Source organism: Novosphingobium sp. BF6 (genome assembly GCF_058273105.1).
This window is the reverse complement of sequence record NZ_CM177776.1, coordinates 1,672,742-1,788,084: the sequence shown is the minus strand read 5'-3', so window position 1 is coordinate 1,788,084 and position 115,343 is coordinate 1,672,742. Positions and strand designations below refer to the sequence as shown.

Here is a 115,343-nt window from a genome sequence, read left to right as displayed (position 1 = left end):
GAACAGCAGGCTGAACAGCGCGATGTCCCGCTCGCGCAGGGGGCGGCTCGGGTCCCTCGCGGCGGCCCGCAGGATCGCCGGGGTCGCTCGCGTCTGGAGGAGCAATTCGCGGGTCGAAGTGTCGGTCACGGGTGAGCCGGGGGCGAAGATATCCGAGAGCTTAGGGCCGCGCTGCCAGCGGGTGGCGAGGCCAAGCTCCACGAGCGGACGCTGGAACGTGGGTGAGGAGCCGCCCAGCAACTCGCGCCAGAAACCTGCCTCGTTGGGATCCGACGCCCGGCTCAGCGTCATGCCGCGCAGCACCTGCCGACTGAACGCAAGCGGTGTGTAACGGCTTTCGCGCGCGGCATCGGGCAGGAGGCGCAGGATCGTGGCGGGCTGTTCCTGCGCTTGGAAGGATCGGGTCGCCAACAGGAACCCGTAGAGATCGCCATAGGCAGAAAACTGGTTCTTCTGTACCGCGAGTTCATCCGCCGAAAGGGTCATGGCTTCGTTGGAGCTGCTGCGCATCCGCTTGAGATTGCTGATCGTCAGCAGCAGCGGCGTGTTACCCAGGTTCGCGATGAAGGCATCCGCGCCGTCCTGCTCCAGCAGTTTTCCGTCGATCTCGTTTGCCAGGGCGGCTGCCGCAGCAGTGTTTCCCGGCCGCGTTGCAAGTTCGTTTTCGAGAAGGTGGGCGAAGGTGGCCTGATCGTTCTCCAGCCAAGCGACGCGGCGGATCAGGCCTTTCGCGGAAGTGGCATAGCGCCCATTGGGATAGGCCTTGAGGTAATCGTCGATAGCCTCGTGGGCGGAAGTCACGGCTTCGTCGTTCGCCTTGTCCGGCCCGGCGAAATCGCCGTATTGGTCCACCGCTTCCGCCACCGCAGCGCGCAGGCCGATCCGGATCGGCATGTAGCGCGCGGTTTCCGCAACCCATCGGCTGCGTGCACCAGTCAGCGCCGAGAACCCGGCGCGGGCGCCCGCCCAATCCCCTCCATAGAATGCGTCGGCGGCTTTCAGATAGGCGAGAAATTCCCGTCCCGGAGCGCTGGCAGCAGTAAAGCCGCCCCACTCAACGGCGCGGCATCCGACTTGCGCCCGCAGGCGATCGAGACCGCTGCGATCCGCTGCGGAAAGGCCCTTTTCGGCGGCAAGGGCATCCCGGAAAGCCAGGATACCCTCCGCGCCGATCTGGCAGTTCCCCAGTGCCAGCTCAACCTTGCGCTCCGGTCGCCGCTGAAGCGAGGCTGACATGCTATCCCACGAGAAGAAGGTTCGGCCAAGCGCGGTGTCGTAGGTGTCGCGGTCGTTGTCTTCCGACGCGGGCCGGAGGCTACGCATCAGCAGCAGCATGTTGATGCGGGTATCGTTTCCGGGGCTGAGCATGGCCCGGCCCGCGCAGTCGTAGGACGGTGCGGACAGTCGCCAGTCGGGTGCGCAGTACCCGGAATCGCCGGAGGCCCAGACGGAAGTCGCAAGGCCGAGTGCCGAAAGCATGGCGCCTGCCAGCAGAACCGTTTTCGCCGGTGTGCGAAGAAGCGATGCTTTGGCGCTCATGTAAACCGTATTCCCTGTTGTCATTGGGTTGTGGTGATCCTGACCTTCCAGCCGGGATACATCTGGCCCAATCTTTTGTCGACTGAGAGGAGGGCGACGATATCCATGTCTTTCAAGCTGGTCTTGAAGCGGGGCGTGATCGGTTCGACGATCGGGGCCTCCTCGGCAGGTCAGAGCGTTTCGATCCTGCTCTGACTCTGTTCGCTCTCGACCTGAAGCCTCTCGAAGCGGCTCGCAGGGCGGGCCGAGACAGCAGAATCAGCGGCAAGGATCTTCGCTGGGTGGTGTGTCTGCATAGGGACAGGGAAAGAAGCCCTTGTTGCCGATCTCTGCAAGGTTCGCCTGCGAAGCGCCGCCAGCGATCTGCCAGTGCCCGTCTTTCTCGACTGCGCCGACATCGGCCTCCTGTTCATGATCGAGCAAACGGGAGACGAAGGGGAAGGCGGCGCGTATGTCTTCGCGCTTCGTCCAGGCTGGCGCATCGACGATGCGGTAGCGATAGTGCACCGGAGTATCACCTTCATGCGTGATCGCCGTTACCCGTTTCTTGCCGAAGCAGAGGTACGGTTCGGGTGGGGCGTCGCCGCTGGATTTGTCGAGGTGCAAATAACGCTCGCCGGCCTTGGTCATGGTGATGCGCGCGCGAGGGGTTGGTTTGGAGCGGTCCTCGACGGGCTCGCGGTTCACCAAACCGGCGGCGATCAATGCGTCCACGCCCGGCCGGGAAAGGAAGTCGGCGCTCTGCTCGATCGGCCAGGCCGGCGCGATCAGCATCGCGCAGACGGGAGACCCTTCCAGTTGCTTGCGCAGATCGACCGTGCTGGACGATGCCACACGGTCTCCTCCGCATGCGACAAGCGCCCAAGGCATTGCCGCTATGCATAATGTCAGTGCCGCGCGCACGTGTTTGCCTGCCATGATCAGCTTCGCAGCCCGAGCGGGCTCAGTGGGCGGGTGGAGTCCGCCAGCCTGCGCAATGTCTGCTCGGCATTTCGAAGCTCTCCCGATTTGAGAGTATCGTCCCGGCCGAACCAGCCTGAAGCCGCATAGAAGGGCTTCTTGAAAACGAGCTTGTTGCATTCGTCGATGCGCTCCTCGACCCTGCTGCCCGGGCGCGCAATGCCAACCCAGGTGGACGTTCCGCCCATGCCGCTCGAAATCCTGCCCTTGGGATAGTTGGGCGAACTTGGCATCTCATCGATAGGCTTGCTGGTGATGCGACCGCCACCATAAGGTCCTGCACCGGTCTGGGTGACCAGCTCGTCCGAATCGAGCAATGCCATCATGTAGAAACCCAGCTCGATCTTGGGCGACAACGTTTTAGGAATGATCGAGCCGGTTGGACGCTGCGCGATCGGCGCCTGCCTGAGCGACGCAAAGATTGCGTCTTTTTCACGCTCACTCAGTCGGCCATCGTTTTCGACTGCTTCGGCTGCGTCGGTGGCGCACAAGCGATGCGTTATGATCCACGTCGACAACTGCTTGTCACGGCTGAGGGGGTCGGTGGCAAGCGTGTCATGCGTGTTCTGCATTGCCTTGGTGACATAGCCTTTGATCGTCTTGCCGACTTCGCCTTTCACGAGATCCAGGGTCTTGCCGATGGCAAACATCGCGGTCGGGTTGGCGCCGACTGCCTGATAGGCACCAAGCGCGCGAGTGAGGTTGGCTCTGGCAAGGCCCTGCAGCGCTACCCTGTTGGCAATCACCCGGAGTGAACTGTTGGCGGCCGTTGCCATCAGGATCGAGCCGGGCAGGATCGAAGCGATGGATACGAAAAGCTCCGCCTTCTGCTTGTCGGTTTCCTTCTGAAGATTGTAGGCGTCGGTGTAGTTCTTGTAGGCTTCGTTGTAGGCCACGATATAGGGGTTGCAGACATAGGCTTGCCAGGCATCGGCTGCGTCGATCACTTGCCGCCGAAACTGCTCCAGACGATCCACCAAAACCAATCCCCTTTTTTGTAAGAATGCCAGACCAGAAGCGCGCGCGATGTGAGATCGGCAGGTCCTTCAGGCACGAAATGATACTCGCATCCTGTTGTAACAGGTTCGCTTTGTCAGCGATGTGTAGGATACTGTGTGCCGTTCGTGAGACGAACAGTTTTATTGTAGGTAGGCTGAATAATGCAGTTGCGAATCGGCGCAAGGATGAAATCGATTTTACTTAAAGTTTCGGTTGCGGGAAGCCCCTTGGCAATCGCGCCATCGAAGCGTTAATCATCACAAAATCTTGACTGAATCATTCGCCGCCCTTTGACTGCAGGATATCGGAGACGAGCAAGATATGCCCGACTATGGGATCGCGCCGTTCAATCGTGATGTCGATGGCAACGGATGGCGGTTTCGGAAACAGTAATGGGTCATTTTTCGAATCAATTTTACTGCATTTGGTTTGGATATCTCCGGCACTATTGGGCCGGTGGGGAGCAATTCCGTTCACCGCTTAATCTTCGCTCGATCCAGCCATGAACGCTTTGAACAGACCGATTTCCGCTCTTTGTGCCGGTACAGTCGGGGCAGTCATCCTCGCAGGAATCCTGCTTGCGGGGGCCGATGCTAGCGGTGTCGCCGCGGCCTCGCTGCTTGGGGAAGGTGGGAGCGAGGTCGCGATCGAGACCCTGTTCACGCTCGTGGTTTACGGCGCGATACTTGGCGTCGCGGCGATTGGCGTCCGCATGTTCCGGACCGGTCCGGTGATCGGACCAGGGGCTGGAACGTCGCTGTCCATCGGCTGCTGCATCGGCTTCGGCGGGTTTCTCTTGACCATCGGCTACGCTCAACTTGCAGGTACTGCGGTTTCCGGAAGCGAAGGGGTCTCGTTCCAGCCGCTGACCTTTCTTCTGGGGCTGGGACTGGTGTTTCTCCAGGTCACGGCGGAAGAAGCCTATTTTCGCGGCTGGTTGCAGCCGGTGTTTGCCCGTGCCGCGGGAAACCTCGGTGGGATCGCGATCACTGCCGTTCTGTTTGCCTTGCTCCATGTGATGGGAGGCTCGCGTTCGGCACTGACGCTTTGCAATCTTGTGCTGGGTGGCGTCTGGTTTGGGGTGCTCGCGGTGCGTTCGGGGGGTATAGCCGGTTCGATCGGCGCCCACTTCGCCTGGAACATGGCGGAGCAGATGCTGTTCGGCCTGGACCCCAATCCCGGCGCAGGCAGTTTCGGCACCGTCATCGATCTGGACCTGGTCGGTTCGCCGCTATGGGGCGGGTCGCATGAGGGTTTGAACGCCAGCCTTGCAATGACCATGGCTCTCATCGTCTTCATCGTACCCGTACTGCCGGGCCTGCGGCAACGTGGCGATGGCGCCGCCGCCTGAGCAAGGCGCCTCGGCTCAGTATTGGCTGCCCGCGCGCTGGGCATCGATGGCGTTGCGCTGCTCATGGAATGCCGCCAGCGCCGGGCCGCTGAGGGATTTGCCCGTGCCCATCTCGATCTTGAGCGGGTCGACCGGCTGCCCATCGACATGGACCTCGTAGTGGAGGTGCGGACCCGTCGACCGGCCGGTCGTGCCGATTTCGCCGATCTGCTGGCCCTGGGCCACCTTCGCCCCATTCACCACGCCCGGTAGGATGCGGTTGAGATGCAGGTAGAGCGTCTGCCAGCCATTGTCATGGTGCAGTCTTATGAAGTTGCCGTTCGCGCCTTTCGGCCCCGCGAATTCAACGGTTGCATTGCCGGAGGCGAAGACCGGCGTGCCGGTGGGGGCGGCAAAGTCGGTGCCGCGATGCAGCTTCTGGTACCCAAGGATAGGATGGGTGCGCATTCCGAACTGCGACGATATGCGCGCGGAATCCACCGGAGTACGCATCAGCGCACGCACCACACTCGATCCGTTGCCGTCGAACCAGCCGGGTTCGCGTTCGCCGGGCGGCGTGAAGCGATAGAGCGCGCGCGACATTGTCGCCGTGCGGAGCGAGACATAGACCAGACGGGGCACGCCGACCGGTTCGTCGGAAGGGTTGTAGGCCTGTTCGAAGGCGACCTCGAAGATATCGCCCGGAGCCACTTCTCGCTGCATGTCGAAATCGAAGCTGAAGGCATTGGCGACTTCGCCGATCAGGTTGTCGGTCACGCCCGCGGCAACGGCGGAGGAGTAGAAGCTGTCACTGTCGATCTCACCCCGCACGACCGAGAGCCGTCTGGACAGCTCTCCGGTAAGCGGCTGCGCGGCGAGTGTTCCGTCGGCCAGCCGGTGAAGCAGCAGCCCGGTCCCGTTGCCGCGCGTGGCCTCCAGTGCCAGCAGCCGGGTCCTTTCGCCTTCGCTCTCTAGGTTGAGAATCAGGCGTATTTCTCCGGGCGCGTTTCCGAGCGTGGCCCTGACCTGACTGCTCATCGCCGGGATATCGGCACGGGAAAGGCCGGAGGATACGAGCGCGGAATCCAGTTCCTCCAGATCTGCGAGTATCAGTGTACGCTCTCCGGAAAAGCGCATGGTGGGGGCGGTCGGTTCGTGCGGCGCGGTGACGGGCGGGGCTACGGAGGGGTTCAGTACGGCGAGGGCAGCGCCGCCCAGCGCGAGAACGAGGGCGCCGCCCAGCGCGAGGATACCCGGATCGCGGCGAACGCGAGATGACTCCGCGGGCAGGGCGGTCCTGACGGTGCGTTCCGGGGCGGCGCTGTCCGCTGCGCCGGATTGTGGAATCCAGGTCCTCGGATCGAACGAATGGCTGTCTTGTTCGTTCACGAGTGGCGGCTCCGGGAATATAAACTTTGGAAAAAGCTTTTCTGCTGCAATAACGCTCGTTTATGCAGACCGGAAGCCGTGATTAAATGTATCCGCGTCAAGGGAGCTTGTAGCCAGATGGGTGGAAATAACCGGGTTGCCTGGCGGGAGGGCATGTTTCTTCGCCCCCAGCACTTCCAGGCCCAGGACCGCTTCATTGAGGCATTGGTGCGCGCGCGCGTCGGCAGTGTTTCGCCCTGGCCCTGGGGGTTCACCGAAATCGTGGTCGACGAAGACCTCGCTTCGCTCGGCAAATTCGCCGTTGTGCGTGCGGCGGGCATCCTTCCCGACGGAACGCCTTTCGCGATTCCCGACGACATGCCGCCTCCCGAGCCGCTCGATGTGCCGGTCGAAGTGCGCGATGCGGTGATCCATCTCACCCTGCCTGCACAGCAGAGCGGAGCCACGGAATTTCGCGACTCCGAGAATCCGGCGCTCGATGCGCGCTTCCTCGTCGACGAACGCGAGACGGCGGACAGCTTTTCCGACGACCGCACGACCGAACCCGTCGATTTCGGGCGGCCCAACTTGCGCTTCGGGGTGACGCGCGACCAGATCTATGGCCGCGTCACGCTCGGCATTGCGCGTGTGCGCGAAGTGCACAACCGCCGTCTTATGTTCGACGATCGTTTCATTCCGCCGACACTCGACAAGGATGCCTCGCCAAGGCTGCGCGGCGCCGTCACCGACATTCTCGGCAGGGTCGAGCAGCGCGCCGAGGAACTGGCTTTGCGCGCGGTGGAAGCCACCGACGGCGGCGCGGAGACGTTTGCCAGCTTCCTCCTGCTGCAGGCGCTCAACCGCTGGCTGCCGGTGCTCCAGCATGCCGAGCGGCTGCCGATGCTCCATCCCGAGCGGCTTTACGAGACCCTGATCGCGATGGCGGGCGAGATCGCGACGATGATCCGGCCCGAGCGCAAGCCGCCGCCGCTGCCGCGCTACGATCACGAAAATCCGCAGATCTGCTTTGATCCCGTTATAGACCTGCTGCAGTCGATGCTGGCTGCCGTATTCGATCGCTCGGCCGTACAACTGCCGCTCGAAAATGCGGGACCCGGCGCCTACGTCTCGAAGATCACTGACCATTCGCTCTATCAGCACGGTTACTTCTATCTTGCCGTGGCGGCGGCTTCTCCGCTTGAGGAAATTCGCGGACTCTTTCCCTCGGTCGCCAAGATCGGCGCGATCCAGAAGATGCGGCAGATCGTGGACAGCGCGCTGCCCGGCGTGCCCTTGCGGCATACCCCGACGCCGCCGCCGCAGATCCGCGTGCTGCCCGGTTTCGTCTATTTCGAACTGGACCGGGGTACGGCCGACTGGCGCGATATACTCACCGCGCCCGCGCTTGGACTTCATGTCGCAGGAGACTGGCCGCAGCTCAACCTCGAACTCTGGTGTGTCAAGAAAAGCGGCCGATGAGCAGCGACGATAAAGACAAGAGCGGCAATCGGACGGTGTTCCGGCCCTCGCCGCTTCAGGGTCTGCGCGGAGGCCGCGGACAGTCCGCGCCCCCGCCGGTCGACAACGGCTACGGCGCGCCGCCGCCGTTGTTGCGCTCCGGCCCGCAGCCTGCCGGGGCCGCGCTGGCGCCTTCGCGGCTGGCGGAGGATGACGTACCTGGCCCGGCAACGCCGCGCAGCCTGCGCAACCTCATGCTGGCCGAAGCGGCCCCGGTGCTGGCGCTGGCGGCGGGCATCCGCGCAGGCCGCATCCGGGCGCCGATGCCGCAGTTCCACCGCGAGGCGACGCAGATCATCTCCGCCTTCGACCGCGCGATAGCCCCGCATTACCGCGAGGAAATGCGCCAGCGGGCCAAGTATGCTGTCTGCGCGACGGTGGACGACATCGCGCAGAACCTGCCCGACATCGGCACCGACGGTGCGGAATGGGCACGGCGCTCGATGGTTGTGCAGTTCTTCCAGGAGAACATCGGCGGCGACCGTTTCTGGCAGCTCACCGACGACATGCTGCGCGCACCGGCCGACAATCTCGACATCATCGAACTCTACCACGCCTGTCTTGCGGCGGGTTTCGAGGGACGGTTTCGGGTGATGCCCGACGGCAAGCGGCGGCTTCACGAAATCATGGCCAAGCTTCATGGCAGCCTCCAGCACGTCCGTTCCCTGTCGATGGTCGAACTGTCTCCGCAATGGCGCGGGGAGAACGCGCCGTTGCGCCGGATCGGGCCGTGGAACCTGTTCGCCCTGGCCGGAGCGATTGCGGCAGGCCTGCTGTTGCTCGTCTATATCGTGCTGCGCCTGATCCTGATGTCCGGCGGCGATGCGCCTTCGGGGGCCTTGCTCGGTCTGGTGCCGGACGATCGCCTGACGCTTTCCCGGCCCGCTGCTGCCCTTCCTTCGGGCAGCAGCGCCCAGGCTTCCGAACTGCGCCGTTTCCTTGAACCCGAAATCCGCGAGGGACTGGTCACGGTGGAGGAGGATGCGCAGACCGTGCGTGTCCGCACCAGCGTCGGGCAATTGTTCCGTTCGGGCTCCGACCAGCTCGAAGCGGGGCGTGAGGCCCTGTTCCGCCGCATCGGCGAGGCGATCGAGAAGGAAAAGGGCAATGTCCTGATCGAAGGCCATGCCGACAGCGATCGCGTCGCCAATCTCAGCTTCCCCGATAACATGGCGCTGTCGCAGGCCCGGGCGGAGACCGTCGCCGCGATCGTTCGCGGCACGCTCAGCGATCCCGGCCGGGTGAGCGCCAAGGGCATGGGCGAGACCGTGCCGATCGCCTCGAATGCCACGGCATCGGGCAAATCCCGTAACAGGCGCGTCGAGATCATCGTGCCTCGCCGATATTGACCGGAGAGCTTCGGATGCGTCTGTTGAAGAACTGGTGGTTCGTCACGATCGCCTGCGCCTTGGTCATGGCACTGCTTCTGGCCATGGGACTTCCATTGTTCGTCGGTTTCCTGCGCCCCTGGTGGGTGCGACTGATCTGCGTGCTGGGTGTAGCGGCGGTCTGGGGCCTCTTCGCCTTCCTGCGCCGGCACAAGGCGCAAAAGGCCGCGCGGGCGCTTGGCGAGGAACTGGCGCCATCGGCCGAGGAAGAGGAAGATCGCGCCCTGGGCCAGCGCATGCGCGATGCCCTGGCGCAGCTCAGAGGGGCCTCGGGCAAGCGGCGCGACTATCTCTACACGCGGCCCTGGTACGTGATCATCGGTCCGCCGGGGGCGGGCAAGTCGACGGCCCTGCTCAATTCGGGACTGCGTTTTCCGTTCAGCGACAGCGCGGTCAAGGGCGTCGGCGGTACGCGCAATCTCGATTTCTGGTTTGCCGACGAAGCCGTCATGGTCGACACCGCCGGACGCTACACCACGCAGGATTCCGATTATCAGGTCGACCGGCGCGGGTGGACCTCGATCCTTGCCCTGCTGCGCAAGCATCGCGCCCGCCAGCCGATCAACGGCGTGATTGTTGCGATCGGCGTCGATGAACTGCTCGCGGCTGACTGTGCCCGGATCGATTCCCATGCCGCGGCAGTGCGGCGCCGGTTGACCGAACTGCGCCAGACGCTCGAAGTGTCGGCGCCGGTCTACATCCTGCTCACCAAGGCGGATCTGATCGCCGGGTTCACCGAGTATTTCGACGATCTCGACGTTGAGGGCCGCCGCGCCGTACTGGGCCACAGCTTCGCCTGGAGCGAAGGGCAACCGAGCGCGGAAGCAATCGTGCGGGCCTTCGACGGCACCGCGCAGGCCGTAGCGGACCGGCAGGCCAAGCGCCTGTTCGAGGAAGTCGATCCGTTGCGCCGCGCGCTCCTGCTGGGTTTCCCGGCGCAGTTCCAGTCCCTGCGTTCGCGCGTCGCCCGTTTTCTCGAAGGCACGTTCACGACGGGCGAGGAATCGCCGGCACGCCTGCGCGGGTTCTATTTCACCAGCGGCGTGCAGCAGGGCGCTCCGCTCGACCGTATTCTGTCGGGCATGGCGGATATCTACGATCGCCCGGCACAGCCTGCCCATGGTGGTTCGGGCCGCGCCTATTTCCTCAACCGCCTGCTCGGCGAAGTGGTCTTCCCGGAAGCCGGGCTGGTCTCGCACGATCCGGCGGCTCGTCTGCGCCAGCGCGCCCGCCTGATTGGCGGCCTTGCGGCAATGGGCATCGCGGCTTTCGTCGTCCTTGCGCTCTGGGGAGTGAGTTTCGCGCGCAACCGCATGTTGCAGTCCGAAATGCTGGCCCAGACCGAAGCGGCGCGGGGCCAGTTGCGCGATGCCGGGATCGATCTCAAGCAGGTTCGCGAAAGCGACGGAGACTTGCGCGCGGCGCTTCCCGCGCTCAACGGCCTGCGCAACCTTCCGCGAGGTTATGCGCAAAGCCGGGCCGGTGGTCCGCCGCTGCTCATGACGTTCGGTCTCTATCAGGACAGCCTCAGCCGCCAGGCCGACGAAAGCTATCGCGAGGCCCTGCGCCGGGTGATGCTGCCGCGCCTGATGCTGCGGCTGGAACAGTTCATGGCGGCCAGCGGCGGCGACGCCATGGCGCTTTACGAGCCGCTCAAGGTCTATCTGATGCTCGGCCAGCAGGGGCCGATGGACGCGAAGGCAGTGCGCCGCTGGATCACGGCCGACTGGGCGGGCGAAGTCTTTCCGGGGCCGGACAGCGCGTCCGAACGCAAGCAACTGGCGGAGCACCTTGATGCCCTGCTGGAGGACAAGGATCTCGCGAGCGTCTGGGCCGATCGCAAGCCGCCGCTGAACGGCGAACTGGTCGCGGCCGCGCGCAGTTCGATCGGCACCCTGTCGCTGGCGGACCGCGCCTATGCGGTGATGAAGCAAAAGGCGGCAAGCGCGGGCGGCGACTGGCAGGCGTCGGGCGTCCTCTCGCAGGGGGATGCCTCGGCCTTTGCCAATCGCGATCAGGTGCTTTCGGTGCGGGTGCCCTATTTCTTCACGCGCGAAGGCTTCGAGAAGAGCTACGTCGTTGGCCTTGCCACCGTGCAGCAGGACCTGGCGCGCGACCTCTGGGTGCTGGGCGGCGATGCCGATACCGGCGGCGTTCGCGACGAGATGAGCAATATCCGCCCCGGCATCGCCGGTCTCTATGCCAAGGACTATATCGCGGCCTGGGAAGCCGTGATCGCGGCGATGCAGCCGGGCGATTACTTCCGCGATCCCGCCGCTTTCGGGGCCGTGACCAAGACCCCATCGCCGGTCAAGCGGGTCCTGCTCGAACTGCGCAAGAACACGATCTTCGATGGCGGCGCCCAGGCGGTCGGCAAGCGGATGGTGCAGGAACGGATCAACCGCTCGGGCCTCGGGCGCTATGTCGGCGACGCTACCGAGGGCCGGGCGACGGGACTGGATGCCGGGGCCGAGATCACCAACTATTTCCGCCCGCTGCACGACTATGTCGGTGACGGCAAGAACCCGGCCCCGGTCGACGAGTTCGTGGCCGCGCTCAAGGAAGCCGGGCAGGCTGTGATCGCCGCGCGGTCGATCGGCGGCGGCGGCGGTGCCGATGCGACCCAGGCGCAGATGGCAGCCGCGATGGCTTCGGTTCAGGCCGCTGCTGCCGGTGCGCCGCCGCAACTCCAAGGCTTCGTGAAGTCCGCGGCAGGGGGGGGCGCGGCCGCACAAGTCAGCGCGGCGAAAGGCGCGGTGGCCGATGCCTATCTCCAGGCCGTGCTTCCCGCCTGTCAGGAGGCTACCAAGGAGCGGTTCCCTTTTTTCGGAGCAGCCGGGGATGCCTCGGCGGCGAGCGTCCTGCGCGTCTTCGGCATGGGCGGAGCGCTTGATTCGTTCGTCCAGCAGCGGCTGAACCCACTGATCGACACCAGCGGCCCGATCTGGCGCTGGCGCGAGGACGATCCGCTTGCCCGGACCCTTGATCCGGCCAGTCCCGAGCAGTTCGCCAAGGCGGCACAGATCCGCGACATGCTGGCGGGCGGGCTGACGATCCGGGTGTCGATGGCGACGCTGGGCAGCGGCGTCAGTGCCGTCGCGATGGCCAACGGCGGCGCCAGCTATCGCTTCGATGCGGCGCAGAACCAGCCGCGCCCGCTGTTGTGGTCGCTGTCGGGCGGGGTGCCGCATGCCGAAGTCGTGCTCTACGGCCCCGACGGCCAGGAACTGCGCCGCTTCGATGCAGAAGGCCCCTGGGCGCTGTTCCGACTGATGGGCACGGCGACCAAGGAAAACGCGGGTGCCCGAACGATCCGTGCACGGTTCGGCGAAGGCGCCGTCAGCGCCACGCTCGCCGTCGAACTGCCAAGCCAGCGCAATCCTTTCAGTCGCGGCGATCTCTGGTCGTTCCGCTGCCCGGTGACGCTATGATGGCACGCAGGCAACCAGTCGTGCAGCTCTTCGGGAAACTGCCCAGTCATGGCGATTTCATCGCGCGCGGGCTTACGGCGGGCGAGCGCGATGCGCTCGATCGCTGGCTTTCGGACGAGATCGACGAGGCCCGCACGCTGCTGGCGGAGGCCTTCGACGATCTCTATGACCGGGCGCCGCCCTGGTTTTTCCTGCAAGGAGAAGGGGACTTCGGCGATGCCGGAGTGCTGGCGCCTTCGATCGACCGCGCGGGGCGGCGCTTTCCCGTTTATCTCGCACTTCTGGGAATCGGTGAAGGACGCCGGGAGGCTGCCGCCCGTTGGTGCGAGGAAATGCTCCACCGGGCTTTCGCGGGCGGCTGGGATGCGGATCTGCTGGCTGCGCAAACGGCGGCCTTCGATATCGGTGTGCCGCCGTGCCGGACGGACAGAACCGTGCCGGGGTGGTGGTCGGACGGCGGCGAGGGGTTCCCGCCCGGTGCCTTGGCGGGCCGCCTGCCCGTGCGGCTCCTGATGCAGATGCTGCAAGCCGAGGAGAATTCATGATGTCGCAGCTTCGCCTCGAAAGTTTCGGGGCCACGCACGTCGGCTGTGTGCGGACGAACAACGAAGACAGCTACTGGGTCTCGCCCGAACGCTCGATATGGTTGGTCGCGGACGGCATGGGCGGGCACGAGAAAGGGGAATGGGCTTCCGCAGCGATCACCGGGGCGATCAGCGAAGTTACGCTTTCCCATGACTTCAACGCCGACTGCACCGCCATTGCCGATGCCATTCACGGCGCCAATGCGCGGATCTTCGCGGAGGCGAGGAAGCAAGGCGTGCAGATGGGGTCCACCGTCGTCGTGCTCCATGTCAGCGGCGCGCATTTCGCGCTGTTCTGGGTGGGCGACAGCCGGGGTTATCTGCTGCGCGGCGGCGTACTCCATCAGTTGACCAGCGACCACAGCCAGGTCCAGGCCATGGTCGACCGCGGCCTCATCGCTCCCGAAGATGCTGCCGGTCATCCGATGGCCCATGTTCTGGCCCGAGCCGTGGGCGCTCAGGCAGGTCTGGCCGTGGACGTCATCACCGATGAAGCGCAGCCGGGAGACGTTTTCCTACTATGCAGCGATGGGCTTACAGGCCGGATCGCGGACGAGGAAATCGCGGCGGTACTTGCGCAGGAGGGCCACCGGGCGGCGCTCGATCGCCTGATCGCGCTGACGCTGGAACGGCAGGCGCCCGACAATGTCACTGCCGTGATCGTGGCGGCGAGCGAGGCTACCCGTCTCGCCCTGCCGCAGGCCGCAGGAGGCGTGCAGCGATGAACGACGAACCGGGCAATCCCGAGGACCCCAAGACCGTGTTCGTGCCGATCTCGGACGGCGCCACCGGATTTCCGGCGGGAGGGACGAACAGTCCTTCGCCGACCACTTTCGCGCCGCGCCAGGCCCAGGTCACGATCCAAGTCGGCGACGTGCTCAACCATATCTTCGAGGTCAGGCGGTTCATTGCCCGCGGCGGCATGGGCGAGGTCTTCGAGGGTGTGAACGTCACCAGCGGCGAGCGCGTCGCGATCAAGGTGATCCTGCCCGCCCTCGCGGCGGATCCCAACGTCACGCAGATGTTCCGCAAGGAGGCACGCACGCTGACCGGGCTGCGTCACGAAGCGCTCGTCCAGTACCGCGTCCTGGCGCAGGAGCCGCAACTGGGCGTGCTCTACATCGTCACCGACTATATCGACGGCGCGAACCTTTCCCAGGAACTGGGGCGGATCAGGCCGGACACCGTCGAACTGCTTGCCCTTGTGCGGCGGCTGGCCAAGGGGCTGGACGCCGCCCACCAACTCGGCGCGATTCACCGGGATATCGCGCCGGACAATGTCCTGCTCGAAGGTGGACTGCTGGCGAAAGCCAAGATCATCGACTTCGGCATCGCCAAGGAGATGGACCCCGGCAGCGCCACGATCGTCGGCGATGGCTTTGCCGGAAAGCTCAATTACGTCGCTCCCGAGCAACTCGGGGATTTCGGCCGCGAGATTGGCCCCTGGACCGATATCTACAGTCTGGGTCTGGTCTTGCTCGCGATCGCGCAAGGGCGGGACGTGGCGATGGGCGGGTCGCTGGTGGATGCCGTCAACAAGCGGCGGCTGGTTCCGGACCTGACGAGCCTGGCCGAGCCCTTGCGGCCGCTACTGGCCGCCATGCTCCAGCCCGACCCTGCGCAGCGGCTGCGGGCGATGGCGGATGTGCTCGTGGAAGTCGAAAGGATCGAGGCGCAGCTAAGCCCGCCGAAGCCGACGGGAGAGGTGCGAGGCTCCGGGCCGGCCTGGCTCAAGTGGGGGGCAGGCGGGCTGGCGCTCGCGCTGCTCGCGGCAGCCGGAGTGTGGATCGCCATGCGTTCCGGCGAGCGGCCGCCGATAGCGGGGCCGACGATCGCGCCAGCAAGCGCCAACCCGGTTCAGCTCGCGCGTTCGACGATCGATTCCGTGCTGCCTTCGGTCAGTTGCACCTGGCTCCAGATCGTCGATATCAAGCCGGGAAAGGGCGGCCCCGACGTCGCGCTGGCCGGTGTCGCGGGCAATCCGGCGGCGGCGCAGAACGAGATATCGCAGGCGCTTGCCCAGCATGACATCCGGGAAGCGAACATCGATTTCAGCGATGTCGCGCAGATTACCCAGTCGGGCTGCTCGGCGCTGGATACCTATCGTCAGGTGCGGGCGCCGGATTCCCGTCAGCTCGCGGTGCCGCAGCGCAAGTTCGAGATGCGCATGCAGCCCGACGATCCCGCGCAGACCGGCTATCCCGGCGAGCGTGCCGCGAACGTCGTGCTACAACTGGCGATTGACGATCCCAAGTCCGACTTCGCGCTGATCGGCCTCGAACCTTCGGGTGTGATCGCGCCGGAATTCTCGGGACCGGGGACCGGTCTGCTTGGACGGGAGGCATTGCAGAAGCTGGCCCGCGAAACTCGCATCGTGACGGATCGGGGGGGCGACCGCTACCAAATGCAGCTCGACGTCAACCACGGCGGCTGGTCGGGGGTTCTGCTGCTGACCGGCAAGGGGCCGTTCGAAAAGGACGTGATCGCCCCGCCGATCGGCAGGCGCGGGCCGGAATGGACAACGCGTTTCGTCTCGGAGGCCGCCGACCGTGGCTGGCAGGCCCAGATGGTATGGTTCAAGACCGTCGATGAAGTGCGCGAATAGCACTCAGCCGCCTGTCTTGCGCTCGCGCACCTGATCTTCGTAGGCGCGGCGGAATTCCTTGGCGAACATGTCCATGAACGCCTCGTCCGAGCCTTGCGCGACGCCGCCGAATTCCTTTTCGTAGGCCTGCCACAGGGCGGCATCGCGCGCTGCGGGAAGTATCCGGGCGAGCAATCCACGGCTCTCCGCGCGCTTGCGGATCGCGCTCGGCGAAAAGCGGTCGAGCGTCGTGCGCAGCGCGCCCTGCATGGCGCGCAGGGTTGCGAGCTGGTGCGACTGGAGATCGAAGAAAGCTTCCTCAATCGCTGGTCCGGCATCCAGGAAACCGCGCGCGGGCGGATTGAGCAAGGCTGTGATCGCGTCCTCCGGAGTGCGGGAGAACTTGATCGGGTTGTTGCCATCGACCTCGAATGCCGTCGATTGCGCGCCCATCTGAGACTTCGCCCGTGCCCGCGCCTCGACCATGACCACGAGCCCGGCGACCAGGCGATGGAACAGTTTTCCGGCACGTTCCAGGAGAGCGGGATTACGCGGCGATACGCTCGTTTCCACGCCGGCGGCACGAAGGAATGCCGCGAGCAGCGCATCGGTTGCGGGCGGAGCAGGCGGAGATGGGGGCGATGCCTGCGGAGCGGCGCGCGCGCTGTCGGCGCCGGAAGGCGCGTCGCCCTGCACGCGCGGCATCGCGAAGTGCATGTCCGCTACGGGCGCTCCCGTCGGGGCGGGCGGGGCATCGGACCAGGGCGTGCCGCGGTCGAAGGGATTGGCAGGCGCTACACCCAGAATGTCCCTCGGCTGCGGGTTCAGTCCGAGAGGATCGGGGGCTGCGTCGATCGGTTGCCCGAATCCGCCGCGTGCCCAATCGACGACATTTCCTTCGGCCAGCCGTCCCCAGATGTCGTCCGGGGCAGGGGCGGGGGGGCGATCCGGCGCGGCGCTGGACCAACCCGATGCCGGTTGCTCCGGCGTTTCGGCGCTCGCCCAGGCCGAGGATACCGGTCCCGTGGAATCGGAGGCGGTGCCGGGCATGGGAGCCCATCTGTCGTTGCCGGAAGTCGAAGGCGATATCGGGGCGCTTCCCCAGGCGTCGGACTGACCCTGCGCGGCGTTGCTCCGGGAACCGGCGGGCACCGGCGGCTGCCCCCATCCCTCGGATGCGGGCGGGGTGGGCGCCCATCCTCCGCCACCGGTTTCCTGAAGGCTGCCCCAGCCGCTATCGACGGCGGGAAAAGACGGCGCCGGGTCGGGGGGAAATGGAAACGATGAAGGAGGCGGCGCGCCCCATGCATCCCAGCCGCTTGGCGCCGATGCAGCGCGCGGGGGAATTCCTCCACCATGCCCTGCCCCGTGAGATGTTGTCCCGGCTCCGACCGGCGGGAAGGCGAAGCCCTGAGACAGCGCCACCCGGATCCGGTAATGGCCGATGGTCAGCACGTCACCGTCACTCAGTGCCTGCGGCTGCATCAACCGATCGGGCCGGTCGTTGAGAAACGTGCCGTTCATCGAAGTATCGCTCAGGACATAGCGACCGTGCTCAAAGCGGATTTCACAGTGGCGCGAGGAGATGTGGTTGCGGGCATCGGGCAGGCTCCAGTCGCAACTGGGCGAGCGGCCGATCAGCGCGCCGCGTCCATCGAGGCTGAACTCCACCGGCGCGCCGTTGCCGAGCGTGGCGCTGTCCGCATTGACGATGCTGAGACGCAGCGTCATGCGGCGCTACGCTCGCCGGTCGTCCGCCTGGAACCATGTTCTGCCACGACTTCCGCCTCATGGAGCGCGCGCGCGAGGAAGGCTTTCGCATCGTCACCGAGATAGGCGACCTGGATCACTGCGGTCGCGGCGAGGCGGTTGGCCAAGCCCGGCACGGGCAGGATCGGCGCGGCATCGGTCGGCGCGATCGAGCCTCCGGAATAGAAGATGGCGCCCGCCAGGCTCCGCTCAGGCAGGTCGCGTGGCAGGGCCTGGGCGCGTTCATAGGCAAGCCGCCGCGTGCGGTCGTCCGGTCCCTCCAGCCAATCCCAGATGGCTTCGCGCGTCGCCTGCTGCTCGCGCGTCGGCGGCGGAGTGGAGAGGCTCGCTTCGATGACGCGGTCGACCGCCCAGTGAACGGCTTCGAAGCGGGGGAGGGCATGGACCAGGAAGTTCAAGGCCTGTGAGAGGTCGTGCCGCTTCAGCTCTTCGTAGCGAGAGCGAACGGAAACCTCCGGTGCGGGCAGCTCGGTTTTGAGGTCCATCAGAGCCGCTACCTGACGGGCCTGGGTAAGGTGGATGGTTCGCCACTCGGTCATGTCGGGCCGATGCTAACGTCTTTAATTGATTCGGACGAGTCCGCCGGTCAGGGTCAGAGTGCCCTTGCCGTCGGCCGAGGTTTCGGGAGATTCGATCGAAACCGATGCGGTGCCGCTGACGGTAATGTTGGGGGCGCTGATCGAAATCGACGTGGGCCGTATCTCGATCCTGGACTGTCCCACCTGAAGCTCGATGCTGGTATTGGCGGTGAGCTTGAACGACTGGACGACATCGAGAACATCGTCCTTGCCCACTTTGGTGCGGCGCTGTTCGGCGACTTCGACATCCTGATCGCGCCCCACCTTGAGGTTCTCGTCGCGGTGGATGGTCTCGTCATGGTCCAGCCCGACTTTCACCGACTGGCTGCGACCAACGTGGCGGGTCTCGTCCAGGCGAATGCGGGTGTTCATGAAGCGCTCGGCGTGGACGTAGAGCTCCTCGGCGCCGGTCTTGTCCTCGAACCGGATTTCGTTGGCGCCCGGCGCGCCGCTGTCGAGCGCCTGTGCTTCGGGATAGGCCTCGGCCTCGCCATAGCGTTTGGTCCGCCACAAGGCGCGGGTCTTGTTCGCGGGCAGCGGGTAGATCGGCATATGGTTGGCATTGAACACGCGCCCGACCACGACCGGCCGATCCGGATCGCCGCCGAGAAAGTCCACCAGCACTTCGTGGCCGACGCGCGGCAGGATGAGATTGCCGAGGCCGCCGGTCTGCGAAACGCGGATCCAGCAGGTTGCCGCCTCGCCCGGCGTGGTTTCGCGGTCCCAGTGGAAGCGCACTTTCACCCGGCCATATTCGTCGGTGAAGATTTCCTCTCCCTCCGGCCCGGACACCACAGCCGTCTCCAGACCCTGCACGAGCGGACGCGGTGTGGCCTGAGGAGGGTGGAATCGCGTTTCTGCAGGGATCGCCTCGAAGCGGACGTTGAAGGATGCCTCATGGGCATGGGCGCCGCTGCGATAGCTTTCCGCGACGATGCTGTGATAGGCCGACAGGATCAGATAGTCGCCGTTCATCCGGCCGATCTGGTGGCCGGTCACGGCAACCTTGAAACCGCAGGACAGCCCCGCCGCCTGCGAGGAACCGGTAAAGACCCGGCGCTGCGCCCGCATGGCGCTCATCATCGTGTCGCTGCGTTCGGCGCCGTGCGTCTCGATGTCGCCGGTGCCGATTGATTCATGGTAGAAGCGGCCGGGATAGACATAGATTTCCTGATCGTCGCGCTGGTGCTGCGCCTCGCTCTGGGTCTTGGCTTCCACGAACCGGTTCGGCGCGCGAAAGTCCCAGTCGCGCACGGTCACGCGCGAACCGGCCTGCGTGCTCACCTTTTCGCGCCAGCTCTGGAGGTGATGGCGCCCACCGCTGGCGCGTTCGGCGGAGTCCGCCATGAACACCGAAATCGAATTGGGCGCATAAGTCAGGGTGGGCGGCACACCGGCAACATGCGAGGCGGGCGCGTCGCAGATGACCATGACGTGTCGGTCCGCCTCGTGGCGGAAGAAGTAGTAGAAGCCTTCTTCTTCCATCAGCCGCGATACGAAGGCGAAGTCGCTTTCCTGGTACTGGACGCAGTATGCGCGCGGGCGCGGACTGTTCGAAAGCTTGAATTCGAAGTCGGATATACCTGCTTGCTGGAAGATTCGGCCGATGATGTCCTGCGCGGTGAGATCCTGGAAAATCGCCATCGCGCGGTTCTGGGCGAGAAAGTAGCTCCACGGCTTCAGGGCAAAGCGATAGCGATGCCCCGAAGGCGTCTCGTCGATCTGCTCGCCCGAGATCACCAGCCCGTGGAAGTACCGTTGCAGGACCTCGTCCTCCCGCACCTTGAGGGCGCAGGGTTTGCCGAGATGGGGCTGCAGGTCGATTTCCAGCGGTGCAAGAAGGTCGACGGTAATAGTAAACGGAGCGCTAAGCGTTTCGATGCAATCGATGCGCTCAAGTTCGACCTGCTCATCGCCCAGGTCGATCGACATTTCCGACAGTCTCGATGTGCCTGCCAAAACCGGCCTCCGACATGATTATTCCGTGCGTGTCTGGCTTATCCCACACGCGCAATGCAAGCATCTAACGGAGGTTGTTATACATTTTACGGCTTTCCATCCTTGTCGGAACGAAATTGTCAAAGTAGGATAAATGTTCCGGGGGCGGACTCATTAGCCGAAGAGGGCTTGATGCGAACTGTAATTCCAACCGCATTCGCGGGGTTGGCGGTAGCGATTGCCATGCCTGCGATTGCCCAGGAGAGTCAGGAGCCTTCGGTTGAGGGGTACTTGTGCATCTTCGCGGGCAAGTGCGGTGGTTCCGACGGCTCCGAGATCGCTGTGACCGACGAAATCGGGGTGACGGAAGGATTCCGCATCGCCCGTCCGGATGTCCGGAGCGGTAAGCCGGCCGGGGCCGCTTCCGGTGGCCGACGCGATACGTCGTCTCCTCGATCGCTGACTGCCAAGCCGCCCCGCGGCTCGGTCGCCTTGGGCGGCTCCCGCGCCGCTTCAGCTGCGGCGCGCCCTCCGCTGGGCGGGAGAGGAGTTGGCGGTCAGCGTGACACGGAGAGGGGGACGCGGGCGGATCTCATGATCGGCTTCAAGCTGAACTCCACGCAGATCACGCCGGACGGGCAGGCGAAGGCGCGGATATTCGCCAGATCGCTACTTATGTCCGAACTTTCTGGCAAACGTTTCCTGATCGAGGGGCATACCGATTCGCTCGGCGGCCTCGGCGCGAACATGGACTTGTCCCGCCGCCGGGCTCAGGCCGTGGCCGATTTTCTGTCGCAGCAAGGGGTCGAGCGCTCCCGGATCGAGGTGCGCGGCTTCGGTCCCAGCATGCCGCTGTCGGGGCGTAGCGCTTCCGATACTCGCAATCGCCGCGTGGAGGCAAAGCTCATTCCCTGAATCTGTCGCCTGCGGGCGAACGGAGGGGGGTGGCTGTTGCGGGAGGGGGACCTGGCTGTGATGACACTCGATGAATTGCTGGCGCCTGTATCCGGAGAGGCGCCGGGCGGTGTAGACTTGTTCGATCATCCTGATCGGCAGCAGATCGAGCAGGCTTTCGAGGCGGATGCGGCCTCCGTCGACTGGCGCGGGATCGTTGCACTGATCGAAGGGCAGAGCCGTCTTTCCAAGGATATCTGGCTGGCCATCTATCTCGCCCGTGCCGGTGCGCGCATGGGACGAATCGACGTCGTCGCTACCGGCTGCGAGATGCTGGCCGGGCTTATGGAGCAGTACTGGGACGTCCTGCATCCGTCTCTCGAGGACTACGGTTTCATCGGCAGGCGCGGGGCCTGCGAATCACTGGCTCGGATCGGCACGTTCCTGGGGCCGCTGAAGCGTATCGTGCTGGTGGATCATCCTCGGCTCGGCTCCTACACAGCCGAAGACCTCGAGCGTTTCGAGACGGAGGGCGATACGGCCGACGGTTTCGGCATGTTCCGTCACGCGATCGAGGAGACGCCGCCGGAAGCACTGGAGCAGGCTCTCGCCTCTCTGGCGCTCGTGCGGGGGGGCATCGAACGCGTTGACAACGCGCTGATGGCTAACGCCGGGGATGAGACCGGAACCGATTTCAAGGCGACCTATCAGGCGCTGGATGCCATCCGCCGTTCGCTCGTGCCTTATATCCTGTCGGAATCCGCACCGGACGATGCCGGGGCGTCCGCAGTGGAGGAGCCTTCGGAAAATGCCGTTCAGCGCGGTGTCGGGCGTCTCGATTCGCGGGAAGACGTGGCGCGGGCGCTGGACGCGATATCGGATTATTATTCGCGCCGGGAACCTTCCAGCCCAATACTCGTTGCATTGCGTCGGGTAAGGGGGTGGATAAACATGGATTTCATGGCATTATTGGAAGATATCGCTCCGAACAGTGTCTCGGAAGCGGGTTCGGTTCTGTTAACCAGAACTAACGAAAACAGCTCCGATTACTAACCGGGATATCATTCGATTTCGACAGGGATCGACCAGTTAACGGCCGTCACTGGCCAGCGAAAGGCGGGAAAAGCCATGAATTCAAAGAGTGGTCAGCGCTTCATCAAGGAAAACCGGGCGCCTCGCGTTCATATCGAATATGAGGTGGAAACTTACGGTTCGCGCCAGAAGATCGAACTTCCGTTCGTGATGGGCGTCCTGTCCGATCTCTCGGGCAAGAGCCTGGTCGACAAGAAGGATGTCGCCAAGCGCGATTTCGTCGAGTTCGACATCGACAATTTCGACGAGCGCATGGAAGCGATCGCTCCCCGTGCCGCTTTCGCGGTCGACAATACCCTGACCGGCGACGGCAAGCTGGCTGTCGACCTGACGTTCAAGTCGATCAACGATTTCCTGCCGGGCGAAGTGGTGAAGAACGTGCCGGCGCTCGCGCAGCTGCTTGAAGCGCGGCAGAAGCTGCAGGACCTGCTCGTCTACATGGACGGCAAGGAAGGTGCGCAGCAGCTGCTCGAAAAGGTGCTGAAGGATCCGGCACTGCTTTCTGCACTCTCTTCTGCGGATGCCGCGAAGAATGACGCCAATTCGGCCGAACAGGCCTGAGACCGGGGATAGGCAAGATGGCACAAGAGGCAGTTCAGGGCGGCACCGCATCGCTCCAGTCCGACAGCGCGCAAGTCGACGATTTCTCGGCACTGCTCCAGAAGGAGTTCAAGCCCGCGGACGACGTCCGCAAGAACCGGATCGAGGAATCGGTCAAGACTCTGGCGCACCAGGCGCTCGAAAATGCATCGATCATCGGTGACGACGTCTATTCGACCGTCGATGCCCTGCGTGCGGAACTCGATCGCAAGCTGACCGAACAGGTCAACCAGATCCTGCACAACGAGGAGTTCCAGGCGCTCGAAAGCGCGTGGCGCGGTCTTCACTACATGGTGATGAACACTTCGACCGGCAAGGACATGAAGATCCGCGTCATGAACATGTCGAAGGAGGAATGTCGCAAGATGTTCCGCCAGTATCGCGACGCGGCATGGGATCAGAGCCCGCTCTTCAAGAAAGTCTACGAATCCGAGTTCGGGCAGCTTGGCGGTCAGCCTTACGGCGCTTTCGTCTGTGATTACTACTTCGACCACACCGCGCCCAACCTGGAAGTGATGAAGGGGCTCGCGAAGATCGGCGCTGCGGCGCACGCGCCTTTCATCGCTGCCGCTGCGCCGCCGCTCTTCGGCATGGAAAGCTGGACCGAACTGGCCAATCCGCGCGACCTCGGCAAGCTGTTCGACGCGCAGGAATACATGGCCTGGCGCACTTTCCGTGCTTCGGACGACAGCCGCTACATGTCGCTGACGATGCCGCGTTTCCTGGGGCGTCCGGTCTACGGCGCCAAGACCGAACCGGTCGACGAATTCGATTTCGAAGAGGAAACCGGCGGCGAGCATGACCGTCACCTGTGGCTGAATGCCTCCTATGCCATGGGCACCCGGATCACCGATGCCTTCAACACCTATGGCTGGTGCACCCGCATCCGCGGCGTGGAGTCGGGCGGTACGGTCGAAGGTCTGCCGACAGCGACGTTCCCGACCGACGAAGGCGGCGTCGACTACAAGTGCCCGACCGAAATCGCGATCTCGGATCGCCGCGAGGCGGAACTTTCCGCCGCCGGGATGATCGCGCTGATCCACCGCAAGAACAGCGACCAGGCGACCTTCATCGGTGCCCAGACGCTGCACCGCGCCAAGAACTACGAGAACGTGGATGCCACCGCTAATGCCAATCTTTCGGCACGGCTTCCCTACATCTTCGCCAGCTGCCGTTTCGCACACTACCTGAAGTGCATGGTGCGTGACTGGGTGGGTGGCAATCGCGAGGCGGATCAACTCCAGCGCGATCTGCACAACTGGGTTCTTCAGTATGTAGACGGTTCTCCGGCACTGTCGAGCGAGGAGACCAAGGCGCGTCTGCCGCTCAAGGATGCCAAGATCGAGGTCGTCCCGGACGAAGAGAATCCGGGGTACTACCAGGGCAAGTTCATGTTCGTTCCGCACTATCAGCTGGAAGGAATGGACATCGCTCTCAGTATGGTTTCCAGATTGCCACGAACTGCCTGATATTCGGGACGAAACGATTTTTCTGCGGTGAATTGTTAGTCTATCGCAATGAGTGAGAATTATTGTCGCTTTTGGCGATGGGTATTTACAGGAGATAACTAATGGCAGTTGACCTATTCCTGAAGATTGACGGTATCGAGGGCGAAAGCCAGAAGAAGGGTCACGAGAAGGAAATCGATATTATTTCCTTCAACTTCGGTGCCGCCCAGCACGGTTCGTTCCACACCGGCGGTGCCGGCGGCGGTGCCGGCAAGGCCGAGATCCGCGATATCTCGATCACCAAGGAAGTCGACAAGTCGTCGCCCAAGCTGTTCAGCGCCTGTGCCTCGGGTCGTCACATCAAGGAAATCATCATCTACTCGCAGAAGGCGGGCGATGATCGCAATCCGCTGGTCTATTACAAGATCAAGCTGGAAGACGTGATCGTCTCCTCGATCGACAACCAGGGCGCGAGCCATGGCGACGCGATCATGGAATCGATCGTATTCAATACCGCGAAGGTGACGTTCGATTACCAGCCGCAGAACCGTACCGGCGGCAAGGACGGCGGCGTCATCACCGCCAGCTACGACATTCGCCAGAACGTCGCAGCCTGATAGCCGGTCCCACCATGGCGGATGCCGATACCCTGCTGCGTTCGGGCGATTTCGACGGTGCGCGTGCCGCACTGGTCGAAACCGTGCGGACGCAGCCCGCCGACCAGGCGGCGCGCATGTTCCTGTTCCAGTTGCTTGCGGTAGCGGGCGAGTGGGACAAGGCGCGGCGGCAATTGCAGGCGCTTGCCCAGCTTTCGGGCGAGGCGCAGATGCTTGCCGTTGCCTATGGCCAGGCGATCGACGCCGAGCTGGAACGTGCAGAGGTCCTTGCCGGGCGTCAGCGGGCGCGCCAGCATGCGGCATCCGACTGGTGCGAGGGGCTGGTGGATGCCCTTCATCACCTCGGTAACGGACGGACGGACGAAGCGATCGCCGCGCGCGATGCGGCCTTCGATGCGGCCCCCGACACTCCCGGTCGCTTCAATGATGAACCTTTCGAGTGGATCGCAGATGCCGATGCGCGTTTCGGTCCCGCTTTCGAGGCGATCATCGGCGGTCGCTACGGAATTCAGCCTTTCGACCAGGTTGCCCGCATCTCCAGCGAAGGGCCGCGCGATCTGCGCGATCTCGTCTGGTATCCGGTCCAGATCGCTTTCAAGTCGGGACAATCCGTCGCCGGTTTCCTGCCCTCGCGCTATCCGGGCAGCGAGGTTTCGCGCGAAGTCGACGAGCGGCTGGCCCGTGCGACATGGTGGCATGCCGACGAATGGGGCGATCGTGGGTCCGGGCAACGTCTCTGGACGCTTTCCGACGGCGAGGACCGCGGACTGCTGATGCTGCGCGATCTGAGTTTCGACTGATCGCCATGGCCGTAAGCCACCGTCTCACGCCCACGCTGTTCGACAAGCTGGTGGCGGACATCGAAATTTCCGGGCTGAAGGACATCCATTCCGAAGCACCCGAAGTGTCGCGCGAAAAGTTCCGGCACTACGCGGTGCCGCGTCTCGATCGCTTCAACGAGGCGGCGCTGCGCGGCACCATCCGGCGCGAACTGGCTTGGCTGCTGAACACGACCAATCTGGAAGCGCTCTACGATCTGGAGGCTTATCCTCATGTCCAGAATTCGGTCCTGAACTATGGGCTGAGCGATCTGGCGGGCAAGCCGCTGACGCGGCGGGCGATACTGGCCCGCGCGCGCGAGATCCGCAAGGCGATCCGGCAATACGAGCCGCGTCTTGCCGAAGAGACGCTCAGCGTGGAACCGGCTGAGAACGGCGACCGGCCCAACACCGTCACGTTCGTCATTCGCGCCGACATTACCGCTGCCGCCCAGGCCATGCCGGTAAAGTTCCGGACCGAAATGGACCCGGAAACGGTGTCCGTCGACGTGCGGGAGTAGCGGCATGGATCCGCGCCTTCTGCGCCATTACAACGACGAGCTTGCCTATCTGCGCGAAGCCGCGCGGGAATTCGGCGAGGAGCACGAGACGGTCGCGGGGCGGCTCGGGCTGAAGACGCCGACCGATCCCGACCCTTATGTCGAGCGGCTGCTGGAAGGCGTGGCGTTCCTGGGCGCGCGCGTCCAGCTCAAGCTGGCCGACCAGTATCCCGAGTTCACCTCGCACCTGCTCCATGCGATCCAGCCGCACTACCTTGCGCCGATGCCCTCGATCTGCATCGCCGGGTTCGAGCCGAAGCAGGGCGACCAGAACCTGCTGACCGGCCATCATGTTCCGCGCGGTACGCAGCTTGTGGCCAACACGCAGGACAATGTCCCGGTGATCTTCCGCACCGGGCATGACGTGACGATGTGGCCGCTGACGATCGTCGAGGCGGAATACCTGTCCACCCGCGCTGCCGTCGCGTCTTATGCCGGGACCGGAGACGTGCGCGCCGAGGCCGGGCTGCGCCTGCGCTTCGCCGCGACGCCGGGCTGCGAACTGCCGCAGATCCGCGTCAAGGACCTGCCGATCCACTTGCACGGCGTGGAAGCCGTTCCCAACGAACTCTACCGGCAAATAATCGGCGAAACCCTGGGCGTGCTGGCGCGCTCGGCGGATGCACCGGCCAATGCGCCGTGGATGTCCCTGCCGCTTCCGGAGCAGGTCGGCTTCGAGGATGACGAGGCCCTGCTTCCGGCAGAGCAACGCTCGTTTCGCGGCTATCGCCTGCTGACCGAATACTTCGCCTGTCCCGAACGTTTCCTTTTCGCGCGCCTCAAAGGCCTCGACCGGGCCTTTCGCGCTTCGCCGCAGATGTGCGATGTCGTGCTGCTGTTCTCGCGGACCTCGGCCACGCTGGCACGCGCCGTGGACAAGAGCAACTTCAAGCTCTTCGCATCGCCCGCCATCAATCTTTTCGAGAAACAGCTGGACCGCGTGCAGGTCCGCCCGCACGATCACGAACTGCATGTCATACCGGATCGTACCCGGCGGCACGATTTCGAGGTCTTCCGGTTGCTCGACGTCAAGGCCTATGCGCGGGACAATCTCGATCCGCGTACGGTGGCGCCGCTCTATGCCTTCGGAGCGCTGCTCTACGACTGGCGTGAGGCACTGTTCTATTCGACGCAGCTCAGGCCGCGCAGGTTGTCGACCCGCGAAAGGCGCCTGCGGCGTCGCAGCGAATATGTCGGCACCGATACCTGGATCAGCCTGACCTCACCCGGCGATGCCTCGCGGCTGGACGACGTGCACGAACTGTCGGTGCGGGCGCTCGTCACCAACCGGGAACTGCCCGAACTTCTGTCGTTTCGCGGCGAGAACCATTTCACCGTTTCGGGCGTCCCGGCGCGCGCCGTTACCGTGCTGCGCGCGCCGACGCGTCCGCGTGCCCCGCTGGGGCTGGGCGATGCGGCCTGGCGCGTGATTGCCCATCTCACCCCCAACTACGCCACGCTTGCGCCGGAAGATCACGACGATCCCTCGGCCCTGCGCGATCATCTGGCGCTCTACGGGCAACAGGACGAGGCCGCGCTGCGCCGCCAGATCGACGGCGTGCTGGCCATCCGCTCCGGCAAGGTAATGCGGCGGGTGCCGGGCCTTGACCGCATGGCGCTCGCGCGCGGGCACCGCATTCGCATCAAACTCGACGATGCCGCTTTCGACAGGAGCGGCATGTTCCTGTTCACCGCCGTTCTGGAACGCTTCCTGGCCGAGTTCGCCAGCATCAATGCGTTCACCGAATGTCACTTCCACAGTCCGAACGAGGGGGATGTCGCGCAATGGCCGCCGCGCATGGGCAGACGCCACACCATCTGACCTTCCTCGACCGGATCAGGGCGAGTGCCCGGCGCTTCGGGATGTTCCCGGCAGTGCGCGGGGCGGAGGCGCGCGCGCCCGATCTGCCGCGTCTCGGTCATGCCCGTCGGCCGGACCAGAGCATCGTTGATCTGGCCCAGGTGCCCGCCATGTCGTTTCCGGCGCCGACGTTGCACTCCGTCGAGTTTCGCAACGAGCGCGCCCAGCTCAACGGATACTGGCTGGGGCTCACCGGCCCGGCGGGGCCGCTGCCCACCCATCTCACCGAATTTGCGACATTCGAGCATCGCTACGCGAAGCAGCGCCCCTTCGGCCGGTGGCTGGACGTGCTGGCGAACCGCATGTTGCAGTTCTTCTACCGGGCCTGGGCGGATTCGCAGCCCGCGGTCCAGGCAGACCGTCCCGCCGACGACAGGTTTGCCGATTACCTTGCGTTTCTCTCCGGAGCTTCCGAAGGGGTATCGGATCGCGCGGCTTTCCCGGCGCGCGCGCGGGTCCACTATGCCTCGCTGTTCGCCTCGCGCCGCAGCGCAATCGGGATCGAGGATTCGCTGGGACATCTGCTTGGCCAGCCGGTACGGGTTATCGAGTATCAGCCGCGCTGGCGGGAAATCGAGGATGAGGATCGCAGCCGCCTCGGCCGCGGTTTTGCGACGCTCGGTCAGGATGTCGTGCTGGGCGGCCGTATCCGTACCGCGTCGGACAGTTTCAGCGTGGCTATCGGCGCGCGCTCCTTCGCCGAGTTCGAGAAACTGCTGCCCGGCCAGCCGCGCTTCACGATCGCCTCGGAAGCGCTCGACGCTTTCGCGCCGAGCCATCTCGAATGGGACATCCGCATCGACATTCCCGAACGGGACGTCCCGCCCGCGCGCCTCGATGGCCGGACCCGGCTCGGCTGGACCGGCTGGATGAGCCCGAAACAAACGGACCGCGTCCGCTCCGACGCGCATTTACGGCGCATGAGACCGGCCCATATCGCCCGCTCACAAAGCACTGGGGAACTGTAAATGTCCGAGATTAGCCGTACCGCCCTGTTCGAGCGCCTCGGCCCTGTTCCCCTGAAGGCGATCGAGACCGCGACCAGCTTCTGCAAGATGCGGGGCAATCCTTATGTCGAACTCGTGCACTGGGTACATATCCTCCTGCAGGACCCGCGCAATGACATCGCGGCCATCCGTTCCGCCTTCGATCTCGACGACGCGCGCCTGACGCAGGATGTCGTTGCCGCGCTCGACTCGCTGCCGCGCGGCGCCAGCGCCATTTCCGATTTCGCGCCACAGATCGAGGAAGCGATCGAGAAGGGCTGGCTCTATGCCTCTCTCCAGTTCGGTGCGGGTCGGGTGCGTTCCGGGCACTTGCTCTACGGCATGCTGAAGACGCCGACGCTGCGCAACGCGCTCCATTCGCTCAGCGGCGAATGGCGCAAGGTCAGCCCCGACCGTCTCGGCGACGCTTTCGACGAGTTGATCGCCGCTTCGGCCGAGACCACGGAGCGCACCGGCCCGGTGCCTGCCGCCGGGGAAGCTGCCGGGGAACCGGGGGCGATTTCCTCCGGACGGGCTGAGGCTCTGGCGAAGTATTCGGTCGATCTCACCGCCAAGGCGCGGGCTGGGGAAATCGACTGCATCGTCGGGCGCGATGCAGAAATCCGCCAGGTCGTCGATATCCTTCTGCGCCGCCGCCAGAACAATCCGATCCTCGTGGGCGAGGCGGGCGTTGGCAAGACGGCGGTGGCCGAAGGTTTCGCCCGGCGGATTGCCGACGGTGACGTTCCGCCCGCCCTGGAAGGCGTGACCGTTCGCTCGCTCGACATTGGCCTGATGCAGGCGGGCGCCGGAGTGAAAGGCGAGTTCGAGAAGCGGCTGCGGCAGGTGATCGACGAAGTCGAAAGCTCGCCGACCGCCATCATCCTGTTCATCGACGAAGCGCATACGCTGATCGGCGCTGGTGGGCAGGCGGGGACCGGCGATGCCGCCAACCTGCTGAAACCGGCGCTCGCGCGTGGCCGGCTGCGCACGATCGCGGCGACGACTTATGCCGAGTACCGGCAGTATTTCGAGAAGGATCCCGCCCTGACCCGGCGGTTCCAGACCGTCGATGTCGGCGAACCGGAAACGGCCCAGGCGATCGACATGATCCGCTCGGTCGCGCCGATGATGGAGGCGCATCACGGCGTCGTCGTGCTCGACGAAGCGGTGGCGGCGGCCGTCCAGCTTTCGCAGCGCTACATTCCCGCCCGGCAATTGCCCGACAAGGCGGTCAGCCTGCTCGACACGGCCTGTGCGCGGGTGGCCGTCTCGCAGCATGCCACGCCTGCCATGGTCGAGGACCGTCGCCGCCGTCTCGAACTGCTGGAGATCGAGCGCGAGGTTGTCTCGCGCGAAGCGGCGGACCACTATCGCAGCGACGACCGCCTTGAACGCGTGGATGAGGAAATCGTCGCCGCGCAGGATGCGCTGGAGTCCGTGACGGCCAAGTGGGTGCGCGAGAAGCAGGCGCTTGCCGGGGTCGTCTCGGCTCGGGACGCTCTTCGCGCCGCGCGGGCCGGGGACGGCGAAACTGCGGATGAAACGGCTCTGGTTGCCGCTCTCCAGACCGCGCTGGCCGAAATGCAGACGGTGCAGGACGATGACCCGATGGTGTTCGGCGTGGTCGATCAGGACGCCATCGCGGCCGTGGTCTGCGACTGGACCGGCATTCCGGTCGGGCGCATGGTCAAGGACGAGATCCAGAGCGTGCTCACCATCTCCGACCAGCTCAAGGCGCGCGTGGTGGGACAGGATCACGCCATGGACGCCATCGCCAAGCGCATCCAGACCAGCCGTGCCAAGCTCGACAATCCGAACAAGCCGGTCGGCGTGTTCATGCTCTGCGGACCATCTGGCGTCGGCAAGACGGAAACTGCCCATGCCCTGGCGGAACTGCTGTTCTCCGGGGACGATTCCCTGATCGTCATCAACATGAGCGAGTTCCAGGAAGCGCATACCGTCTCGACCTTGAAGGGCGCGCCTGCCGGTTATGTCGGCTACGGGCAGGGCGGGGTCCTGACCGAGGCAGTGCGGCGCCGTCCCTATTCGGTCGTGCTTCTCGACGAAGTGGAGAAGGCCCATCCCGACGTCCACGAGATGTTCTTCCAGGTCTTCGACAAGGGCTTCATGAACGACAGCGAAGGCCGCTTCATCGACTTCAAGAACACGATCATCCTGCTCACCTCCAATGTCGGCACCGACCTCGTCATGACGCTTTCCGAGGACGAGGAAATGAAGCCCGAGCCCGAGGCGCTGGCCGGAGCGCTGCGTCCCGATCTTCTCAAGACTTTCCCGCCCGCGCTGCTCGGCCGCCTGCTGGTGCTGCCCTACTATCCGCTCAGCCCGGAGATGCTGTCCGGGATCGTGCGGCTTCAGCTGGGACGGATCGCGCGGCGTATTGTCGAAAACCACGGGATCGGCATGACTTTCACCGATTCCGTGATCGACCTGATCGTTTCGCGCTGCAACGAGGTCGCCTCGGGCGGGCGTATGATCGACGCGATCCTGACGAACACCATGCTACCCGAAATGTCGATCCAGCTGCTCGAAAGGCAGATGCGGGGCGAGGAAGTTGCCGCGATCGAGGTTTCGGCCGGGCCGGACGGGTTCCATTACCGCTTCGTCGACAGGAACAGCGCCGCGCCGGTAGAAGCGCCGGGATTGGTCGAGAGCCTTGTCCAGTAATCCAGAAGCAGACGTGATCTGCTCGAACCTCAGTTTTGAAACAACGCTTGGAGGTACGTTATGGCGACGCCCTTGAGTGGTTCGGTCGGCGTGTCGGGGATGAACCGCCGACAGGATACGATCACCGTCCAGACCCTGTTGACGCGTGCGGGATTGCGGCTCGGACTTGTCGACGGCCTTTGCGGGCCGAAGACCATTTCGGCGATCGTGCGTTATCAGCGGGGGTTTCTGCGCACCCCGGACGGTCTTATCGAACCCGGCGCGACGACATGGCGGCACCTGACAGGTGGACGCGCGAACGCCGCCCCGTCCGCGTCCCGTCCCGGTGCGGCTGCGCAAAGGGTCCCAGCGGCCGCCATGCGCGCACCTGCCCGTCCCCCCGTGGGCCGGGCCGCGCTGCCGGCACAGGCGGCACGGCCTACGCCTGCCCCGAACAGCAATACCTCTTTCACGACACTGCTGCCCCGGCCGGATCGCAATACAATCAATGCCGGACTGTCCTCGCCGTCCAACAAGACGTTGCTCGGCAAGTTCGGTTCGCCGCGCGAGAACTACAGCCAGCACGACCAGCCGATGACGAACAGCAAGCTACTCGCCCTGATGACCACGCAGTCGGTAGGCCCATTCCGGGCTTACGGCATGCGTTCCGCGGTCGAGAGTCTTGCGCGCGTGCTGTCCGATGTGCAGCGCGACATTCCCGAGTTGTACAACTCGCTCAGTTCTGCCGGCATGACAGTCGTGCGCAATGTCCGCGGCTCCTCGACTTCGATTTCGAACCATAGCTGGGGCACCGCGATCGATCTCAAGATCAACGGCAAGCTCGACGTCTACGGTGATGGCAAGGTTTTTCACGGCCTGCTTCTGCTGGCCCCCTACTTCAACAAGCACGGCTGGTACTGGGGAGCGGCTTTTCGCAAGGAGGATTCCATGCACTTCGAATGCAGCGCGTCGCTCATTTCGAGCTTCCCCAATCCATGAGCGCGGCGATGAAAAAGGGCGCGGCTCTGGCGGCCCTGCTGGCGCTGGTCGGCGGCCCCACCGCGATTGCGCAAGGCCAGGGCGCGGGGGCTCCCGGTCAGTGGGGCAGCAATGTCTGGTCCCAGGATCCCTCCACGAAATGCCGCTTCGTGATGCCACGCTCGCTGCCGTCCGGGCCGACATACTGGACCGGGGCCTGTCCCGGCGGCAAGGCCTCGGGCCTTGGCATGCTGCGTCGGCGTGACGGCGGGCAGAGCGGCGAAGTGTTCTTCGGCGAACTGCGCGACGGCGTGCCGACGATCGGGGTGATTGACACCAGCCGGGGCAATGAAGGTGGCTATATCGCCGGGCGCTTCGTCAGCGGAGATCTGGGGCAAGGAGAGGTCAAGTGGCAGGACCGGGCGGACGCCTTCAACGTCGCCGCTTCGGCCGCCCGGGCCGTGAGTTCTCGGTTCAGGGCGCAGAAGAATCTGGCGTCTGCCCGCTTTTACGAGCGGCAGGCCAAGACCCTGGAATCGCAGATCGAATAGCCCGCGATGAAAGCCTTCCTTCCTCTTCTGCTTTTGTCCTGTGCCGCCTGCGGTGCGCAGGCGCCGCTGCGCGCGGAGGCACGCGCGCCCGGCGGCCAGCCATCCAACGTGCCGTCCGATGTCCGGGCTTTCGTGGCGCGGCGCGAGGAATGCGAGCATTTCCTCGGCGAGGAGCCTTATGACGCGGCGCGGGCAAGGGAGCTGGAGCGCAAGGTGAAGAGCCTGTGCACCGGTTCGGACGCGAAGCTCGCTCGGCTGAAACGGAAATATGCAGGCCGTGCAGCGGTGATGGACCTGCTCCTGCGTCTCGATCCGGACCTCGAATGATGGCCGCTTCCCGCATCTCCTTGGCGGCTTCGGTCGGTCGCGGCGCGGCGAACTTGCGCGCGGATGTCTCTGCCGTCCAGCAGGCGCTTGGTCTGCGGGCAGGCGACCTTGGCCTCGTTGCCCTGCGAACCGACGGGATCATGGACGAGGCGACGATGACGGCGATCGGACGCTACCAGTCGTTCGTGATGCGCACCGGTTCGAGGGGACGGATCGATCCGAACGATGCCGTGCTCCAGCGACTGGCGAATACTTCGATATCGGCGCTGATGCAGGAGCGTCTGGAGGCCCGGAACACCCGCCGCAATCTCAGCGGCGCGGCGTGGTTCCGGGCCAACGAGGCGCGGTTTCCCAACAGCGACCGGATCAGCGATCTCAGCCCTGCGTTTGCCGTCCAGGTCGAGGCATTCGTGGCGATGCTGCGGCGGGCTTCGGCCACGGTGCGTGTCAGTTCCACGCGTCGCAACCGCCATCGCGCCTGGATCATGCACTATGCATGGCGGATCGCCGGTGGGGACATCCAGCCCGGCGCGGTTCCCGAGAATCCGGAGGTCGATATTCACTGGGACCACGGGGATCTGCGGGCTTCGCGCAGCGCGGCGCAGGCGATGGTCGACCTGTTCCGCATCCGCTATCGGCCTTCGCTCACCTCCAACCATATCGACGGCACCGCCATCGACATGACGATCGACTGGGACCGGGCTATCGACGTGACCGATGTCCACGGGCGGACCCGGCGTATCGATCATCCGCGTTCGGGAAGCACCAACAGCGATCTCCATGCCATCGGTGCCGGTTACGGGGTTCGCAAGCTGGCGAGCGATCCGCCGCACTGGTCCGCCGATGGACATTGAGATGGTACTATTGCGCGGCCGGGAAAAGGCAGTCGAGGTCTTTCGGCTATCAATTGAAGTTTAATATCGTTGCGTAACTTTCAGTCAAAATCTTATGGTGGAGTTGTTATGAAAAAGATCATTCTGTCTGTCAGCGGCGTTCTTCTGGCTGTGGCAAGCTTGAATACGGCGGTTGTTGCTGCCGAAAAGAAGTGCGGCTCGGGCCTCGGCGGTGCGGCGATCGGCGGTGCGATGGGCGGTCTGCTCGGCAACAAGCTGAGCAAGGACAAGACCGTGGGTACGGTCGTAGGCGCGCTGGGCGGCGCGATCGTCGGCTCGATCATCGCCAAGCAGCTTGACCAGTGCGAGAAGGAAAAGATGGCCGAAGCGACCGTCAGCGCCGTCAATGCGCCGACCGGCAAGGCCCAGGCCTGGAAGAGTGACAGCCGCGACGACGTTCACGGCACCGTCACTGCCGCGGCTCCGGAAAAGCTGGCCGACGGCCGCCAGTGCCGTACCGTGACCAATGTCGCCTATATCTCGGGCAAGGAAGTGCGCGAGACGCCGCGTCTCTGCCGCACGCCCCCGGCCAGCGACTGGAAGGTCGCCTGACCTTGCGCCGTCTGGCGCCATTGTTCTGTCTGACTGCGCTGGTGCCCCAAGCGGCACTGGCGCAGAAGGCCGAGCAGACTTATTGCGCATCCTTCGATCTGCCGGATGCCTATCAGACGGCGGGTTTCGCGTCGCCGATGACCTATTCGGTGTCGAACACGCCCAGCGGCAAGGTCCTGCTGGCCGAGGGGCAGATCCTGCCCGGTGAGGCGCAGCGGCTTGAACAGGCGCTGCGCAAGGCGGGGCCGATCGAGGAAGTCTGGTTCAATTCGCCCGGCGGTGCGGCGATGGAGGGGCCTTACATGGGCCGCGTCATCCGCGCCCGGAACCTCGCCGTGCGCCTGCGTAGTAATCACTCCTGCATCAGCGCCTGTTCTTATGCCTTCCTGGGCGGGGTCGTGCGGACTGTCGAGCCAGGTGCCTACTACGGCGTCCATATGTTCAGCGGCACCGGAAATCCCCAACAGATGCTCGATCTGCTGAACCGCTTCCAGACCGTGAACTCGAAGCGGGCGGAACTGATCCGCAAGGGCAATCCGCAAGGCCAGGTGGACCAGGCCGTCGCCATGTTCGTTGCCGAGGAGCTTCGTACCTGGGAGCAGGAATCGGCAAAACTGGCAGCGACGCGCGCGCGCTATCTCGTGGAGATGTCCCTCTCGCTCGATTTCATGACGGATGCCTTCAACACGCAGTCGGACAAGGTCTGTTTCCTCAGCCAGGCCGGTCTCACCCGTTACAATGTGGCGAACGCGGGCTGACCCCGCCCGCCATCGAAGAGTCAGGAAAAGATGCCTCAGGCTGCCCGGTTGGGAGACGTCGAGAAATGCCCGAACGGCAGCGGTCCGATCGTTACCGGGGCCGCAACCGTGTTCATCGAGGGCAGGCAGGCCGCCGTGAAAGGCAGCAAGATCGACTGTAGCTGCGGCGACACCGTGATCGAGACGGGATCGCCCACAGTGCTGATCGAGAAGCATCCCGCCGCGCGCCGGACGGATACGACATGCCACAAGGGCGCAGTCGATATTGGCGCCGCCACCGTGTTCATCGGCAACGGCAAGGGCACTGCCATGGGTACCATGGATCGCGCGCAGCGGAACGGCGCGCCTTTCGTTCGTGCCTGATGCCGCACGGTCCGCGCTGGATCGCGCGTCCGTCCGCCTTCAGCAGATCGACCCGCTCTACCTGGACGAGGCGGCGGCGAAGGGCGCGCTCTACGCGGTCGTCGACGGCTGCGCGGTGCCCGGCATCCAAGCGATCGCGCGCGATCACGGTCAGGCGACCTGCCTTTACCTCGGCGCGGCAAGGGGCACGCATGGCGACAAGGCGCCCTGGCTCTTTGTGGTGCGCGAAGGTGAGCGGGAGGCGCTGACCGGGCGATGGGGAGCAGGAGAATGGGGCTGCTACCTGATCTCGGAAGCGGGTCCCCGGCGAGTCCGCCATCACCTTCGCGGCATGCTAACCGTCCTTTCGCCGAAGGGTGAGCGCTGGCTCTTTCGTTACTGGGACCCGCGTATCCTGCCCGCCTATCTGCGTGCTTCGAGCGAGCGCGAACTCAACGATTTTTTCGGGCCGATCTCGACTTTCGGCGCGATCGATCCGGCGGGCCGCACGTTCGTCGCCTGGCGGGACGAGGTCATCATTGCACCTGCGGCTCGCCGGGCGGTGGGGGAAGTCCTGCGCATCAGCCCGCGCCAGGTAGCGGCCCTGCGCCGACAGGGCGTGGCCGGGAAGCTGGCCCGTAGTTTCGGTGAGGGAAAGGCCGAAGTCAGTCCCGCGCAGGATGCCGTTCTCGCGCACGGGCCGAACGGCGGAGCGCTGCGCCTCGGATTGGGGGCAACCGGTCTCGTTGAGGAGGTCGTCAGTCCGCTCGACCGGCGCTGGAAAATCGAGGTGCACGAGGACGGCAGGCTGGCTCGCCTGGAGGCTCCGTCCGGTTCGGTCCTGGCGATTGATTACGACCCGAAAGGCAGGGCCGAGCGTGTCTCGCGCGACGGCATGGAACGCTTCCGCGCCGGGTACGACCGCATCGGGAGGATCGCACGGCTCGATTTTCCGGACGGCACCAATGTCTGCACCGATTACGCCCGGACCGGAGAGGCCGCGCTGAGCGATGCCGAGGGCAACCTCGTTTCCGCGCGCCGGGACCGTCTCGGCCGGACCGAGCGGTTTGCCTACGACGGCGACCGCCTGGTGGCCGCCGCCGATGGCGCCGGGCAGGTCACGCGCTTCGCATACGGGGCGGGTGAGCGACCGGAAGCGACGCACTATGCCGATGGCCGGACCGAGCGTTACGCTTTCGACCCGGCGGGCCGGGTGGTCCAGATCGCCAGGCCCGGTGGACGGGTTCTCGACGTGGCCTATGACGATGCCGGCCGTCCGGTAGTCATCGCCGCTTCGGGCGAGGCTCCGGCGACATTCGCCTATGACGAGGCTGGACGCCTGATCGCCGCAGCCAATGGCGAGATCGACCTTGCCTGGGTCTATGACGATGCCGGAAAGCTGCTGGAGGAACGCCAGGGCGGAGACGTCATCCGCCATCTCTACGACGCGACCGGACATACGGGCATCGTCTATCCTTGCGGGGATGCCGTGCGCTGGCGCCGCGATGCGGATCAACGGATCGTGGAAGTGATCGACTGGTCGGGCGCTCGGCATGGCATCGACTATGCGGACGGCGACGCGGGATGGCGGTTCTCGGGCGCGGACGGGGTCGTCGAGACCCATTGGTCCGACCGCACCGGGCTGGCGGCGGCGTCGCGTGTCGAGGTTCAGGGCGGGGCCTTGTGGGAAACTTCGTGGATGCACGATGCCGAGGATCGCCTCGTCGGGCGAAGCGATACGCGGATCGGGCCTGCCGCATGGCACTACAATGCGGAAGGGCAGATCGTGGCAGCCGTCGACGGCGGGCGCGAAGAGCGCTTCGGCTACGATGGCGCGGGAAACCGGGTATCCGGTCCCGGCGGCGCCGCGCGCTTCGACGTCGCCAACCGTATCGTCACCCATGGCGGGGACAGCTACCGCCACGATGCCGAAGGCGGGGTGATCCGGCGATCGGGAAGCTCGGGTGACTGGAACTACCGCTATGACGGTTTCGGCAGGCTGATCGAAGCGAGCGATGCAGGTGGGCGCAGTCTGGCTTTCGGCTACGACCCCCTCGGCCGACGCATCTGGAAGCGGGCCAGCGCCGAGGGCGGCGTTACCCTGACCCGCTTCGTCTGGGCCGGTGAGCAGATGGTCAGCGAAGTGGTGACGACCGAAAGCGCGGCCGGTTGGCAGGGCTCCGATGGCTCGGAGCGCCGGACCCGCGACCATTGCTACTGGCCGCTCGGCTTCGTGCCCATGCTGATGCGCACGCAAGGCGTGGTGTACCGCTCCCACACAGCTCCCAACGGCGCGCCGCTACGATTGACCGCTCCGGGCGGGCGGATCGTGTGGGAGGCGCAGCACGATGCCTTCGGGTGCGCGCATGTCCGTATCGGGGAAGTCGATCAGCCTTTGCGCCTGCAAGGACAATATGCGGACGACGAATTCGGTTTCGCCCTGCATTACAACCGGTTTCGCTATTACGACCCGGCGATCGGAAGGTATCTGACGCCCGACCCCATCGGCGTGGCGGGCGGGCTCAACCTCTATCTCTACGCGGGCAACGATCCGCTGAACAAGGCCGATCCCCTGGGCCTATGGTGGAAGACCGCGTTGGCCGTCGTCGCCGCAGTTGCCGCGGCGGCCGTCGTCGTAATCACCGCTCCGGTGACGGCACCGCTCGCGCTTGTGGTGATCGGAGCGGGTGCGGCTGCAGGCGCCGCGGGCTTCATGGTCAACGAGGCCTTGAACCAGGAGGAGTTCTGTCTTTCCTGCATTCTGGCGGCAGGACTGAAGGGCGCGCTGGTCGGGGCGATCGCTGCCGTACCTTTCGTGTTCGTACCGGCTTCGGCGGGGGTCGGGGTGGTGATGGGTGTCGGCGGGGCCAGCGGCCTGATCGGATACTCCGCCGATGTCGCCATGACGCCCGGCGCCGAGTGGAACATGACGGACGCTGCGAAAGCCGTTGCCCTGGGGGCCGTGATGGGACCGGTCGGTCGCTTCGTCGGCAGCCGCTTGCCGATCAAGCGGCCCTATTCCCATCTTGAGGACCCGGCCAGCGTCAAGCCCGGCGGAAACTTCACCCCGGCGCAAAAGCGTGCGATCTACGAAGAGAACATGCGCCGCAACAATGGCGTCCTTCGCGCGGACGATACGGGAGAGGCCCTGGTCATGCCGCAGAAAAGCCAGCGCGGGGTGACGCCCCCGCGCAACGAGGCACAGATCGATCATATCGACGCGAAAAACCCCGCAAATCCGAATGCCGCGCGCGGTACGAACAGCTATGGCAATGCGCGTGTGATCTCGCGGGAAACGAACCGGCAGAAGTCGAACAGCCCGGCGCGCAACAATCGGTCGATCCCGCCGCCTCCGCTTCCGACCGATCCAACCGATCGATGAAACCTAAGGACATCAAGAATGGATAACTGGATTTTCGCAGACCCGCCGAACGTTGCTGTTCTCACGACGCGGTCGATTGTGGAGGAAGGTCGCTGGATCGCGAACGTGTCGCATGATGAGGATGACGGTGGTTGGCAATTCCACGACGACGATGGCATGCCGAAGGGCGAGGAAGAAGCGCGCGTGGTGTCGCTGCGCAGCATCGTGGCGAAAGACGCCTCGCTCACCCAGTTGGCCGATCTGCCTCTGGGATGGCGGGCCTGGCGAACTGCGCCAGAAGGCGAATGGCAACGGGCTCGGGCTTGAGCCGATGCTGCACAAGGCGGTCTTGATGGCGGCTGGATCGCGCAGGATCACCGAGAGTCCATGCGATACGAGGACATTGATCTTCAAGTAGGAGTTGCACCCTGGCGGATTACTACACCGTCGCCCCTCCTGGTCGCCTCCGGCTTCGAGGGGGCGACGAACTATGCCTAAAGTGCCGTAATGATCTGCCCTCCCACTGAGTGGGCCAGAGACTCGGATAGTCTGGACCACGAAAGGGACGATGAATGCCGAACAAGAAGCACAAGCCGGAAGAGATCGTCGGCAAGCTGCGTGAAGTTGAGATTGTGCCGGCGCAGGGTGCCTCGACCGCTGAGGTATGCCGGTGGATTTATCTCTATGGACGGCTCTCGCTTTGCAAGCGGCATTTAAACGTTCTGCATGGATCGTTTGCAAACATCTATCCGGCATCAGCTGGCAGGCCAGAGTGCCCAAATGGGGAATCCGCACACGCAGTTGGTCGACTTAATCATGCCCCCTTAAGGTGACCACGTTTGACCTCCAACTTCGTGCCCCCCAAATTATACTGCCAGCGCGGTCGCGACATCCCTATCGGCGCCTTGAATGCACAATCACGTCCAGCATTGAACGATCAAATGACGCATTTGACACCGAAGATTTGGAACAATGCAAGAACGATATAAATTCTTCGGCCGCTTTGGCGGCAGTTATCAAATGTAAGCGTCCGGCTTTGGTCCAGCATGAAGCGTGAAATAACCGTCTGAACAGTTACCCTTCATTTAGAGGCTGCTTGATACACGCACTCCATGGCATGCTTCGTCATCTGGAATGCTCCCTACGTTAGTCCCGCCATCGAGCGGATACCCGAAGAGCATGTGCGCTTTGAATCCATGCGTGAGGGGCTCGTGGAGACTTACCTCAAGGCATGGAAGAGCGCGGAGAAGGAAACTCATCACAGGTATTTGTCACGAAGAGAAGCAGGGCCATATTCCCCAAAAGAATTTGGCGCATCGCGAGGAAAACCGTGGCCGAACCACGGCCATATTTGGCCAAATTTCGATGAACCATTGCGTGATCGAGTGAAGAAAGTTCCGAAAGCTATCAAAGACGTTGTGTGTACAAGCTTTGGTTATGCTGTGTCGGAAAAATTCATTGAGGTCTTAGAAGCCTGCGATCCCGGTCGAAACCAGTACCTCCCGTTCGAGTTTATTGACCGGGCTGGCAACCCGTTGCCTGATCGTCGTTGGCTTCTGAACGTCACATCGAGATTGGCAACGATCGACGTCGATCGGTCCGGGCCTAACGTTGTGGAATCCAGCAATGCTACAGTCTGTGTCAACGCAGGGCCAACATCACTGGTTTTTGATAAAAAACGGATAGCTGGCAGAGCTATCTGGTATGAATGGCTCTACGTTCATGAGGGCATAGCTGTAACTGAAATTTTCTGGTCAGCTTTGCAGAAGGCCAAGTGTACTGGTTGGAGTCCCAAATTTGAGGAACATTTTCCCGAGGTTTGACAGTGAGCAGTGGCTGAAGAGGCAGCTTAATTGCACAGCTCCAACCATTTCCAAGGCAACAGTTCGTCGATCCGGTTGATCGGGTGCCCCTTACCGACACGGTCGAGCACATCGGCAAGCCATTCTTGCGGATTGACGCTGTTAAGCTTAGCCGTCTCCAGAAGCGAATACATGGCGGCGGCCCGCTCGCCCCCGCAGTCGGCGCCTGCGAACATCCAGTTCTTGCGCCCCACGGCTATGCCCCTCAGGGCATTCTCTGCCGGATTGTTGTCGATCTCCAGCCTGCCGTCGTCGGTGTAGGCAAGCAGTTGCGGCTTCAACTTCACCGCATAACGCAGCGCCTCGGCCAGCGGCGATCGGACCGATACCCTGGCCAGCACCTCGTCGCCCCACGCGAAGAAATCCAGCGCCTTGAGCTTTGAGAGCTTACGAGCCTTGCGACGAAACTCCGCCGGCTCACGCACGATCTGCCGCTCGACGTCGTAAAGCTCGCCGATCAGTTGCAGCGCTTCGAGCGCAGCCGAGTTCGGGTCTGCTTTGTAGACATCGTTCAGCTTGCGCCGGGCATGGGCCCAACACGCAACCGGCGTGATCGGCGCGGGCTGGCGGTCACTCGCGTAGAGACGCTCGAAACCGGCATAGGCATCCGCCTGCAGGAAGCCCACAAAGGTCTTGAGATGCTCGCGCGGTCGCTCGCCCTTGCGATCGGGGCTGTAGCGGAACAGCGCGGCCGGCTTATCCAAGTGGCTCCATCGTCGGTTATCGCGCAGATACACCCATAGCCGCCCGGTTGCCGTCTTCCCGGTCCCCGGCGCCAGCACCGGGACGGGAGTGTCGTCGGCGTGGAGCTTCACGCTGGCCATGACGTGATCGGCGATCCGATCGACCAGCGGCTGCAGCAGCCAGCTTGCTTGGCCTAGCCAGTCCGCCATGGTCGAACGGCTGATCTCCACGCCCTCGCGAGCGTAGATCTGTGACTGGCGGTACAGCGGCAGATGATCCGCAAACTTGGAAACGATAACGTGGGCCAGTAGGCCGGGACCAGCGCGGCCACGCGGCACGGGAAGCGCCGGGGCGGGTGCCTGGCTGATTGCATCGCAGCGGTTGCAGGACAGCTTGGGTCGGACATGGCGGACGACGCGGAAGCGGCCGAGGACATATTCCAGCACTTCGGTCACATCTTCGCCGAGCTTGCCCATCCTGCCGCCGCAGGCGGAGCAGCCGTCGGCATCTGGCGCTGCGTGCATAACCTCATCGCGAGGAAGGTGGTCGGGCAATGGTGCACGGCGAGGCTTGCGAGGGGCAGCCTTGGTCGGGGAATCTTCGGGCGCATGGCCCTCGATCACACACTCGGCGTGGGCATGCTCGGCCTCGAGATCCTCCAGCGTCAGCTCGAGCTGATCGGCCTGATGCGCAAGACGCTCTGACGACTGACCGAACTTCATGCGCCGGAGGCGGGCCAACTGGACCTTGAACTTCTCGATCTGCAGCGCCGTCAGCTTAATCGAGTTCTGGGCCGTCTCGAGCTTCTCGCGGGTCGCTTCATGGGCCGCCCGTTCGGCTTCCAGCGCCTGTTCCGAGGCAGCCAGACGTGCGCGCATCGCCTCGGCAAAGGCGCGCAGTTCTGCGGGATCAGTAGGGAGTTCGAGATCGTCGGGAGACACGCTTCCCGATAGCAGAATCCGGCCTTCTGCCCAAGCAGAAACCCCGGAAATGCGGCGATTATCGCGTCAAATCTGCACCGGCAGGCGGGGCGGATCAGGGGCCACTGTGCGCCGCCAATCCATTGCTTCGATCAGCAACGCAAACTGCGCTGGGGTCAGCACGACACCGCCTTCGATGAGCGGCGGCCAGATGAAACGGCTGCGTTCCAGGCGCTTGGCGAACAGACAAAGCCCGGTCCCGTCCCAGTGCAGCGCTTTCAGGTAATTGCCGCTCTTGCTGCGGAAAAGGAAGACATGCCCGCCGTAAGGCTCGACCGCGAACAGAGGACGGACCAGCACCGCCAGCCCATCGAAACCGAGCCGCATGCTGACCGGCTTGCTCGCCAGATAGACCTTGGTTCCGGGCGCAAGCGAGATCACGAGACATCCCGGAATGCCCGCAGCACGCGGGCCAGCGCCTTCTCGTTCACGTAGCTGTCTACCGACAAACGCACACCGCTCGGCAGGTCTATGTCTATCGCGCCGGGGCGGGCACCGGGGTGTGGGCGGATCAGTTCCTCCGACACTGATGGCACCGGCGGCGAAACAGGTCGCGGCGCCTTCTGGGGTTCAGGCACCGCTGGCGCAGCTGCGGGCTCCGTCGTCATGATCGCGCCGTAGGGAATGAACTCAAGCGCCTCACTGGCAATGGCTGCTGCCTGGCGGTGCGCCGACCGCCAGTTATAGATCAGGCTCTCGGCAATCTCATGGCGCTCAGCCACCTGACGGACCGATACGCCGTCCGCATCTGCCTCGGCAAGGATCGCCGCCTTCTCGGCATCCGAAAACTTCCTGCGCCGTTCGGTGCGCGCGATGATCTCCACCCGATCCTTCACTTGGCCTCCTTCTGGAGTCCAGAAAGAGACTCCTTAGCTAAGGTCCATCAGCGCCGAGCTGAAATGCCGCAACACGCCGGAGGGCGGACGCTTACTATCAAATTGGGGATTTTAGCATGAAAGCCGAGGGATCATTTTCAGTCGATGAATTCCAGCCAGAAAACCTCGCCTCAAAATTATCCGTCGAAACTGCCCTGCCAGTTTCAATAGCGACGCTGGTGAAGCGCTATACTGGAAATATTTCCGGTACTTCTGTCACGATCTTTACGGCCGCATTTGACCGTTCTGCTGGAAAAGGTACTTATGTGGCCATGGAAAGCTTCGAAGGGTATATCCACGATCTGTCCGACTCCTTCAATTTCATGCATTCAGCTTCGACCACGTCGGGAAGCCGCGAAAATGAGATTTTCCGCATTGTCGACCAGAGCGGCACACGTGAGCTCGAAGGAATATCCGGTACTGGTGGCATCGAGGTCGATGCAAATGGCATGCATCGAATCTGGATCGAATACAGTCTCCCAAACATCTCAGTAGATGAATGAACTGAGTTGCCACGCTCTGCATGTGTCTGCTCTCGGGATAAGCCAATACATTCATGTATGGCAACGGTGGGCGCAAGGCTGGCCAAAAGCAGCCATGCCCCTGAATATGTTATGCCCAGCCAATCTAAGCTGATTGAGCAACGGCACCTACGACACCTTCGGGTGTTATCAGTGCATGGCACATCACACATTATCCTTCGATCAGGCATCGGTCGCGATCGTGACGGGTGGGGAATCGGGGATCGGGCGCTCCGCCGCGATCAAACTGGGTAAAGCGGACCTCCCTGTCGCGCTAACCTATTTCGCGGATAAGGGCCGAGCGAACGCAGTCGTCGCCGAAATCACCGACAGCGGCGGCAGGGCCGTGGCGGTACGGACCGACGTCGGCGATGAGCAGAGCGTCGAGGCACTCTTCGATCTGGCAGAAGAGCGCTTCGGCACGGTCGACCTTCTCGTCAATTCGGCCGGGCTGAATATGACTGGCGTGATGCTCCGCGATATGGAGTTGACCCAGTTCGATCGCCTGGTGCGCGCCGATCTCTACGGTCCGTTCCTAACATGTCGGCGCATGGTGCGCGCGCTGGATAGTGCGAACCGAGGCGGCCGGATCGTTAACATATCCTCGATTCACGAACGCGCTCCACGTGCAGGTGGGGTCGACTATGACGCCGCCAAGGGAGGCCTCGCGCAGCTTACAGCGACCCTCGCGCTAGAACTCGCGCCGAAGCGTGTGGCGGTCAACGGGATCGCGCCCGGCATGATTCTGACCCCGATGAACCAGAGCGCGCTCGATCATCCCGAAGAACTGCGGCGCAAGGAAATGGCAATACCTTGGGGCCGCGCAGGAACGCCGGACGAGGTGGCCGATCTGATCCTGTTCCTGCTCTCATCCGCCGCAGACTATATCACCGGCACCACCGTTACGATCGACGGCGCGCTGTCGCTGACCGTTGCACAAGGAGCCTAACGGGAATGGCCGCCTATGTTGTCGAGGAATTGCAGACCGTCACGCTCGATATCGCCGGGCCCGACGGGCGATTGGCACATCATGATTTGATGAGTCCCTATGTGTGGATGGAGGGTGAGACCTATCGCTTGCTCGTCCGCGTCGTTCCCAATCCTTTGACGCCGAGCGATCCGACCGGAGTTATCTGGGGCGGGGAATCAGACGATGGTCTCGTTTTCCGGATGAGTGAGGTACCGGCGATCCTGCCTGGCCCTAATCCCGACGATGCCGGCGGATGCGAGGATCCGACCGTCGTGCTTGGTGAGGATGGTGCCTATCTTGTCTTCTACACTGGCGTCGATGCCGCCCGGTCACAGGGCGCTCTGCTGGTGGCGAAAGGGCGGGACCTAACCAGCCTGCGCGAACAACGGGTCATGCTCAAGGCACCCGACGGCGAAGGCAACATCAAGGAAGCGACGCTGGCGCAGGGATCGGACGGGCGGTTCCGACTCTTCTACGAATATGCCGGGGGCAATGCCTCGCGGATCGGCATGGCGGAGGGGGCGACGGCCGAAGGTCCGTGGACGGTGGTCGATGATCCATTCACGATCCGGGAGGACGGCTGGGACAATTGGCATCTGTCGACCGGACCGGTCCTCCAGCAGCCGGGCTACGATCCAGTCATGTTCTACAACGGGGCGACGGTGGATGCGCGCTGGCGCATCGGCTGGATCAGCTTCGCACCCGATTTCAGCTGCGTGACCGGACGAGGCCTTGAACCGATCCTCATGCCGCCGCCCGCCAAGAGCCGGGACGCCACCGACATTGCCTTTGCGGCGTCATGCATTGTGACTGGTGACGCAATCTGGCTCTATTATTCGTTGGAGGATAAGATCCTTCGCCGCGCAAGGATCCACCGTTACGCTACGCGCTAGATCAGCCTAAGTTTGCGCGAGAACGATGATCGGCAATCTTGAGGATTGGCAGATCGGTTGCAACTGACCGGTCCCGCGCGACGCATCGATTTAGATTTCGAACGGCGGCTTACAAGCGAGGCTGTGCATCTAAGAAAGGCTAGAGTTGGCACTATGCTGCCTTCCGCCGTCGACTCCTATGAGACGCCCAGAGCCAGAATTCGGCTCCGCAGATGCAGACCTTCCGGCGTTTCGGCAGTCTTCGGCGTGCGCGCGATGTTTTGATGCGCCGCTTCCAAGGCAGAATGGCCTGAGGCTGAGCGGTCGCCCATTTCGCTGACGACGGCAGGGACCGTGCTTTTTGTCAGTCCAGCCTGATCTGCAAGCGCGGCTCGCGAAATGCCGCTTTCCTACAACCACATCGTCCCTGTGTAACATGGCGCCACCGGGTGGTTAACGAGAACCTGGGCAGGCTTTCGGAGAGTAGAATGGTCGGGTATGGCCGGACAGGAATAATGGGGGGCATCTTGAAGCTGCGGCAGATTTACCGGTGTCACCATATGCTTGGCGACAACCCCTAACGGTCCTGAACGTTTTGTCTCGGTCATGAGACTTGCTTGAAAAGCGGCGATAAACTGAGAGGAAGACCGACATGACAGATAAGGCCGCCTCCTCGCCATTGGCGCGCATGCCGGCGATTGATCCGCGCGCGCTGATGACGTTCCGCGTGGTCTGCGAAACCGGCTCGATCAGTGCAGCGGCGCGGATGCTGAACCTGTCGCAGCCTTCTGTGTCTAACACTATCGCCCTGCTGGAACGTCGTCTCGGCGTCGCCCTGTTCGAGCGGCGGCGCGGCGGGATCGTTCTCACCCGCGAAGGCGAAGTGCTGCGTCGTCCGGCCGAGGCGATGGCCCGCCTGCTTTCCGATGCCGTCAGCGACGTGGAGCATGCCCGCCACCACATCGCCGGACCGCTGCGGATCGGTGGCACACCCGGCGCGCTGCTGACGCTGCTGCCCGGTGCGATCATGCGCGTGGAGGAAGCGGTTGGAGACTTCGCGTTGAGCGCGGTCGAAAAACCCGACGAACAACTGCTCGATATGTTGCGCAAGGGCGAGATCGAACTCGCCTTCGTCACCACCCGCATCCAGAACGTGCCGACCGACATGGTGGAAGTGACTTGCGCGCGCGATCCCTTCGCGCTGATCGTCGGCCCGCGCCATGCCGATCTGGGGAGCCGCGTCTCCTTGCGCGAGGTCGAGCATTACCCTTGGGTCCTGCCCGAGGCGCGCGGTGCCTTCCGCCGTCAGGTCGACGCCCTGTTCATTGCCGCCGGTGTTTCGGTGCCGCGCACGACGATCCGCAGCGATTCCCTGCTCACCACCCGCGCCATCGTGCGCGAGACCGACCGCGTCACCGTGCTGCCGCGCACGGTCGCGCTCGACGGCGCTTCGGACGGCTCGATCCGGGCCATCGCCATTCAGGAGGCGGTCTTCGAGCGCAGTGTCGGCGTGCTGCGTCTGGCGGGCCGCCGGCTCTCCCCACTGGCGGAAGCGATGCTACAGGCACTGCCCGAGGTTCCATAGTTTTTGACTATGGCAAATGGAAAACTCATTATTTTACTTGAGGGCCGATAGCGCGCTAAATCCTCCTCGATCGAAAGACAAAAGACGGGAGAGAACGATGCGGACCCTGATCCGCGATGTATCCATCTTCGACGGCAGCGGCAGTGCTCTCCAGACCGGCTCGGTGCTGGTGGATGGAGAGCGGATCGCCTGCGTGGCCTACGGTGACGACGCAATGGCGGGTGAAACCGCCGACGTGACCATCGACGGGCGCGGCAAGACGCTGATGCCTGGGCTGGTCGACGCGCACACGCACCTCACCTGGGGGTCTTCGGTCGAGAAGATCTACCACCAGTTCATTCTTCCGCCCGACGAGCTGAAGGTCGCGGCCTGGCGCAATGCGCGCGTGCTGCTGGACCATGGCTTCACCTCGATCTACTCGGCCGGCGCGCTGGGCGACATGATCGAGCCGGAACTCGCCGCTGCCATCGCGGCGGGTGAAACGCCGGGGCCGCGCATGGTGCCTTCCACCCTCGAACGCAGCCCGGAAGGCGACGAAGGCGTCGATACCGGCGATGTGTTCAACGGCCGCGGGCCCGAGGCGATGCGCAAGTTCGTGGCCTACTGCAAGGACGAGGGCGTCCAGTCGATCAAACTGGTCGTCTCCGGCGAGGATGCGCTGAAGCCCGGTTCGGCAATGCAGGTGCTCTACACGGCTGAGGAAATGCAGGCCGCCGGAGAAGCGACACGCGAGGCGGGCATGTGGATTGCCACCCATGCCTATTCGCCCGAAGCCATCGGCCTCGCGCTCGATGCCGGTACGCGCATTCTCTACCACTGCTCGTTCGCGGATGCGGCGACGGTCGATCGCATGGCGGCGGAGAAGGACAAGTTCTTCTACGCACCCGGTCCCGGCGTTTCGGTGGCGGCGATCGAGGCCAATCCGCCGCCGCATGTCGACATGACGCACATGAAGGCCAGCGCGCATGAGCGCATGGGTCTTGAAGGCAAGCTGGTGCCCGAACTGAAGGCGCGCGGCGTGCGGATCCTGACCGGCGGCGACTACGGCTTTCCGTTCAATCCACATGGCCGCAACGCCCGCGATCTGGAGCATTTCGTTCAGCACTACGGCTTCACCCCCGCCGAGGCCCTGCGCTCCGCCACCCAGTACGGCGGCGAACTGATGGGGCTTGAGGTCGGGCTGGTGAAGCAGGGCTGGCTGGCCGACCTGCTGTTGGTCGACGGCGATCCCACGGCGGACGTCGCGGTGCTGCAGGACAAGGACCGGCTGACCATGATCATGAAGGGCGGGGCGTTCCACAAGGCTCCCGCCGAGATCGAAGCAACAGAGTAACCAGGGGCTAAATCGATGTCGTACGACGTGGTTGTCGTAGGCTGCGGCCCGGTGGGCGCGCTGGCCGCGAACCTTCTCGGCCTGAAAGGGCTCAAGGTCCTGGTTCTCGAACGGGAACTGGAACACTATCCGCTGCCGCGCGCGGTCCATCTCGATCACGAGATGATGCGCCTGTTCCAGTCCGCCGGGGTGATCGACCGGGTCGAGGGCGACATGATCGCCACCGACGGCCACCTGCATGTCGGCGCCGACCATGGCGTGATCCGCTACATGGGCACCGTGGGCAAGCCGCGCTCGTTCGGATGGGCCAACGATTACTTCTTCTACCAGCCTGAGCTGGAAGCGCACTTGCGCGAAGGGTTGGCGGACAAGGGCAACGTCGAACTCGTGCTGGGCGCCACGTTCCTAGGCCTCATGCAGGACGATGATGGCGTGACGGTCGACTACAGCGAGGACGGAGAAGTCCGCACCGTGCAGGCCCGCTGGGTGATCGCCTGCGACGGCGCCCGCAGTGCCGTGCGCAAGGCGCTGGGCGTCGTGCTGGACGATCTCGATTTCGAGGAGCCCTGGCTCGTCGTCGATGCCGAAGTGGAAGGGCCGGTCGCGTTTCCGCCGCTCTCCGGTGTGCCGGAGGGGGCCGATCTCCAGCGTCTCTCGGTGATGATGTGCGATCCCTCGCGCCCCGCCACCGTGGTCCCCGGCCGCCGCGACCACCGCCGCTGGGAGTTCATGCTGCTCCCCGGCGAGGACGACACCGCGATGATGGCGCCGGAAAAGGTCGCCGAACTGGTCGGCGCGTGGATGGCCGATGTGCCGCACCGGATCGTCCGCGCCGCGACGTATCGCTTCCACGGCCTCGTCGCGCATCGGTGGCAGGTCGGCAACGTCTTCCTGGCCGGAGACGCCGCGCACCAGACGCCGCCGTTCTTCGGGCAGGGCATGTGCCATGGCCTGCGCGATGTCGCCAATCTGGCGTGGAAGATGGACGCGGTGGCCAATCACGGCGCCGAGCCATCCGTGCTGGGCAGCTACCAGCGCGAGCGCGATCCGCATGTCCGCGCGGTGATCGGCGCGGCTGTTGCGGCCGGTCGCTACATCTGCGAACTCGATCCTGTCGAGGCCGCCGCCCGCGATGCCCGCATCCGCGAGGAAGCGCGCCGGAAGTCCGGCGAGACCGCGCATGACTTGATCCCCGCCATTGCCGAGGGCGTGGTGCTCGCGCAGACCTCCGGCGCAGGCGCGCGCTTCGTGCAGCCGGTGCTTGCCGATGGCCGCAAGCTCGATGACCTGACCGGCGGCGACTGGCGCCTCTTCGTCCGCGACGATGCCGTGCCGGGCCGGACCGAGGGCGTCACCCGCGTCTCGGCAGGTACCCTGCCGGACAATGGCGCGGTCACTGCATGGCTCGACGAACACGGCGTGGATGCCGTGCTGATCCGCCCCGATCACTACGTCTTCGGCACCGCCAGCCACAGCGCCGAAGACCTCCTCGCCGCCCGTGCGGCGCAGCTTTTCAGCCATCAGGAGCTTGCCGCATGACCCTCACGCTTGCCGCAGCACAGGCCATTGTCACCGGCACCCTTGCCGAAGCGCGGTCTCGCAATGCCAAGTCATTGGCGGTGATCGTGCTCGACGCGGGCGCACACCCGGTCGCCTTCGCCCGCGAGGAGGGGGCGAGCCTTTACCGCTTTGACATCGCCAAGGCCAAGGCCGAGGGCGCTGTCGGCATGGACGCGGACACCGCCGTCCTTGCCGAGCGCGCCAAGGGCAATCCGACCTTCTTTCAAAGCGTCACCGCTGTCGTCGGCGGCCGCATCGCGTTCTCACCGGGTGGGGTAGTGATCCGCGATGCTGCCGGTACCCTGATCGGCGCCGTGGGCGTCAGCGGTGACACCGGCGAGTGCGATGCTGGCTGCGCTCGCGCCGGCATCCGCTCGGCGGGACTTCTTCAGGAGCAAGAGGCATGAAACTGCGCAGCATCGAACTGGCGCTGCCCGATCCGGCCGCCGCCGCCACGTTCATGACCGAGATCTGGGGCATGACCGCTGTCGAGACGAAAGGCGAGACACAGTATCTGCGCGGCTCCGGTCCGTTCCCCTACCTCGTCGCGTTCGAGCAGTCGGAAGACGAATTCGTCCGCTCGACCACCTTCGTCTGCACGGCCGGGGAACTGGAAGCGCTGAAGGCGCGCATCGCCGCCTCGGGCTGGACCGCCAGCCCGACCCAGACCCACGACCTTGGCGGCGGGCACGGCCTGCTGGTCGAACTGCCCGAAGGCACGATCCTGCGCTTTCTGGTGGACGCAACCGAAGTCGAACCCATCACCGGGCGCGACCTGCCGGTGAAGCTCACCCACGTCGTCTTCAACGCCGCCGATGCCGAAGCCTGTGGCCACGCGGTCGAGGACATTCTCGGCTTCTGCGTGTCCGACCGCACCAAGGGCATGGTCTTCGTGCGCTGCAACGACAGTCACCACTCCACCGCCTTCGCCCGCGCCGGTTTTGCCTCGCTCAACCATGTCGCCTTCGAGATGGAGGACATCGATGCGGTGATGCGCGGCATCGGCCGCCTGCGCGATCACGCCATGGTTCCCGCATGGGGCCCCGGCCGCCATGGCCCCGGCGCCAATGTCTACGCCTATTTCATCGCCCCGTTCGGCCCGGTGATCGAGTTCTCGACCGCGGTCGAAAAGGTGCCGGAGGACTACCAGGCCGGTGCCCCGGAAGACTGGACCTGGCCGCCGAACCGCATCGACCAGTGGGGCATGTCCGACAAGGATTTCGATGGCCTGCGCCGTGCCGAGGAACGCTTCCGCTTCCGCCGCGACTGGGAAGCCGCGCCGCTCTGACCATTTGACCGCCGCCGCAGCCATCGCGGGGCAGGGGAGACTACGCATGAACCGTTACATCAGCTTCGAACGTCCCGATGGCACCAAGAGCTTCGGCCGCCTCGAAGGGGAAAAGGTGATCGATCTGGGCGCATCCGGCGGCGACGCATTGCTGAAGGAGGTGCTGGCCGGTGACCTCGCCGCACTGCCCACCATCGGCGAGTTCGCCCGCGATGCCGTCACGCTGCTGCCGGTGGTTCCGAACCCCGAAAAGATCCTCTGCGTCGGCCTCAACTACGCCACCCACGTCGCCGAGACCGGCCGCGAGCAGAAGGAACACCCGGCGATCTTCACCCGCTGGGCCGATAGCCTGATCGCCGATGGCGATGCCATGGTCCGCCCGCCCGAAAGCGAGCGCTTCGACTACGAGGGCGAACTCGCCGTCATCATCGGCAAGGGCGGCCGCCGCATCGCGCCGGAGAACGCCTGGGACCACGTCGCCGGTTTCGCGCCGTTCAACGATGGTTCGATCCGCGACTGGCAGCGCCACAATATCCAGTTCACCCCCGGCAAGACCTGGCCCGGCACCGGTGGATTCGGCCCGTCGATGGTGGTCGCTTCGGAGGTCGCAGACCTTGCCTCGCAACGCGTGCAGACCCGCGTCAACGGTGAACTCGTACAGGACCAGCCGGTGTCGGACATGATCTGGGATATCCCCACCATCATCGCCTATTGCTCCACTTTCACCGATCTGAAGCCCGGCGACGTGATCGCCAGCGGCACGCCCGGCGGCGTCGGCGACAAACGCAAGCCGCCGCTCTATCTCAAGGCCGGAGATACGGTGGAAGTCTCCGTGGGCGTGATCGGCACCCTTTCCAACCCCGTCATCGACGAGACCTGACGGGTCGCAATAGCCAGCCATAAAAATCGGTAATAACAATCCGTTTGGGGAGAGACCAACATGAACACTTTCAGCAAGTTCGCCCTGCTTTCAGGAATCGCCCTAGGCGCCTTCAGCACGCCGGCCATGGCGCAGGAGGCCCCGCAGGTCCCCGAAACTCCGGCCATCTTGGGCACCGACATCATCGTCACCGCCTCGCGCCGGGCCGAGCGCCTTCAGGACGTGCCGATCGCCGTGTCCGCCATCACCGGCGACCAGCTTACCGAGAGCGGCTTCCAGAAGCTGACCGATATCCAGTACCAGTTCTCGGGCGTGCAGTTCGGGTCATCGCCCAACGATTCCGGCTTCCGCCTGCGCGGCGTCGGCTCGGCGGGCGGTTTCTCCAGCTCGTCGGAACAGAACGTCGGCACGGTGGTCGACAACGTCGTCATTCCCTTCGGCAACCCGATCAACAGCCTTGGCGACCTGGAGCGCGTCGAAGTGCTTAAGGGGCCGCAGGGCACCCAGTTCGGCAAGAACGCCTCGTCCGGCGTCATCAACATCACGACCAAGAAGCCCGATCCCTCGCACTTCTTCGGTAAGGCCTTCCTGAGCTATGCCCAGCTGAACGAAGTCAACGCCAATGCCAGCGTCAACGTGCCGGTCTCGCAGAACTCGGCGCTTGCCGTGTTCGGATTCTACCGCCGCAACGACGGCTTCCTCAAGAACGTCTATCGGGACGAGACCTGGGGCGGCGAGGAAAGCTACGGCGGCCGCGCCAAGTTCCTCTACGAGCCCACGGACGATCTCTCGATCTACATCATCGGCGACTATTCGAAGATCAGCCGCAAGGGACCCGGCCAGCTCTGGACGCTCAACCGTCTGCCCAGTTTCGCCAATCCGCTGATGGCCGCACGCTTCGGCAATCTCTCATCGCTGGGCGTGACGGCGGGCTTCGACAACACCAAGTCGGTCGAGGACTACGGCGGTTATTCGTCGGAGCAGAACTACGGCGCCTCGATGGAAATCAACTACGCGCTGGGCGACTATAACCTGACCTCGATCACCGCCTACCGTCGTCTCGACGAAGGCCCGCAGGTCTTCGCCATCGACGGCTCCAGCGTCCCGGTCTTCACCGCGCAGCAGACCGGCACCGACCAGTCGTTCCTCTCGCAGGAACTGCGGATCAGCTCGCCCAGCGGCAGCCAGCTGGAATTCACCTCGGGCGTCTATGCCTCGCGGCGCAAGGTGGGTGACGACAACGACTTCAACCGCGCCCAGCTGCGTCCCGCCAATCCGTTCCAGAGCTTCATCGTCAACATCTCCGGCGGGCAGGGCAATACCCAGACGCGCTCGGACTCTCTGGCCGCCTTCTTCGACGGCAAGTTCCATGTCTCCGACCAGTTCAGCCTGATCGGCGGCCTGCGCTATCAGTACGACTGGGTGAAGGCCTCGTACTTCTCGATTGCCGACCCGAACTTCCCCTCTGCCGCACCGGCGGCGGACGGCTCGGGCTTCGTCACGCCCTATACGCCGACGCCGCTCCAGACCGGCAGCACGAAGAAGGGTTCGTGGTCGGGCCGCGGCGGCGCGGAGTTCAAGATCACGCCCGACGTCATGCTGTTCGGCACCATCGCGCGTGGCTACCTCGGCCCGACGGTGACGTTCACCGGCCTCACCGGCACACGCACCAACGTGAAGCCGCAGACCGTCCGCGACATCACCGTGGGCATCAAGTCGCAGCTCTTCGACAAGGCCGTGACCTTCAACGCCAACCTGTTCTACGACAAGTACAAGAACCTCCAGACCTCGGTGTTCAACGGCGTGGAATTCGTGACCGAGAACGCTGGTGGCTTCACCGCCAAGGGCTTTGAGATCGATGCGTCCTGGCGCGTCACACCGGTGCTCTCGTTCAGCGGCGGGTTCACCTATTCGGACACCAAGTTCACCGACTATGTGACCGCCTGCCCCGAGGACGTGAAGGCCGGATACTCCTGCTATCTGGCGGCGGACGGCGTCACCAGCCTGGTCCAGGCGCGGGGTGAACCGCTCTCCGGCGCGCCCAAGTACAGCGCCACGCTGGGCGCCGACGTGAAGTTGCCGATCAACGACAACCTCCAGTTCGATACTTCGGCCAATATCTACTACCGCAGCCGCGTGCAGTACGCGGTGGCCAATGCCTATGCCTATCAGGACGGCTACGGCACGATCGGGCTTTCCGCCGGGATCGGCCATCCGGACGGCAACTGGCGGATCGGCGCCTTCGTGCGCAACCTGCTCGACCAGCGCTTCCATGCCTCGGTCATCCACCTGCCGTTCGCGGACTCGGGCGCTTACGTGAACTGGCTGACGCGTGAGGGCCGCCGCACCATCGGTATCCAGGCCGAAACGAAGTTCTGAGCCTATCCGGCCGGGGCCGAAACGAGGTCCCGGCCGGATTTCCGAACGGCCCGTCAGAGGCGGCCCAAAGCAAGGGGTGAAGATGCAGGTGAAACGCGTAATGATGGCGCTGGCGCTTTCGGTGGCAGCGATGTCCTCCGGCTCTGCACTGGCGGCCACAAGCTGTCCGGCGCTGCGCTGGACGACGCTGGGGACCGCAGGCGGCCCGGTGCCCACCGCCGAGCGTTCGGAACCGGCCAACCTCCTTACCATCGGCGAGCGGCGGATACTCGTCGATACTGGCGACGGCACGGTGGACCAGTTGGCGCGGATCGGTCTCGATCTCGGCGCGGTCGACACGGTGTTCATCAGCCACAATCATCTCGATCACACCGGGGGCCTCGCTGCCGTGATCGGCTTGCGCTGGATGAACCAGTTTCCCGGAGTGCTGACCGTCTATGGTCCGGTCGGCACGCGCGTGGTCGTCGAAGGCATCGTCGCCTCGCTGGCGACGCCGGGCAGTATCGGCTTCGGTCTCGGCACGCCGCCGCCACGCCCGGCGGACTCGGTGCGGGTGATCGAACTGGCGGATGGGCAGTCGCTCGACCTCGGGCAGGGGGCGAGCGTGAAGGCCGCCGCCAACAGCCATTTCGATCATGACGGCAAGCCCGATCCGAGCAATGTCTCGCTGAGTTATCGCTTTGCCCTCGGCAACCGCAGCGTGACCTATACTGGCGACACCGGGCCGAGCGCCGCCGTCGCCACGCTCGCCAAAGGCAGCGACATGTTCGTTACCGAGATCATCGCGCTCGACGCTTTGCTGGGCGAAATTCGCATGCGCCGCAAGGACGCCTCACCCGAGATGCTGGTCGGGATGGAGCGCCATCTTTCGACCCATCACCTGAAGCCCGAAGCGATCGGCGAGATCGCCGCGCAGGCCGGTGTGGGCCGGGTGGTGCTGACTCACTTCGCCGTCCCGCCGGGGCCTTTGCCGCTATACGAGCCCGCCATCCGTTCCGGGATTGCGGAGCAGTATGCCGGACCAGTCGATTTCGCGCGCGATCTTCAGAGCTTCGACCTCGGGTGCCGCCCATGAACATCGCCGCCCGGCTGCGACGCGAGCAGATCACCAGCGGCGCGATCAACCTCGTCCTGAGCGCGGCGTTCTTCTTCGGCGTCTTCGGTTTCGCCAATCGCCGGCTTCACTTTGCCGCGCCTGACAATTTCGCGCTGGATTTCCTGCCGCAGGCCGCCGCCATCGCGCTGATGTCGTCGCTGGTGCCGCTGCTGGTGGTCTCGGCGAGCCTGCGCAAGGAAGGCGCGCGAACCGGCGGCGCTCCCTTCATCGTCCGGACCATTCTGGCCGTCGTGCTGGCCGGGCTGGCGAGTGCGGCAGCATTGGCGGCGATCTGTCTGTTCGGACCGTGGCGCGAGATCGGCTGGACTTTCGGGCTGATCGTGAAGCTGGTCTATGGAACCGGGCTGGGCGTGGCCGGAACGACTTTCGCGCTCACCCGGCTGTTCGCGTATAGAGGGAGGGAAACGGCATGACCGCTGGTGAAACCGCAGGTGTCATCGCCGCGATGGGCACGCGGCTGGGTCCCGATGTCGTCGGCGCCTGCCGCAGCCTGTTCGACGCCGAGCAGCAGGTGCTGGCCGCCGAAGTTCCGCCGGTCGCGATAGACTGCGCTTACGGCCCCGACCCCCGCAACCGCCTCGATCTCTACGGTGAGGGGGAGGGGCGCCCGGTCGTGCTCTTCGTCCACGGCGGCGGCTTTCTCGTCGGCGACAAGGGCGGGCATAGCGAGAATGGGGGGAGCGGCTGGGCCAATGCCCATGTCGGGCGCTGGGCGGCTGCGAATGGGCTGATCGGCGCGGTGATGAACTACCGCCTCGCGCCCGCGCACATGTGGCCGTCCGGTGCGGAGGACGTGGGCCTCGCGGTCGACTGGCTGCGGGTGAACGTGGCGTCGCACGGCGGCGATCCGGAGCGGATGTTCCTGCTCGGCACTTCGGCGGGCGCTGTCCATATCTCGGCCTTTCTGAAAGCGCGCGAGGATCACGGCAAGCTGGTGCGCGGGGCGGCGCTGCTCTCGGGCCTCTACGGTTTCACGCCGCTGGATGAGCGGGACATGCTCTACTACGGCCCGGAGGATTGCTATGACCTGCGCATGCCGATGGGGGGGGTGATGGCGACGGGCCTGCCGCTCCTGCTCGCCTGCGCCGAGTTCGATCCACCGCGCTTCCAGGCGGAATGGGCGAGCCTGCTGCAAGCCCGCCTCGGCCGACATGGCCACCTGCCGCGCGCGCACTATGCCTCCGGGCACAACCACTATTCCATGGCCATGCATCTCGGCACCGCGGACCGCCGCCTGTCGGATGAACTGCTTTCCTTCTTCGCCGACCATTCCTGAGGGGCACGTCCGATGACCAAGATTGCAAATCTCGACCGCCGAAGCCTGCTCGCGGCAGGGGCACTCGCCGCCGCCGCCGCGCCGGTCATGGCGCGCGCTGCGACGAAACGCCCGAACCCGGCTTTCCCCAAGGGCTTCCTGTGGGGCGCCGCCACTGCGCCGCATCAGATCGAGGGCAACAACACCGCCTCCGACCTCTGGTTCGTGGAAAACCAGAAGCCGACCATCTTCGCCGAGCCTTCGGGGGATGCCGTAGGTAGCCTCGAACTCTGGGCGAGCGATCTCGACATCGTGAAGGCGCTGGGCCTCACCTCCTATCGCTTCGGCGTGGAATGGGCGCGGATCGAGCCGGAGAAGGGCCTGTTCTCGCAGGCCATGCTCGATCATTACAAGCGGATCGTCGAGGGCTGCCACGCGCGTGGACTTGCGCCGCTGGTGACGTTCAACCACTTCACCGCGCCGCTCTGGTTCAGCGCGCAGGGCGGCTGGAGCAACCCGGAATCGGCACAGCTCTTCGCCCGCTACTGCGACAAGGTGGCCCGCGCGATCGGTGCGGACATCGCCATGGCCATGACGCTCAACGAGCCGAATATCCTGCTCATCCTCAAGAACATCCTGCCGCCGCCGGTCTGGGACATGCAGCGCCAGACCCTGGCCGCCGCGACCAAGCGGCTCGGCGTCGAGCGCTTCCTATGTGCCAATGTCGCCGGGCGCGAGGACGTGGATGCCATCGTCGAGGGGCAGAAGGCCGGGCACAAGGCCGCCCGTGCCGCGATCAAGGCGGTGCGTTCAGACCTGCCGGTGGGCTTCACGCTCTCGGTGCTGGACGATCAGGCTTCAGGCAGGAACTCCTTGCGCGACAAGGTTCGCGCCGAACTCTATGGCGACTGGCTGGAGATCGCCAAGGGAGACGATTTCATCGGCGTACAGAACTACGAACGCGCGGTCTGGAACGACAAGGGCCGTCTGCCTGCGCCCGACGGGGCCGACCACAACTGGTCCGGCACCGAAGTCTGGGCGCCGTCGCTGGCAGGCGCGGTGCGCTATGTCCACGCGGCGACAAAGGTGCCGGTGCTGGTCTCCGAACACGGCGTCGGCACCGATGACGACAGCTTGCGCGCACGCTTCATCCCGGCGGCGCTGGAAGGGTTGAAGGAGGCGATCGACGACGGTGTGCCGGTGCTCGGCTACATGCACTGGTCGCTTCTGGACAACTACGAATGGATCTTCGGCTACAAGCCGCGCTTCGGTCTGTGCAGCGTGGACCGCATGACTTTTGCGCGGACGCCCAAGCCGAGCGCTTCGGTGCTGGGCGGGATTGCGCGGCGCAATTCGCTTTAACTCGCAGACAACCGAATTGTCGCTTTCTGGGCGGCGAAGGTTGTCGAACTTCGGAATAATCTGCAGATCGCCGCCAGTTTCGCAGCCTTTCCGGGCTATGTAACTCGTGTTTGCCCTAGTCTTTGTTTGTTCGGCAGGCGGTATTACTGGAGAAAATCGTATGCAACATCGCAATTTTCGTGCGGTCCTCCTGTTGGCTACCGCGCTTTGTACGTCCCCTGCGATGGCTCAGGATGCCGCCTCGTCGCCGTCGATAGCCGACAATTCTGCCGTCCCGCTGGAAGAGCAATTCCGCGATCCGCCCAATTCCGCCCGGCCGCGCGTCTGGTGGCATTGGATGAACGGCAATATCTCGAAAGACGGCATTGCCAAGGACATGGCGTGGATGAAGCGCGTCGGCATCGGCGGCCTCCAGAACTTCGACGCCAATCTCCAGACTCCGCAAGTGGTCGATCACCGCCTCGTCTACATGACGCCCGAGTGGAAGGACGCCTTCCGTTTCGCCGCGCACGAGGCGGATCGGCAGGGGCTCGAACTCGCCATCGCCGCTTCGCCGGGCTGGTCGGAAACCGGCGGGCCCTGGGTGCAGCCGCAGGACGGCCTGAAGAAGCTGGTCTGGTCCGAGACGCCGGTGCCCGCAGGCCAGCGCTTCTCCGGCAGACTGGCCGCGCCGCCGGTGCAGACCGGCCCTTACCAGACCCTCGCGCCTGCACTGTCCATCGAGGAGATGATCTCCGGCCATCCCGCGTCTCCCGGGCCGTCGTACTATGGCGAAGTAGGCGTCTTTGCCTTCCCCGAAGCCATAGCGTCTGTCGCCGCGCTGCCGCGCGCGGTCGACGGGCTTGGCAATGCGCTGCCTGCGGCGACGCTGTTCGACGGTGATCTCGCCAAAGGCGTTACGCTGGCTCGCAAGCAGGGCGATGCCCCCAGTCTGCGGCTCGACTATGCCAAGCCCGCCAGGGTCGGCTCGGCCACGGTCTTCGTACCCGACGTGGTGATCCCCTTTGCCGGAGCCGCTTTCACCGGTGCGCTGGAGTCGAGCGTGGACGGCACGACATGGACGCCGATCACCACGCTGACGCTCGGCACAGTGCCCACCACCGTCAGCTTCCCCGCCGTCACAGCTGCGCATTTCCGGCTGGTGCTCAATCCTCGCAAGCCCGACGGCGGTCTCGGCTCGCCTGCGCCGGGCATTGCCATGGACGGCTTGTTCGACGGCGTCGGCGCGATGTTGGCGAAGAAGCCGCTCATCGTCGGCACCTTCTCGCTCGATACCGGGGCGAAAGTGGACCGATTCGAGACCAAGGCCGGTTTCATGATGAGCCGCGATTACTACGCGCTGGAAGAACCCAAGGATGGCGCCGAGGGCGTCGCGCCGGCCAGCGTCGTCGATCTAACCGAAAAGCTGAAAGCAGACGGCACGCTCGATTGGCAGGCCCCGGCACTGCCCAAGGGGCAGCGCTGGCGGGTGCTGCGCATGGGCTATTCGCTGCTCGGCACCACCAATCACCCCGCACCGCCCGAGGCGACCGGCCTTGAGGTGGACAAGTTCGACGGCGATGCCGTGCGGCGTTATCTCGACCACTACCTGGGCCTATACAAGGACGCCGCCGGGCCGGACATGGTGGGCCAGCGCGGCGTGCGCGCGCTGCTGACCGACTCGATCGAGGTGGGCGAGGCAAACTGGACGCCGAAGATGCTGGAGCAGTTCCAGCGCCTGCGCGGCTATGATGCGCGGCCTTGGCTGCCGACGCTGGCCGGTGTGCTGGTCGGCACCCGCGCCGAGGCGGACGAGTTCCTCTACGACTACCGCCGCACTTTGGCCGACCTGCTGGCCAGCGAGCACTACGGCACCGTCGCCAAGGTCGCGCATGAAAACGGTCTCAAGGTCTATGGCGAGGCGCTGGAAGACAAGCGCCCGATGCTGGGCGACGACATGACCATGCGCAGCCATACGGACATTCCGATGGCCGCGATGTGGACTTTCCGCGAGGAAGGCCCGCGCCAGACCCTGATCGCCGACATGAAGGGCGCGGCCTCGGTTGCGCACCTCTACGGGCAGAACCTCGTGGCGGCGGAATCAATGACCGCTTCGATGTCGCCCTGGGCTTTCGCGCCCAAGGACCTGAAGCGCTTCATCGACATGGAGTTCGTGAACGGCGTCAACCGCCCGGTAGTCCATACCTCGGTCCATGTGCCGGTTGACGACAAGAAGCCGGGCCTCTCGCTGTTCATCTTCGGCCAGTATTTCAATCGGATGGAAAGCTGGGGCGAGATGGCGAAACCCTGGGTGGATTATATCTCCCGTTCCTCGCTGCTGCTTCAGGCAGGGCGGAACGTGGCCGATGTGGCTTACTTCTACGGCGAGGAAGCGCCGCTGACCGGGCTCTACGGCGACAAGCCAGTGGCCGACGCGCCGGTTTCCCATGCCTATGACTTCCTCAGCTACGATGCGCTGACCGGCTTGCTGTCGAACGACGGCAACGAAGTCGTTGCACCCAGCGGCGCGCGCTATCGGACGATCTACCTCGGCGGTTCCTCGCAGCGCATGACGCTGGGGGCGCTGAAGAAACTCGCCGCGCTGGTAGAGGGCGGCGCGACGGTGATCGGCGATGCGCCTGTCTCGACGCCCAGCATGATGGGGGCGCAGGACGCGGAGTGGTCGGCGCTGGTGACGAAGCTCTGGCCGGGCAGTGGGGATGCGACTGTCGGCAAGGGCCGCGTAATCGCCGGCAAGGACGTGGAAGGCGCGCTCAAGACCCTGTCGGTAGCACCGGACTTCGCCTTCACCGGCGCGGAAGCGGGTACGAAAATACCCTTCGTCCACCGCCGCGACGGGCAGGGTGAAATCTACTACCTCTCCAACCCGCAAGGCGCACAGACCATTGAGGCGCACTTCCGCGTGACCGGCAAGGCGCCCGAACTCTGGCACGCCGAAACCGGAACCAGCGAGCCGGTCAGCTATCGCATCGAGAACGGCGAGACGGTCGTGCCGCTGTCGCTGATCGAGGGCGATGCCGTCTTCGTGGTGTTCCGCAAGGTCGCCAAGTCGCAGAGCCTGACGCTGCCCGTGAAACCGGTGCAGACGCTGGCCTCGCTCGATGACGGCTGGACGGTGCGCTTCCAGGCCGACCGTGGCGCTCCCGCCTCGATCGAGATGGCGAAGCTGGCCCCGCTCGAACAGAATGCCGAAGCGGGCGTGAAGTACTTCTCCGGCGAGGCGACTTATTCACGTCGCTTCACCCTGCCCAAGGGCGCCAAGGCCGGACAACCGCTCTGGCTCGATCTCGGGCAAGTGGGCGATCTGGCGGAAGTCACGGTGAACGGCAAGCCGGTCGGCGCGGTCTGGCATGCACCTTACCGGATCGACGTGGGCAAGGCGGTGAAAGGCGGCACGAACACCATCGAAGTGAAGGTGGCCAACCTTTGGGTCAATCGTCTGGTCGGGGACGCTCAGCCGGGTGCGAAGCCCATTACCTGGACGGCTATGTCGACGTATCGCGCCGATGCTCCGCTTCGGCCTTCGGGGCTGATCGGACCGGTTACTTTAGGGAAATAAGATGTCTCAAGCCCCCGGATTGCGTGCGGTGACGATCCATGCTGCGCCATCGATCATCACCGAGGTCTCTCCGGGGCGCTGCGCGAAAGCCTCGCGCACGGCTGAAGCGGCGCGCGCGCGCAGGTCCTGTGGTTGGTTGGCCAGTGCGCGGGACAGCGGGCCGACTGCAAAGGCCATGCCCACGGCATCGTCGAGTGCGGCATCGCGGTTCTCGCCGCGGCCGAAGGGAATGTCATGATCGAAGGGGAGGATCGCCACATCGGCAAAGCCAGCCTGGCCGAGGATGCTTTCTATGCGGTCCCGATCACCGAAGGAGAACGGCCCGGGGGCTTCGGGATCGGGTGGCGGAGGGGTTGGAATCAGGTCTTCGATCGCGCCCATCGGCAGGAGCACCCAGTCGTTCTCCGCCGCCCGGCGCCAGCAGACGAAGGCGAGACGCCCTCCCGGTTTCAGCGCGCGGCGCATATGCGCGAAGGCGCGGGCGGGGTCGTCGAAGAACATCACGCCGAAGCGGGAGAACAGCAGGTCGAAGGCGGCCTGCGGCAGCGGCGCTTCGCCCGCGTCGGCCCGCTCGAAGGAGACGGAGATATGGGCGGGAGCGATCCGGCGCGCCTGGTCCAGCAAGGCCTGCGAGATGTCGACACCAAGTACCTGTCCGTCCGGGCCGACCTTGCGGGCCAGCACGAAGCTGGTCGCGCCCGCACCGCAGCCTATGTCGAGCACATGCTCGCCTGCTGTCGGAGCGGCGGCGACTAGCGCTTCGGTGCCGAAGACTTCCAGCATCGCATCGAGCCGCATTTGGTTCGAGACCCAGTTGTCTCCGGTGGAACCGTCCCAGTCGGAAACCTTGTGAATTCGGGATTCCACCGTGTCTGCCTGCCTCATTGCCAAACCTTATTTGCGAATCATTCGCAAATCTTAGGGGCTTGATGCGGCGAAGCAATCCCTTGCGGAAGACGCGGCGGAGAGCGACCCATTCAGCCGGTGGCGGCGGAGGCTGCCGTCTCCTTGTTCTCGCCAGCCAGCACGATCCGGTTGCGGCCATCATCCTTGGCGCGCAGCAAGGCCGCGTCCGCCGTGGCGATCAGGGTATGCGCAGGGCCGTGGTCCGGATACGTGGCGACGCCGATCGAGACCGAGATCGGGCCGAGCGGCACGCCGTCGTGCACCAGCGTCATGGCCAGTATGCGGTCCTGGATCAGGTGGGCGCGGTCGAGCGCCCGGTCGCTGTCGCAGGTGGGCAGGAGCAGCAGGAATTCCTCGCCGCCGTAGCGGAAAGCGATGCCGTCCTCGCGCACCGCATTGTCGATAGCACCGGCGACCGAACGGATCGTCATATCCCCGGCGTCATGGCCGTGGCGGTCGTTGAGCTGCTTGAAGTGGTCGATATCCACCATGAGGCAGCTTAGCGGCGTCTTCGAGGCATCGGCCTGGGCGACGTTGCGCCGCAGGGTGTCGGCCAGTTCGTGCCGGTTGCGCAGGCCCGTCAGCGCATCGAACAGCGCCTTTTCATGGAGCGCATCGCGCAGTTTGAGATTGGCGAGCGCCAGTCCCACCGTTTCCGACATCAGCTCGATATAGACCTGGGTGTTCCCGTTCGGCCCCCGCCGATCCGCCGTGTTTCGGCCCACCATGTTTTCCAGAACCAGCAGGCCGATCGTCTCGCCCTGCGCGGTAAGCGGCACGCAGACGGTAGCGTCGGCGGTCTCGGGCGGGACATGCTTGCAAGGCACGTCCACGAGATCGCCGCCGGGCATGTGCGACTGCCCGCGCCGCAGCGCCCAGCAATCGTCGGGGGTGAAGGCCGCATCGCTGCCATGGGGCGACAGCCATTCGGAAGCGCAGGCCATCATCCCCAGCCGGGTGTCGAGCGTGTAGAGGCGCCCGGCAAGCTCCGGCGCGATCCTGGGCGCGAACAGGCGCACGACCTCGAACAGGTCCGCCACCGATTCGCAGCCCTGCAAGCGCTGGGTCATGCGCGACAGCAGGTCGCGGACGTGCCAGTCGGCATCGCGCTCTCGCTCCAGCCGCTGGCGTTCGATGCCGTTCTCCCGGAAGACGCGGATCGCGTGGGCCATGTCGCCGATCTCGTCGATCTGGGAAAGCTGTGGCGGCTCCACCGCATAGTCCTGGTCGGCCAGCCGGTTCACCACGTCGCTCAGCTTGACCACCGGCTTCAGGATCCGGCGCTTGAGCACGAAGCCCAGCACGAACAGGAACAGCACGGCGGTGATCGCCACCATGACTTCCGAGACCGTGCGCAGCCGCTGCGAGGCACGGCTGGCTTCCTCGATCGCGCGGTCGGAGCGGTTGTCGAGCATGTAGCGGAAACGGCCGAGCAGGAAGTGCACGCGTTCCAGTTCGCGCTCGTACTCGGCACCGAAAACGATCTTGTGGGCGGTGATCTCATCCCCCGACTTGATCGCGGCAATTGCTGCCTTCTGTTCGTCCTGGAGGGTGGCCGCCCAGCGCAGCCCTTCTTCGAGCGAGCGCAGTTCCTCCTCTTTGGCGCCGTTGTCCTTGAGCTTGGCGAGGCGCTGTTCGACCGGGCCGATAGCGGCAAGTGTGCGGTTATAGGCGATCTCATGGCTGGGGTCGCCGGTTACGGCCGCGAGCCGGGCCTGATCGGTAAGCTGGGCTTCGTCTGCTTCGATCTCGAAGGCGAGCTGGTCGAACAGGTCGCGCTGGCGGACCGCCTCGCGCTCCACCCGGTCGGCATTGGAGGCCATGACCATGGTCACGCCGGCGGCGATGGTCAGGCAGACCGTTGCCCCGTAAGCCCAATTGGTGATCGTCGCGATGCGCATGCCGTTTCCTGCTCCCCTGCCTGGCGGACAGGTTCATCCCGTTCCATGCTCCTGCCTCAGAAAACTTGCCAGCGGGTAAACCACCGCATTGGATATGGTTTTGGCGGCGGGTGATCGGCATGGAGGGCCGCCGCCATAACAATAGGGCATGGGAGACTGCATCGATGTCGCTTCAATCGCGCCTCTCCCGGAGCGATATTGCAAGGATCACAACTCCGGGAAGATCGCCATGTCCAGGGCCGACACCAACGCCATCGCCACCGTCTCGCTGCGCGGCACGCTCGAAGAAAAGCTCAAGGCCGCGGCCGACGTGGGCTTCGACAGTGTCGAGATTTTCGAGAATGACCTGATCGGCTCGGCCCTGCGCCCGCGTGACGTGCGCGCGATGATGGACGACCTTGGCATCCATTGCTCGCTCTACCAGCCGTTCCGCGATTTCGAAGGCATGCCCGGCGAGATGCGCGTCCGCGCAATGGACCGCGCCGAGCGCAAGTTCGACCTCATGGGCGAACTCGGCACCGACCGCATTCTGGTCTGCTCCAACTGCTCGCCCCATTCGCTCGGCGAGCGCCAGCGCATTGTCGATGATTTCCGCGAACTGGGTGAGCGCGCCGCGCCGCGCGGTATCCTCGTCGGCTACGAGGCGCTGGCCTGGGGCCGTCACGTCAACGACCACCGCGATGTCTGGTCGATCGTCGAGCAGGTCGATCATCCCGCCATCGGCATCATCCTCGACAGCTTCCACTCGCTTTCGCGCCGCATCCCCAGCGAGAGCATCCGCGATATTCCCGGCGACAAGATCGTCTACGTCCAGTTGGCCGACGCGCCGCTGCTCGACATGGACCTGCTCTACTGGAGCCGCCACTTCCGCAACCTGCCAGGGCAGGGCGGCCTCGACCTGCCGGGCTATGTCGCCGAGATCCTGCGTACCGGTTATGATGGCCCGCTTTCGCTGGAGATCTTCAACGACCGCTTCCGCTCGATCTCCTCGCGCCTTGTCGCGCAGGACGGGCACCGCTCGCTCGAATATGTCCGCGATGCCGCCCGGCGCCTGCTGGACCAGCCGACCACGATGCCCGCGCCGCAGCCGCCGCTCGGGGCCGAATTCGTCGAGTTCACCGCCACCGGCGAGGATGTGGCGCGGCTCGGCCAGACGTTCCACACCCTCGGTTTCGCACATGCCGGCACTCACCGGACCAAGAAGGTGACGCGCTGGCGGCAGGGCAACGTCAACCTTGTCATCAATGCCGAGCCCAAGGGCTTCGCAAAGTCCTACCGCATCGTCCACGGCACCTCGATCTGCGCGATCGGCGTGCGGGTGAAGGACGCTACCGCCGTCATGGAGCGCGCCGCCGCGCTCGGCATCCGCGCCTATAGCCCCGAAGGCCGCCCCGGCCGCATGGCCATGCCCGCACTGCGCGGCGTCGGCGGCAGCCTCGTCTATCTCGTCGAGGACGACGGCGCCGAAGCGCTCTGGGCGCGTGAGTTCGAGGCGGTGCCGGTCGAGGATCTCACCAACGATGCCGGCGCGCGCGCGATCGACCATCTCGCTGCCGTGGTCCACAACGACGAGTTCCTGTCCTGGCAGCTCTACTGGCGCGCGCTTTTCGGCCTCGAAGGGCGCGACGCCAACGACGTGATCGACCCCTCGGGCCTCGTTCATAGCCAGGCGCTGCAATCGCCGGATGGCAAGTTCCGCCTCACCCTCAATGCCTCGGACGCGCGCGAGACGCTCTCCTCGCGCTTCCTGGCGCAGGGCATGGGAGGCGGCTTCCAGCACGTTGCGCTGGCCAGCGACAACCTGCTCGCCACTGCCTCGGTCGTCCGCACGCGCGGCGCGGCGATGCTCGACATCCCGGCGAACTACTACGACGATCTCGTCGCGCGCTTCGGCTTCGACGGCAAGGTTGCCGCGCGGCTGGAAGAAGCCGGGGCGCTCTACGACGAGGATGGCGCGGGCAACGCCTATCGCCAGCTTTACAGCCGGGCGTTCGACAAGCTGTTCTTCTTCGAATTCGTCGAGCGGGGCGGGACATATGCGGGCTACGGCGCGCCGAACGCCGGGATCAGGCTGGCGGCGCAGAACCGGTTTCGGGAAGTGGAAGACGTGGTCGAGTAAGGAAGAGGGAAGACGTGGTCGAGTAAGGAAGAGGGAAGATCCGGGGGATGATCCCCCGGATCCTCGGAATGTCGACCTTGCGCGCGGCCTGTCCGTTGCGCGCTCCTTGTGCGGCAGCCAATGAACATCCCGACGTTGCCATGGGGCACGACGCGGTTCGCTTCCGTGACCTGGGTCAGTAATCGCCAGAGCCTGTCGATGCCTTCGTGGGGCGTCGCCGGGGTATCTTGGCCATCATCGCTATCCTGCGGTGGAGAAGATTCTGGCCCGTTTCGCCGCAATGGCGACGGTTTCGCCGACGGCCGGCGGGGTATCGTGGGAGTCGACGTCGATCTCGACGATCGTTCCCGCTTCGTGGAGGCGGCCTTCCACGCGCCAGGAGCCGCCCTTGCGAAACACGTTGTCGACGATCAGCCTGTCATTGCCCTCGGCGACGATCTCGATGTCGTGCGGGCGGATGTGGCGACCGTCGGGCAGGCGGTTGGTCTCGCCCACGAAGTGGGAGACGAAGGGCGTGGCCGGTTCCATGTAGACCTGCTCGGGCGTGCCGATCTGGTCGATGCGGCCGTGGTCCATCACCACCACCCGGTCGGCGAGTTCGAGCGCCTCTTCCTGATCATGGGTGACGAAGATCGAGGTGAGGCCCATCTGCTTGTGCAGGTCGCGCAGCCAGCGGCGCAGGTCCTTGCGGACTTTGGCGTCGAGCGCGCCGAAGGGTTCGTCGAGCAGGAGCAGGCTGGGTTCAATGGCCAGCGCGCGGGCGAGCGCGACGCGCTGGCGCTGGCCGCCCGAGAGCTGGCCGGGGTAGCGATCTCCAAGGCCTTCGAGCTGGACCACCCTCAGCAGTTCCTGCGCGCGTGCCTTGATCTCGGCCTTGGGCGGACGGTTGCGGGCCTTGCGCACGGTGAGGCCGAAGGCGATGTTGTCGGCCACGGTCATGTGGCGGAACAGCGCATATTGCTGGAACACGAAGCCGACGTTGCGCTTGCCGACCGGGATGTCCGATACGTCGTCGCCGTTGAAGTAGACGTGGCCCTCGTCCTGGAATTCGAGGCCCGCGATGATGCGCAGCAGCGTCGTCTTGCCCGAGCCGGACGGGCCGAGCAGGGCGATGAACTCGCCGGGCTGGATTTCCAGGTCGATGCCGTGGAGCGCCGGGTAGTTGCCGAAGCGTTTCGTGATATTTTCTACGCGGATCAATGTCTTGCTCCCGAGTGAAGGTCGAAGCGCCATTCGAGCACGGTCTTGAGGACAAGCGTGACGAGGGCGAGGGCGGCCAGCAGCGAGGCCACCGCGAAAGCGCCGACGAAGTCGTATTCGTTGTAGAGGATCTCGACATGCAGCGGCATCGTGTTGGTCTCGCCGCGAATGTGGCCGGAGACGACCGAGACCGCGCCGAACTCGCCCATGGCGCGCGCATTGCAGAGCAGCACGCCGTAGAGCAGCCCCCAGCGGATGTTCGGCAGGGTGACGTGCCAGAAGGTCTGCCAGCCGCTGGCGCCCAGCGATACCGCGGCTTCCTCGTCGTCCTTGCCCTGCTCCATCATCAGCGGGATCAGTTCGCGCGCGACGAAGGGGAAAGTGATGAAGACGGTGGCGAGGATGATGCCCGGCACCGCGAAGATGATCTTGACGCCATACGCGGAAAGCCACGGTCCGAGCAGGCCCTGCGCGCCGAACAGCAGCACGAAGATCAGGCCGGAGACCACGGGCGAGACCGAGAACGGCAGGTCGATCAGCGTCAGCAGCAGGTTCTTGCCGGGGAAGCTGAACTTGGTGATCGCCCAGCTCGCGGCGAGGCCGAAGACCATGTTGAGCGGCACGCTAATCGCGGCGATGATGAGCGTCAGGCGGATCGCCGAGAAGGCATCCGGATTGGCAACGGCGTCGAGGAAGGGGCCGATGCCCTGCTTCAGGGCCTCGCTGAACACCGCGATCAGCGGCAGCATCAGGAAGAACGCCAGAAAGGCGAGCGCGAGGGTGATGAGCAGGACCTGCGCGGTCCGGCTTTCCGTACCCGGTGTGACTTTGCGGGTTTTCCGGGTCATGCGCCGAGCCTCCTGCGACGGATGGACTGGACGGCGTTGAGCGTGAACAGCACCGCGAAGGACACCAGCATCATGACCATCGCGATCGCGGTGGCGCCGTCGTAGTTATATTGTTCGAGCTGGGTGACGATCAGCAGCGGTGCGATCTCGGTGCGGCCGGGCATGTTGCCCGAGATGAAGATCACCGAACCGTATTCTCCCACGCCGCGTGCGAATGCCAGCGCGAAGCCGGTGAACAACGCGGGCAGGATCGCCGGGAAGATCACCCGCGCGAATGTCTGCGCGCGGCCCGCGCCGAGTGTCGCGGCGGCTTCTTCCACGTCCTTGCCGAGATCGGCAAGCACCGGCTCCACCGAGCGCACCACGAAAGGCAGGCCGATGAAGACGAGCGCCACGGCGATGCCGATCGGGGTGAAGGCCACCTTGATGCCCAGCGGGTCGAGATATTGCCCCACCCAGCCGCTGGGCGCATAGAGCGCGGTCAGCGCAATGCCGGCAACGGCGGTGGGCAGCGCGAAGGGAAGGTCCACCAGCGCCGAGATCACCCGCTTGCCGGGAAAGGCATAGCGCACCAGCACCCAGGCGACGAGCAGGCCGAACACCGCATTCACGAAAGCGGCGGCCAGCGCCGTGCCGAAGCTCAGGCGATAGGCGGTGAGGGCGCGCTCCGAAAAGCCGACCTCGACGAAGGCCTGCCAGCCCATTCCCGCCGACTTGATGAACAGCATGGAGAGCGGGATCAGCACGATCAGGGAAAGCCAGGCCAGGCTGAACCCGAAGGTCAGCCCGAAGCCCGGCAGCACGGAGGGCGCACGCCATGTGGTCTTGCGCGTCGTCATGGATGGCATCTGCAGTGGCCTGCTCGATCTTGGCGCGAAGCGCGGTTTACTTCTTGGTGTAGATGCGGTCGAACACGCCGCCGTCGTCGAAGTAGGTCTTCTGCGCCTTGGTCCAGCCGCCGAAATCCTTGTCGATGGTGGTGAGGTTCAGCTTGGGGAACTGATTGGCGAACTGCTCGGCGATCTTGGGATCGCTCGGGCGATAGAAGTTGCGGGCGATCGCGACCTGGGCCTCGGGGGTATAGAGATATTCGAGATAGGCCTTGGAGACCGCCTCGGTGCCGTGCTTCTTGGCATTGGCGGCAACCACGGCCACCGGCGGTTCGGCGAGGATCGAGATCGAGGGCACAACGATCTCGAACTTGCCTGCCCCCAGCTTCTTCTCGGCCAGCAGTGCCTCGTTTTCCCAGGCGAGCAGGACGTCACCGATGCCGCGTTCCACGAAAGTCGTGGTCGCGCCGCGCGCGCCGCTGTCGAGCACGGGAACCTGGCCGAAGAGGCGCTTCACGTAAGCCTCGGCGGCCGCGTCCGATCCGCCCGCCTTGCGGCCATAGGCCCAGGCGGCGAGGAAGTTCCAGCGCGCGCCGCCGCTGGTCTTGGGGTTCGGGGTGATGACCTGTACGCCCGGCTTCACCAGGTCGTTCCAGTCATGGATGCCCTTGGGATTGCCCTTGCGAACGAGGAACACGATCGTCGAGGTATAGGGCGAGCTGTTGTCGGGCAGGGCCTTTTGCCAGTCGGCGGGGAGCAGCTTCGCTTTGCTGGCGATCACGTCGATATCGTAGGCCAGCGCCAGCGTGGCGACATCGGCTTCGAGACCGTCGATAATGGCGCGGCTCTGCTTGCCCGATCCGCCGTGGCTCATGCGGAAAGTCACGTCCTGCCCGGACTTCTTCTTCCAATAGGCGGCGAAGGCCGGGTTCACGGCCTGATAGAGCTCGCGCGTCGGATCGTAGGAGACATTGGTGATCTCGACCGAATTGCCCGACTTCCCGCCCGAGCATCCCGCAAGCGAGACCGCCAGCGCGCTTGCGGCGGCCATCGATAGGAACAGGCGGCGATTGAGGATTCCGGCATTCATCGTGTCATGTCTCCCGTGGATGGCTAGTGCCTAAACTCAATCGATTTTGTTGACATTAAATATGTAATTGCAAGGCGGCAAGCATACCTTTTGGCGAAAGGCCGATACCCCGGTTCGTCTTACCTTTGGGGCGCGTTGCGGGCGGTGATCCGGGGTGATTCCGATATTCGCGGCTGCATTTTCAAAAGGATAATGGTCCATCCGCCGAGGCAGTTCCATCCTCCAAAGGGGGCAGCAATCTATTGTCACGCAAAGAATCGTCGCGTTCAAGCGCGATGCGATCCGACGGAATCGGGTTCGAAGCGTATGGTGATCGGCGGTTCACTTTCAACTCTGGGTTGAAAGATATTCGCCTCGATGACAGATTATCGAACGGTGGAGAGGGCTGCATAGAACCGCCTGATTTTCAGTCTATTTTGCTCCGGAGCTCTCCATGAAGAAGACCGTCTCGATCGCTGCCATTGCCCTTGCCGCCGCCACGCTGGTCGGCGTTCCCACGCTCCTCGTCGCGCAGGCTTCGGTCGCGCCCGAAGCTGTCCAGGCCGGGACGTACAAAGTCGAGAGCAACCACACGCTTGCGCAGTTCGGCGTCAACCATTTCGGTTTCAACGATTTCTTCGGCACGATCCCCGGCGCAACCGGCTCGCTGGTGCTGAACCCGAAGGCTCTGGACAAGTCCAGCCTCGACGTTTCGCTGCCCGTTTCGCGCATTTCCACTACCAATGCGACGCTCGACAGCGAACTGGTCAGCGCCGACTGGTTCGACGCCGCGACCTATCCGACGATCCGTTTCGTCTCGCAGAAGGTGGAGCAGACCGGCCCGCGCACCGCGCGCATTTCCGGCACGGTGACGATGCACGGCGTCAGCAAGCCGATGGTGCTGGACGCGACCTTCGGCGGCGCGGGCGTAAACCCGATGGACAAGGCCTATACGGTGGGCTTCAGCGCCACCGGTTCGCTCAAGCGCTCGGAATTCGGCGTTTCCAAGTACGTCCCGGCAGTCAGCGATGAAGTGCAGATCCGCATCACCGCCGCGTTCGAAAAGGTGAACTGAGGGTTGTAGAACCTGCCAAGGGAGACCTTTCGAAGGTCTCCCTTGGCAGGTTGGGCCGATGCCGTCACATGCGGCCGGTGCGGCAGCTTTCATAGAGGAACCAGGCGCGGCGTTCGCTCTCGTCGATCCAGACCTCGATAAGGCTGGCCGTGGCGATATCGCCGTACTCGTCGCAAAGCGCATGGACGGCGCGCATTTCCGCCACGAGTTGCTTGTTGTCACCATGCAGTTCCGCAAGCATGCCCTGCGGATCGACATAGTCTGCATTGTTGTCGAGCAGGCGCTGATGGCTGGAAATGTCCGAGATCGAGCGGATCGTGGTGCCGCCCAGCTTGCGGGCGCGCTCGGCGATGGGATCGGTCATCGCGAAGATCTGGTCGCCCTGCTCGTCGAGCAGCAAGTGATAATCGCGGAAATTCGGGCCGCTCATGTGCCAGTGGAAGTTCTTGGTCTTCAGATAGAGCGCGAAGACGTCGGCGAGCAGGGCCTTGAGGCCGCCGGAAATGTCGCGGGTGGCGTCGGCGCCGAGGTCGGTGGGCGTGCCGAGCTGGCGCTGGGCGGGTGAGATGATGGATTGGTCGGACATCGATTGCTCCGGAAGGATAGCGGCGACCCGATGCCGCCACGCTTCATCAGGTAGTCACGGCGCGGCGTTCGACCCAGCTAGACCAAGGTATGGCGTCCACTGTCCGCTGCGATGAGGCGATCGTGAAGCGCGGCGGGCCTTGGCCGCTGGTGCAGCATGGGCTAGGCGCCTCTCAGGAGAACAGGAATGGCGCTATCCACCCGCGCAACGAAGATGCTCGAAAAAGTCGGCGTGGCTTTCGCCCTTCATGCCTACGACTACGACCCTTCCGCCGAGAGCATCGGACTCGCCGCGGCAGCAGCGATCGGAGCGGATCCGGGTCAGGTGTTCAAGACGCTGATGGTCCTCGCCGACGGCAAGTCCGCCTGCGTCATTGCGCCCAGCAGCGGCGAAGTCTCGATGAAGAAAGCCGCCGCCGCGCTCGGTGCCAAGAGCGCGGCGATGATGAAGCCCGCCGATGCCGAGCGGCTGACCGGCTACAAGATCGGCGGCATCAGTCCCTTCGGCCAGATGCGCCAGGTCCCGGTCGTGATCGACGAGACGGCAATCCTCTGGGATGCGATCTACATCAACGGGGGGCAGCGCGGCTTGCAGGTCAGGTTGACCGGAGAGGATGTCCGGCAGGCCCTGGACGCGAAATTCGCCGATATCTCAAGCTAGCCGCTCGATCGTGAGCTACGACACGACTGCCCGCACTCAGGCTTCGGCGTTGTCGAAGACGTAGCCGAAGGAGCGCACCGTGCGGGGCAGGTGGGGAACCTGCATCGAGCGCAGCTTGCGGCGCAGGCGGCTGACCCAGGAATCCACGGTCCGCTCGTCGCAGACTTCCACGCTCTTGCCGAGCACCCCGATCAGTTCCCCGCGCGTGAACACGCGGTTGGGGTTGCGGGCGAAGTGATTGAGCAGCCGCTGCTCGTTCGATTGCAGCGGCACGACCAGCCCTTTGTAACGCGTCAGGTGCGAGTCTGGCTGGATCGTGAGTTCGCCGATCTGGATCGCCGGAGCTTCCTTTCGTGCGGCGGCGGTCGGCTGGTAGATTCGCAGTCGCTGGACCAGAGCGGTGGGGGTGAGGGGGCCTACCAGATAGTCGTCGGCCCCGGCGTCGAGGGCGCGGGCCTGCGATCTCGGGTCGGCTTCGGGCAGGACCATCGTCACGTGCAGGGGGTGGTCGTTGATGCGATCCTGCAACAGGCCGCAGAGCTGAAGTCCCGACATTTCGGGCAGAATCCAGTCAACGAAGACCCAGGTCGGGGCCTTGGCGGGGCGCATGCACAGATCGGTCGCATTCACCACTTCCACCTTGAAGGAGAGGAAGGAGTCGCGAACGGCGCTGATATGGGCAAGCTCGCCCGACGTCAGCAGGATGTCTCCGGATTTGATCATAGTATCCATCATTTCGGCACGAATGATCAGGTCACATAGTACCGCATTCGCTGCCATGCACATGTCAAATTTGTCATGTTTGCCGTGCCACAATTGCGTCAAGAAAATTACAAGAAAGCAACACGGATGTGACGCGGGCCACGCCTAGTGAGCCTCCCTGTCGCCCCGCCGGGCGATCCCCTTGCTGCGACTGCAAGGAGGAAAATGCAGTTTTCCAGGGAGTTTTCGCATGATTCGCCACGCCATCCGTCTGGCGGCCACTTGCAGCATCGTTGCGTTGAGCCAGGCCCCGGTCGCCGCTTTCGCTGACGAAGCAGCAACAAATGCAGCAGCTACCGACAGCGGAGAATCCGCGCCGATCATCGTCACCGCCACCAAGCGCGAAACCGATCTCCAGAAGACCCCCATCGCCATCGCCGTCATCGGCAGCGCCGATATCGAGAAGCAGCACGTCCAGAGCCTGATCGATCTTGCCAGCGGCAGCGTCCCCTCGCTGCGCGTCGCGACCTTCGAGGCGCGCCAGTCGGCCCTCACGGTCGGCATTCGCGGCATCGTGCCGTTCGACGCCAACCAGACCGCACGCGACCAGGGCGTCGGCGTCTATCTCGACGGCGTCTACCTCGGCCGCCAGCAGGGCCTGAACGCCGCGCTGTTCGACGTGCAGCGCATCGAAGTCCTGCGCGGACCGCAGGGCACGCTGTTCGGCCGCAACACCGAAGGCGGCGCGCTCTCGATCGTCACCAAGGCTCCGACCGGCCAGTTTGGCGGCCGCGTGGAAGCGGGCATCGGCAACTACGGCCAGCGCACTGGCGAAGCTCATATCGACCTGCCCGAGTTCCACAACATTTCGATCAAGGTCGACGGCGTCTACCAGCACCAGGACGCGACGACCAAGAACCCGCTCGCGGGCCAGACCGGCTTCAATTACTACGACCGCGTCGGTGGCCGCATCCAGGCCCAGTGGAAGCCGGTCGAAGGCTTCACGGCGAACATCTCGTTCGACAAGTCGCGCGACGACAATACGCCGATGTACAGCCAGCTCATCAACTACAACCCCAAGGGGCTGCGGGTTGCTACCCTCGCGCAGATCGCCGCGAACGGCGGCAAGCTGCCGAGCGGCACGATCGCGCCGCTTTCCCCGCTGGTACATGTCAGCGGCGACAAGCGCATGAAGACCGCCGACATCGGCGTGCCGCAGCAGCCGAGCGTGGACCGCACGCAGGGTGTGATGGGCAACCTGAGCTACGATCTCAGCCCCGATCTGACGATCCGCTCGATCACCGCATGGCGTCAGGTCGATACCGACCAGTATGACAACTCGGGCGGCGCCCACCGCACCGTGTTCCTGCCGAACACCAAGTTCAGCCGCTACTCGCTGTCGTTCCTCGACCAGCACCAGTTCAGCCAGGAACTCCAGCTTGTCGGCAGTCTGCCGCAGGTCGATTTCGTGGCCGGAGCCTACTACTTCAACGAGAATGCCAGCGAATATGCGGCCACGCCCAGCTCCAACCTCTGGAATGCGGACGGTACCGGCTACACCACGCTCAGCCCCAATGTCACCGGTAAGGTAAATTCGAACAACCAGGGCTGGGCCGACGACTCGCTGTTCCTCCAGCGCAACAGCCGCGCCAAGGCGCAGAGCATCGCCGCCTTCGCCCAGGCGACGTATACCCCGGCCGGTCTCGACCAGGTCCACCTGACGGCTGGCGGTCGCTATACCCATGACAAGCGCGACGGCGTGCTGGACATCGTCAACGGCGTAACGGTTCCCTACACCTTCCGTTATCGCAAGGACCGTTTCGACCCGATGGTCACCCTGGCCTGGGACGCCACGGATGACGTGAACCTCTACGCCAAGTATGCGACCGGATACCGCGCGGGCGGCGCCAACGACCGCTCGAAGACCTTCGATGCTTTCGGCCCGGAAACGGTCAAGTCCTACGAAGTCGGCGCGAAGATGATGTTCCTCGACCGCAAGGTTCGCCTGAACCTCGCCGGTTACATCATGGATCGCGACGGCACCCAGGTCGATTTCGACAACGTCGTCGTGGATCCGAGCAGCCCCTACAACAACCTGCACACGCAGGAGACGCTGAACGCGCCGGGAACCACCAAGATCCGCGGCATCGAGGCGGAACTGAACGTCCACCCGACGAACAACCTGACCTTCGGCGCCTCTTACGCCTATACTTATACCCGCGTTCCCAAGACGCTGAACCCGTTCCTCAGCACGGCGGCCAATCCGGTCTACCAGAACGTCTTCATCGTCTACACGCCGCCCCATGCGGCCTCGGGCTTCATCGATTACTCAGTGCCGGTGGGCAGCGGCGACGAGAGCGTGCAGTTCCACCTCGACGCGGCCTATTCCGACCGCCAGTACAGCTTCGAGGATGAGAACGTGAAGGCGCAGAGCAGCTTCATCGTCAACGGCCGTATCGCCCTGGCCGATATCCCGATGAGCGATGCCGGAACGTCCCTGACCGTCTCGGTCTGGAGCCGCAACCTGCTCAACGAGACGCATATCTATCGTCTCTCGAATGCCAATGCGAGCACGCTGGGTGCCTATGGCAACTTCAACCCGCCGCGCACTTTCGGCGTGGAGGGCGTGGTCCACTTCTGATCACGATTTCCGGCGGTGTCTTTCCTGCAAGGCCCGCCGGCAGGTTCCTGCCTGAATACTGCACGCGGCGAGACTCCGGTCCCGCCGCGTGCTCTTTTATCACGCCGGGATCAGCGGCACTTCACACCGCCGCGATCGATCTGACGGCCCAGCAGGGCGCCGCCCGCGCCGCCGGCCAGGGTGCCGAGGGTATTGCCGCCGACCAGCTTGGCGAGCAGGGCACCGCCCACCGCGCCGACAACGAGGCCGGTGGTGCCGTCCGAGCGGCGGCAATAGGCGCGTCCGTCCTTGCCGCGATAGATGCGGTCGTTGCGGCTCAGGCGGCGATCCTTGTAGTTGCCCTTGTGATAGCTGCGCGAGGGTTCCCAGTTGCGGTCGTTGTCGCGCCAGGCATGGGCCGAGCGGTCGTTGCGGTCGCCCGGACGCGCCTCGGCGGGCAGGGTGATGGTGGCCGAAGCGACGGCGATGAGGGCGCCGAGGCCGATTGCACGTTTGAACATCTTGATGGACCTTCCGGTGAGGTTGAGAAAAGAATAAGCGAGCGGATTTCCGCTGCGAGCAAGCCTTCTCAACGTGTTGCAGACTTAACGGTTCCTGAAACTGTATCGGGCGGTGGACGGCGGGCCGTCGATATGGCAGCGAGCCGCATCATCGATGCGTTTTTTCCGCTGCCGTCTTCGGAGCGGCTCAAGAGACGGCATCCGCACATTTCTGAACGGGGTTTCATGGCGAAGGAAAATGGCAGTGCGCGTGCGGGTTCTCCGCTCGAACTGACCTTGCGCGGGGTGCTGCTGGGCGGCGTTATCACGTTGCTGTTCACGGCGGCCAACGTCTATCTCGGTCTCAAGGTCGGCCTGACATTCGCGACCTCGATCCCGGCGGCGGTGATCTCGATGGCGATCCTGCGCGGGTTCAGGGACTCGACGATCTTCGAGAACAATATCGTCCAGACCGTCGCCAGCGCTGCGGGGACCCTGGCGGCGATTATCTTCGTGTTGCCGGGTCTTGTCATGATCGGCTGGTGGCAGGGCTTTCCCTACTGGACTACGGCGGCGATCACCGGCACCGGCGGTATCCTCGGCGTGCTGTTCTCAGTGCCGCTGCGCCGCGCACTGGTGATCGACACCCCGCTGCCCTATCCTGAAGGCCACGCCGCCGCCGAAGTCCTGCGCATCGGTTCGGAATCGCGCGAAGGCGCGGCGGAGAGCGCCAAGGGCCTGTCGGTGCTCTTGTGGAACGCGCTGGCCTCGGCCGGGTTCGCCATCCTCACGCAGACGCGCCTCGCCGTGGCGGAAGCTTCGGTCTGGTTCCGTGCGGGGCCGGGCGCGACCGGCATTTCCGGGGGACTGTCCTTCGCGCTGATGGGCGTCGGCCATCTTGTCGGCATCTCCGTGGGCATGGCGATGTTCCTCGGTCTTGTCGTCGGCTGGTGGGTGCTCCTGCCGATCCTGACCGCGCAGACCCCGCTGCCGGGCGGCGCGGAAGTCTGGGCGACGACGGTGTTTGCCGACAATGTCCGCTTCTTCGGTGCAGGCGTGATCGGCGTGGCGGCGGTCTGGACCCTGCTGCGCATCGCTGGGCCGGTGATCGGCGGGGTACGCTCCGCCATGGCCGCCAGCCGGGCGCGCCAGTCCGGCGCGACCCTGGCGGTCGAGGAGCAGGACCTGCCGATCTCGATCGTCTTCATCGGCACCCTGGCCATGCTGGTGCCGATCGCGATCCTGCTCTGGAGTGTCGTCGGCAGCGGTCCGCTCGCCGGATCGGAAATGCTGCTGATCTCCGGCGCGCTGCTGTTCATCCTCGTGATCGGCCTGCTGATCGCCGCCGTCTGCGGCTATATGGCGGGCCTGATCGGCGCCTCCAACTCCCCGGTTTCGGGTATCGGCATCCTTTCCGTGGTCGCCGCCTCGCTCATGCTGGTCGGCCTGTTCGGCCGCGACCAACCGCCGGGGACGACCGACGCGCTGGTCGCCTATGCCCTGATCGTCACCGGCATCGTCTTCGGTGTGGCGACGATCTCCAACGACAACCTCCAGGACCTCAAGACCGGCCAGCTCATCGGCGCGACGCCGTGGAAGCAGCAGGTGGCGCTGGTGATCGGCGTGGTCTTCGGCTCGCTGGTGATCCCGCCGGTGCTCGATCTGCTGAACACCGCCTTCGGCTTCGCCGGAGCGGCCAATGCCGGGCCGAATGCGCTTCCCGCACCGCAGGCCGCGCTGATCTCGACCCTGGCCAAGGGCGTGCTGGGCGGCAATCTTAACTGGACCATGATTGGCTGGGGCGCCGCTGCCGGCGTCGCCTTCATCGTGATCGACGAAGTGCTGGGACTGATGGGCCGCCTGCGCCTGCCGCCGCTCGGCATCGGCATCGGCATCTACCTGCCGATGAGCGTGATCCTGCCGACGGTGATCGGCGCGGTGCTCGGGTTCTTCTACGACCGCTGGGCCTCGAAGCAGCGCGATCGGGAGTTCGCCGAACGCATGGGCGTGCTGACCGCCACCGGCCTGATCGTGGGCGAGAGCCTCTGGGGCGTGACGTTTGCAGGTATCGTGGCCGCATCGGGTAGTGATGCGCCGCTGGCCTTGGCCGGCGACGGTTTTGCCGGTCCCGCGCTCGTGGGCGGCACGGTACTGTTCTTCGTGCTCGTCCACATCCTCTACCGACGCACGCGTCAGTTGGTAGTCGCTGACTAACCGCCTGCACCCCGGCATTCTGCAGAATGCCGGGGCCGTCCTCGACGATACCCAATAAAAGCATCTTTCTGTAATCAAACGATATCGCGAATCCTTTTGGAAAGCGCGCAGATCACTTGTGGACGGATCGTTTCCCGATGTGGTCTCGCATTCGATTGCATCAAGTAAAGGCGTTTCGTAAATCTCTAAATTGCATGCGGAAGTCGTAAGAACTGCATCCATTCTGGAGGTTTATTTTGGGGCCAGAATGAACCTATGACAAGCACCGTCAGGTTCATGGCAGGTCTGTTATTGCACGATCCTGTGCTTTGAAAAAAAACGATAAATAGCGATTTCTTGGCAAGCCGATTGCCCTCTTGCTGCGCTCTTCGAAGCGGTGGCAGACCCTTCAGGCGTAGCGGCACGCTGGTCAAGCGAGCGATATCCGCGACCAACCGTTTCAATTGCGCGGGATACATCGGTCGTGGAGTATCGTTGCAACCCGTAACTGGGTGGAAACGCGAAAGTTATTCGCCTTATATGATGGGTGTGTAGACGTATCGATGAAACTGCCGGGGCTTGCATGTTCGGTGGAGAAGTCTCCTGTCTCCTGCTGGCATGACGTTTGTTTGTTAGGTTAGTAAAGTAACAGCGTTGTTATAGTTCCCCCAATCGCAGTCGATTCGATACGCCGACAACCGGATGCGTCGCCTCATGGCGAGGCTCATGTTGGGAGGTACGAGATGGACAAGCGGGTCGAGATCGTGGATCGCGGAAGCAAGACTGCCAAGGCTTCGGTGGCAGGCAGCGGGGAAACCCGGATACCGGTTCCGATTGACTCGAATATCCGGATCGACGCGCCGCCGAACTCAGTCGCCTCGATGGTTCGCGAAGGCGACGACCTGATCCTGAAGTTCGCGGACGGATCGAGCATCCGTCTGGAAGGCTACTTCGCCTGCCAGCCCGAGGATCTCGGCCAGTTGAGCCTGGATGATCCGTCGAGCGGCGCGCAATGGCTCGTCAACCTGAGCGATACGGCATGCGTCGCGCCCGGCGATGTATCGAGCGAGGCACTGAGTTACGATTTTGCGCCGCTCGATGGCGCCTCGGCCACAGCCGGAACCGCAGCGGCAGGTGCGGCCGGTGGCGGTTTCAGCAACGGGTTGCTGATCGGCCTTGGCGCACTGGGCCTGGCAGGCGGCATTGCCGCAGCCGGGAGTGGCGGCGGCGGCGGCAGACGCGGAGGTTCCGGAACCCCACCGGACACGACTCCTCCTGCCGCTCCGGTCGTAACTGGCGCGACCGACGACGTGGCGCCGGTAACGGGTGCGATTGCGGCAGGGGGCTCGACCAACGATTCCACGCCGACCTTCAGCGGGACAGCCGAGGCAGGCTCGGTCGTGGCCGTGTTCGACAACGGAACGCAGATCGGCACTGTGACGGTGGGGGCCAGCGGCAGCTGGACTTTCACGCCGACAACGCCCCTGGAAGACGGGCCGCATAGCCTGACGTTCCAGGCGACCGATGCTGCCGGAAACAAGGGCGCGGCATCGGCTCCCTTCACGTTCACGGTCGATACGGCCCCGCCGGAGGCTCCCCTCGTGACGGGCGCGACCGATGATGCGGCACCGGTAACGGGGACGATCCCGGCGGGCGGCTCAACCAACGATCCGACGCCGACATTCAGCGGAACGGCGGAACCCGGCTCGGTGGTGACGGTGTTCGACAACGGAACGCAGATCGGCACTGCGACGGTGGCCGCCAACGGCAGTTGGACGTTCACGCCGACGACGCCCCTGGGAGACGGTCCGCATAGCCTGACTTTTACCGCGACGGATGCTTCCGGCAATCAGGGCACGGCTTCGGCGCCCTTTGCCTTTACGGTGGATACCGGCGCACCCGATGCACCGACCTTGAACCCTACCGACGGCACGACGATCTCGGGCACGGCGGAACCCGGCGTGACGATCCAGGTCGACACCAACGGTGACGGTATCCCCGACGCCACGGCCGTTGCTGGTGAAAACGGAACGTGGAGTGTCACGCTTCCCGAGCCTTTGTCCAACGGTACGGTTATCAGTGCCACGGCGACGGATGCGGCGGGCAACGCGTCCACTCCGGGCAGCGCCACCGTCGACAGCAGCATCGATACTACGCCTCCGGCTGCTCCGGTAGTGACAAGTGCGACCGACGATGCCGAGCCACGCGTCGGGGCGATCACGGCAGGCGGCTCGACGAACGACCCCACGCCCACGTTCAATGGGACGACTGAGCCGGGTTCGGTGGTGACAGTGTTCGACAATGGTACCCAGATCGGCACCGCGACGGTGGCCGCCAACGGCAGCTGGACCTTCACCCCTGCGCCGCCGCTTGGCGAAGGTCCGCATAACCTGACCTTCACCGCGACGGATGCTTCCGGTAACGAGGGCACGGCTTCGGCACCCTTCGCCTTTACGGTGGACACCATTCAGCCGGAAGCGCCGACGCTCAATCCCACCGACGGCACGGTCATCTCCGGGACGGCGGAAGCCGGTGCCACGATCGGCATCGATCTCGACGGAAACGGCGAACCCGACGCTTTCGCTCAGGCCGACGGCAGCGGATACTGGATTTATGTGCCGGGCAACCCGCTTCCCGACGGCGCGACGATTTCCGTCACGGCTACCGATGCAGCGGGCAACAGCACCCAACCCGTCTCGACCGTCGTCGATGCTACGGTTCCGCTTGCGCCGGGCATCGTCGAAGTGGTGGACGATGTCGAGGGAGTTACCGGCGTCGTCACGCGGGGCGGTATCAGCAACGATGCAACGCTGACCATCAACGGTACGGCGGAAGCCGGATCGATCATCCGGATCTACGACGGCGAGACGCTGGTCGGCACGACGACCGCGAGCGATACCGGCTTCTGGAGCGTGACGACCGGCGCCCTTTCCGAAGGCATCCACGGCTTTTCGGTTACTGCGACGAATGCGGTCGGGCATGTCAGCGGACCATCGACGACTTACGTCGTAACGCTCGATTTCTCTCCCCCGGCGCTGACGGTCAATCCGACCGACGGCGAGACTCTTTCCGGAACGACAGAACCCGGCGCTTCGGTGCTGGTCGATATCGATGGGGACGGCAATGCCGATCTGACGGCGACGGTAGCGCCGAACGGCGCCTGGGTAGTGAACTTCCCGTCGCCGCTCGAAAACGGCGCGGTGGTAACCGTGGTGGCGGTCGATCCGGCGGGCAATGCCACGGCGCCTTCGCCGGTCACGGTTGATACCTCGATCGATGCCTCGCTGCCATCGGAGCCGGTGGTGGGTTCGGTCACCGACGGGGTCGACCCCGTGGAGGGTGCGCTGACGAACGGCGATGCCACCAACGATCCGCAGCCTTTGCTGAGCGGCACCGCCGAGCCGGGATCGACCGTGACGATCTACAATAACGGCATCCAGATCGGCACGGCCAGTGTAAGCGGAACGGGGGCATGGACCTTCCGTGTTCCCGCGCCGCTGGAGGACGGTCCGCACAGTCTGACCACGACGACGACGGGTACGAACGGCAATGTCAGCCTGCCGTCGCCCGCTTTCGAACTGACCGTCGATACCCAGCCTCCTGCTGCTCCCGTCGTCAATCCTTCCAATGGCGAGACGATTTCCGGCACGGCCGAGCCGGGCACGACGGTCAGCATCAATATCGGGGGCGTCATCGAAACGGCGCAAGTGAACGAGAGCGGTACCTGGAGCGTCACGCCCGCCTCGCCGCTTCCCAGCGGTCCCATTCAGGTGACGGCGATCGACGCCGCAGGGAATGTGTCCGGCCCGACCAATGCCGCGATCGATGCGAATGCACCGCCCGCGCCCGCGATCGGGGTTGTTTTTGATGACGTGGGGCCGAGGCAGGTACCCATTGTCAGCGGCGCGCCGACCGATGATGCGCGGCCGGTCTTTACCGGCACTGCGGAGGCCAATGCGGTCATCCGGATCTACGAAGGGACGACGCTGCTTGGTACGGCCGTCGCGAACGGTAATGGGGAATGGTCGGTCACTCCGGATGCGCCGCTATCCGAGGGCAGCCACAACCTGACGATCACCGCGACCGATGCAGTGGGCAACGAGAGCGACCCGACGCCGTTCCAGCTCGTCGTTGATACCCAGGTGCCGGATGCTCCCGCTATCACGCTGGTCGCGGACAATGCCGGACCGGAGAGCGGTAACGTCGGTCCCGGCGGCTTCACCGACGATCCGAGACCGGTGCTGACCGGTACGGCGGAGCCGGACTCCGTCGTCTCGATCTACAGCAACGGAGTTCTTCTCGGAACCGCGGATACGAACGGTCTCGGGATCTGGACTTTCACGCCCGACGCGGACCTTCCGCAAGGCAGCAACAGTTTCCTGATCGTCGCAACCGATGCGGCGGGCAACGTCAGTGCGCCTTCCGTGCCTTATCAGGTTACCGTGGATGCGGACGGTCCGACGCAGCCGGTGATCGTATCGGGGTTCGACGATGTCGGCCTGGTCCAGGGCACTTTCTCAAGCGGGGCGTCGAGCGACGATACCTTGCCGGTCCTGACCGGCACGGCCGATCCCAATGCAGTCGTCTCGATCTCCATAGGCGGAGTTCCGGTTACGACGGTTACGGCGGATATCTTTGGAAACTGGTCGTTCACGCCGAGCCAGGCGCTTGTGAACGGCACTTACATCTTTACCGCCAGTGTAACCAATCCCGCCGGTGTGACCGTGCTGTCGGCGCCGTTCCAACTGACGGTTACGACGCAAGGCCCGGCGGCCCCCTCGATCAGCGCGGCTGAAGACGGAACGGGCCGCTACACCGGCCCGCTCGGCACCGAAGACTACACGGACGATGTTCTGCCGGTGCTTTCGGGAACGGCGGCCATAGGCAGCACCGTGACCATCCTCGACAATGGCGTTGTCATCGGCACGGCGATGATGGACGGCAGCGGCGGTTGGACGTTCACGCCGCCTGGCGGCCTTTCCGAGGGGCGGCACGATTTTACGGCAACCGCGACCGATGCCGTGGGCAACAGCAGCCAGGTTTCGGGCGTATTCACGCTGTTCGTCGATACCAAAGCGCCCGAGGCGCCGATCGTGGAACCGAGCGCTGGCACGATCCTGACCGGAACCGCCGAGGCCAACGCCCGGATCGAACTCGACTTCACCGGTGACGGTATCGCTGACGATTTCACCACGGCGGACGGCGACGGGCTTTGGACCTATATCGCCAATCCGCCGCTGGCAAACGGCGTGACGGTGACGGTCGTTGCCGTGGATGAGGCGGGGAATGTCTCGGGAACCGACAGCATCGTCATCGATCTGACGCCGCCCGCCGCGCCGATCATCACCGGCGTTATCGATGCCGTCGGCGACCAGACCGGCAACGTGCCCGATGGCGGTGGCACCGACGATCCGCTGCCGGTCATTACCGGCACGGCCGAACCCGGCGCGACGGTGACGATCTACGACAACGGCGTACCGATCGGCACGGCCGAGGCTTCGGCTACGGGCGCGTGGCAGTTCGAAATAACCGCGCCGCTTTCCAATACCGCCCATGTCTTCACCGCCAGCGCGGCAGACGCCCTCGGCAATACCAGCGGCCTTTCCGAACCCTACGACGTCACGGTCGATACCGGCACGCCCGGTGCGCCCGTTATCACCGGGGTGGAGGATCACGCGGGTCTTATCCTCGGCAATGTCGGCCCCGGCGGCACCACCGACGATGCCCTGCCGACGATCAGCGGCACTTCCGATGCCAATGCCACGATCACGATCTACGACGGTACGACCGAACTGGGTACCACAGTTGCCGATGGCAACGGGTTCTGGAGCTTCACGCCGACCGACCCGCTGCCGGACAAGGCCTACGATTTGCGCGCCACGGCGACGAATGTGGCCGGCAATACCGGCGCATCCTCCAACGACTACGAGGTGACGGTGGACACGGTTCCGCCCGCCGTGCCTTCGCTCGACAGCGTGAGCGGCAATGAGGCTGGCAATGTCGGCGCTATTATCGAGGGCGGCCTCTCCAACGATACCACGCCGTTCCTGAGCGGCACGGCCGGTGCGGACGAGGTCATCTCGATCTTCAACAACGGCGTGCTGGTCGACACTGTCACCGCAGGCCCGACCGGCGCCTGGAGCACCACGCTCAACCTTGGCGAAGGGCCACAGAGCATCACGGTGAGCGCGGCCAATGCGGCGGGCAACAGCAGCCCGACCACGGCGCCGTTCACCTTCACCATCGACGCGACCGACCCCGACGCGCCCACGGTCAATCCGACCAACGGCACCGGAACGCTGACCGGCACCGCAGAGCCGGATTCGACAGTCTCGATCTCGATCGGCGGAGCGGCGGCGGTTACGGCGCCTGTCGATCAGGACGGCAACTGGAGCTATCCGCTCTCCGGCAATCCGCCCGACGGCACGCCGATCGTCGTCGTCGCCATCGATCCGGCGGGGAACAGTTCGCTGCCGACCAACGCCACCGTCGATCTCGCCCCGCCAGCACCGCCGCAGTTGCTGACGGCAACCGACGACCAGGGTGCCGTGCTCGGCCCGATCGGCTCGGGCGACACCACCGACGACAGCCTGCCGGTCCTGACCGGCACCAGCGAGGCGAATGCCACGATCGTCATCTACGACAACGGTGGCGAGATCGGCAGGGTCCAGGCGAACGGCAGCGGGGCGTGGACGTTCACGCCTTCCGTTCCGCTTTCGGACACCTTCCACAGTCTCACGTTCGCCGCCATCGATACGGCGGGGAACCTGGGCCTGCCCGGTCCGGCGTTCGAGTTCACCGTGCTCACCACCCCGCCTTCGGTGCCCAGCATCGCGACCGTCACCGATAACGACGGAACCCCGCTCGTTATCGCCAAAGGCGGCAGCACCAACGATGATACGCCCCTGCTGAGCGGCATTGCCGATCCGGGCGCGATCATCACGCTCTTCATCGATGGAATTGAGGTGGTTCCGGTCACACCTATCGTCGCCGATGCGACGACGGGTGCCTGGTCCTACTCGCCAACCCTCCTTGAAGGACCGCACAGCTTCACCGTGACCGCGACCAATGCCGCAGGCAATGAGAGCGCGCAATCTCCGGCCTACACGGTCATCGTCGATCTGACCGACCCGAATCCGCCGGTCATCAACCTCAGCGACGGCAATACCGTTACCGGAACCGGCGAAGCCGGTGCGACGATCACCCTGCTCGTGACTGGGGATAGCACACCCCATCAGACAGTGGTCAACAGCCGCGGCGAATGGAGCATCACCTTGCCCGGCCGGGCCGCCGACGGAGCGGGGCTGACCGCCATTGCCACCGACCCGGCGGGGAATGACTCGCTGCCCGGTTCCGGCTCGGTCGACTGGGACGGCGGTATTCCACAGCCGGACGTCCCGGTCCTGATCTCGATCACCGATGCCGTCGGCGCCATCCAGGGCCCGATCGACAACAACGGCGTGACCAATGACAGATTCCCGGCGATCACCGGCACTTCCAGCGCCAATGCACTCATCACGATATACGACGGCGCGGCTGTTATCGGTACGACGATCAGCAGTCCCGGCGGGAGCTGGACCTTCACGCCGACCCTGCCCCTAGGCGAAACCGGACACAGCATCAGCGCCACCGCAACGGTCGGAGGGGTCGAGAGCATCAGCGGCAACACGATCGTGTTCACGGTCGACGCCACGCCTCCCGGCCAACCGGTTGTTGCACCAAGCAGCGGCGCGGCACTGAGCGGCACGGCCGAGGCAAATGCCACCGTCAGCATCGATTTTGGCGCGGCTTCTGGTCCGGTCACCGTCCAGGCAGACGGAACGGGTGCCTGGAGCTATACGCCGGTACCGCCGCTGGCCAATGGAACCCTCGTCAACGTCGTGGCGATCGATGCGGCAGGTAACCAGTCCGTCGGCGCCTCGATCGCGGTCGATGCGGCGCCCCCGGCCACGCCTTCGATCACCGGCGCGGTCGACAATGTCGGCTTGGTGCTGGGACCGATCGTCAATGGCGGCGGCACCGACGACACCACGCCGACGCTGTCCGGGACGGCCGAAGTGGGATCGACGATATCGATCTACGATGGCGCCACGCTGCTCGGAACAACGACGGCGACGGACGGCACATGGACCTTCACGCCCGGTGTACTGCCGGAAGGCCTGCACACTTTCACCGTCACGGCCGCCGACGCGCTCGGCAATGTCAGCGGCAGTTCGGCTGCCTTCTCTCTGACGATCGTGACCGGCACGCCTGCCGCGCCCGTCATCACCGGCGCCTTCGATGACGCGACGCCGGGTGTCGGCGCGATCGCCAACGGCGGGGCGACCAACGACAGCCAGCCCACGCTCAGCGGCACCGGCTCGGTCGGAGATACCATCTCGATCTACAACGGCAGCACTTTCGTCGGTTCGACCGTCGTCGCGGCCGGCGGAACCTGGAGCCTTACGCCAAATGCGGCCCTGCTCGACGGCACTTATACGCTGACCGCAGTGGCCACCAATATCGCCGGTACGCAAGGCCCGGCATCCTCGTCGTTCACCTTCACCATAGACACCACGCCGCCGGGTACGCCGGTGCTTCTCGGCGTGACGGACGATGTGGGTCCGATCCTGGGCGTGCTCGCCAGCGGCGCGGCGACAGACGATACCCTGCCGACTCTTACGGGAACCGCCGAGGGCAACGCGCTCATCTCGGTCTACGACGGCCAGACCCTGCTGGGCACCACGCTGGCCAGCGCCTCCGGCGCCTGGACCTTCACGCCGCCAGTACCGCTGGGCGCCGGAGGTCACGCCCTGACCGTAACGGCAACCGATGCCCTGGGCAATCAGAGCGGGGCAACAGCGGCCTTCAACCTGACCGTCGACCTCACACCGCCGGGCGCTCCGGTCATTGTCGGGGCGCTGGACGATGTCGGCGGATCGCAAGGAGCGATCGTTACCGGTGGTCTCAGCGATGACGCTCTGCCGCAGCTTTCCGGCACGGCAGAGGCGAATTCCACGGTCTTCATCTACAACAACGGCGCCCTGCTGGGTTCGGCGCTCGTCACCGGATCGGGGACGTGGACCTTTACGCCGCCTTCGCCGCTGGCGGACGGCGCGCACAGCTTCACCGCGACGGCACGCGATCCGGCAGGCAACCTGAGCGGGATGTCAGCGGCCTTCGTTGTCAATATCGATACGACGCCCCCGGTGGCTCCGGTCATCACCGCGATAACCGACGATCTCCTGCCACAAGTCGGCACGGTGGCGAGCGGCGGCGTAACCAACGACACCCGGCCAACGCTTTCCGGCACGGCGGAAGCCAATGCCTCGGTCTCGATCTATGACAACGGCAACCTTATCGGCACCGTCAACGCCGGACCGACGGGAAGCTGGACCTTCACGCCGGGCACTCTTCTGCCGGAGGGTAACCACAGCTTTACCGCCCGCGCCACGGATGCCACGGGCAACCAGGGTGCGGCATCCACGGCCTATTCCGTGCGCATTGACACGACACCGCCGGAAGCGCCGGCCATTTCCAGCGCGACGGACGATGTCGGCCGCATACAGGGGCTGGTTCTCAACGGCGGCGTGACCGACGACACCCTGCCGCTGCTGCGCGGCACGGCGGAAGCGGGCTCGACGGTGACGATCCTCTCGGGCGGAGTGGCAATCGGCACGACCCAGGCCAATGCCAGCGGGAACTGGACCTTTACCCCGCCCACGGCTCTGACGGAGGGCACTTACACCTTCACCGCAGTGGCGACCGATGCGGCGGGTAACACCGGCAACGCCTCTGCTTCCTTCGTCATAACGGTGGACCTGACCGCGCCGCCGCCTCCGGTGATCACCGGCATTACCGACGATGCCGCACCGAACCTGGGGCCTGTCGCCAATGGCGGCACCTCCAACGACACGACGCCGACGCTGTCGGGCACGGCTGCGGCAAACACGGTGGTCCTGGTCTTCGATGGGTCGCTGTTGCTGGGAAGCACGACGTCGAACGCTTCGGGTATCTGGACCTTCACGCCGGGGACCGCCATAGCCAACGGCGCGCATAGCTTTACGGCGGTCACGACCGATACGGCAGGCAATGTCAGCGCCGCGTCCAACAGCTACGGCATGACCGTGGACACCGTGGCGCCGACCCAGACCGTCGCTTTCACTTCATTGACCACGGATACCGGCACCCAGGGTGACTGGAGCACGCAGGACACCTCGCCGACGATCGGTGGCACGCTCAGCGCGACGCTCGGTGTCGGTGAGCGGGTGCAGGTCCAGATCGACGGCGGGAACTGGGTCAATGTTACCGCCTCGGGCACGACATGGTTCTACGGTGCGGGCACGCTGACGGTCGGATCGCATACCGTGTTTGCCCGCGTGATCGATGCGGCGGGCAATATTGGTCCCAGTAGTTCGCAGGCCGTGGCCATCACCGCGATTCCGCAGCAGGCACCCGTGGTGCAGTCCTCGGGCACGTCGCTCCTGGGCCTGGTGGGGGTCGAGGCGCTCAGCCTCATCGATCTCAAAACCCAGTCGCTGACGGCCTACGATCCGAACAACAATCTCCGAAGCGTACAGGTGCGCTATGCGCCGCTGCTGGCTCTCAGCCTCGGTGCCTATACCCTGACCGCATCCTCCGCGCTGGCGGCCGAACTCGGTCTCCAGATCAGCATCACCAACACGGCGGGCCTGCTCGGTGTCGTCGCGCCGACCTCGACCCTGACGATCACCGCGATCGGCGGCGGCACGATCGACAACCTGGCGATCAACGAACTGCTCAACACGGTCCATTTCCAGCAGAACGTTTCGCTTCTGGGTGTGGATCTGCTGAACTCCGTATCGATCACCGCTACCGACAGCACCAACCTTTCGTCTACGGCGTCGACGGGAACCCTGCTCGATCTCAGCCTGCTGAATGCGAGCGGATCACCGAACGTCATCGAAGGGGACGGCCTGTCGAACGTGCTCAACGGCACCGCCGGGAACGACCGTCTCTACGGTCACGCTGGGAACGACATCCTGAATGGCGGCGACGGCAACGACTTCCTGCGCGGCGGCGCCGGGGCGGATACCCTGAACGGCGGGGCCGGAAACGACACCCTGGTCTACGATGCCGCCGACATCCTGATCGATGGTGGAACCGGAACGGATACACTTCTGATCGACAGCGGCACCGGTCTGGTGCTGGACTTGGGCACGGCCACGAACATCCGGAATATCGAGGTTATCGATCTCGGCACAGGTGATAGTGGAAGGCAGATAAATCTCACGGAAGCAGGCGTTATCCGTGCGACGGAAAGTGCCCATCAATTGACTATCAATGGTGATGGAAAAGACACCGTGAACATGACGGGTGCAGTATTTCAGGGTCAGGCGCTTATAAATGGTGAGGCTTATAACCATTATTCGTTAGGTTCTACAGATATATATGTAGACCATCCGGTTATGGTGGTTGTATAAGTCTAACTCCTTTGAGTGATACATTCATAAAAGGGGTTGCATGGCATTTGCTGAGTGGAGGTTCGCCGGGGCGGTGAGTATCGCCGCCCTGGGTATCATGGGAAGCCGAGGTCACGCAGAGGATCGGAATGAGAGGCAGGCAATAACCGCTACCGGAGAATTACCTCCGATCCGGCAGCAATTGGCAGAAGCATCCTCCGCTTCGTCGAGAGAAATAATGTCGACCGCAGGCGGGACCGAGCAGAACGGCGAGCAGCAGGTGGATGCACCGCTGGTTCCGCCACAGCTCGATCTTTCCGATGCCGTCGTGCTCACGCTGATGCGCCACCCGGAAGTCGCGAGGGCCAATGCCGCTCTGGCGCGTGGGCTGGCAGATCTGGGGGCGGCGAAATCGGTCTGGACGCCGCAAGTGGGCTATCAGGCCAATATCGGGCCGAACATGCTATCCGGCCGTAACACCTCGGGCCTCAATGAGAACATGGCCGGTCCCAGCGTCTATCTCCAGCAGCAGGTCTGGGATTTCGGTCGCTCGAAGGGAGAGATCCGGGCGGCTCGCTCGACAATGCGACAGCGACGCTACGAACTGGAATCGGTGGCCGATCAACTGGCGGAGCAGGGCGCCGTCGCTTTCCTCCAGGTCAAGCGTTACGAACTGCTGTCGGTCGAGGCGAAGAAGCAGGTCGAGGAACTGGAACGGCTGCGCCACCTGATCGGGTTGCGTGTGAATGCCGGGGTTTCCGACAAGTCCGACCTCATGCTGGCCGACGTCCGCGTGGAAAGCGCAAGGGGTGAGGCAATCCAGGCGGAAACCGCGCTGGCGGTGGCGCAGTCTACCTTGCTCAACCTGATCGGCGATCTGCCGCTGGCCTACACCGATCCCAGCGCCCAGATATCGCGTTTCGAAACCGGCGACGACGAACCCGATTACGAGAAACTGCCCGCCGTCGTCGCTTCCGAAGAAGCCGAGCATGCGGCGGCGGCGAAGATCGGCCAGGCCAAAGGGGAGCGCTATCCCCGCCTTGGCCTCCAGCTGGGCTACACGCGCAACAACTATACCTACAATACCCGAGACAATTCGTTCTCCGGCATGGTGACGGTGACCGGCAATCTCTACCGTCGCAGCGACCATTACGTGATCGAGGCAGCCGAGGAAGATCGCCGTGCGGCCGAAGCGGTCAAGGACAGCACCGTGCTGGAAGCGCGCGGCAAGGCGCTGACCGCGCGTCAGGAGATCCGTGCCGGGCGCGCGCGGATCTCGGCCTATACCCTTCAGGAACGACAGGCCGTGACCGCCAGCCGCATCTTCTTCGAGGAATACAAGCTCGGCAAACGCACGCTGACCGAGCTGCTCAACACCCAGCTCGAAATCTACCGCGCGGCAAGCGCTCGCATCGTCGCGGAATACGAGATCATGGAAGCGCGCGTCCGCTTCGAAAACGTGAGCGGAACCTTGCGGCCCTCGCTCGGTCTGCCCGCCCGCCTGCGTGAGGAGGAAGACTTCGATGGCTGATATTGGCGAAGCGCTCCACGCTCCCTGGACGGCGGCGGTGGCCGCGCTCGGCACCCTCAAGGGGGTGCCGGTGGGCGCGCAGGAGCTGACGAACCGGCTTTACTGGTCGGAACGGCAGGACGCCGAAAAGACGCTGATCCACGCGGCGCGGCTATCTGGGCTGGAATTCCAGATCGTGACCATGAAAATCGACGAGGTGCCGCAGATTCTGCTGCCTGCCATCGTCGAGTTGAACGACGGTGGCGCCGCGATCCTCCACGCCCGCGATGCTCGCAGTGTGCGCGTGTCGATGCCCGGCATGCGGCAGGATGCTCCGGTCGAAATCCCGATCGACGTGTTTCGCGGCCAAACTATGGGCCGGGTCGGCTTCGTCGAGCCGCTGTCCACGCGTTCGCGCGATGCCCGCCTCGACGAGTTCCTGCGGGCGCCGTCGCGGTCCTGGCTATGGGACATCATCATGGCCGACCGGCGCGGCTATGGCGAAGTCATGCTCGGTTCGGTCTTCGGCAACCTGCTGACTTTCGCGACTTCGCTCTTCGCCATGCAGGTCTGGGACCGGGTGATCCCCGCGCAGTCAGTCCCAACGCTCTGGGTTCTGGCGCTCGGTACCGGAATGGCGCTGACGCTCGAACTCCTGCTGCGGACCGCACGCGTGCAACTGGTCGACCGCATCGGTCGCCGCGCGGACATGGCCATTTCCTCGCGCATCTTTGCCCGCGCGCTGGATATCCGCAACGATGCCCGTCCGCGTTCGACCGGCGCGCTGATCGCCCAGCTTCGCGACGTCGAGCAGATCCGCGAGATGCTGACCTCCACGACCGTCTCGGCGCTGATCGACCTGCCGTTCATTGGCCTGTTCCTGGTGCTCTTCGCGTTCCTGGCCGGACAGCTGACGTTCGTGCTGATCGGTGCGGCGGCGCTGATCGTGCTGCCGGGCCTGCTGCTCCAGCGCCCGCTTGCCCGTCTGGCGACCGAGGGGATGCGCGAGGGTGCCTTGCGCAATGCGATCCTGGTCGAATCCATCGAACGCATCGACGAGATCAAGTCGGCTCAGGCAGAGGCCCGCTTCCAGTCGCTCTGGGAACGCCTGACCCTCGCCGGAACGCGCGTCGGCGCCGAGCAGCGCTTTCTCGCGGCCCTGTTCGTCAACTGGACCCAGACGCTCCAGCAGCTCGCCTATACGGCCGTGGTGGTGGCTGGCGCCTTCAAGGTCATGGAAGGCGACATGACGATGGGCGCTCTGATTGCCTGCTCGATCCTGACCAGCCGCGCGCTCGTACTCTTCGTGCCGTTCGGCCAGATCTTCACGCGCTGGCAGAACGCCAAAGTCGCGATGACCGGGCTGGAGGACCTCTTCGCCAAGCCGGTGGACCACGATCCCGAGCGGGGGCTGCTGCGCCGCGCCGCGCTCAATGGCTACTACGAGATCAAGGACCTGACTTACGCCTACGATCCGGAAGGCCCGCTGGCCCTGAAGGTCGATCGCCTGTCGATCCATGCGGGTGAGCGGGTGGCGCTGCTCGGGCGGATCGGGGCGGGCAAGTCCACGCTGCTGCGCCTGCTGTCCGGACTGGCCTGGCCCACCACCGGCGAAGTGCTGCTGGACGGCACCAACCTGACGCTCATCAACCCGGTCGATTTGCGCCGGGACACTGCCTATCTGGGGCAGGGCGCGCAGCTCTTCCTCGGCACGATCCGTGAGAACCTGATGATCGGCGCTCCCGGCGTGAGCGACGAACAGATCATCCATGCCCTGGCCGTGACGGGCGGGCTGCCCCTTGTGCAGAACCAGCCACAGGGTCTCGACCTCCTGTTGCAGGAAGGCGGGGTAGGGCTTTCGGGCGGACAGCGGCAGACGCTGTTGCTGACCCGTGCCCTGTTGCGCAACAGCAATATCCTCCTGCTCGACGAACCGTCCGCGCCCCTCGACGATATCAGCGAGCGGGCGCTGGTCGCCAACCTCGGGCAATGGCTGCGCGGGCGGACATTGGTGGTCACGACCAACAGGCCGGGGCTGCTGGATCTGGTCGATCGCGTCGTCGTGATCGATTCCGGCCGCATTGCGCTCGATGGGCCGAAGGAGAAGGTCCTCGCCGCCCTGGCCGGGCCTGCCGGTATCCGGGAGAAACGCGCATGAGCGGCGGGGCAGGGGCGACGGTAGCGCCGGGCAGCAGTCTGCTGGAAGGCATCGGCGGCGAGGAGGACAGCCGCTGGCTGCGCACGGTCGGGCGGCTGCGGATCATCCCGATCCTCTCGGTCGCGATCCTCGCGTTTCTGGTCTGGAGCTATTTCGGCGTGCTGGACGAAGTCGCGGTGGGAACCGGCAAAGTCACGCCGCCCTCGCGCTCGCAGGTGATCCAGAGCCTTGAGGGCGGCATCGTCAACGGCATCTTCGTGCATGAGGGCGATATCGTCAAACCGCATGAGAAGCTGGCGACGCTCGATCGCGCCCGCTTCAGTTCCATGCTCGGCGAGGCGGAGGCCAAGGCGCGGGCGCTGGAGGCGACGGCTGCGCGGTTGGAAGCGGAGATCAACGGCGGCAGTCCGAACTTTCCGCAGGCGGTTCGGGAGACGCCGGGGCTGATGGCGCGCGAGATGGAACTGATGCACTCGCGGCGACAGAACCTCGATGTCGCCACGGCCAGCCTGCGCCAGTCGCTGGCCCTGACCCGGCGGCAACTCGCGATGACCGAGCCGCTGGTCGAACTGGGCGCGGCCAATCAGGTCGAGATCATCCAACTGCGCCGTCAGGAGAACGAAATCCAGGCCAAGCTCGATTCCCTGCGCAACCAGTATGTGATCGATGCCAGCGCCGACTATGCCAAGGCGCGGGCCGAACTGGACCAGACCGTGCAGGTCATCGGCGGCCGCCGCGACCAGCTCGACCGGACGGTGCTCTATTCGCCGGTGCGCGGCATCGTGAAGAACCTGGAAGTGACGACGATCGGCGGGGTGATCCAGCCGGGCGGCTCGCTGATGGAGATCGTGCCGCTGGAGGACCAGCTCGTGATCGAGGCGCGGCTCTCGCCCCGCGACATCGCCTTCATCCGGCCTGGCCAGCCCGCAACGGTGAAGATCACGGCTTATGATCCCTCGATCTACGGGACGCTGGCCGGGACGGTCGATCGCATCTCGCCCGATACCTTGCAGGATGAGGTGCATCGCGATCAGGTCTACTACCGCGTTTATGTGCGGACCCAGCGCTCCACGTTGCGGACCAAGAACGGGCACGAATATGCGATCATGCCGGGCATGGTCTCGACCGTGGAGATCAGGACCGGTCGCAAGACGATCCTGCAATACCTGATGAAGCCCATCAACAAGGCCAAGGAAGCCATGCGCGAGCGGTAAAGGCTCAGACGCGCTGGCAGGTCGAGGTTGGGGCCTTGCCGCTACCCTTCCCGAGCTTGGCATGGATACGGGCGAGGAAGGAGCGAGTGCGGGCCTTGGGCTCCAGGTCGTTGCAGCAGGTGATCTTCCAGCTGCGGGCGCGAACGTCCGCCGGTTCCCCGGCCAGCAGGCGATTGCGGTCGCCCACGGGTTCGACCGAGGCCTCGCCGGTGTTGCAGATGTCGTCGGCTCTTGCCACGGCGCTCCCTCCGCCCGGAGAGCCGCCGCCGCCACGTCCACCGCCCCCCCGGGTTCCTCCACCTCCGCCGCCCCCACCGGCACCGCCGCCGCCTCCGCTACTGCTGCCGCCATTGCCACCGCCACCGCCGGACTTGGCGATCGCAGGAGAGGCCAGCGATGTAGAGAGGAGCATGGTCATGGTCGGCGGCACCAGCAGGGAGTATTTCCCACAGGCCGCGAGAAAGGAGCGACGGTCGCTTTCCCCTTGCGAGCCGGTGAAGACTTCGGGCTTTTCCATGACTTGCCTCCGCATCCTGCCCCTGTCTTGAAAGTACAGGAACGCCGTGCAGAGGTAAGCCGCTCTTGAGAGTGGCCTGTGCCTCTACTGAAGTTCGGCGGGCTACGCCGGATGGCCCCGGCAGCTAACACGCTTGTACAAAAGGACTTCCGGATAGCTTAGGGAGAATTCACCATGGGCATCGCCGCTCATGCGTCAATCGAGTGAGCCCCTGGCAAATGAGGAGAGATATCAGGCGGTTTCGGGTCGATTCTGAAGCTTCGTCGAACGGAGCAGTTCCAGCAGGCGCCGCGCGATCTCACGTTCGCCCATCACTACATGATCGGCACCGATCCGGGTGAGGTGATCGACTTCCTCGTCCGAGTGCGCACGGGCGAGGATCTGGATAGCAGGATTGAGCTGACGTGCGCGCTGGGCGATCACGCCCGCTTCGAAGCCTTCGGGAATGGCGATCATCAGCCGGGTCGCTTCCCTTACCCCGGCTTCGTCGAGAATATCCTCGCTGGAGGCATTGCCGGCAATGACGGCGTGACCGGTCTCACGCGCCCGTTTGACGAGATCGGGGCGTTCCTCCACCACGACGAGCTTGCGCAGATCGCCGGTTATTCCCTCGGCCACCAGCCTGCCGACGCGCCCGTAGCCGATCAGGATGAGCCGCTCGCCGGGGCGGGGTGTCGTGCCAGCCTCGCGGCGTTCGCGTTCGGCGGCAGCCACCGACTTGACGAGGCTGTGCCGCCCCGCGAGCCAGCGGAAGATGAGCGGGTTGAGGAAGATCGAGAAGATCGCCCCGGCCAGGATCAGGTCGCGGCCCTCTTCCGGCAAGACCTTGAGCTGGACGCCGAGCGCCGCGAGCATGAACGAGAATTCGCCGATCTGGGCGAGGCTGGCGGCGACGGCCAAAGCGGTCTGTGTCGGATGGCCGAAGATCCGTACGATGGCGACGGCGGCCAGCGATTTACCCACGATCACGATCAGCACGGTGGCGAGCACCGCTCCGGCATTCTCGACCACCACCGAGGGATCGAACAGCATGCCCACCGACACGAAGAACAGCACCGCAAAAGCGTCGCGAAGCGGCAGGGTTTCCTCGGCGGCGCGGCGGCTGAGCTGCTTTTCGCCCATGACCATCCCGGCGAAGAAGGCCCCAAGCGCGAAGGACACGTCGAAAAAGTAAGCCGCGCCGAAGGCCACGCCCAAGGCTATCGCCAGCACGGCCAGACGGAACAATTCGCGCGAGCCGGTATGTGCGGCCCAGTGCAGCGCCGCAGGGATCACGCGCTTGCCGACGATCAGCATCAGCGCGATGAAGCCGCCGACTTTGGCTAGCGTCTGCCCGATGGTCCAGGCGAGGTCCATGCCCGACTGGGCGCGCCCGTTCGCCAGCCCTGCGAGCGCAGGCAGAAGCACGAGGACGAGCACCATGGCAAGGTCTTCGACAATCAGCCATCCGACCGCGATCCGGCCGCGCTCGGTATCCATCAGGTTACCGACCTGAAGCGCTCTCAGCAACACCACGGTGCTCGCTACCGAAAGGGCGAGGCCGAAGATCAGCCCCCCCGCCAGGCTCCAGCCGAGCCAGGCGGCAAGGGCGACGCCCATGGCGGTGGCTATCGCGATCTGGAGCACCGCGCCGGGTACGGCGATGTTCTTGACCGAAAGCAGGTCCTTGACCGAGAAATGCAGGCCCACTCCGAACATCAGCAGGATCACGCCGAGTTCCGCCAGTTCGTTGGCGAGGGCGCTGTCGGCGACGATGCCGGGGGTGAAGGGGCCGACCAGTACGCCCGCGAAAAGATAGCCCGCCACCGGTGAAATCCTCAGGCGATGGGCGAGGGCGCCCATGGCGAAGGCGACGACCAGACCGGCAACGACCGTTCCGACGAGAGGCGTGGTATGCGGCAAACGAAACTCCCGTTCGGAACTTGGTCGGCATAAACAATGCCGATGGTTCGTTCACTCCAGGGTGATGACGAAGACAACCGCAAGGCCCGCCGCTGCCATCGATACGACCAGCAACAGCGGCAGCATCCACCCCGGAGCTATACTACGCTTACGGACCATTTCCGGTTCCTTTCCGCCTGCGTCGATGAAGCATCATGCTCCGGGAATGCGGTCTCGTTCGTGACTATTTCGTTTCGGAATGTTTCCATCAGGTTCTTTGTTCAATAGATGTCGCGACGGTATAGACCCGTTTCGGCCATGTCCTCCAGCCGCTCGTCCCCAAGCGCCGCTCGCAGCGCCGCATCGACGGCGGGCGCCATGCCCTGGAGGCTGCCGCAGACCAGGATTGCGGCGCCGTTCTCAACCCAATCGCGCAGGTCCGCCTCGGCTTCGGCCAGCAGGTGCTGGACGTAGCGGCCGCAATCGGCATCGCGCGACCAGGCTCGATCAAGGCGGGTGAGGGTGCCGCTGGCCAGCCATCCATCGATCTCGTCGGCAAGCAGGGCGTCGTGGGCGCGGCTGCGCTCGCCGAACAATAGCCAGTGGCCGCCGCGTCCGGCCCGTTCGGCTGCGCGCAAGTGGCCGCGAAGACCGGCGAGGCCTGTGCCGTTGCCGATCAGGATGAGCCGCTCGGCCTCGGCGGGGGCATGGAAGCCCTCGTTCGGATGCAGGCGCAGCGCGACTTCGCTGCCGAGCGGCGCCAAGTCCGTCAGCCAGCCTGAGCCGAGGCCCAGCGTACCGTCGGTTCGCGAGACCTGTCGGATCAGCAGGTCGAGGCGGCCGTCGGCGGGGATCGAGGCGATCGAGTATTCGCGGTGCGGCAGCGGGCGCAGTGCCCCGAGCAGTTCTGCGCCGCTCGCGACCGGATGATCCGGGACGAGCGATAGCGCAAGGTGTTCGGCAATCGGCCGACCTTCGATCCTCTCGGCGCCGTTCAATCCACTATGGGCGAGATAGGCGGCGACGCGCGCCGGATCGTTGGCGCCGGGCAGGACTTCGGCGATATCGCCGGCCTGCCAGTCGCGGGCGCTGTCTTCGCAAGGCTCCAGGCTGACCAGGAAGGCCGGTCCCCCGGCGCTGCCCGGATTGAGCAGGCGGCGTTCGGCAAGGCGCCAGCGCTCATAGGCGGCAGGCTCCCAGTCAGGCAGGTCCGGCTCGGCACCGAGGGCGGCAAGCTGCTGCTGCCATTGGCGCTGGGCGTCGCCGTCGTCGCCGTCGACCTCGATCATGTCGAACAGGCGGCGGGCGCCACCGGCGTGGAGCCAGTGATCGACCGAATGGCCGAACGCGCAGAATTCGGGATACTCGCGATCACCAAGCGCGAGCACCGCATATTCGAGATGATCCGCGCCGGGCGGCGTCGCCATGACCTGCCGCGCGAAACGACGGGCCGGGTCCGGCGGCTCGCCTTCGCCGTACGTGCTGACCACGAAGAGCGCGCGGTCGACTTCGGACAGCACGCCGTCGTCGACGGCCGAGAGCGGCATGACCTTTGCGCCGCCGAGCGCGGCCGCGGTCTGGCGGGCGAGGCGTTCGGCACCGCCGGTCTGGCTGGCGAAGGCCACGAGCAGGTCGCCGGTCGCCGCACTTTCCTTTGAGGTGCCTGCCTGTGCTTCGACCGCGGCGAGGGCGCGCTTGCGCTTGCGGCGGGCGAGATAGAGCAGCAGGCCGGTGACAGCGAACAACGGCATCGTCAGGCTGGACAGCAGCAGCAGGATGCGCCCGCCGATGCCGAAGAAGGCGCCGCGATGCAGTTCGTACATGCTGGTGGTGATGACCTTGCCGATCTTGCGGTTGGCATAGCGGTCGGCCTTGAGCAGCTTGCCGCTGGCGAGATCGACCTTGAGATCGTCCACCATGCGATCGTGACGGGCATTTGTCAGCATGACGCGGAAGCCGGCGGGTTCATGACCTTCGGGCAGGGTGACGGAAATCGACTTGTAGCTGCCGCCCATGGCGGCAATCACTGTCGGCCAGGCGCGGGCGAGGCTGGGCGTTCCGGTGGTCGGGGCTTCATGCTCGCCCTTCTTGCCACCGCCATGGCCGCTTTCCTCACGACTAGTCTTGCCGGTAAGGCTATAGAGCACACCCTGCCGATACCAGTCGTAGGACCACCAGAGGCCGGTCAGCGCGCTCAGCAGGTAGACCAGCGCCACCCAGCCGCCGATCACCACGTGGAGCGCGCGGTAAAGGTTCCGCCCGCTCTTGCGCAGGTCGAGGACCAGCCAGGAGCGCCAGTCGAAGGTGCGGCGCGGCCAGCGCAAATAGAGGCCCGAGATCGCGAAGAATACCAGCGCGATCGCGGAAAATCCGGTGATCTGGCGCCCCACGCCGTTCGGTCCGCCGGGCAGGGCGAGCCAGCGATGGAGATCCTCGACTGTCCGGAAGAATCCTGCGCCGTTCGCCTGGCCGAGTAGCATGCCGCTGCGGGGATCGACATAGCTGCGTTCGCCGCGCCGTTCGCCTTCGCGGGCGGCGAACGAGACGGTCCATGCTGCCTGAGGGTCGTGTTCGACGCTCAGGCGCTCCACCGGCAATCCGGGACGCTGGGCGGAAGCACGCGCGATCACTTCATCGGGCGAGAGCGGCGAGCCTGTTCCCGGCGGGAGCGTCACCACGCCCGGGCTAAGGGCGCGCATGATCTCGTTCTCGAAACTCAGCGTCGCACCGGTCACGCCCATGACGGCGAGGACGAAGCCTGCCGTAATGCCGAGGAACCAGTGAATATGAAATAGGACTTGCCGCGTCACCTGTCGCTTCCCGAATTCCGATGGCACCGCCGTAAGGCGCGGGCCATCGACAGCACGCTTGCGCGTACCCTCATGACGGTTCGGCTAATGAGATCAAGTTGCAATAGCAACAAAAACCGTTCTTCGTAGGTCCGGGAAGGGCGTTCAAGCCTTCTTCCGTGTCTTCGCAGCCGATTGCCCCGCCGGGGATGATTTTGGGCGGGACAATTAGCTATATCATGCGGTTAGCTGGAACTTCTCAGGCTATGGCCAGCTGATCGATGTGATGTCCGGCAAGCTCGATGACATCGGCGGCAAGCCGGTCGACCTGCTTCGTATCGGCATCCCAGGCGAACATGAAGCGCGCTCCGCCGCCGATGAAAGTATAGAACCGCCAACCGCGCGCACGCAGTCCGTCCAGCACCGGCTCCGGCGCGGCGAGAAACACCGCGTTGGCCTCTACCGGGAAGATAAGGTTCAGCCCCTCAATGCTCGACACTGCATCGGCAAGACGCCGGGCGCAGCCGTTGGCGTGACGGGCATTGTTCAGCCAGGCGCCGCTCTCAAGGACTCCGATCCACGGCGCGGAAAGGAAGCGCATCTTCGACGCGAGCTGGCCCGCCTGCTTGCAGCGATAGGAAAAGTCCTCGGAAAGCGCGCGGTCGAAAAAGATCACCGCCTCGCCCACGGCCATGCCGTTCTTGGTGCCGCCGAAACAGAGCACGTCCACGCCTGCCTGCCAGGTGATCTCGGCCGGCGTGCAATCGAGCGCTGCGCAGGCATGGGCGAAACGCGCGCCGTCCATGTGCAGCTTGAGGCCCAACTCGCGGCAGGTCGCCGAAATCGCCTCGATCTCGGCAATGCTGTAGACCTGTCCGGTCTCGGTGGGCTGGGTGATCGTGACGACGCGGGGCTTCGGGAAGTGGATGTCCGAACGGCCGACCGCCAGCGTGCGGATGGCTTCCGGAGTCAGCTTGCCGTCGGCACTTTGGGCGATGAGGAGCTTGGATCCGTTCGAGAAAAACTCCGGCGCGCCGCATTCGTCAGTCTCGACGTGGGCTGAGGAAGAGCAGATAACTGAATGATATGACTGGCAAAGTGCAGCAAGCGCCAGCGAGTTCGCAGCCGTGCCATTGAAGGCGAAGTAAACGTCGCAGTCGGTGGCGAATAGCGAGCGGAAGGCATCGGCGGCGCGCAGGGTCCATTCGTCCTCGCCATAGGCGGTCGCCGAACCCTGATTTGCAAGTTCCATCGCGGCCCAGGCTTCCGGACAGATCCCGGCATAGTTGTCGCTGGCGAATTGTTGGGTCGGCGCTATTTGTTGTGCTGACTGGGTGTTGGGCATGCGGTACTTCCTTCGAGGCTCGATGAAGCCGGAAGCGAACGACGGCGATGCAGCTGGAAGACCCGATTGTTGCCGGTCCGGCCACATCCCTTCGCATGTCTGCGAAGGTACCACCTTGCTCGGGAGCAGGTTGGTGCCGGGCGCGATCCCGACTCTTGATGCTGGGGCTGCTCTTAGGCCGTCTGCCCGGAATCGTCAATCGGGAGCATGCGATTGAGGAGCAGGGGGCATATCCTTTTGCCCCGCAGGATCAGCAGGAAGGCTGACTCGACGAAATTGCCGCAGCTTCGTAGGTTTTTCCGACGCTTCCGGCCGTCATGCCGGATGGCGCGAGGACAGAAGAACACATGGGGCGGACTTTCGATGCGACGGCATCCGGCCTGAGCCGGGCACGGAACGTACTGCTGATCACCGATCCCAACCGGCTGATCAGCTACGGACGGTTGGTTACGGCGGTCTTCGCGGTCATCGCCATCTATCTCGATCCCACCCAGCCGGTCCGCTACCGGACCGAAGCGCAGGACGTGCTGGCGGTTTACCTCGTCATGGCGATCCTGCTGGTGGCCTTGCCGGTTCGGCGACCGGTGGACAGCCTCGTCCATTTCGCCGTCCATGTGCTCGATACCGGGATCCTTGGCTGGCTCGCTTTCCTGACCAACGAACTGACCAGCCCGTTCTTCTCGTTCCTGCCGTTCACCCTGCTGGCGATGACGGTGCGCTGGGGCTTCATGGGCGCCATGGTCGGGGCGGTCATGCTGGAAGTGGTTCTGTTCACGATCGGCATTCCCGACATTCTCGACGGTGAGTCCGAACTGAACGTCCTCATCATCCGCACCGTCTACTTCATCGTCTGCGCGGTCATGCTCGGCTACTTCGGCGCTTATCGCGAGAGCAGCCGCGAGCGCCTGACCCGGCTGGCGAGTTGGCCGATGGATGCCGGGGTCGGCGATCGGCGCGGCTGGCTGGCGGAACTCTGCGGCCATTCCGGCGCGGTGACCGGTTGCGAAAGCCTGATCCTGATCTGGCGCGAACAGGACGAGCCGACCGGGTTCATCGCCTATTGGCGCCGCGAAGGGCTGCGGCTGCTGCCGCTCGATCCCGCAACCTATCGCAGCGTCTTCGCCGAGGCGCGGCTCGACTTCATGGACCGCACCCGCGCCAGCCTGCTTGATTCCGAGGAGATGGCGGGGCTGAACCACGTGCTCGACGTCCTCGAACTGCCGCGGCCCCGCTCGCACGACTATGCCGTGCGTTCGGGCTTTTCCGGATTGCGCTTTCGCGGCGCGATGATCGTGGTCGATCCGGACGGACGGCCGGAAGACGCGCTGGCGCTCACGGAGATCATCGCTGCGCGCACGGGTTCCGAACTGGAACATGTCGAACTCGTCGCCCGGCGGGCCGACAGTGCGCGGGCGGAGGAACGCAGCCGTCTGGGCCAGGATCTTCACGACAGCGTCCTCCAGGACCTGACCGCGACGAGCCTGAAGCTGCGGACCCTCGCTGCCCGTGAACCCGAAATGGCGGTGGAACTCAAGGCTATCGAGGAACTGGTCACCGAACAGCAGCGGCGCATCCGCCGTTTCGTCGAGAAACAGCGCGACGTCGATGCCGACCAGCCGACCGACATGGTGGCAGACCTGCAAAGGCAGGCCGACCTGCTTCAGAAGACCTGGGGTGTCACCGTCGCTTTCGACTGGCATGGCCGCTCCACGCAATTGCCGCGCAATCTCGTGCAGGAAGTGATCGCGCTGTTCTCCGAGGCGACCGCCAATGCCGTGCGGCACGGCGCCGCTACCCGCGTCGCGCTGGAGGCCCGTCGGGTCGGCAGCGCGCTCGAACTCGGGGTGGCGGACAATGGGCGCGGGCTGGGCGCGGCCGCGAACGGTAGGGGTTCGGTCTCCCTGCGCAGCCGGGCGATGCAACTGGGCGGCTCGATCGCCGTGGATGACAGTGCAGACGGCCTGCGCGTCACCATGGTCATCCCGCTGGAGGCAGCGGCATGAGCCTTACCGAGCTTCACACCTGCCGCGTTCTCGTCGCCGACGATCATCCGCTGCTGCTGCGCGGACTGGCCGACCTGCTCCAGGCGACGGGCGAGATCGATCTGGTGGAAGCCACCGGCAGTGGCACGCGCGCGCTGGCAGTCATCCGCGAGAGGCAGCCGGACGTTGCCGTTCTCGATGTGTCGATGCCCGATCTGGGCGGGCTGGCCATCCTGCGGGCGATCCGCGAGGGCGGCTGGCCGGTGCGGGTGATCTTCCTTTCCGCGACGATGACCGGCAGGCAGATCGCCGAGGCCATCGGGCTGGGGGTCTGGGGGCTGCTGCTCAAGGACTATGCTGCGGATTCGCTGCTCGATTGCCTGCGGCAGGTCGTGACGGGCCGCAAGTGGCTGCCCGAGGACCTCGTGGCCAAGGGGAAGCGCGGAGGCGGCGTCGATATCGGCGGCGAGATCGCCGGTCTTACCCCGCGCGAGAAGGAGATCAGCGCGCTGGTCTGCCGCGGCTTCTCCAACAAGGCCATTGCCGGAATGGTGGGATCGACCGAGGGAACGGTGAGCATCCACCTCCACAACATCTACCGCAAGCTGGACATTTCGAGCCGCACCACCTTGGCTACTCTTTTCGTGAAGTACCAGTCCCAGATCAGCGACACTTTCTGAGATGACGGCGGAGCGCGCCTCTACCGGCGGTGGCAATCTGCGGTTCTGGCTGGGCGTCGTGGTGGGAACGGCTTTCCTCGCCTTGCTCTGGACTTCGGTGGACATGGCTGCGGTGGGCGCTTTGCTGATGCGGGCAAGCTGGCCCTCGCTGGTCCTGGCCCTTGCCGCTTATGCGCTGGACTTCCTGCTGCGGGCCTGGCGGTTTCGCCTGCTGCTCGACCCCGCTGGCCGCAAAGTGCCGTTCGGGCCGAGCGTCGCGCCTTTCGTGGCCAGCTTCGGGATCAGCGATATCCTGCCCTTCCGGCTCGGGGACGTGTTCCGGGTCTACTGGTTCCATCGCCGCTTCTCGCTGCCGATGGGGCATGTGCTGGGGGCCATGGTGGTCGAGCGGGTGCTCGATCTCGTCTCGATCCTGATGGTGGCGGGGCTGGCGCTTCTGCTGATCGATACTGCGCTACCTGCCGAGATCGTGGCGCAGTTTCGGCTCGTTCTTGTGGTAGCGGTGGCGGTAAGCCTCGCCGTACTGCTTTCGCCCGGAGCGATCGAGGCGATTGCGGGTTGGGGAGAGCGCAAGTTCCCGCTTGTCCCTGTCATGAAGCTGGCCGGTACGGCCCGGTCGGTGGCGGAAGCGGTGCGCGGCACCGGCGATCCGCGCCGCATTCTCGGCATGGTCCTGCTGTCCTTCGCGTTGTGGCTGCTGGAGAGCCTGGTCATGCTCGGCGCCTGGGTGAGCCTGGGCGGCGGCCTGCCGGAATGGCTGAAGCCGCTGGTGGCCTTTGCCTTCTCGACGCTGGGCACTTTGGTTCCGGCGCTTCCAGGGCATTTCGGCTCCTACGAGTTCTTCGGCATGCTGTCCTACCGGGCGGTCGGGGTCGAAGCCGAACAGGGGGCGGCAACCATCCTGCTGGCGCATTTGCTGCTCTGGCTGCCGACGGCGCTGTTCGCGCTGGGTTGGCTGGTTTCCGTGCGGCGGCAATCGCCGCTCACGATGCTGAGGGCGCACTAACCGTCTGATTTCACCAACGTATTGTCGCGCGATTTCCTCTGGGCGCTTGCCTGGACCGGTTCGTCGATGCAGAGGCGCCGCCCCGTTCCATCGTCGCCGGTGGATATGCTTCATGATGAGGTTTTTACGATGCCGACCACCCGATCCTTCGCCCTCCACGCCTTTACCAGCGTTGCCGCCTTGGCCGGTCTGACGGTGCAGGCGGATGCGGCGACATCGGCGCTGGCGAGGCCCGATCCGGCACAGGTCCAGGGCGTGGACAGGGCGCTGGCCTCGGCTCCGCCTGCCTTGAAGTCCGACGTGGCGGCAGCCTTGCCGACCCTGCGGCCCTATATGGTCACGCTCATGTGCGTGCAGGACGACCGCGCCACCCAGGGGTTGGTGGCAAAGTTCGTCGGCTCGCGCGGCACGGCCATGTTCAACGGCTGGGCCGGTGCCAATTCCCCCGGCAAGCGCATCCGCAGCCATGACATGGTGGGCTGCCTCTCCGTCACCCGCATCCAGAACTGGAAGCGCGTCGCGGCGAACGAGTTCAGGTTCGATATCCTGTTCACCGCCGATGACAGCGGCGAGAGCTATCTCTGGAACACGGTGGTCCACAAGGAACCGGACGGCACCTGGCTGATTGCTTAATGGAAACGGCGGGTCAGGGCCTCGGTCGCATTGCGGTGGGCCACGGCCATGACCGTGCCTTGCGGATTGACCGAGGTCGGCCCGCAGAGCAGCGAGGCGTCGTTGATGTAGAGTCCGTCTGCGCCGTGAACTTTGCCGAAGGAATTGGCAGCGGTACGGCGGCGGTCCTCGCCCATCGGGCAGGACGAGAAGACATGGACCGAGGTCATGTTGCCGTCGCTCGCCTGTAGCACGTCCGGCAGGCGGGCGAGGTCGCCTGGCGAGTGCAGGTCGGGATAACCCGCGAGGCAGGGGTAGATCCGCTGCGCTCCGGCGGCGAACAGCGCCTCGCAGAGCCGCCGCAGCCCTTCGCCCAGCACCGAGAGGTCGCCTTGCGAGAAGCGCACGCGCACGATCGGGTCCTCGAAGCCGGGCAGATTGCGCACGCTGGCCTCGCCGCCGCCGGACTGGACGTAGTAGATGCCCATGCGCCGCCAGCGCTCCGCCACCAGCTGCCAGTGGTCGGGACGGCCTGAGAGGGCCACGCCGAGCATCGCCGGAGTGCTGATCGAGCAGCCCATGCCGAAACGCGGCTCGAATTCCTTGACCTGATGCACCGGGTCGAAGTCGTCCGGGCGGTTCACGTCGCGGTCGAATTCGGCGACGACCTTGACCATCGGATGGAAGCGCAGGCTGTCGCCGACATTGTGCGAAATGCCGGAACGGCGCAGAAGCGCCGGAGTCTGCACCGCGCCGCAGGCGATGAACACGGTCCGGGCGCGGAACGTGACCGGGCGCTGTTTGCCGTCCTCGCCGCGGCGGCTGCCCTGGGCGATCCAGTGGCCGTTCATCCGGCGCAGGCGGGCGATGCGCGTCCGGGGCAGGAGCACACCGCCCGCCGCGACGAAGCGCTGGACGAACGTGGCGGACATCGATTGTTTCACGCCGCTGTGGTGGTCGTGGTCGTAGCGGTAGAGGCGCGGCGCCTCGATCGCCAGCCAGCCTTGCGCCTGTGCGCCCTGCTGGAGCCGCCGAGACATGTCGGAGGCGGCGGTGCCGGCATATTCCACGCGGGCGATCGCCTCGCAGGCTTCGAAATGCGGGGTCATCCCGGCAAGGTCGAGGTCGTGGACCGCGAAGCGGCGGCGCCAGTCGTCGAAGACATAGCCCGGCGTGCGGTGGTAGAGGCCGCGATTGACCTCGCTGCCGCCGCCGACGCAGCGCCCCTCCACCCAGGCCAGCTTGTGCCGCCCGAGCGCGACGCCGACCCCGGCATTGCGATACTTGAGCAGCATCTCCTCGCGCGAGAAATGCGGCGCGGCTTCGAGGGCAAGGTGATCGCCTTCCTCCACCATGACGACATGCCGTCCGGCCTCGGCGAACAGGGTGCCGCTGACGGCACCGCCGGGGCCGGAGCCGATCACCAGGGTCTCGGTCTCGATCTCGCTCGGGCCGTTCATGCGGCGATCCTGGCGGCGGGTGCGCGGTCCTGCGCGCGCGGCAGCGAATAGAGACCGTAGCAGGCGAACGTCGTGTAGAACGCGATCATCGAGCGGCGGAAACCGATGCGGGACCGGCGCCAGGCCTCGACGTGGGCCTGCCGTTCTGCCGGTGCGAGGTGGGAGAAGCGATGCCCATGGACCGGCAGCGGGGCGATCTCGAACATCATGGCCAGCATGCGGAAGCCGATGCGGAAGTAATCGGGCATTCCCGCCAGGGTGGAGCGGACATAGTCGGCGACCACGCCGCGCTCGGAGGCGGTGAGACCGGGGCGGGATTCGTCGACCAGCACGTCCACCAGCGCGGCGACGGTATCGGGCTTAGACATGGCGGGCCTCCGCGAAAATGGGGGCGAACGGGGGGTCGTCGAAGCGCCGGAACATTGTGTCTCCACTGGTGTGGCTGCTGCGGATCAGCGCCGGGACGCCGATGGCGGCGGCCCCTGCGGCGTCGCGGTCGGCCCGGTCGCCGATGACCAGGGTTTGCTCCGCAGTCACGCCCGCCTCCTCCAGCAGGGCCAGCAGGCCGGTCGGATCGGGCTTGAGGCGGCCGACGCCGTGGTCGCCGGACCAGATGACGTGATCCGCCTTGAGGCCCAGCGCGGCGAGCTTGGCGTTGACCGGATAGTCCGACCACACCGCGATCCGCCGCCCCGTCGCCCGCAGCGCCGAGAACAGGCTGTCGATTCCGCGCGCCTTGTAGCGGGGGAGGTGGGCGAGCGGGCGGCGCTCGATCCATTCCTCCACCAGTGCCCGCACTTCGCCTTCCGAGCAGCCGCAACGCCGGGCGGTGAGGCGGAACTGCTCGTTGGTGAAATCGTCGCCCTGGACCTGGCCCAGCAGCTCGCGGATCTGGCGATAGGCACGCAAGGTCTCGATCGTGCGCAGACTGCGGCGCAGCAGGCTGTGCTTGACCAGTTCCAGCGCCATCGCGCGGCGGAGCGGGGGCTGGTCGTAGAGCGTGCCGTCGAGGTCGAAGACCACGAGCCGCACTTTGCTCCAGGCCACCTCTGTCACGATCTCCACTCCCTTACTTGCCGTGGCCGGGCAGCATGTCCACCGGGGTGAAGCTGCGGTTGGTGAGGCTGGTGAGGCTGGGCACGTCGATGAAGGAGAGCGCGAGCAGCACGCCCACGGTTATCGCCAGCGTGGTCATCAGGCGGCGCGAGCGGAACATGCGCTCCGGCCGCTGGGCGATGGAGTCGCGCAGCATGGAGAGCCAGAGGTAGCAACCGAACAGACCGGCAATGAACGGGAAGGCGAGGATGTACTCGACGCGGTACTTGATGAGGAACACGCCGAGGAAGAAGGACGAGAGCATGGCATAGACCAGGCAGCTCACCACCAGGCTTTCCGCCGTGTAGCCAGCAAAGGACTTGCGATAGCGGGTCAATGTCTCGAGCCCGACCAGCGCGGTGATGTCGCGGTATTCGGAGAGGCGCTTGGAACCCATCAGGAAGGCGCCGCCCGCCCAGTAGGCGAGCAGGAGGCTGGCGGGCGGCATGCTGGCCGGGTCCATCATCAGCCAGCCCAGGGTCAGGCGGATCGGATTGTTCACCGATTCCGAGATCACGTCCAGGAACGGCCGGTCCTTCGAGCGCAGCGGACGCACGTTGTAGAGCAGGCCCGAGGCGAGGAACACGACCGAGACGGTGAAGAAGGCGCTGCCCAGGGTCGCCGCCAGCGCCAGTCCGAACACTGCGAAGATCGCGTATTGCAGGTAGACCAGTGCCGGGGAGAGTTGCAGCGAGACCGCTGTGCGGTGGTGCTTGCTGGGGTGGTGGGCGTCGAACTCGCGGTCCAGCCATTCGTTGATGATGTAGTTGGCCGAGGCGATCGCGATGGCCACCACGAAGCCGATGACGATCCGTGGCGGCGCGTCCAGCAGCGAGGGTTCGCGCAGGGCATAGGCCAGGATCAGGCCGGGGATCACGAAAACATGCTTGGTCGCGTGATCGAAGCGGGCGAGGCTCAGGTAGTCCCGCAGGCGTGCGGTCTTACGGTCGAGCGTGGCGGCCTTGATCTTGGAACCCGTCATTTCAGTGGACATTTCCGGTTGCTCCTGACGCGGAGGGGTTGGACTGGGGGCGTTCACGGATGGGCCGTGGCGGTGACGCGATAGATGCGGCCGTCGGCGAACAGGCCTGCGGGTTCGAGCGCGAGGTCGCGCTTCAGCCGCGCTTCGCTGGCGAGGTAGAAGCGCCAGTCGATGCGATCGAGGCAGATCACGTAGACCGGAAGACCTGCGTTGGCCTGGGCCTGCATGAAGGCGATCTGGGCTTCGGGCGGATTGGCCGGGTCGGGGCGGTTGGTCCGCAGCAGTCGTTCCTGCGGCACGATCTGGGCAGGGCGATCCGCCAGCAGGGCAACGACGTCGGCGCCGTTCGAGTACAGGACCGCGTTGCCCGGCAGTGCTTTCACCGCCGCCATCGTGGGCGAGGCGCGCCAGTCGCGGCTCAGGAAGCCGTTCCCTTCGCGGTAGTACTCGTGGGTGCGGACCGAGGTACGCACGGTATGTCCGGCCAGCACCAGCGCGGAGAGACCGGCAAGCGCGAACCACACCTTGCGAAGACCGCCGAGGCGCCGGTCGAGGCCGCTCGCCTGCGTTGCAACCAGCATCACCAGCACGACATAGGCCGGAAATCCATAGCGTCCGACGAACTGGAGGTTCGCTTCGAGGGCGGTGGAAAGCCAGACGAAGGCGAGATAGCCCACGAAGAACAGGCCCAACGTCAATGAGAAGGCAATCCGCAGTTCGCAGGAAATGTCGAGGCGGGACCGGCGCCAGGCGGCGAACTGGCGGGTGAACTGCCAGCCTGCGAAGCCGAGCACGGCCACCAGCAGCAGCACGCGCAGGGCAAGCGGAACGGCATCAGGCAGCAGCCAGGCGGCGGTGGTTTCCAGATTGGCCCACCACTGCGCCGGACCCATGTTGCCGTAGAACTTCAGCTCACGCCCGATCGAATGGCCGACCGTCAGGGTGCTGGCCACGACCCAACCGAAGAACAGCGCGCCGCCGGGGATCGCCATCAGCGCGCTGTCGGTCAGGCGGCGGGAGATGGGCAGGCGCGGGTCGGTCAGGATCACCAGCACGAGGGCGGCGCCGAGCGGTGGGGCGGTGAAGCGTGTGAGGGTGGCCATGCCCAGCATAAGCGAGGCGATGGCAAGGTCGCGCCGTGTGCCGCGTTCGAAATAGTCGAGCGCAAACCACAAGGTCAGCAGTACGAAGGTGATGAACGGCGGCTCGGAGATTACGGCCGCATGAAGAGAGACGAACTGCGGCGCCAGTGCGATCAGGGCGGTGCCTATCGCGGCATAGCGCCAGTCACCGGTGATCCGCCGGACCAGTGCGAAGACCAATAGGACGTTGGCTGTCAGAGTTACGACGCCCCAGGCCACGGCCGCTGTCAGCAGCGGCACGCCCAGGGCATGGGGCAGCACCAGCATCCAGTGATAGACCGGCGCGTCATAGGGGATCGGGCTGATCCCCATGTAGCGGGTGCTGTCCGGCGAGACGATCATGCCCTGATGGATGTTCAGCCGGAACAGCACCAGCGACAGCACCAGCAGGGCAGCGCAGGCGATCCATCCACTGGATGCGCTGCCTAGGCTCTGCCGGTCGGCGAAGGGGTTGCGGGCGGTGGGGGTGAGCCTTTCGGCGGGAGTAGCCATGGCGTCAGCCCAGCACGCGCTTGATGTTCTTGACGACGAAGCGCACCGTCGCATCGGCCACGCCCCGTCCCAGCACGTCATCGAGCGCTTCGATCAGTCGGTCGATCTGCGCTTCGGAAACGATGTAGGGCGGCATCAGGTGCAGCAGGTCCCGCGCGCCGGGCTGGAAGTGAACGAGGATGCCATGGCGCTCGTAAAGCTCGCGGGCCATCGCGCCGATCAGTACCGTTTCGTACGTCACGAAAAGCGAGGTCTTGCGAATATCTATAGCTTTTTCAGCTAATTGCTGGCCAAAGTTAAGCTCGATTGCCTGGAAGCAACCCTTGCCGCGCAGCGAGACGATCTTGCGTGGATATTTCTCGCGTAGTTTCTCAAGTCTCTCCTGCAAGTAACTGCCGATCGATCCTGCGCGTTCGATCAGCTGCTCGTCTTCGAGTACGTTGAGCGTTTCGATACCCACGGCGCAGCTCTCGCCCATGCCGCTGAAGCTGGAGCTGTGGAGGTTGCAGTCGTTCTTGTTGCCGTAAGCCTTGTCGAAAAGGGCCTGCGAGGTGACCATCGCGCCCAGTTCGCGCTTGCCGCCACCCAGCGTCTTGGCGAGAGTGACGACATCGGGGACCACCTCCTCGTGCATGAAGGCGCAGAACTTGCCGGTGCGGCCCATGCCGACCTTCACTTCGTCGAAGATGGTCAGGATGTCGTTCTCGCGGCAGAGCTTCGCGAACGCGGTGAGGAAGCCGGGATCGGGGACATGGCAGGAGGTGCCGCGGATCGTCTCGACGATGCCCGCGATGATGCGGTTGCCCTTTTCGAACTGCTCGCGGGCGATAACCTCGCGGACCGAGGCGATGTCGCCATAGGTCGCGAAGACCACGTTCTCCTTGGGCACGCCCATGATGAAGCCGCTCTGCACGTCGGTGGCGGTGGTGAGGGAGAGCGGGCCGTGGGTCTTGCCGTGGAAGGCGCCCTTGAAGCAGAGGAACTTGGTCTTGCCCTTGGGCGTCTGCACCCGCTCGCAGATTTTCATCGCCGCTTCGTTGGCCTCGGTTCCCGAGACTGCCAGGAACGAGACGTCGAGCGGCTCGGGCAGGAAGCGCGAGATGTTGTAGGCCAGCGCGCCCTGCAGCTTGTGCGGGGCGATCTTGATGCAGTCCAGCACCTTGCGATCGTGGCAGAGCCGCTCGGCGGCGATGATCCTCGGGTGGTTGTGGCCGAGGCCGAGCACCCCGAAGCCGCCTGAGTAATCGAGGACCTTGCGGCCGTCCCGCAAGGTGATCTCCGCGCCCTGGGCGCTCTCGATATCCATGTGCGCGAGGCCGAGGATGTCGAAGACCTGGAGCATGTACTTGTTGAGGTGGGCGGCATAGAGGCCCATCGCGGTTTCGTTGTCGAGCGCGAGGCTCTGCTCCAGCGTCAGCAGTCCATGGTTCTGCCGACCTTCGCGGCTCGGTGCTTCGATCTTCGCAAGTGCCGTCACGCTCGTTCCCTTCTTCAAGCGGAATGGAAGGAAGGTACCGCGCGGCGCGGGGAGAATGTATCTACAGGACCATATAATACCGAATGCCCGGCGAGGCCCGGAGCCTTAGCCCGAGGGGATTCCCGGCCTACTCCTGCTGGGTAGGTCGAATGCCCGGCAGTATGGACAAAAGGGGATCGGGAATGACGATCATCGTCGGTCTGGGTCTGCGGTTTGTCGATTTTGCGACAAGTTTTGCCTCGCAAGCTGCCACGGAACTCCGTATTGGCGAAATCCGGCCCGCAACGGGCTTGATGGACGGGAATTGCAGGCGAAGCCGAAGACATGGCCTTGACGTTGGATAACCTGAACAGCCTGCCGGAAGGCGGGCCGGGTCAGGACGACCTTTCCCTCCAGTCCCAGAACCCGCTTCCTCCCTCCGAAGGCCAGCCCGGCAAAGGCGCGCCTCGCAAAGGCCGGTCGCACTGGTGGTGGTTCTCGCGCGGGCTGGCGGGCCTGCTCATGCTGTTCTTCCTGACGATCGGCTGGCTCGTCGTCACGGCGCCGCTGTCGAAGTCGCTGCAACCGATCTCGCCGCCGCAGATCACCCTCCTCGCGGCGGACGGCACGCCGATCGCCCGCAATGGCGCCATCGTCGATGCTCCGGTCGAAGTGAAGAACCTGCCGATCCACGTCGGCCAGGCCTTCATTGCGATCGAGGATCGCCGGTTCTACGACCACTGGGGCATCGACCCGCGCGGCATCGCCCGCGCGCTCTGGAGCAATGTCAGCGGCGGCAGCACCCAGGGCGGCAGCACGATCACCCAGCAGCTCGCCAAGTTCACGTTCCTCACTTCCGAGCGCAGCCTGACCCGCAAGGCGCGCGAAGTGCTCATCGCCTTCTGGCTGGAGGCCTGGCTGAGCAAGGACCAGATCCTCGAACGCTACCTCTCGAACGCCTACTTCGGCGACAATACCTATGGGTTGCGCGCCGCCTCGATGCACTATTTCCACCGCAGGCCGGAGAACCTCTCGCCCGCGCAGTCGGCCATGCTGGCCGGACTGATGAAGGCGCCCTCGCGGCTGGCGCCGACCAACAATTACGACCTCGCCGAGAAGCGCATGAAGCTCGTGCTCCAGGCCATGGTCGAGGCGGGCTACATGACCCCGGAGCAGGCTCGCGCTACCCGCGCGCCGCGCCTCGACGTGCGCTCGCAGAACGACTTGCCGACCGGGACCTATTTCGCCGACTGGGCCTTGCCGCAGGCGCGCGGGCTGGATGAGGCCAGCTACGCCGCGCAGACCTACAAGACCACGCTCGATTCCCGCCTTCAGGCCGCCGCCCGACGCGCGATCGAGGCGGCGCCGCTCGGCAAGGCGCAAGTCGCGCTGGTGGCGATGCGGCCCAACGGCGAGGTCGTGGCGATGGTCGGCGGACGCGACTATGCCAAGTCCCCGTTCAACCGCGTGACCCAGGCCCAGCGCCAGCCCGGCTCGACCTTCAAGCTCTTCGTCTATCTGGCGGCGCTCAACGACGGCTGGAAACCGACCGACACCATCGAGAACACGCCGTTCGAGATTGGCTACTACCGTCCTCAGAACGCGGGCGGCTCCTATTCGCAGACGATCACGCTGGCCGACGCCTTTGCCCATTCCAGCAATGTTGCCGCCGTGCGCCTGTTCCAGAAAGTGGGCGACAAGGCGGTGATCGACATGGCCCGTAAGCTCGGCGTCACCGCGCCGCTGCCGCAAGGCGATCCCAGCCTGGCGCTCGGCACGTCCAGCATGACGCTGATGCAACTGACCGCAGCCTATGCGGGCGTCGCGGGCAACCGCTTCCCGGTTGTGCCCAGCGCTTTCAAGGCCAAGGAAGAAGGCTGGTTCGACGGCCTGATTAGCGGTCGCAGCAGCCTTTCCGACGGCGTGCACGAGAACATGGAGACCCTGCTGCGCGGCGCCGTCAATCGCGGCACCGGGCGCGGCGCGCGGCTCCAGGCCGCCAATTACGGCAAGACCGGT

The 115,343-nt window shown here is 64.9% G+C and carries 85 protein-coding genes and 1 riboswitch (2 of these 86 running past the window's edge); of the genes, 56 read left to right on the top strand and 29 right to left on the bottom strand.

Annotated features, from left to right (window positions below):
* The 3 genes from AC4D6D_RS22870 to AC4D6D_RS22860 all read right to left on the bottom strand — a co-directional run.
* On the bottom strand, positions 1 to 1,539 hold the 5' portion of the coding sequence (locus AC4D6D_RS22870) for a PA5441 family protein (protein WP_491327808.1). The gene continues 588 nt to the left of window position 1, outside the view; only the first 1,539 of its 2,127 coding nucleotides appear in the window; its start codon is at positions 1,537 to 1,539; the stop codon falls past the left edge of the window.
* A 258-nt stretch (positions 1,540 to 1,797) separates the two neighbouring features.
* Positions 1,798 to 2,373, bottom strand: a complete 576-nt coding sequence (locus AC4D6D_RS22865) for a hypothetical protein (RefSeq protein ID WP_491327807.1) — start codon at positions 2,371 to 2,373, stop codon at positions 1,798 to 1,800.
* Between the two features lie 86 nt (positions 2,374 to 2,459).
* Positions 2,460 to 3,476 (bottom strand): hypothetical protein, encoded by a 1,017-nt coding sequence (locus tag AC4D6D_RS22860; protein WP_491327806.1) that lies wholly within the window; start codon positions 3,474 to 3,476, stop codon positions 2,460 to 2,462.
* Between the two features lie 524 nt (positions 3,477 to 4,000).
* Between AC4D6D_RS22860 and AC4D6D_RS22855 the strand changes: the two genes are divergently transcribed.
* Complete coding sequence (locus AC4D6D_RS22855; protein ID WP_491327805.1) at positions 4,001 to 4,849, top strand: CPBP family intramembrane glutamic endopeptidase; 849 nt, start codon at positions 4,001 to 4,003, stop codon at positions 4,847 to 4,849.
* Between the two features lie 15 nt (positions 4,850 to 4,864).
* On the opposite strand, the gene AC4D6D_RS22850 is transcribed toward AC4D6D_RS22855, so the two are convergent.
* Positions 4,865 to 6,217: a M23 family metallopeptidase gene (locus tag AC4D6D_RS22850; protein ID WP_491327804.1), complete on the bottom strand. Its 1,353-nt coding sequence runs from the start codon at positions 6,215 to 6,217 to the stop codon at positions 4,865 to 4,867.
* Between the two features lie 153 nt (positions 6,218 to 6,370).
* Between AC4D6D_RS22850 and tssK the strand changes: the two genes are divergently transcribed.
* Genes tssK through AC4D6D_RS22820 form a run of 6 tightly spaced genes read left to right on the top strand, consistent with a single transcriptional unit; the run spans position 6,371 to position 15,722 of the window.
* On the top strand, positions 6,371 to 7,675 hold the full coding sequence (tssK, locus tag AC4D6D_RS22845) for a type VI secretion system baseplate subunit TssK (protein ID WP_491327803.1): 1,305 nt from the start codon (positions 6,371 to 6,373) through the stop codon (positions 7,673 to 7,675).
* The gene (gene icmH / locus AC4D6D_RS22840; protein ID WP_491327802.1) at positions 7,672 to 9,063 is read left to right on the top strand and encodes a type IVB secretion system protein IcmH/DotU; all 1,392 of its coding nucleotides are present in this window, start codon (positions 7,672 to 7,674) and stop codon (positions 9,061 to 9,063) included. The genes tssK and icmH overlap by 4 nt, the downstream gene beginning before the upstream one ends.
* Positions 9,064 to 9,077: 14 nt before the next feature.
* Positions 9,078 to 12,533 carry a type VI secretion system membrane subunit TssM gene (tssM, locus tag AC4D6D_RS22835; RefSeq protein WP_491327801.1) on the top strand — a complete coding sequence of 1,152 codons (3,456 nt, stop codon included), beginning with the start codon at positions 9,078 to 9,080 and terminating at the stop codon, positions 12,531 to 12,533.
* Between the two features lie 20 nt (positions 12,534 to 12,553).
* Positions 12,554 to 13,078, top strand: coding sequence for a type VI secretion system-associated protein TagF (tagF, locus tag AC4D6D_RS22830; RefSeq protein WP_491327800.1), 525 nt, complete (start codon positions 12,554 to 12,556; stop codon positions 13,076 to 13,078).
* Positions 13,075 to 13,842 carry a PP2C family protein-serine/threonine phosphatase gene (locus AC4D6D_RS22825; protein ID WP_491327799.1) on the top strand — a complete coding sequence of 256 codons (768 nt, stop codon included), beginning with the start codon at positions 13,075 to 13,077 and terminating at the stop codon, positions 13,840 to 13,842. Before tagF ends, AC4D6D_RS22825 begins: the two co-directional genes overlap by 4 nt.
* A complete protein-coding gene (locus tag AC4D6D_RS22820) occupies positions 13,839 to 15,722 on the top strand; it encodes a serine/threonine-protein kinase (protein ID WP_491327798.1) in 1,884 nt (627 codons plus the stop codon). The genes AC4D6D_RS22825 and AC4D6D_RS22820 overlap by 4 nt, the downstream gene beginning before the upstream one ends.
* Positions 15,723 to 15,725: 3 nt before the next feature.
* Here AC4D6D_RS22820 and tagH read toward each other — a convergent pair whose 3' ends face one another.
* From tagH to AC4D6D_RS22805, 3 genes are read right to left on the bottom strand one after another with little or no spacing between them, the layout of a single operon-like run.
* Entirely contained in the window at positions 15,726 to 17,432 is a 1,707-nt protein-coding gene (tagH, locus tag AC4D6D_RS22815; RefSeq protein WP_491327797.1) for a type VI secretion system-associated FHA domain protein TagH, read from the bottom strand.
* Positions 17,429 to 18,010: a DUF6931 family protein gene (locus AC4D6D_RS22810; RefSeq protein WP_491327796.1), complete on the bottom strand. Its 582-nt coding sequence runs from the start codon at positions 18,008 to 18,010 to the stop codon at positions 17,429 to 17,431. The genes tagH and AC4D6D_RS22810 overlap by 4 nt, the downstream gene beginning before the upstream one ends.
* A gap of 21 nt (positions 18,011 to 18,031) precedes the next feature.
* Positions 18,032 to 19,981, bottom strand: coding sequence for a type VI secretion system Vgr family protein (locus AC4D6D_RS22805; protein WP_491327795.1), 1,950 nt, complete (start codon positions 19,979 to 19,981; stop codon positions 18,032 to 18,034).
* Positions 19,982 to 20,581: 600 nt separating this feature from the next.
* Between AC4D6D_RS22805 and AC4D6D_RS22800 the strand changes: the two genes are divergently transcribed.
* The 20 genes from AC4D6D_RS22800 (at position 20,582) to AC4D6D_RS22705 (ending at position 41,115) form a co-directional block, all read left to right on the top strand.
* Positions 20,582 to 20,902 (top strand): OmpA family protein, encoded by a 321-nt coding sequence (locus AC4D6D_RS22800; RefSeq protein ID WP_491327794.1) that lies wholly within the window; start codon positions 20,582 to 20,584, stop codon positions 20,900 to 20,902.
* A gap of 60 nt (positions 20,903 to 20,962) precedes the next feature.
* Entirely contained in the window at positions 20,963 to 21,934 is a 972-nt protein-coding gene (locus tag AC4D6D_RS22795; protein ID WP_491327793.1) for a type VI secretion system protein TssA, read from the top strand.
* A gap of 75 nt (positions 21,935 to 22,009) precedes the next feature.
* Entirely contained in the window at positions 22,010 to 22,534 is a 525-nt protein-coding gene (tssB, locus tag AC4D6D_RS22790) for a type VI secretion system contractile sheath small subunit (RefSeq protein WP_491327792.1), read from the top strand.
* A gap of 17 nt (positions 22,535 to 22,551) precedes the next feature.
* Entirely contained in the window at positions 22,552 to 24,042 is a 1,491-nt protein-coding gene (gene tssC, locus AC4D6D_RS22785; RefSeq protein WP_491327791.1) for a type VI secretion system contractile sheath large subunit, read from the top strand.
* Positions 24,043 to 24,143: 101 nt separating this feature from the next.
* Positions 24,144 to 24,638, top strand: coding sequence for an Hcp family type VI secretion system effector (locus tag AC4D6D_RS22780; RefSeq protein ID WP_147220147.1), 495 nt, complete (start codon positions 24,144 to 24,146; stop codon positions 24,636 to 24,638).
* 14 nt (positions 24,639 to 24,652) lie between these two features.
* On the top strand, positions 24,653 to 25,438 hold the full coding sequence (locus AC4D6D_RS22775) for a type VI secretion system accessory protein TagJ (RefSeq protein ID WP_491327790.1): 786 nt from the start codon (positions 24,653 to 24,655) through the stop codon (positions 25,436 to 25,438).
* A 5-nt stretch (positions 25,439 to 25,443) separates the two neighbouring features.
* Positions 25,444 to 25,977, top strand: coding sequence for a type VI secretion system baseplate subunit TssE (gene tssE / locus AC4D6D_RS22770; protein WP_491327789.1), 534 nt, complete (start codon positions 25,444 to 25,446; stop codon positions 25,975 to 25,977).
* Positions 25,978 to 25,981: 4 nt separating this feature from the next.
* Complete coding sequence (gene tssF, locus AC4D6D_RS22765) at positions 25,982 to 27,838, top strand: type VI secretion system baseplate subunit TssF (RefSeq protein WP_491327788.1); 1,857 nt, start codon at positions 25,982 to 25,984, stop codon at positions 27,836 to 27,838.
* Positions 27,802 to 28,845, top strand: coding sequence for a type VI secretion system baseplate subunit TssG (gene tssG, locus AC4D6D_RS22760; RefSeq protein ID WP_491327787.1), 1,044 nt, complete (start codon positions 27,802 to 27,804; stop codon positions 28,843 to 28,845). Before tssF ends, tssG begins: the two co-directional genes overlap by 37 nt.
* Complete coding sequence (gene tssH, locus AC4D6D_RS22755) at positions 28,846 to 31,551, top strand: type VI secretion system ATPase TssH (protein WP_491327786.1); 2,706 nt, start codon at positions 28,846 to 28,848, stop codon at positions 31,549 to 31,551.
* A 60-nt stretch (positions 31,552 to 31,611) separates the two neighbouring features.
* Positions 31,612 to 32,529 carry a M15 family metallopeptidase gene (locus AC4D6D_RS22750; RefSeq protein WP_491327785.1) on the top strand — a complete coding sequence of 306 codons (918 nt, stop codon included), beginning with the start codon at positions 31,612 to 31,614 and terminating at the stop codon, positions 32,527 to 32,529.
* Positions 32,526 to 33,059 (top strand): hypothetical protein, encoded by a 534-nt coding sequence (locus tag AC4D6D_RS22745; protein WP_491327784.1) that lies wholly within the window; start codon positions 32,526 to 32,528, stop codon positions 33,057 to 33,059. Before AC4D6D_RS22750 ends, AC4D6D_RS22745 begins: the two co-directional genes overlap by 4 nt.
* Before the next feature lie 33 nt (positions 33,060 to 33,092).
* Positions 33,093 to 33,386: a hypothetical protein gene (locus AC4D6D_RS22740; RefSeq protein ID WP_491327783.1), complete on the top strand. Its 294-nt coding sequence runs from the start codon at positions 33,093 to 33,095 to the stop codon at positions 33,384 to 33,386.
* Positions 33,383 to 34,240, top strand: a complete 858-nt coding sequence (locus AC4D6D_RS22735; protein ID WP_491327782.1) for a hypothetical protein — start codon at positions 33,383 to 33,385, stop codon at positions 34,238 to 34,240. The genes AC4D6D_RS22740 and AC4D6D_RS22735 overlap by 4 nt, the downstream gene beginning before the upstream one ends.
* A gap of 108 nt (positions 34,241 to 34,348) precedes the next feature.
* Positions 34,349 to 34,831 (top strand): glycine zipper 2TM domain-containing protein, encoded by a 483-nt coding sequence (locus AC4D6D_RS22730; RefSeq protein WP_491327781.1) that lies wholly within the window; start codon positions 34,349 to 34,351, stop codon positions 34,829 to 34,831.
* Positions 34,832 to 34,851: 20 nt separating this feature from the next.
* Positions 34,852 to 35,589: a COG3904 family protein gene (locus tag AC4D6D_RS22725; RefSeq protein ID WP_491327780.1), complete on the top strand. Its 738-nt coding sequence runs from the start codon at positions 34,852 to 34,854 to the stop codon at positions 35,587 to 35,589.
* Between the two features lie 30 nt (positions 35,590 to 35,619).
* A complete protein-coding gene (locus AC4D6D_RS22720) occupies positions 35,620 to 35,952 on the top strand; it encodes a PAAR domain-containing protein (protein ID WP_491327779.1) in 333 nt (110 codons plus the stop codon).
* Positions 35,945 to 39,313 (top strand): RHS repeat domain-containing protein, encoded by a 3,369-nt coding sequence (locus tag AC4D6D_RS22715; RefSeq protein ID WP_491327778.1) that lies wholly within the window; start codon positions 35,945 to 35,947, stop codon positions 39,311 to 39,313. The genes AC4D6D_RS22720 and AC4D6D_RS22715 overlap by 8 nt, the downstream gene beginning before the upstream one ends.
* Before the next feature lie 18 nt (positions 39,314 to 39,331).
* On the top strand, positions 39,332 to 39,619 hold the full coding sequence (locus AC4D6D_RS22710) for a hypothetical protein (protein ID WP_491327777.1): 288 nt from the start codon (positions 39,332 to 39,334) through the stop codon (positions 39,617 to 39,619).
* 785 nt (positions 39,620 to 40,404) lie between these two features.
* Positions 40,405 to 41,115, top strand: coding sequence for an imm11 family protein (locus AC4D6D_RS22705; RefSeq protein ID WP_491327776.1), 711 nt, complete (start codon positions 40,405 to 40,407; stop codon positions 41,113 to 41,115).
* Positions 41,116 to 41,141: 26 nt separating this feature from the next.
* On the opposite strand, the gene tnpC is transcribed toward AC4D6D_RS22705, so the two are convergent.
* The 3 genes from tnpC to tnpA all read right to left on the bottom strand — a co-directional run bounded on the left by tnpC (position 41,142) and on the right by tnpA (position 43,654).
* Positions 41,142 to 42,716 (bottom strand): IS66 family transposase, encoded by a 1,575-nt coding sequence (gene tnpC, locus AC4D6D_RS22700; RefSeq protein ID WP_491328797.1) that lies wholly within the window; start codon positions 42,714 to 42,716, stop codon positions 41,142 to 41,144.
* A 129-nt stretch (positions 42,717 to 42,845) separates the two neighbouring features.
* The gene (gene tnpB / locus AC4D6D_RS22695; protein ID WP_491327775.1) at positions 42,846 to 43,199 is read right to left on the bottom strand and encodes an IS66 family insertion sequence element accessory protein TnpB; all 354 of its coding nucleotides are present in this window, start codon (positions 43,197 to 43,199) and stop codon (positions 42,846 to 42,848) included.
* The gene (tnpA, locus tag AC4D6D_RS22690; protein ID WP_491327774.1) at positions 43,196 to 43,654 is read right to left on the bottom strand and encodes an IS66-like element accessory protein TnpA; all 459 of its coding nucleotides are present in this window, start codon (positions 43,652 to 43,654) and stop codon (positions 43,196 to 43,198) included. Before tnpA ends, tnpB begins: the two co-directional genes overlap by 4 nt.
* A 116-nt stretch (positions 43,655 to 43,770) precedes the next feature.
* Here tnpA and AC4D6D_RS22685 point away from each other — a divergent pair, with 116 nt between their 5' ends.
* From AC4D6D_RS22685 to AC4D6D_RS22615, 15 genes are all read left to right on the top strand, one after another.
* Positions 43,771 to 44,196: a DUF3224 domain-containing protein gene (locus AC4D6D_RS22685; RefSeq protein WP_491327773.1), complete on the top strand. Its 426-nt coding sequence runs from the start codon at positions 43,771 to 43,773 to the stop codon at positions 44,194 to 44,196.
* Positions 44,197 to 44,371: 175 nt separating this feature from the next.
* A complete protein-coding gene (locus AC4D6D_RS22680) occupies positions 44,372 to 45,163 on the top strand; it encodes an SDR family oxidoreductase (protein WP_491328796.1) in 792 nt (263 codons plus the stop codon).
* A 5-nt stretch (positions 45,164 to 45,168) separates the two neighbouring features.
* Positions 45,169 to 46,077 (top strand): glycoside hydrolase family protein, encoded by a 909-nt coding sequence (locus tag AC4D6D_RS22675; RefSeq protein WP_491327772.1) that lies wholly within the window; start codon positions 45,169 to 45,171, stop codon positions 46,075 to 46,077.
* 631 nt (positions 46,078 to 46,708) lie between these two features.
* Positions 46,709 to 47,641, top strand: a complete 933-nt coding sequence (locus AC4D6D_RS22670) for a LysR family transcriptional regulator (protein WP_491327771.1) — start codon at positions 46,709 to 46,711, stop codon at positions 47,639 to 47,641.
* Positions 47,642 to 47,738: 97 nt separating this feature from the next.
* Positions 47,739 to 48,974 (top strand): amidohydrolase family protein, encoded by a 1,236-nt coding sequence (locus AC4D6D_RS22665; RefSeq protein WP_491327770.1) that lies wholly within the window; start codon positions 47,739 to 47,741, stop codon positions 48,972 to 48,974.
* Positions 48,975 to 48,989: 15 nt separating this feature from the next.
* The gene (locus tag AC4D6D_RS22660; RefSeq protein ID WP_491327769.1) at positions 48,990 to 50,513 is read left to right on the top strand and encodes a bifunctional 3-(3-hydroxy-phenyl)propionate/3-hydroxycinnamic acid hydroxylase; all 1,524 of its coding nucleotides are present in this window, start codon (positions 48,990 to 48,992) and stop codon (positions 50,511 to 50,513) included.
* On the top strand, positions 50,510 to 50,941 hold the full coding sequence (locus AC4D6D_RS22655) for a GlcG/HbpS family heme-binding protein (RefSeq protein ID WP_491327768.1): 432 nt from the start codon (positions 50,510 to 50,512) through the stop codon (positions 50,939 to 50,941). The genes AC4D6D_RS22660 and AC4D6D_RS22655 overlap by 4 nt, the downstream gene beginning before the upstream one ends.
* Positions 50,938 to 51,822 (top strand): VOC family protein, encoded by an 885-nt coding sequence (locus tag AC4D6D_RS22650; protein ID WP_491327767.1) that lies wholly within the window; start codon positions 50,938 to 50,940, stop codon positions 51,820 to 51,822. Before AC4D6D_RS22655 ends, AC4D6D_RS22650 begins: the two co-directional genes overlap by 4 nt.
* A gap of 46 nt (positions 51,823 to 51,868) precedes the next feature.
* Positions 51,869 to 52,702: a fumarylacetoacetate hydrolase family protein gene (locus tag AC4D6D_RS22645; RefSeq protein WP_491327766.1), complete on the top strand. Its 834-nt coding sequence runs from the start codon at positions 51,869 to 51,871 to the stop codon at positions 52,700 to 52,702.
* A gap of 60 nt (positions 52,703 to 52,762) precedes the next feature.
* Complete coding sequence (locus tag AC4D6D_RS22640) at positions 52,763 to 55,081, top strand: TonB-dependent receptor (protein ID WP_491327765.1); 2,319 nt, start codon at positions 52,763 to 52,765, stop codon at positions 55,079 to 55,081.
* An 88-nt stretch (positions 55,082 to 55,169) separates the two neighbouring features.
* Positions 55,170 to 56,156: an MBL fold metallo-hydrolase gene (locus tag AC4D6D_RS22635; protein WP_491327764.1), complete on the top strand. Its 987-nt coding sequence runs from the start codon at positions 55,170 to 55,172 to the stop codon at positions 56,154 to 56,156.
* Positions 56,153 to 56,611, top strand: coding sequence for a hypothetical protein (locus AC4D6D_RS22630; RefSeq protein ID WP_491327763.1), 459 nt, complete (start codon positions 56,153 to 56,155; stop codon positions 56,609 to 56,611). Before AC4D6D_RS22635 ends, AC4D6D_RS22630 begins: the two co-directional genes overlap by 4 nt.
* Positions 56,608 to 57,474 (top strand): alpha/beta hydrolase, encoded by an 867-nt coding sequence (locus AC4D6D_RS22625; protein WP_491327762.1) that lies wholly within the window; start codon positions 56,608 to 56,610, stop codon positions 57,472 to 57,474. The genes AC4D6D_RS22630 and AC4D6D_RS22625 overlap by 4 nt, the downstream gene beginning before the upstream one ends.
* A gap of 12 nt (positions 57,475 to 57,486) precedes the next feature.
* Positions 57,487 to 58,815 carry a family 1 glycosylhydrolase gene (locus AC4D6D_RS22620; RefSeq protein ID WP_491327761.1) on the top strand — a complete coding sequence of 443 codons (1,329 nt, stop codon included), beginning with the start codon at positions 57,487 to 57,489 and terminating at the stop codon, positions 58,813 to 58,815.
* A 223-nt stretch (positions 58,816 to 59,038) separates the two neighbouring features.
* Positions 59,039 to 62,374, top strand: coding sequence for a glycosyl hydrolase (locus AC4D6D_RS22615; RefSeq protein ID WP_491327760.1), 3,336 nt, complete (start codon positions 59,039 to 59,041; stop codon positions 62,372 to 62,374).
* A 6-nt stretch (positions 62,375 to 62,380) separates the two neighbouring features.
* Here AC4D6D_RS22615 and AC4D6D_RS22610 read toward each other — a convergent pair whose 3' ends face one another.
* Together AC4D6D_RS22610 and AC4D6D_RS22605 are read right to left on the bottom strand one after the other, a co-directional pair.
* Positions 62,381 to 63,259, bottom strand: a complete 879-nt coding sequence (locus tag AC4D6D_RS22610; RefSeq protein WP_491327759.1) for a class I SAM-dependent methyltransferase — start codon at positions 63,257 to 63,259, stop codon at positions 62,381 to 62,383.
* Between the two features lie 92 nt (positions 63,260 to 63,351).
* On the bottom strand, positions 63,352 to 65,181 hold the full coding sequence (locus tag AC4D6D_RS22605) for a GGDEF domain-containing protein (protein WP_491327758.1): 1,830 nt from the start codon (positions 65,179 to 65,181) through the stop codon (positions 63,352 to 63,354).
* Between the two features lie 229 nt (positions 65,182 to 65,410).
* On the opposite strand from AC4D6D_RS22605, the gene AC4D6D_RS22600 reads away from it, so the two are divergent.
* Positions 65,411 to 67,300, top strand: coding sequence for a bifunctional sugar phosphate isomerase/epimerase/4-hydroxyphenylpyruvate dioxygenase family protein (locus AC4D6D_RS22600; RefSeq protein ID WP_491327757.1), 1,890 nt, complete (start codon positions 65,411 to 65,413; stop codon positions 67,298 to 67,300).
* A gap of 240 nt (positions 67,301 to 67,540) precedes the next feature.
* Here the strand turns inward: AC4D6D_RS22600 and AC4D6D_RS22595 are convergent, their stop codons facing one another.
* The 4 genes from AC4D6D_RS22595 to AC4D6D_RS22580 are packed head-to-tail and all read right to left on the bottom strand — an operon-like array spanning position 67,541 to position 71,268.
* Positions 67,541 to 68,500, bottom strand: a complete 960-nt coding sequence (locus AC4D6D_RS22595; protein WP_491327756.1) for a sulfate/molybdate ABC transporter ATP-binding protein — start codon at positions 68,498 to 68,500, stop codon at positions 67,541 to 67,543.
* Positions 68,497 to 69,348: a sulfate ABC transporter permease subunit CysW gene (gene cysW, locus AC4D6D_RS22590; RefSeq protein WP_491327755.1), complete on the bottom strand. Its 852-nt coding sequence runs from the start codon at positions 69,346 to 69,348 to the stop codon at positions 68,497 to 68,499. Before cysW ends, AC4D6D_RS22595 begins: the two co-directional genes overlap by 4 nt.
* The gene (gene cysT, locus AC4D6D_RS22585; protein WP_491327754.1) at positions 69,345 to 70,187 is read right to left on the bottom strand and encodes a sulfate ABC transporter permease subunit CysT; all 843 of its coding nucleotides are present in this window, start codon (positions 70,185 to 70,187) and stop codon (positions 69,345 to 69,347) included. The genes cysW and cysT overlap by 4 nt, the downstream gene beginning before the upstream one ends.
* Positions 70,188 to 70,233: 46 nt before the next feature.
* Positions 70,234 to 71,268: a sulfate ABC transporter substrate-binding protein gene (locus AC4D6D_RS22580; protein WP_491327753.1), complete on the bottom strand. Its 1,035-nt coding sequence runs from the start codon at positions 71,266 to 71,268 to the stop codon at positions 70,234 to 70,236.
* A 433-nt stretch (positions 71,269 to 71,701) separates the two neighbouring features.
* On the opposite strand from AC4D6D_RS22580, the gene AC4D6D_RS22575 reads away from it, so the two are divergent.
* The gene (locus AC4D6D_RS22575; protein WP_491327752.1) at positions 71,702 to 72,322 is read left to right on the top strand and encodes a YceI family protein; all 621 of its coding nucleotides are present in this window, start codon (positions 71,702 to 71,704) and stop codon (positions 72,320 to 72,322) included.
* Between the two features lie 64 nt (positions 72,323 to 72,386).
* Here AC4D6D_RS22575 and AC4D6D_RS22570 read toward each other — a convergent pair whose 3' ends face one another.
* A complete protein-coding gene (locus AC4D6D_RS22570) occupies positions 72,387 to 72,908 on the bottom strand; it encodes a Dps family protein (RefSeq protein WP_147216973.1) in 522 nt (173 codons plus the stop codon).
* A gap of 186 nt (positions 72,909 to 73,094) precedes the next feature.
* On the opposite strand from AC4D6D_RS22570, the gene ybaK reads away from it, so the two are divergent.
* The gene (ybaK, locus tag AC4D6D_RS22565; RefSeq protein ID WP_491327751.1) at positions 73,095 to 73,568 is read left to right on the top strand and encodes a Cys-tRNA(Pro) deacylase; all 474 of its coding nucleotides are present in this window, start codon (positions 73,095 to 73,097) and stop codon (positions 73,566 to 73,568) included.
* Between the two features lie 36 nt (positions 73,569 to 73,604).
* Here the strand turns inward: ybaK and AC4D6D_RS22560 are convergent, their stop codons facing one another.
* Positions 73,605 to 74,303, bottom strand: coding sequence for a response regulator transcription factor (locus AC4D6D_RS22560; RefSeq protein ID WP_491327750.1), 699 nt, complete (start codon positions 74,301 to 74,303; stop codon positions 73,605 to 73,607).
* A 217-nt stretch (positions 74,304 to 74,520) separates the two neighbouring features.
* Between AC4D6D_RS22560 and AC4D6D_RS22555 the strand changes: the two genes are divergently transcribed.
* Positions 74,521 to 76,911, top strand: coding sequence for a TonB-dependent receptor (locus tag AC4D6D_RS22555; protein WP_491327749.1), 2,391 nt, complete (start codon positions 74,521 to 74,523; stop codon positions 76,909 to 76,911).
* Positions 76,912 to 77,021: 110 nt separating this feature from the next.
* On the opposite strand, the gene AC4D6D_RS22550 is transcribed toward AC4D6D_RS22555, so the two are convergent.
* A complete protein-coding gene (locus AC4D6D_RS22550) occupies positions 77,022 to 77,411 on the bottom strand; it encodes a glycine zipper 2TM domain-containing protein (RefSeq protein WP_491327748.1) in 390 nt (129 codons plus the stop codon).
* Positions 77,412 to 77,636: 225 nt separating this feature from the next.
* Here AC4D6D_RS22550 and AC4D6D_RS22545 point away from each other — a divergent pair, with 225 nt between their 5' ends.
* From AC4D6D_RS22545 to AC4D6D_RS22525, 5 genes are all read left to right on the top strand, one after another.
* Entirely contained in the window at positions 77,637 to 79,604 is a 1,968-nt protein-coding gene (locus tag AC4D6D_RS22545) for an OPT family oligopeptide transporter (RefSeq protein WP_491327747.1), read from the top strand.
* A 722-nt stretch (positions 79,605 to 80,326) separates the two neighbouring features.
* The gene (locus AC4D6D_RS22540; protein ID WP_491327746.1) at positions 80,327 to 91,024 is read left to right on the top strand and encodes an Ig-like domain-containing protein; all 10,698 of its coding nucleotides are present in this window, start codon (positions 80,327 to 80,329) and stop codon (positions 91,022 to 91,024) included.
* 217 nt (positions 91,025 to 91,241) lie between these two features.
* Complete coding sequence (locus AC4D6D_RS22535) at positions 91,242 to 92,534, top strand: TolC family protein (RefSeq protein ID WP_491327745.1); 1,293 nt, start codon at positions 91,242 to 91,244, stop codon at positions 92,532 to 92,534.
* Positions 92,527 to 94,671, top strand: coding sequence for a type I secretion system permease/ATPase (locus AC4D6D_RS22530; RefSeq protein ID WP_491327744.1), 2,145 nt, complete (start codon positions 92,527 to 92,529; stop codon positions 94,669 to 94,671). The genes AC4D6D_RS22535 and AC4D6D_RS22530 overlap by 8 nt, the downstream gene beginning before the upstream one ends.
* Positions 94,668 to 95,885: an HlyD family type I secretion periplasmic adaptor subunit gene (locus tag AC4D6D_RS22525; protein WP_491327743.1), complete on the top strand. Its 1,218-nt coding sequence runs from the start codon at positions 94,668 to 94,670 to the stop codon at positions 95,883 to 95,885. Before AC4D6D_RS22530 ends, AC4D6D_RS22525 begins: the two co-directional genes overlap by 4 nt.
* Positions 95,886 to 95,889: 4 nt before the next feature.
* Here the strand turns inward: AC4D6D_RS22525 and AC4D6D_RS22520 are convergent, their stop codons facing one another.
* From AC4D6D_RS22520 to AC4D6D_RS22505, 4 genes are all read right to left on the bottom strand, one after another.
* Positions 95,890 to 96,402 (bottom strand): hypothetical protein, encoded by a 513-nt coding sequence (locus AC4D6D_RS22520; RefSeq protein WP_491327742.1) that lies wholly within the window; start codon positions 96,400 to 96,402, stop codon positions 95,890 to 95,892.
* A 231-nt stretch (positions 96,403 to 96,633) separates the two neighbouring features.
* On the bottom strand, positions 96,634 to 98,304 hold the full coding sequence (locus AC4D6D_RS22515) for a cation:proton antiporter domain-containing protein (protein WP_491327741.1): 1,671 nt from the start codon (positions 98,302 to 98,304) through the stop codon (positions 96,634 to 96,636).
* 260 nt (positions 98,305 to 98,564) lie between these two features.
* The gene (locus AC4D6D_RS22510) at positions 98,565 to 101,093 is read right to left on the bottom strand and encodes a PepSY domain-containing protein (protein WP_491327740.1); all 2,529 of its coding nucleotides are present in this window, start codon (positions 101,091 to 101,093) and stop codon (positions 98,565 to 98,567) included.
* 238 nt (positions 101,094 to 101,331) lie between these two features.
* Positions 101,332 to 102,417 carry a threonine aldolase family protein gene (locus tag AC4D6D_RS22505; RefSeq protein ID WP_491327739.1) on the bottom strand — a complete coding sequence of 362 codons (1,086 nt, stop codon included), beginning with the start codon at positions 102,415 to 102,417 and terminating at the stop codon, positions 101,332 to 101,334.
* 56 nt (positions 102,418 to 102,473) lie between these two features.
* A riboswitch (SAM-I-IV-variant riboswitch) is annotated at positions 102,474 to 102,584 on the bottom strand.
* Positions 102,585 to 102,764: 180 nt separating this feature from the next.
* Between AC4D6D_RS22505 and AC4D6D_RS22500 the strand changes: the two genes are divergently transcribed.
* From AC4D6D_RS22500 to AC4D6D_RS22485, 4 genes are all read left to right on the top strand, one after another.
* The gene (locus AC4D6D_RS22500; RefSeq protein ID WP_491327738.1) at positions 102,765 to 104,420 is read left to right on the top strand and encodes a sensor histidine kinase; all 1,656 of its coding nucleotides are present in this window, start codon (positions 102,765 to 102,767) and stop codon (positions 104,418 to 104,420) included.
* Positions 104,417 to 105,079: a response regulator gene (locus tag AC4D6D_RS22495; protein ID WP_491327737.1), complete on the top strand. Its 663-nt coding sequence runs from the start codon at positions 104,417 to 104,419 to the stop codon at positions 105,077 to 105,079. Before AC4D6D_RS22500 ends, AC4D6D_RS22495 begins: the two co-directional genes overlap by 4 nt.
* 1 nt (position 105,080) lies before the next feature.
* Positions 105,081 to 106,085: a lysylphosphatidylglycerol synthase transmembrane domain-containing protein gene (locus tag AC4D6D_RS22490; protein ID WP_491327736.1), complete on the top strand. Its 1,005-nt coding sequence runs from the start codon at positions 105,081 to 105,083 to the stop codon at positions 106,083 to 106,085.
* Positions 106,086 to 106,214: 129 nt separating this feature from the next.
* Entirely contained in the window at positions 106,215 to 106,718 is a 504-nt protein-coding gene (locus AC4D6D_RS22485) for a hypothetical protein (RefSeq protein ID WP_491327735.1), read from the top strand.
* On the opposite strand, the gene AC4D6D_RS22480 is transcribed toward AC4D6D_RS22485, so the two are convergent.
* Genes AC4D6D_RS22480 through AC4D6D_RS22455 form a run of 6 tightly spaced genes read right to left on the bottom strand, consistent with a single transcriptional unit; the run spans position 106,715 to position 113,345 of the window.
* Positions 106,715 to 108,157 carry a GMC family oxidoreductase N-terminal domain-containing protein gene (locus AC4D6D_RS22480; protein ID WP_491327734.1) on the bottom strand — a complete coding sequence of 481 codons (1,443 nt, stop codon included), beginning with the start codon at positions 108,155 to 108,157 and terminating at the stop codon, positions 106,715 to 106,717. The genes AC4D6D_RS22485 and AC4D6D_RS22480 overlap by 4 nt on opposite strands.
* Positions 108,154 to 108,525 (bottom strand): hypothetical protein, encoded by a 372-nt coding sequence (locus AC4D6D_RS22475; RefSeq protein ID WP_491327733.1) that lies wholly within the window; start codon positions 108,523 to 108,525, stop codon positions 108,154 to 108,156. The genes AC4D6D_RS22480 and AC4D6D_RS22475 overlap by 4 nt, the downstream gene beginning before the upstream one ends.
* Positions 108,518 to 109,213 (bottom strand): HAD family hydrolase, encoded by a 696-nt coding sequence (locus AC4D6D_RS22470; protein WP_491327732.1) that lies wholly within the window; start codon positions 109,211 to 109,213, stop codon positions 108,518 to 108,520. Before AC4D6D_RS22470 ends, AC4D6D_RS22475 begins: the two co-directional genes overlap by 8 nt.
* A gap of 13 nt (positions 109,214 to 109,226) precedes the next feature.
* Positions 109,227 to 110,246 (bottom strand): UbiA family prenyltransferase, encoded by a 1,020-nt coding sequence (locus AC4D6D_RS22465; RefSeq protein WP_491327731.1) that lies wholly within the window; start codon positions 110,244 to 110,246, stop codon positions 109,227 to 109,229.
* Positions 110,247 to 110,287: 41 nt separating this feature from the next.
* Positions 110,288 to 111,868 carry a glycosyltransferase family 39 protein gene (locus AC4D6D_RS22460; RefSeq protein WP_491327730.1) on the bottom strand — a complete coding sequence of 527 codons (1,581 nt, stop codon included), beginning with the start codon at positions 111,866 to 111,868 and terminating at the stop codon, positions 110,288 to 110,290.
* A gap of 4 nt (positions 111,869 to 111,872) precedes the next feature.
* Complete coding sequence (locus tag AC4D6D_RS22455) at positions 111,873 to 113,345, bottom strand: aspartate aminotransferase family protein (protein ID WP_491327729.1); 1,473 nt, start codon at positions 113,343 to 113,345, stop codon at positions 111,873 to 111,875.
* 324 nt (positions 113,346 to 113,669) lie between these two features.
* Here AC4D6D_RS22455 and AC4D6D_RS22450 point away from each other — a divergent pair, with 324 nt between their 5' ends.
* On the top strand, positions 113,670 to 115,343 hold the 5' portion of the coding sequence (locus AC4D6D_RS22450) for a transglycosylase domain-containing protein (protein WP_491327728.1). The gene runs 432 nt beyond the window's last position; 1,674 of the gene's 2,106 nt are visible here — the first part of the coding sequence; it begins with the start codon at positions 113,670 to 113,672; its stop codon lies off the right edge, out of view.

Excerpts from the sequence above, each read along its gene's own strand:
- AC4D6D_RS22825 (WP_491327799.1), top strand. The coding sequence starts at position 13,075 with ATGATGTCGCAGCTTCGCCTCGAAAGTTTCGGGGCCACGCACGTCGGC.
- tnpC (WP_491328797.1), bottom strand. The coding sequence starts at position 42,716 with ATGCGCGCACGTCTGGCTGCCTCGGAACAGGCGCTGGAAGCCGAACGG.
- AC4D6D_RS22730 (WP_491327781.1), top strand. The coding sequence starts at position 34,349 with ATGAAAAAGATCATTCTGTCTGTCAGCGGCGTTCTTCTGGCTGTGGCA.
- AC4D6D_RS22800 (WP_491327794.1), top strand. The coding sequence starts at position 20,582 with ATGATCGGCTTCAAGCTGAACTCCACGCAGATCACGCCGGACGGGCAG.
- tssF (WP_491327788.1), top strand. The coding sequence starts at position 25,982 with ATGGATCCGCGCCTTCTGCGCCATTACAACGACGAGCTTGCCTATCTG.
- AC4D6D_RS22750 (WP_491327785.1), top strand. The coding sequence starts at position 31,612 with ATGGCGACGCCCTTGAGTGGTTCGGTCGGCGTGTCGGGGATGAACCGC.
- AC4D6D_RS22710 (WP_491327777.1), top strand. The coding sequence starts at position 39,332 with ATGGATAACTGGATTTTCGCAGACCCGCCGAACGTTGCTGTTCTCACG.
- tssK (WP_491327803.1), top strand. The coding sequence starts at position 6,371 with ATGTTTCTTCGCCCCCAGCACTTCCAGGCCCAGGACCGCTTCATTGAG.
- AC4D6D_RS22705 (WP_491327776.1), top strand. The coding sequence starts at position 40,405 with ATGGCATGCTTCGTCATCTGGAATGCTCCCTACGTTAGTCCCGCCATC.
- tagH (WP_491327797.1), bottom strand. The coding sequence starts at position 17,432 with ATGACGCTGCGTCTCAGCATCGTCAATGCGGACAGCGCCACGCTCGGC.
- icmH (WP_491327802.1), top strand. The coding sequence starts at position 7,672 with ATGAGCAGCGACGATAAAGACAAGAGCGGCAATCGGACGGTGTTCCGG.
- AC4D6D_RS22620 (WP_491327761.1), top strand. The coding sequence starts at position 57,487 with ATGACCAAGATTGCAAATCTCGACCGCCGAAGCCTGCTCGCGGCAGGG.
- AC4D6D_RS22655 (WP_491327768.1), top strand. The coding sequence starts at position 50,510 with ATGACCCTCACGCTTGCCGCAGCACAGGCCATTGTCACCGGCACCCTT.
- AC4D6D_RS22685 (WP_491327773.1), top strand. The coding sequence starts at position 43,771 with ATGAAAGCCGAGGGATCATTTTCAGTCGATGAATTCCAGCCAGAAAAC.
- AC4D6D_RS22675 (WP_491327772.1), top strand. The coding sequence starts at position 45,169 with ATGGCCGCCTATGTTGTCGAGGAATTGCAGACCGTCACGCTCGATATC.
- AC4D6D_RS22580 (WP_491327753.1), bottom strand. The coding sequence starts at position 71,268 with ATGAATGCCGGAATCCTCAATCGCCGCCTGTTCCTATCGATGGCCGCC.
- AC4D6D_RS22575 (WP_491327752.1), top strand. The coding sequence starts at position 71,702 with ATGAAGAAGACCGTCTCGATCGCTGCCATTGCCCTTGCCGCCGCCACG.
- AC4D6D_RS22670 (WP_491327771.1), top strand. The coding sequence starts at position 46,709 with ATGACAGATAAGGCCGCCTCCTCGCCATTGGCGCGCATGCCGGCGATT.
- AC4D6D_RS22610 (WP_491327759.1), bottom strand. The coding sequence starts at position 63,259 with ATGAGGCAGGCAGACACGGTGGAATCCCGAATTCACAAGGTTTCCGAC.
- AC4D6D_RS22625 (WP_491327762.1), top strand. The coding sequence starts at position 56,608 with ATGACCGCTGGTGAAACCGCAGGTGTCATCGCCGCGATGGGCACGCGG.
- AC4D6D_RS22640 (WP_491327765.1), top strand. The coding sequence starts at position 52,763 with ATGAACACTTTCAGCAAGTTCGCCCTGCTTTCAGGAATCGCCCTAGGC.
- AC4D6D_RS22540 (WP_491327746.1), top strand. The coding sequence starts at position 80,327 with ATGGACAAGCGGGTCGAGATCGTGGATCGCGGAAGCAAGACTGCCAAG.
- tssB (WP_491327792.1), top strand. The coding sequence starts at position 22,010 with ATGAATTCAAAGAGTGGTCAGCGCTTCATCAAGGAAAACCGGGCGCCT.
- AC4D6D_RS22520 (WP_491327742.1), bottom strand. The coding sequence starts at position 96,402 with ATGGAAAAGCCCGAAGTCTTCACCGGCTCGCAAGGGGAAAGCGACCGT.
- AC4D6D_RS22460 (WP_491327730.1), bottom strand. The coding sequence starts at position 111,868 with ATGGCTACTCCCGCCGAAAGGCTCACCCCCACCGCCCGCAACCCCTTC.
- AC4D6D_RS22650 (WP_491327767.1), top strand. The coding sequence starts at position 50,938 with ATGAAACTGCGCAGCATCGAACTGGCGCTGCCCGATCCGGCCGCCGCC.
- AC4D6D_RS22605 (WP_491327758.1), bottom strand. The coding sequence starts at position 65,181 with ATGCGCATCGCGACGATCACCAATTGGGCTTACGGGGCAACGGTCTGC.
- AC4D6D_RS22680 (WP_491328796.1), top strand. The coding sequence starts at position 44,372 with ATGGCACATCACACATTATCCTTCGATCAGGCATCGGTCGCGATCGTG.
- AC4D6D_RS22660 (WP_491327769.1), top strand. The coding sequence starts at position 48,990 with ATGTCGTACGACGTGGTTGTCGTAGGCTGCGGCCCGGTGGGCGCGCTG.
- AC4D6D_RS22820 (WP_491327798.1), top strand. The coding sequence starts at position 13,839 with ATGAACGACGAACCGGGCAATCCCGAGGACCCCAAGACCGTGTTCGTG.
- AC4D6D_RS22615 (WP_491327760.1), top strand. The coding sequence starts at position 59,039 with ATGGCTCAGGATGCCGCCTCGTCGCCGTCGATAGCCGACAATTCTGCC.
- AC4D6D_RS22735 (WP_491327782.1), top strand. The coding sequence starts at position 33,383 with ATGATGGCCGCTTCCCGCATCTCCTTGGCGGCTTCGGTCGGTCGCGGC.
- cysW (WP_491327755.1), bottom strand. The coding sequence starts at position 69,348 with ATGACCCGGAAAACCCGCAAAGTCACACCGGGTACGGAAAGCCGGACC.
- tssH (WP_491327786.1), top strand. The coding sequence starts at position 28,846 with ATGTCCGAGATTAGCCGTACCGCCCTGTTCGAGCGCCTCGGCCCTGTT.
- AC4D6D_RS22775 (WP_491327790.1), top strand. The coding sequence starts at position 24,653 with ATGGCGGATGCCGATACCCTGCTGCGTTCGGGCGATTTCGACGGTGCG.
- tssM (WP_491327801.1), top strand. The coding sequence starts at position 9,078 with ATGCGTCTGTTGAAGAACTGGTGGTTCGTCACGATCGCCTGCGCCTTG.
- AC4D6D_RS22805 (WP_491327795.1), bottom strand. The coding sequence starts at position 19,981 with ATGTCGATCGACCTGGGCGATGAGCAGGTCGAACTTGAGCGCATCGAT.
- AC4D6D_RS22555 (WP_491327749.1), top strand. The coding sequence starts at position 74,521 with ATGATTCGCCACGCCATCCGTCTGGCGGCCACTTGCAGCATCGTTGCG.
- cysT (WP_491327754.1), bottom strand. The coding sequence starts at position 70,187 with ATGACGACGCGCAAGACCACATGGCGTGCGCCCTCCGTGCTGCCGGGC.
- AC4D6D_RS22810 (WP_491327796.1), bottom strand. The coding sequence starts at position 18,010 with ATGACCGAGTGGCGAACCATCCACCTTACCCAGGCCCGTCAGGTAGCG.
- tssG (WP_491327787.1), top strand. The coding sequence starts at position 27,802 with ATGGCCGCCGCGCATGGGCAGACGCCACACCATCTGACCTTCCTCGAC.
- AC4D6D_RS22475 (WP_491327733.1), bottom strand. The coding sequence starts at position 108,525 with ATGTCTAAGCCCGATACCGTCGCCGCGCTGGTGGACGTGCTGGTCGAC.
- tssC (WP_491327791.1), top strand. The coding sequence starts at position 22,552 with ATGGCACAAGAGGCAGTTCAGGGCGGCACCGCATCGCTCCAGTCCGAC.
- AC4D6D_RS22560 (WP_491327750.1), bottom strand. The coding sequence starts at position 74,303 with ATGATGGATACTATGATCAAATCCGGAGACATCCTGCTGACGTCGGGC.
- AC4D6D_RS22550 (WP_491327748.1), bottom strand. The coding sequence starts at position 77,411 with ATGTTCAAACGTGCAATCGGCCTCGGCGCCCTCATCGCCGTCGCTTCG.
- AC4D6D_RS22600 (WP_491327757.1), top strand. The coding sequence starts at position 65,411 with ATGTCCAGGGCCGACACCAACGCCATCGCCACCGTCTCGCTGCGCGGC.
- AC4D6D_RS22630 (WP_491327763.1), top strand. The coding sequence starts at position 56,153 with ATGAACATCGCCGCCCGGCTGCGACGCGAGCAGATCACCAGCGGCGCG.
- AC4D6D_RS22535 (WP_491327745.1), top strand. The coding sequence starts at position 91,242 with ATGTCGACCGCAGGCGGGACCGAGCAGAACGGCGAGCAGCAGGTGGAT.
- AC4D6D_RS22480 (WP_491327734.1), bottom strand. The coding sequence starts at position 108,157 with ATGAACGGCCCGAGCGAGATCGAGACCGAGACCCTGGTGATCGGCTCC.
- AC4D6D_RS22645 (WP_491327766.1), top strand. The coding sequence starts at position 51,869 with ATGAACCGTTACATCAGCTTCGAACGTCCCGATGGCACCAAGAGCTTC.
- AC4D6D_RS22530 (WP_491327744.1), top strand. The coding sequence starts at position 92,527 with ATGGCTGATATTGGCGAAGCGCTCCACGCTCCCTGGACGGCGGCGGTG.
- AC4D6D_RS22855 (WP_491327805.1), top strand. The coding sequence starts at position 4,001 with ATGAACGCTTTGAACAGACCGATTTCCGCTCTTTGTGCCGGTACAGTC.
- AC4D6D_RS22500 (WP_491327738.1), top strand. The coding sequence starts at position 102,765 with ATGGGGCGGACTTTCGATGCGACGGCATCCGGCCTGAGCCGGGCACGG.
- AC4D6D_RS22465 (WP_491327731.1), bottom strand. The coding sequence starts at position 110,246 with ATGTCCACTGAAATGACGGGTTCCAAGATCAAGGCCGCCACGCTCGAC.
- AC4D6D_RS22505 (WP_491327739.1), bottom strand. The coding sequence starts at position 102,417 with ATGCCCAACACCCAGTCAGCACAACAAATAGCGCCGACCCAACAATTC.
- AC4D6D_RS22485 (WP_491327735.1), top strand. The coding sequence starts at position 106,215 with ATGCCGACCACCCGATCCTTCGCCCTCCACGCCTTTACCAGCGTTGCC.
- AC4D6D_RS22665 (WP_491327770.1), top strand. The coding sequence starts at position 47,739 with ATGCGGACCCTGATCCGCGATGTATCCATCTTCGACGGCAGCGGCAGT.
- AC4D6D_RS22570 (WP_147216973.1), bottom strand. The coding sequence starts at position 72,908 with ATGTCCGACCAATCCATCATCTCACCCGCCCAGCGCCAGCTCGGCACG.
- AC4D6D_RS22795 (WP_491327793.1), top strand. The coding sequence starts at position 20,963 with ATGACACTCGATGAATTGCTGGCGCCTGTATCCGGAGAGGCGCCGGGC.
- tssE (WP_491327789.1), top strand. The coding sequence starts at position 25,444 with ATGGCCGTAAGCCACCGTCTCACGCCCACGCTGTTCGACAAGCTGGTG.
- AC4D6D_RS22490 (WP_491327736.1), top strand. The coding sequence starts at position 105,081 with ATGACGGCGGAGCGCGCCTCTACCGGCGGTGGCAATCTGCGGTTCTGG.
- ybaK (WP_491327751.1), top strand. The coding sequence starts at position 73,095 with ATGGCGCTATCCACCCGCGCAACGAAGATGCTCGAAAAAGTCGGCGTG.
- AC4D6D_RS22545 (WP_491327747.1), top strand. The coding sequence starts at position 77,637 with ATGGCGAAGGAAAATGGCAGTGCGCGTGCGGGTTCTCCGCTCGAACTG.
- AC4D6D_RS22525 (WP_491327743.1), top strand. The coding sequence starts at position 94,668 with ATGAGCGGCGGGGCAGGGGCGACGGTAGCGCCGGGCAGCAGTCTGCTG.
- AC4D6D_RS22495 (WP_491327737.1), top strand. The coding sequence starts at position 104,417 with ATGAGCCTTACCGAGCTTCACACCTGCCGCGTTCTCGTCGCCGACGAT.
- AC4D6D_RS22780 (WP_147220147.1), top strand. The coding sequence starts at position 24,144 with ATGGCAGTTGACCTATTCCTGAAGATTGACGGTATCGAGGGCGAAAGC.
- AC4D6D_RS22720 (WP_491327779.1), top strand. The coding sequence starts at position 35,620 with ATGCCTCAGGCTGCCCGGTTGGGAGACGTCGAGAAATGCCCGAACGGC.
- AC4D6D_RS22745 (WP_491327784.1), top strand. The coding sequence starts at position 32,526 with ATGAGCGCGGCGATGAAAAAGGGCGCGGCTCTGGCGGCCCTGCTGGCG.